We start from the raw sequence: 115,343 nt of genomic DNA on the forward strand, positions 1-115,343 counted from the left end.
CAGCTTACTTATGCCAGAGAAAAGAGATTCACAAACCGGCAAGTCACTCACATTAGAAGCAAAAGTCTCAGACTTATCACAGACTTTTGAAGTCCATTTTTCTGTTACTGAAACCGCAGAATAGCCACAATGCTATTTAGAGTTGTCAATGAGTAGCTTTGACATAATAAACTGTCTAATAACCTTTCTGTGAAACCATATATTGCCAACAGCAAGGGGAGTGGGCAACAGCTTCCCTGTCAACTGGATCGTCAATCTGTCAATTGGCTGAACTATTTTGGAATAATATGAGTATGCAGAATGAAGCCGCGCAAGTCAACGAAAGGCAGGAGCGGTCCGACGACCCGTCAAAGGCCGTCGACAGCATGTACGAGTACGGATACCGCAAATCGAACTATGGTCCGGATGAGCTGGTCACCGACGCCCACGGCAACCCCATCTCCGTAGTGGACGCCATGATGAAGGCCGATCAGGCCAGCCGGGTGAAAACCTCCACCCCCCACCTGTGCTACTACTCGCCGCGGATCCCCGGCAACACCGGCTCCGCCATCCGCCTGTGCGCCGTGACCGGCACCATCCTGCACCTGATAGAACCCCTGGGCTTCAACCTCAAAGACACCAAACTGCGCCGGGCCGGCCTGGACTACCACGACATGGCCCACGTGGTCCTGCACCCGGACTTCAACGACCTGGTCCGCTCCATGCCCCACAGCCGGATCATCGCCTTCACCGCCCACGCCGACAAGCTCTACACCGAGGTCAACTACCGGCCCGACGACATCCTCCTATTCGGACCCGAACCCGGCGACATCCCCGACCCCATGGACATCATGGCCGGCCCTCACGTAGCCGAACAGGTCAGGCTGCCCATGCGGCCCAGCCTGCGCAGCCTGAACCTGACCAACTGCGCCTCCATAGCCATCTACGAGGCCTGGCGGCAGCTGGGATTCCAAGGCGGCCGCTGAATCCTGCGAGCGCGCTCAGTTCTTGAAACTGTGGATGGGCGCCGGGATGTGCCCGCCCCGATTGACGAAGTCTGCGCAGGAGCGGGTATTGACGGGCACGACCGGGCCGCCGCCCATGAGCCCGCCGAACTCGGCCCACTCACCCACCTTCTTGCCGATGACAGGAATGACCCTGACTGCGGTGGTCTTCTGGTTGATCATGCCGATGGCCGCCTCGTCGGCGATAAGGCCGGCAATGGACTCCGCTGAAGTGTCCCCGGGGATGGGGATCATGTCCAGCCCCACCGAGCAGACGCAGGTCATGGCCTCAAGCTTCTCCAGGGTCAGACTCCCCTCTTGCGCAGCCTGGATCATGGCGGCATCCTCGGACACGGGAATGAAGGCCCCGGACAGCCCGCCCACCGAACTGGAAGCCATGATGCCGCCCTTCTTGACCTGATCGTTGAGGATGGCCAGGGCCGCAGTGGTACCTGGGGCGCCCACCTGCTCCAGGCCCATGGTCTGCAGGACTTCGCCCACCGAGTCCCCCACCTCAGGGGTGGGCGCCAGGGACAGATCGATGATCCCGAAAGGCACGTCCAGGCGACGGCTGGCCTCCTGGGCCACCAGCTGCCCCACCCGGGTGATCTTGAAGGCCGTCCTCTTGATGGTCTCGCAGAGCTGTCCGAAGTCCGCTCCCTTGGCTGATTCCAGGGCGGTCTTGACCACGCCGGGCCCGGAAACCCCCACGTTGATGACGGCCGACCCCTGGCTGATCCCGTGGAAACCGCCGGCCATGAAGGGGTTGTCGTCCGGGGCGTTGCAGAAGACCACCAGCTTGGTGCAGCCCGAGCTGTCCGAGTCGGCGGTGCTCTCGGCGGTGGCCTTGACGACCCGGCCCATAAGGGCTACGGCATCCATATCGATGCCCGTCCTGGTGGAGCCCACGTTGACGCTGGCGCAGACCCGTTCCGTCTGGCTCAGCGCCCTGGGCAGGGACTTGATCAAGAGCCGCTCGGCCGGGGTCATGCCCTTGCCGACCAGGGCCGAGTAACCACCAATCAAGTTGACCCCGACCTCCTGGGCCGAGCGATCCAGGGCCTTGGCCACGGTTACATAATCCTCCACGGTGTGGCAGGCTCCGGCGGCCACCAGAGAGATGGGGGTGACGGTGATGCGCTTGTTGACGATGGGAATGCCGTATTCGCGGGCGATGGAGTCCCCAGTGGACACCAGGTCGCCGGCCAGGGAGACGATCCTGCGATGAATGTTCCGGCAGAGCATGTCCACATCCTGGCTGGCGCAGTCCAACAGGCTGATGCCCATGGTGATGGTGCGCACGTCCAGGCGCTCCCGGTCGATCATGTCGTTGGTCTCCAGGACCTCGTCACGTGTGATCATGGCTGCCTCCTCAGACCCTGTGCATCCTGGTAAAGATCTCCTCGCGCTGGCAGCGGATGGAGACCCCGATGTCCTCTCCCAAAGATTCCATCCGCTGGCTCAGCGCGTCGAAATCATCCCTGCAGGCGGTGCAGTCCACAATCATCATCATGGTGAAGAAGCCATCCAGAATGGTCTGCGAAATGTCCAGCACATTGACACCCTGCTGGGAGAGGTCTGTGCAGACCTTGCCGATGATGCCAATGGCATCCTTGCCCACCACCGTGATGATCGCCTTGTCCATGGCCGTCCTCCTCATCCACCTCGCCCTTGACTAGACCCCTGAAAACCGGGACCCCGCTCTCCCAGCTTAGAGGAGCGCCGGGAGAAGCAGGGTCGTAGAGGTCTACAGTCTGGATTCAGGATTCGCGCGCGGCCGCCGAGGAGGGCAGGGCAATCAGGGCTCTGGGGGCCTTGAATCCCTTGGAGGCGAATCGTTCCGCAATGTCACACGCAAGATCGGAACCCTTGCCGGCGTCAGCAAGGGCGATGATGGATCCGCCGAACCCGCCGCCGGTCATGCGAGCTCCGTAGGCCCCGCCCTGACGTGCCGCATCCACAGCCTCATCCAGCTCCGGGCAGGTGACCTCGTAGTCGTCCCTCAAGGAGTCATGGGAGGCGTTGAACAGGCGACCGGCCAAGACGTAATCGCCCCTGCCGAAGGCCTCGACGAAGCGGTCCACCCGCCCTATCTCGCTGATGACATGACGGACCCGCCGACGCATGATCTCATCGGGCAGCTGCTCCAGCAGGGCAGCCAGGGCGGACGGGGGATCTGCGGCCCCATTGACCTGGTCTGCCACCTGGCGCAGGTTGGCCACTCCCAGTAGATGCGCAGCCTGCTCACAGGTGGCCCGCCGCTGATCGTATTGGCCATCGTTGAGCTGGTGCTGGGCCCTGGTGTCGACGACCAACAGCTCCAGGCCCGCAGACTGCAGATCGAAGGGAACCTGGCGCACGTTGCTCATGGCATCCAGCTCCGGCCGGCAGTCCAGCCGCAGGGCACAACCGGATCGACACCGCATGGAGGCGCTCTGATCCATGCCACCTGTGGAGGCGCCAGCCATATCGTTCTCCGCAGTGATGGCGGCCTGGATCAGCCTGACCCGACCAGCCTCGTCACCGCCCAGCCCCAAGCCGAACAGGTCATCCAGGGCCAGGGCCACGGCACAGGTCATGGCCGCCGAGGAGCTCAATCCGGATCCCACCGGCACGCAGGAGGCCAGGGCCAGGTCGAACCCTCGAACCTGAGGAAAGCCATCCCGCTGCAGGGCCCAGGCCACGCCGACCGGATAGGCTGCCCAGCCGCTCACTCCCCGGGCCTGAAGACCATCCAAGTCAGCCTGGACCGGATTCTCCGGATCCATGCTGGAGACCAGACGGACCCGGCTGTCCGTCCTGGGGCTTGCAGCCACATAGGTACGATTGGGCAGGGCGATGGGCAGGCAGAGACCGGCGTTGTAATCCGTGTGCTCGCCAATGAGATTAACCCGCCCGGGGGCGCTCCAGACGCCCTGGGGATCCAAGCCATAGACCTTTTGGAAGAGCTCCCGGGCCTTGGTGGCTCCTTGGCCGTCAGCACCCTGGGTCCAGGGCTGTATGAATTCGACTGTGGTCGTCATTGATTCTCTCCCTTCTCCAGATCCAAGGGCCCCAGCTGGCGGAAACGGTCGGCAATCCGCTCGGGGGTGGTGTCCGACACCCAGGCGGCCATGCCCGACTCAGACCCGGCAAGATACTTGATTTTGTCCACGGCACGACGGAAGGAGAAGAACTGCAGGTTGAGCCGGTAGTCCTCCCGCCGCGGATCGTGCAGCGGGGCCTGATGCCAGGCGGCGATGTAGGGCAGGTCCATCCCCTTGCCGTCGCCCTTGTCAAAGAAGGCGTTGCCCCGCTTGAGCAGCGTGGAATACATGACGGCCAAATCCCAGCGCTCCTGGTCGTTCAGCTGATCCAGACTCAGGATCCCGTCGCGCACAGGGGCCATGTGGACTTCCAGGGGCCAGCGGGCAGCGGCGGGCACGTAGGCCACCCAGGTGGCGTTGCGGAAGACGACACGTCGACCGGAATCCAGCTCAGCCTTGAGGATGTCCGTCAAAAGGTTGCCGCCGGTGCGTTCACGGTAGTCGGCGCACTGCCTCAGCTCCTGCTCCAGCCGGGGGGCGATGAAGGGATAGCAGTAGATCTGTCCATGGGGGTGGGCAAGGGAGACACCGATCTCCTGCCCATGGTTCTCGAAGGGGAAAATCTGTTCGATGCCCTCCATGGCCGAGATCTCTGCAGTCCGGAAGGCCCAGGCCTCCACCACCGTCCGCAGACGGGAGACCGGCAGATCGGCAGGCAGCGCGTGCTCGTCGGGATCAAAGCAGACCACCTCGCAGCGTCCGTTTGCCTCGCGCACCGGCCATAGGGGGTTGCCGTCCACCAGGGAGGACTGGTCGGCCGCCTGCGTATTGGGCACCTGCATCATGGAGGGGAAGCGGTTCTCGAAGACCGCCACATTGTAGTCCACATCGGGAATCTCCCCATCCTGGTAGGGGTCTCCAGGCTTTCTGGCGGCCAGGGGGTTGCCCTTGGCGGTGGCCTGGGGACCGGCGGTGATGGGCCGGTTCATGCGGGCCGTGGCCATGGGTATCCAGTCTCCGGTCAGAGGATCCCGGCGCATCTGCGGCGGTTGGAAGGGCACCATCCTGCCCTCCTGATCCTGATGGGGAGCGAACCGGTCGGTCAGGGGACGAGGGTCATCCAGGCGTCTCGTCTTGCTGCCGGAGACATACTCAGGATCATCATCCAAGTAGAAAAACCGACGCCCGTCGGCCAGCCTGGTGGGGGTGATGCGGATGTGCTCCCTGGCATAGTCGCCGGGAACATACCGTTGGGGGACATACTGCTCTGACTTCATGCTGCTCCTTCATCGTCCGTGATGATTGACAATCCAAGGCAACCCGATATGGCAACCGACGCATCCCTGGGTGGCTGCCCGCTCATCCGGCATGGTCCGCTTCCCCGGCTTCAGGCCCGGACCCGTCGGAGGACCCGTCTTGAGCCTGTCCCTCCTCGGGGTTGACCGGCACCAGAACCAGCCGCTTGACAAGGGACCGCGTGGCTTCGGCCGACTCCTGGTCCAGCTGGTCGTCGGTGATGACGGTGTCCACCTGGTCGAAGGAGGCGAACAGGGACAGGGATGTGCAGCTCCACTTGGTGTGGTCGGTCAGGATGATGGTCCGGTCGGCGATGTCCATCAAGGCCATATCCGTAGCCGCCTCCAGGGAGTTGGGCATAAGGAAGCCACGAGGGATGGAAACCGAGTGGGTGCCCAGAAAGACCGTGTTGACCCGCAAGGAGGCGATGACCTTGTCTGCAATGGGGCCTACCAGAGAGTTGGACCGGGTGATGACGCCGCCGGTGACGATAACCTCCACGTCCTTGCTCTCCATGGCCTGGACCAGTTCGGCCACAGGAATGGAATTGGTCAGCAGGGTCACCCCGGCGCACTGACGACTCTCCAGGAGGTGCTGGGCGAAGACATAGGCCGTGGTCCCGCCCCCGATAGCGATGACGTCGCCCGGTGAAACATAGTCGATGGCACGACGGGCGATGGTGTCCTTGAGACCCATGTCCATCTGTGACTTGACCGAGAAGAGCGGCTCAGCCAGAAGCGAGCTGGTGGTGACGGCCCCTCCGTGGACCCTTTTGAGCAGGCCCTTGTCTGCCAGGTCGGCAATGTCCCGGCGAATGGTCATGGCTGAGACGCCCAGCTCCTTGGAGAGGGCGGTAATACGGACTGCGCCACGAGTACGCAACCGGTTCAGTATCAGGTGTTGGCGTTGTGACGATATCATTCGAACATTATCGCACACATTCGCCCAAATTGGCAAGCTGGTAATCGGACTGCGGTCGCCGTTACCAAGCAGGGGCGAAAAAACGACATTTCTTCGACGCTGGAACCATTCTTCCATACACCTGAAGCCAGCCAAAGCTCTTGCAGGAATCTATTCATCAAGGCGTAATTGATCCTTCAAATCTCCAAAAGATGCCTGCAGGGTCGCTTAAGAAAGCGAACACGGATGTAACCCGATGTCAGTTTCGACGGGTCAACCGCTCAAGTCCCCACAGGGTTACCTGGGCCATGGCCTCCAGAACAATCCCCGTATCCATCTTCGAGCTGCCGCGAACCCGCTCCACGAAGACTATAGGTACTTCGACAACGCTAACGCCCATGGCCTGGACTCGACGCAGCATATCCACCTGGAAGACGTAGCCGCTGGATCGAACCCTTCCCAGATCGATCCGCCTCAGCACGTCCGCTCGATAGACCCGCAGGCCGGCAGTCATGTCCCGTACGGAGGACCCCAGGGCGGTGCGTGCATACCAGGATCCCACACGCGAGATCAGATCCCGATACCAGGGCCAATGTTGAGTGCGGCCTCCGCGCACCCGGCGCGAGCCGATGACCAGGCCCGGATGCGCATGGCCTCGGGCCACCGCCAGCATCCCGGCCAGATCCTGGGGCCGATGGGAGCCGTCCATGTCCATCTCGCAGATCAGGTCATAGCCGTGCTCCAACGACCAGCGGAACCCCTGTATGTAGGCTGGACCCAACCCACGACGGGCATTCCGATGGATGACATGCACGCGAGGATCGCGGCTGGCCATATCCTCGGCCATAGCGCCAGTGCCGTCCGGCGAGCTGTCGTCTACGACCAGGACATCGACCTCAGGACAGCAGGCAAGCAGCTGAGGAAGGATCACCCCGATGTTGTCAGCCTCCTGATAGGTGGGCATGACCACAATGGTCCCTGCTCCGCCGCGAACAGCGTCCATGGCTGCTCTCAGCGTGCGATGCCGTAGGCCCCGCGCCTGTAAGGCTCAGGGTAAGGGGTCTGCTGAGCGGACAGCCCCAGTTTATAGGCGGCCCTGAGCGGCCAGTAGGGGTCACGCAGGCTGGCTCGACCAATCTCGACCGCATCAGCCAAGCCCTTGCGTACAATCCGGTCGGCTTGCTTGGGCTTGGTGATCAGCCCCACCGCCGTGGTGGGAATCAGCACTTGGCTGCGCACCTGATAGGAGAAAGGCACCTGGTAGTTGGGGGCGGCCGGAATCTCCACGCCTGGCACCAGACCCCCGGTTGAAACATCAATAAGATCCACCCCGTGCAACTTGAGCACCTTGGCAGTACGGATGGTCTCGTCCAGGCCCCATCCGCCAGTGGCCCAGTCAGTGGCGGACATGCGCACCAGCAGGGGCATGCCCGAGGGAATGACCTCGCGCACGGCATCGGTCACCTGAATCAGCAGGCGCATCCTGCCAGAAAGGTCCCCTCCGTATTCATCGTTGCGTCGGTTGATCAGAGGGTCGAGGAATTGGGAGAGCAGGTAGCCGTGGGCGGCATGCAGCTCCACTCCCAGGAAGCCAGCCTGAACGGCTCTTACCGCAGCAGAGCGAAAATCAGCCACAATGGAGGCTATCTGAGCCCGCGAGAGCTGAACCGGGACCGCCATCTTCCCAAAGGCGATGGGGCTGGGGCCTACGGGCTGCCAGCCGCCCTCGGCCACGGGCACAGTGGCATTGATATAGCCCATGGAAGAACATCCGGAGGAGCCCTTGCGCCCCGAGTGGTTGAGCTGGACGACAGGAACCGCTCCAGCGGCCTTGACATCCCGGACGATGCCCTGCCAGGCCCTGGTCTGCTCGTCGTTCCACAGCCCTACATCGCAGGGCGAGATCCGCCCCTGGGGATCTACGGCCGTGGCCTCCCCGATGACGACTCCGAAGCCACCAAGGGCCCGAGACACATAGTGCTGATAATGGAAGTTGGTAGGAACTCCGTCGTGTCGCAGGACCGAATAGGTGTCCATGGGCGGCATCCAGATCCTGTTGCGGATATGCTGATCTCGCAGTTCCATGGGCTGGAAGAGCACGGGCAGGGCCCTCTCCTGCCTTCTGCCAGACTTTGATTTCCCAGCCTTTTTGTCTCTCTTATCCTTCTTGCCCTTCTTGAAGGATTTGATCGGCTTGCCAGACTTCTTCCTGCCGTCGGCGACACCCGACTCAAAGGGCCGGATCGGTTTGGACACATCCAGCCTGCCAGAGCCGCTCACTGGTCCTGGCATTGCCCGATCTTCCTTGACCCGGCCGTCGGCCCGAGGGGCCTTGTCATCCAGCTCCGAATATTCCTGGACCATCAGTTCCTGCCTCTCCCGGCGGGCGGCCGCACCCCTCGTGGTCCGCCCGTTGACGAATCCCTAATGGTCACTATTGTAGGCACAGGCCCTGGTCCTCTGGCGAATCCACCGTCTGTGATCGCTCCGGACTGGCCCCTCTGGTTCCCTTGTTGTTCCCCTTGGCCGTGACGGTTAGGTCTGTCACTGTCTGCCCGTGGACCGTTGCTGGAGCTGCTGAGATGGCTGAGACTGCTGGGCCCCGCCGGTGAAGCGGGGATCGGGATTGCCGTAGGAATTGTCCGGCTGGATATTGGCTGCGGCCAGGTAGGTGTTCATGAAGTCCTTCCAGGCCGGGGCGGCGATGGATACGCCGTCCCAGATGTGGAAGAACCGTCCGTTGATGGTCTTGTTGTTGAAGGAGACCTGGCCCTCCGCATTGCCCACAGTGACGAAGGCAGCCACCTGGGGTACGAATCCGCCGGTCAGCATGTACTTGTCCTCATGGGTGCCCGTCTTGGCAAAGGTCTTGCGGCCCCCGTCCAGCTGGGCCACGGACGCCACACCTCCGGGCTGGACAACACCCTGGTTGATGGCATAGGCGGTGGTCTCGGCGATGCCCGGGTCAATGGCCTGATGGCAATTGGCCTTGGGCACCTTGATGGACCGATTGTTCTTGTCGACCACCTTGGTCATGGCGATGGGGCTGCAGGCCACGCCCTTGGCGGCAATGGTGGCGAAGACATTGGCCATGGTCAGGGGGGAAGCCTGGACCGCTCCGATCACCATAGGCGGCTGGAAGCTGTTGGCCGAGTGGATGTCCATCTGGTCCTTGGGCGAATTGTGGTAGCCCATGTCCTTGGCTGTATCCGCTATGCTGCACAGGCCGATCTGCTGGGCCATGGATGCCTGGGTGGTGTTGTGCGAGCGGATCAGGGCCTGCAGGGGGGTCTCCGGCGAGGTGGTGCCGCCGCTTGCATTTTCCACATGCCAGCTGCCAGTGCCGAACCCGTAAGGGGTGCCGTCAGCCTCAGTGCAGGCGAATGTGGTCTCTGGGTAGCTGGTGGATGTGCGCAGGGGCTGGTTGATGGACTTGCCGGCCTTCATCCAGGCCACCATGTTGATGGGCTTCCAGGAGGAGCCCACGGGGAAACCCCAGCCGCCGCCGTCCTGCTGGTCCACTGCATAGTTGATGGCCGTGCGGGTGCCGCCGCCGGAGTTCTGGGTGGCATCGTAAATGCGGTTGATGCCGAAGCCCAGGACCTCGCCGGTGCCCGGGCGAATGGCCGCCATCGTGACCTCAAAGCCGGTCGGATCATCCACGGGGATGGTGTCCCGGGCCGCCTTCATGGCTGCAGCGTTGGCGTTGACGTCCATTGTGGTGTAGATGTCCAGACCGCCCTCCTTGAGGAGCTTGTTGCGCTCCTCCTGGCTCTTGCCAAACTCCTTGGAGTTGAGGATTTGCTTGGTCACGTAGTCACAGAAGAAGGCCGCGTCCCCAGCCGCCTGGCAGCCGGCGTCCGCGGACTGCACATGCAGCATCTGATCCAGCGGCTTGGCCTTGTACTCGTCATACTGGCGCTGGGTAATGTAGTTCTCCTGGCGCATCAGATCCAGGACGATGTCCCGCTGCTCCTGAGATGCCTTGACGTTGACGGTGGGATCGAAGCGGGCGGGGTTCTTGGTCACGGCGGCGATGGTAGCGGCCTCGCCCGGATCCAGGTCCTTGGCCGACTTGCTGAAGTAGCGCCTGGCCGCCGACTCAACCCCGTAGACGTTGGTGCCGAACTGAGCGATGTTCAAATACCCTTGAAGAATCTCGGCCTTTGAGTACTTCTTCTCCATCTGCACCGCAATCAGCATCTCCCGCATCTTGCGGGCTATGGTCTCCTCCTGGGCGTGGTACTCGGCGATGGGGTCGTTGTTCTCCGCAGCCTGGCTCATGAGCACGTTCTTGACATACTGCTGGGTCAGGGAGGAGCCGCCCTGTGTGTCGCCCTGCTTGATGTAGGTCTGGATGAAGGCCCTGAGCACGCCCTGGGTATCCACGCCGGCATGCTCGAAGAAACGACGGTCCTCGCGGGCTACCACAGCCTTCTGCATGTAGCCGGAAACGTCCTTGATGGGCACCACAATCCTGTTCTGCGCATAGAAAGTGGCGATGACCGTATGCCCGTCGGAGGCGTAGAGGCGAGACTGCTGAGGCAAGTCGTTCACGTTGAAGTCGATGTTGTCCGTCTTCAGTGCAGGCATCAGATTCCTGGAGGCGGCGTTGATGCCGAAGACAGCGGGAGACAGGAAACCAGAGACGACCACGCCACCTGCAATGCAGAAGATGAGGTAAGCCAGCAGCAGCGTGAAGAAGCGCCTGACCGACATGGATTTCTTTTGTTCGGGCATGGTCTCCATCCTAGGCCGTCGGCTCTACCGAACAGTGGCGTTCACATGCGCGAGCGTCGAATCAGCGGTCCAGGCTGGAAGATGATGATGGTGCGGCCCTTGCGAGAAATCCATCCCCGGTTGGAGAAGTCCATCAGGGCCTTGTTGACGGTCTCCCGTGAGGCGCCGACCAGCTGGGCCAACTCCTCCTGAGTCAGATCGTAGGGGACCATCAGCCCCTGCTCGAAGGGTTCGCCAAAGCGTGTGGCCAAATCCAGCAGGGTCTTGGCCAGGCGGGCCGGCACGTCCAGAAAGACCAGGTCGGAGATGCGCTCGTTGTCGGTCCGCAAACGGTGGGCCAGCACCTGAAGCATGTCCACAGCCACCTTGGGATGCTGGTTGAGCCAGTCGAAGAGGGTGTCGTGGTCCAGTGCCGCCACCTTGGTCTTGTTGACCATGACCACGGCGGAGGCTGTACGCGGCCCGCCGGAAGGGTCAAAGACGGGAATTTCGCCCAGAATCTCCCCGCGCCCGTGGATGCTGAGCAGCTGGATGCGGCGGTCGGGCGACTGACGGACCAGCTTGACCCGGCCCTCCTCCAGCAGATACATGCGGTGGTCGGTGTCACCCTGTCGAAAGACCGTGGACCCCTTGGCGTATGTGGACTCGTGCATGGTGCCCAAAAGCTGGTCGGCGTCCAGCCTGGGCACTTGTTTGAATAAGGCGGTCTGCCTGAGGGCGTTCCCGTCATCGGGAATCTCATTGGGCTTGTGAACCGCCATACTCCGCACTCCTTTTTGCCATGTCTGGCGGGTCTACACCGACTCGCGTATGGTTGATGACCTCACGCCGGGTTCGACGCGACTGAGCACGATTATACCCACACACATCAACCCCCTTGCCTGGTCAGGCGATCTGGGCGGTCCACTCCTCACGGCCGTAGCGTTGCCGGGCCAAAGTGCGGGCCCGCTGCTCGACCTCGGGCGCAGGCTTAGAGATGCGCAGATCCTCCACCAGGGAGGGCAGGGTATCCAGAAGAATATCGATCAGGGATTGACGGGACAGGCTGGTCTGCCTGTCGATGGGATCCACCCGGCTTTTGACCGAGGTTACAGCCTTGTCATGGAACTTCTCCGGGTCCACGTTGAGCACCTGGGCCATCAGATCGGCGTCCACCGAATAAGAAAGCGTGGTGTGGTGGAGCAACCCGCCCGGTCCGTAGGAGCCTGCTGGCAGCCTTCTCTGAGCGGCGCCCCCCATCTTGCCCCGCGGGGAGGCGATGTCATTCATGCCCTGCCATCCGGCCTGAATCCCTTGCATGCGCAGGCCACGGACCAGCCAATAGTCGCAGATCCGATAGGAGTCGATCAGGTCGGTTCCTTTGACGAAGTCCAAGGGCAGATAGAGGGAATAGGTAATGGCCCCGTCGGGCTGAATAACCATGGTGCCACCGCCGGTGCAGCGGCGGACCAGGGTAAAGCCCAGACTGCGCGCCCGCTCGACGTGGACCTCTCTGCTCAGGGACTGGAAGCGCCCCAGGATCACCGCCGGTGCCGACCAGTTCCAGATGCGCAGGGTGGGTGGCAGATGGCCCTGAGCCACGGCATCATTGAGAGCCTGGTCCATGGCCATCTGCATGACCGGCTGACGTGGACCGTCCCTGATCAGGTCCAGTTTTAGGCCAGACCAACGGCGGCGGCATTCGGCCTCGTCCGGCTGAGACCGCCTGGAAGAGGTCTGGTCCGAGGCTGACGGCAGCTGGTCGGGCTTCCCCTGTCTTTGGATAACCAACCCATCAGGCAGAGCGCGCTCCAGAGCGGTCACCAGGGTCCATGGGGACACACCGACTACCCGTTGACCGTCCCCTTCTGCCATGACCATGTCCAGCCTTTCCAGAGCCAGACCAGGGTCTAAAGGCAACGGGAGGTCGCAGATTGCGGATTCCAGCCGGGATACCGGCCCATGAACCCCCTCGGATTCCTGAGAGGCTGACGGGGCTGGTTCAGCGAAGAAGTCGCCGTCAATCCTGCATGAGGAAATGACCGGGCGAGAGTCGAATCCCTGGCCCAGGGTCAGAGTTACGGCCGCCAGTTTGCCGCCCATCTGCTTGCCGACACCCCGCAGACAGGCCGGATTCAATCCGTCAGCTCCCATCCGCGAGCGTCTCGATGCCAGAAGGAGCCGGTCGAGGATGTCAGAATCAGGATGCCTTCGATAAGCCCCCAGATTATGGCGATGGTCGGACCGATGAAGAAGAAGGGGAAACCGATCAGGGTGAGCATGAGCTGAGCCACGCCCCGGCCGGTCCTGCCCAGGTAGAAGTTGCCCACGCCGAAGCATCCCAGAAAGATGCTGAGCAACCCGGCTGCCAGCTTGCTGTGCGGGGTGGGCGATATCGGGTAGGCTCCCCTGCCGTTGGGCATTGCCCCCGGATACCCTCCCTGGGGCATGACCGAGTAGGGCCAGGGCATGGAAGTCTGGGGAGGATACTGCCCGCCGGGATACTGATTGCCGGGATACTGGCCCATCGGGTATTGATTGCCCGGATACCCGCCCTGGGGGTATTGACCAGCCGGATACTGGCCGGGATAGCCCGGTCCCGGCTGATAGGGCCTTTGTGGATTCTGAGCGCCAGGATACTGTCCGTCAGGATAACGGCCATCTGAATACTGCCCAGCAGGATATTGCTGACCAGTTGGATAACCGGCGGTCGGATACTGATTAGGCCGGTAGGGCCCCGTCTGATAGGCCCCAGGATTTTGGCCGCCATTCTGAGGGGCAAACGGGTATCCGGCATCGTACCTCTGCCCTGTCGGATACCCGCCATGGGGATACTGGCTAGTGGGATATTGACCGGCCTGATACGGATTCTGATTCCCGCCGCCAACGTCATGGCCGGCTGGACAGCCCGCAGTCTGCCGCTGACCGTCAGCTGCACCGGCAGGGGTATCCCCGCCGACAGGATCCCGATGCTCAGGCGGTACCTGCGGGGATGGGGAGGTGCCGAAACCAGGATTTCCTGTCGGCGGATCGTTGGACTGCCGGTCGCCCGGCTGAGGGGCATCATCCATAGTCATGCCCTCCAGTCTAGCCGCCATCCGGCCCGATTACAGCCGGGCCAGAATATCCTTGCCAATCTGCTCCGTACTCCGCTGGGTGGAGCCGGACCGCTCGATATCGTCCTCCACAGCACGCTCAATGCTGTCCGCCTCGCTCTCAAAGCCCAGATGATCCAGGAGCATACCCGCCGAGAGAATGGCCGCCGTGGGGTTGGCAATCCCCTTACCGGCGATGTCAGGGGCGGACCCGTGGATGGGCTCGAACATTGATGGGTAGGTGCCCGAGGCGTTGATGCAGCCGGAGGCCGAGTAACCAACGCCCCCCACCACAGCCCCCGCCTCGTCGGTGAGGATGTCTCCGAAGAGGTTGTCGGTCACGATCACGTCAAAGCGGCTGGGCTCGGTCACCATGAATATGGTGGAGGCGTCGATGTGCAGGTACTCACGCTCCACGTCGGGATACTCCTGGCCCACTTGATCCACCAGCCGCTGCCACATGTCCCCTGCGTTGGTCAGCACATTCTTCTTGTGGACCAGGGTCAGGCGGCGGCGACGCTTCATGGCCAGCTGGAAGGCATAGCGGATGACCCGTTCCGCTCCGTAGGCCGTGTTGATGGAGACCTCGGTGGCCACCTCCTGGGGGGTGCCCCGGCGAATGGAGCCGCCGGCCCCGGCGTAAAGCCCCTCGGTGCCCTCCCGCACGACTACGAAATCGATGTCTCCCGGATTAGCCAGGGGCGACACCACGCCCTTGTATAGCTTGGAAGGCCTCAGATTGACGTATTGATCCAGTTCGAAACGCATTTTAAGCAGCAGTCCACGCTCCAGGATGCCGGCCTTGATCCGCGGGTCGCCGATGGCCCCCAGGAGGATGGCATCCTGCTGCTTGAGCCTGTCCAGATCCTCGTCGGGCAGAACGGCTCCATCACGCAGGTAACGCTCAGCGCCCAGGTCGAAGTTCTCATAACGGATATCAGCCTTGCCTCGAGTCACCTTTTCCAGGACGGCTTGTGCCTGGGGCACGATCTCCTTGCCGATACCGTCACCGGCAATGACCGCAATGTGATATGTTTTCTGCTTGCTATTTGTCATACCCCGAGCATAACGAGCCAGTCAAGCCCCTTTCATGACCCCGACCGAATCCCGGACAGACCAGGATCAGCGGCTTTCAGGGACCATGATGGACAGGCACCAGGCGTTCTCGAAGGCCAACTCCTCCCATTGCCGGTAACGTCCGCTAATGCCCCCGTGGCCTGCCTGGACCTCGATTCTGATCAGCGCGTCGGCCCCCACCTGCGGCTCCTGCAGCCTGGCCACCCATTTGAGCGGCTCCACGTAGAGCACGCGGGTGTCGTTCATGGATGTGGTCACCAGGATGGCAGGGAAATGGTCGCCGCCGTAGAGCCGGCGCCTACTATCAGCATCAGGAACGTTCTCGTAGGGCGAGTAGGAACGCATATACCGGTAGACCTGCTGATCATGCAGAGGGTCTCCCCACTCGTCCCATTCGGTCACGGTCAGCGGCAGGTCGGGATCCAGGATGCTGGTCAGCGCGTCCACAAAAGGCACATCCGCCTCGATGCCGGCATAGAGCTGAGGGGCCATATTGGCCACGGCCCCCATCAGAAGCCCGCCGGCCGACCCGCCGTTGGCCACGGTATGACGTGGATCCGCCCAACCCTGAGCCTGCAGGGCGGCAGTGACGTCGATGAAGTCCCGGAAGGTGTTGACCTTGTGCAGCCGGCGGCCCTGCTCGTACCAGGCGCGGCCCATCTCCCCACCGCCACGCACATGTGGGACGGCGTAGAGCACTCCCCGGTCCAGCAGGCTGAGCCGACCGGTGGAAAAGCCCGGGTCCTGGCTGATTTCGTAAGCCCCATACCCGGTGATGAACATGGGGGCAGACCTGTCCGGATCCTGGGCCGGCCAAGGACGGCGCTCGGGATGGTCGGGAGCCTGGATGACCGTGTCATCGGGCCCGGTCCTCCCGCTGGCGTCCAGCGCCGGATGCATGCCCCGCCGCCAGACCAGCGAGACCGGCACTAGGGCCCCATCCCTGACGCGGACCAGAATTCGACGCTCGGCGTAGCGCTCGGGTTTAAAGTCGCCTAGAACCCGAGCCCGCTTGAGCAGCCGATCCACACCCCGGACCGGATCCAGCTCCCGCAACTCGGCTGGGGTTCCATAGCTGCCCCGGATGTAGCGCAACCCGGGAGCCTGGTAGGAGGGGTTGTCCGTGGGACCGATGCTGTAAAGACGGTCAATGCCGTTCTTGGCCCGGTCGGGCAGGACCTCACGGAAGCGCCAGGGCCGGCCCGCCCGCAAATCCTCCAACGCCTGATCCTTGGCGATGACGGCCATGTGGGGCAGGCTGTCGGCCCGGTAGGTCAGGACCACGAAGCTGCGGTGGATGCCCAACCCCTCGATGCCCAGCCCGCGAGCGCCCTGCAGGATGGCGGGATTGCCCGGGTCCCGATAAGGCTTCTCGGGCGGCAGAGAGGACAGGTCTCCGGAGCGTTCGCAGCCATAGGGGCTGCCCTGTACCAGCCGCACCCCCTCTCCCAGGCGGAAGGGCGGACGGTGGCTGCGCAGATCGATCAGGTCCACCTCGAAGTTGGGGTTGTTCACATTGTGGTAAACCACGGCCACCGGCAGGTCCTCCCCCGCCGGACCGGCATTTTCGAACCGGGCCAGGCTGATGTCGTACTCGACCCCCTCCTTGCGGGGGATCAAGGGCACAAACTCACCCTGCGGATCCTTCAGGTCCAGCATGAGCACCTCACTGGTGGTCTTGGACCCGGTGGCAATCAGCATGGCGGATTCGTCGTAGCTCAGGCCCAGCCCCACCCAGAAGCGCTCATCGTCCTCCTGGTAGACCATGACATCCTGATCGGCCGAGGTGCCCACCTTATGCCTCCAGACCGTGTCCGGACGCCAGGCCTTGTCCAGGCCGGTGTAGAAGACCCAGCGGCCGTCGGGGGTCAGCACTGCCCCGGAGGAGACCTGGTCGATCCGATCAGGCAGGTCTCGGTTCTCGGCCAAATCCCGGATACACAGGTCGTAGCGCTCATTGCCTTTGGTGTCCAGTCCATAGAGCATCCACCGGCCGTCGGCGCTTAGGTCCAGGCACCCCAAGGAGAAAAAGCCATGCCCCTTGGCCTCGGCGTTGGCATCGAAGATGACCTCCTCGCCCGGCATGGATCCAGGCGCCGCATCAGCCTGGACAGCGGGAGGATCCCAATCATCCTGATCGCGCACCGGCAGGCGGCACTGCACCCCATACTCCTGGCCCTTGAGCGTGCGGGAAAAGTACCAGTAGCCGTGCATCCGGGTGGGCACCGACATGTCGGTCTGCTGTACCCGGTCGGTGAACTCCTTGAGCAGGGTGGCCCGCAAACCCTCCTGACCGGCAAGCCGTTCCTGGCAGTATCGGTTCTGATCACGCACGTAAGCCTTGGTGGCCGGATCCTCACGGTTGCGCATCCACTCGTAAGGATCTTCGAAGTGATCCCCATGGAAGCATCGATCAGAGGGACGGCGTTGTGCACGTGGAGGAACGGGATTGACGGCCGAAAAACTCATGGGGCGATTATATTCGGGCACAACGACGCAGATAGGGCAGCAGGGTTCGCATCAAATTGGCGCCTGTGGTCCCGTAAAAGACCGGCACCTCCGTCACTGGCATCGGCTGGGTGGCAGTGCGTTTGATCAAGGTTCCCAGCCCGGTCTCCTGAGGACTCAGCTGACGGATGCCAATGGCCAGGACGCGGCCCGGATATTGCCGTACCACCTGGGCGAAAGTGGAGGGGTCGCTCTGCCCGTCGTCGCCCATGAGCACGAAGCGCATCTTGGGAAAGTCGGCCATGAGCTGGCGGATGAACTCCATCTTGTGCTGCACGATGGAGGGTACGAAGGTCTTGGGCCTGGGATCCAGATCCCGCAGCAGCAAGGGGCCAGCCGGAAAGCCGTGGTCGCGGATGAAAGCGCGTATGGATCCCTCCACATTCCAGGGCGAGGCCGACAGGTAGAAGAAAGGCATCCGGGGGTCCAGATCGCGGATGCGGTTGTAAAGCACGGCCATGCCCGGCACCGAGGACCGGCGGTGCGGGTCTGACAGGAGCAGGTTCCAGGCAGCCTTCCAATGATTGGGCACCTGGCTGATCATGATGGTGTCGTCCACGTCGGATATGACGCCGACAGGAGTCTGACCGGGCACGATGTATAAAGGCGCGTCGACGGGCCGGCGGCCCCGCACCTGGTAGGAGACCCGGTGCACGCCCGGGGTCAGCCGATGCTCGGCCACCAGATCCAGGTAGCCCGATCGGTCGGAGAAGACGGCATCCGCACTCAGGCTGCGGCTTGAATCCACGGCATCGTAGACCGAGGAATCGCCCACCTGGACCTTTCCGATGGCCGTGCTGTCAATGGCCAGCCTGACCCTGGTCCTGGGCGCGGGTACGGTCAGCAGGCCGCGGATACCTCGAATGGCGGGATCTGCGCGTCTGCGGCCGTCGGTCAGAATGGTACGGCATATCAGCCGGGAGTATGACTCGGTACCGTAGCCCACATAGGGTTGGACGTCGGCCGACCAGCCCAGGCGCCCGGTCATATTGATGGACAACCCCACCCAGAGGTCGAAGGCTCCAGTAATCAGGCGACGCAACAGACGCACCGGAGCTGGTCTGCTCTCGATGTCCTCCCCGGGCGCGGCTGAATCGAAGGTGGTGCTGACCGATCGGACCCGCAAGGGCCCTCCATTGCGGCCGGATCGCCTGGTCATAGCTAAACCGTCAGTTCAGGCTCTTCAGCAGCTGACCGTACTCCTCGGCGCTCATCAAGTCGGGCTCATCGTCCTCCAGGTCGATCTTGGCTATCCAGCCTTCCCCATAGGGGTCGGAGTTGATGACCTCCGGATCGTCCGAGGCCGCCCTGTTGACGTAGGCGATAGTACCCGCCACTGGACAGACCACCGGCTCAACAGCCTTGGAGGACTCCAACTCAATGACCTCATCGCCGGCATCGACGTGTGTGCCGGTTTCGGGCAAGTCCAGAAAAACCAGGTCTCCCAGCTGGTCCGCCGCATACTCGGTCACGCCCATGGGCGCCGGGGATTGGCTGGGGTCGATCCAGACATGATCCTGGGAATACCGCAGGTGTTCGGGCACATCCAAACGGGAAGTCCCATCACTGTGTTCATCACTCATGGTTCCAGCCTACTCGGCCGTCTGCCGCAGCAAGTGCTCCTAGCGGGCCGAACCCGACGGAGCCTGTCCCACCACCTTGACCATGGTCCCGATCGGAGCGTTGTCAAAGACCCACTTGGCGTCCTGCTCATACATGTTGATGCAGCCGTGGGATCCGTATAGGGCAGGGTCGCCCTTGGCGATGCCGGTAGAGTTCCAATTGGCCGTGTGGAAGCCCTCATCGCCGTTGTAGTAGGAGACCCATGTGATATTGGGCAAGACGTAGCCATCCCCGCGCATGGTCTGAACCGGATAGCGCAGATAAATGAAGAAGGTGCCGGTGTCGGACCATCTCCCGTCAGCGGGTTTGCCTGAGCATATGGGGAAGGTCTTGACCTGGGTGGTGCCGTGGTAGGCGGTGGCGGTCTGGTCACTGAGGTTGACCTGAATCCACATGTCGCCGTCCGGCACGTCGTAGCGGGCCACACGGGTCTGCTCCTTGTGGGGTGTGATCTCGGCGCTCGCCTGTACCGGGTTTGTATCGCCCTGTTCCAATGCCTTGACAACCAAGTCTGCAGTGGCGGACACGTCCTTGACCCGTACACCGTCCACTCCCTTGGTGGTCTCGGCCACCACATCGCCCTTGGTGTTCTTGACATTGACGGCGGTGACCATATCCCTGTTCAGTTGCCGGGCCAGCTCCTGGTCCAGATACTGGTTGATGGCCTGCCGATCGAAGCCCAGCTCCATGGTCCCCTTGTCCAGATCGGTAACTGGCTTGACCCAGGTGGCCACGGTGGCAGCCGGGACCGTCATAAGGTCATTATCGGCACCCTTGATGACCAAATCCTTGGCCAGTCGTTGGTTGGCTTGAGATGCCACCTTATTGGCGGTGTCCAGACTGATGGGCATGGCCACGTCCTTGTATACCATCCCTACGGCCAGACGCCTGCCGGGCTTGTCCACCAAGGAGGAGACGGCATCCTGCACGCGGCCCAACTCAGGCGCCTTACCTCTACGACCCTCCTGGGCCCGGAAGGCGTGCGCACCTTGATCGAAAACGATGGTTGAGGGAGCGGAGCGGTCCTGGCGGGGGATGAAATGTTCAGTCAGATACTTGTCCATGGTCAGCTGATCCCGCTCGGCCACCAGCGGCACAGCCTCGCTGTGGAAAGGGTTCAGCCGGGAGAGGCCTGCGGAGCCCTTGGCATTCATGACCTTGGTGACCGTGGCATCCGAATCCACGCTTACGCCCAGGTCCTTCAGCCCTGCCCGGGCGGATGTGCCTTCACCCTTGATCTCCACCTGGGAGTCACGTACCTGTCGATCGACGATCTGCTTGACCTGGTCCTTGGTCCGGCCCATCATGACCTGCCCTCCCAGGGTGACGCCAGGGGCCACCCGATCGCGGAAGAAGGCACGGACGCCAAACCAGCAACCCACCAGAATCAGCACAGCCAAAAGCAACAGAGCCAGGATGGTACGTCCCCGATGACCGCTCGAAGGAGCCTTATGGCTGACACCTGCGCCGAAGGCCCGATCTGCTTCCTCGTCGGCAAAGAGGTCCACAGGATCAGGCCCGTTGCCCATCGTCGGCGGCATGGTCACTGTTTCAGCCTGGTCGACATCAGAGATACGGGACTCTTCTTGCTCCTCCATAGCCATAACACACCTTTCGCTGCTTACAGTCCTTGAAATATCTTACGGCAAGACCAGGTCCGGGGGTGCAACACCACCCCAATGAATCAGAGCTCGCTGCCGTACCACTGCTCAATCATGTACCTGGCCACACTGGCCGCCTGGGGTATGCGCAACCGGCCCGAGGCCAGAGCAGCCCCGAATTCCTCCCGTGTGAACCAGTTGGCCTCATCGGTCTCCTCACCGTCCACTCGGATATTCGTATTCAGGGATCTGGCTCTGAAAGCCACCATCAGCGATGAGGGGAAGGGCCAGGGCTGGGAGCCAAGGTACCGCATCTCCCCAAGGTTCAGGCCCACCTCTTCCATGGTCTCCCGTCGGACTGCATGCTCCAGATTCTCCCCAGCCTCAACGAATCCTGCAGTGACCGAGCGAAAGCCAGGAGCCCACTTCCGGTTGTGCTGGAGCAGAAGCCGATCACGACCGTCCACAACGGCCATGATCACTGCAGGCTCAATGCGGGGAAAGAGCGTGTGTTTGTCCCCTGATGCATTCCCTTGGCAAATCTGAGCCCATCCGGCCTGGCAAGGATGGACCGGTGCACCACATCGAGGGCAGAAGGCCTGGCGTTCATGCCATATGGACAGAGCGACCGCACAGGTTGCCAGGCCCACCTGACGCGGACGGCCATGTGGGGCATACTCACGCAGGGCAAGCCAGTCAAAGCGCTGATCCGCAGCCTGAGCCAGGTCACGAAGGGGGGCTTGGGCAGCCCGATGTGCACAGACAAGATTCAGATCCAGGGCCAACCATGCCTGTTGGTCGGCCTTCCCCAGGTAGTAGCAGGGCAGCTCGAACCGGTCCGTCAAGCCCGCCAAAGGACCTCGCAAATATGCAGCGGGCAGGGTGGCCAGACGGATGCTGGCCCCAGTTCGGCCGGCCAGAACCCCCTTGCCACTGGGCACAGCCACCCTGTCGCCCCGCACCAGGATGACCCCAGTGCCGTCCTGGTCCAGCAGGTGGTCAAGCAGCCCGGGCTGCTGCCGAGACGCCGTGTCATAATCCACATCCCCCTGAGCCAAGGGCAGGAAGGACAGGGGTCCAGTAAGTGCCAGCGGGGAGAAGACCGTCCCGGAATCGCTCATGACTGTCCCCCCACGCGACGAACCAGGTCCAGCAGGGCGGCGGCCACCTGATCCGGATGCTCGACGGCGCTGAAGTGGCCGCAGTCTTCGATGGCAGTGAAAGTGACATCGGTTCCAGCCTGACGCATGGTCTGAGCCAACGGCTCCATGGTGCTTGGGGAGCTGGAGGGATCGCAGCGGCCGCTGACCAGGGCCACGGGCACTCTGATGCGGCCGGCCAGATCGCTCTGATCCGGACGGCCTGCAGCCATCCGCTCCCGCCAGGCAATACCCCGGGGATCCTGGGACTGTATCCATTCGGTCATGGTCTGCACGAAGGCGGGCGAACACTTGACCGTGGAATCGCCTTCCTGGGGCCTGGCGAAATGCATGACCGGATCAAGCGTCCCCTCCACCTCACAGGTTCGGGCGATCCGCAGCCGGTTGGCACGGGAGGCCGGACGGTCAGCCATCATGGTGGTGTCACATAAGGCCAGCCCGGCCACCATCCGCGGATAAAGCCTGGCTACGGCCTCGACCAGATAGCCTCCCATGGAAAGTCCGACCCAGATGGCCTTCTGCGCTCCCGTGGCGGCAATCATGTCCACAAAGGCTTGAGCCATGGCATCCAATGCACCAGGAAGGGCGCCATCAGAATCTTCCGGACCACAGGAAGTCGGCCCAGGCAGAGGGCAATCGCCTGCTCCTGGCATATCTGGCGCATAGACCGGAAAGGGCTCTATACCCGCACGATCTGCCTGCGCAATCAGCGAGGCCGCGCACCGATCCCACATGCGGTGGTCCACAGGGAAAGCATGGACCAGGACCAGCGGCAGCCCCTTCCCATGACGATATACGGTATTGGCAATGGTCATGCCCGCCTCCAAGGATTCGCGATTCACAGTGCACCAGCCCATGTCAGGGCGCTCATCAGCACCTTGCCATGCCCGCCGGGCATCTGGCTCATGAAGGACTCCAGCATGTCCCCTTTGGGATCGATCCACTCCACATCCAGGGTCTCGTCCTGGGGCTTACAGTCCCCGGCCACCGGCACCAGATAGCACAGCGCGATGGCATGCTGGCGCGGATCGTAGTACTCCGAAACCCCTGGCGTGGGGAAAAACTCAGCCACGGTGAAGGGCTGGGGGCTGGCAGGCAGCATGGGCAAAGCCAGCTGTCCAAGATCCTTGGCGATGTTTCTGGCCAGAGCCTCTCTGATGGTCTCGTGATAGAGAATCCGTCCGGTTATCAGGGTGCGCTCGATATTGCCCTGATCATCCACGCGCAGAAGCGTACCCACCTGTGTGACTGCACTCATGTCATCCACACGAACCGGAACTACCTCCACATAGGGCATGGGCAGGCAGCGCCGAGCACGGTCGATGGAGTCACGATCCAGCCATCCGGGGGGATTCGAGCCCGAAAAACCCCGATTGAAGTCCTCTGGGGTGATATGTGAGAAGGCGCCACGGTCGCGATTGGCATCGAAGTCGTCATCATCGGGAATCTCGTCGTTCAGCACTGGCATGGCTCCATTATCCGCACCAGGCTTGACCGCCCACGGGACCCCGGCGGACATCTCCACCCAGAGCATATTCGTGCGCTTTCTCCAGCCTTGATGGAATGCTGATGATTGAAAGCGGTTGCTAAGCACGGGAGCTTCCCGCGCGACAGTCAAACGACTTCAAGGAGCGTTATCATGGCCACCACGACTATTACTTCGGAAAACTTCGAGCAAACCATCAAGGACAACGACCTGGTGCTGATTGACTTCTGGGCCACCTGGTGCGGACCCTGCAAGGCCTTCGGGCCTATCTTCGAGAAGGCTTCGCAGGCCAACTCCGACATCGTCTTCGGCAAGGTGGACATCGACCAGAACCAGGATCTGGCTGCAGCTGCCGACATCCAAGCGGTGCCCACGCTGATGATCACCAAGCAGGGCCAGATTATCTTCAAGCAGGCCGGTGCGCTCAGGTCTTCGGATCTGGACGACCTGATCGACCAGGCACGCAAGGCCGATCTGTCAACCCCGGCACAGGCCTGAGTCGGTCGAGTTGGCTCCACGGCCGATTTGCACTAAAGTAGTGATGTGTTTGTCCAGTGACCCTTTCGGTCTTACCGGAAGCATGAGGTCGATAGGAAGCGTTAAGTCGACTGATCACTGAGGATCTGTCGGTCCAACAGAGGAGAGTAATGGCGAACCACCGTAGAGGACGGATGAGTGCGGTCAAGGCTCTGACCAAGCGTCAGTGGCTGCGGTTGGCTGCCGGTGTCACTGTTCTCGGCATGGTCGTTGGCGCAGGCTTCGTCTCGCGCGACTTCTACACATCCACTGAAAACTCGGCCAAGTCAGGCGTGACATCCTATTCAGCCACTCAAGATGTAAACACGGTGTCCCGCGGCAGCACCAGGCAGGCCATCCGCAACGGTGCGGGCGGTGCTAACGCGAACACCTCCTATGTGAGTGTGCAGATCAACGGGAAGAACAAGGTAGTCCTGGGCACTGGCTTCACCGACGTCAAATCCGTGCTGGAGGCCGGGGACATCACTCTGCAGCCTGGAGACCAGATCACACCCTCTCTGACCACTCGTGTCGATGAGAAGACCGTCATCCGTATCGACCGGGCCGGCGCCCAGGTCAAAACGGACGAGTCGCCCATCCCCTTCAACACCATTGAAGAGAAGACCGACTCCCTCCCGGCGGGGACCACCAAGGTCAAAACGGAGGGACAGAACGGAGTCATGGAGACCACCAGCCTGGTCACCGCAGCCGGCAACAAGCATCTGACCAGCAACATCTTCGCCTCCTTCGTCAAGACGGTCCCCGTCGACAAGGTGGTCCTGGTGGGCACCGGCGGTGGCACCCCCGCACAGGCCGGCTCGACCACCACTACGGTCCCTGTGGGCGAAGCCCAAAGCATCGCCCACGGTCTGGTCACCTCCCGCGGCTGGGGAGAAGACCAGTTCACCTGCCTGGTGCAGCTGTGGAATAAGGAGTCCGGCTGGCGAACCAACGCATCCAACCCATCAGGCGCTTATGGCATTCCTCAGGCATTGCCCGGCAGCAAGATGGCCTCGGCCGGTCCCAACTGGCAGACCGATGCTCATACCCAGATTGTTTGGGGCCTGGGCTATATCCAGGGCCGTTATGGGACTCCCTGTGGTGCTTGGGCTCAATCCCAGGCATCCAACTGGTACTGATCCATTTTCCTACCACCTGAACCAGGAATCCCCGACAGACTTCTCATAGTCTGCCGGGGATTTTCTATATAGGGCAATCTATACAGGGCCACCAATCATCCCGTCATTTTGATTATCCGTTTTGGACTTGAGCGCAATGTTTGCTCACCACAAAATCAGCAGTATGGTAGACAACAACCAGGATTTATTAAACCAGAACCCTTGGTCGGCCATGCGACGCAGATCATTCGCTCCCTTGTCAAGATGCCTCCTATCAACCGGGTATCTTTTTGTCGTCTTCGGAGCAGAAACGGGACTGTCCTCGCACCAGCCGTTAGGCCCGCGCCGAGAAAACCGAGACACCATTTTGAAGCTCAATGTGACTTCGCAACCCATAAAAATGGCGCTATATCCCCCCCCCCTTAATCCATCCTGGCTCCCACCTTTTCAGGGGGGGGGGGAACGGGACGAGGGATATCAGCTTGCTTTATAACAGGATTGCCAGTTGAAGCCGCTCAACCAGATCACGGACCAGTAGGGCCTCGCCACTACACATGCGGCGAGGCCCTACTGCTTTGTTGTGTATTTTCTCTCAGTCTCCCCTAGCCAGCAGCTCGCCAAGACCGAATCCTGCACAACTTGGATAGACCTGGAATTCGAAAACCTTGTTCTAGAGGACAGCCTGAAGCACGAAGTCCAGGATGAAGAGGGCCGAGACCGCCCAGATGATGGGGTGGACCTCCTTGCCCTTGCGCTTGCAGACCATGGTCAGGCAGTAGGTAATGAAACCGGCGGCCACGCCATAGGAGATGGAGTAGGCAAAGCCCATGAAGATGGCCGTGAAGAAGGCCGGAATGGCCTCAGACAGTTCGCCCCACTCAATCTCGGCGAAGGAGCTCATCATCATGCAGCCCACAATGACCAGAACAGGTGCGGTGGCCGCCGATGGCACAGCCGAAATCAGCGGAGCGAAGACGGCGCTGAGTGCAAAGCAGGCGGCGATGACCACCGAGGTCAGTCCGGTTCGGCCACCGGCTGCGATGCCTGCTGCGGACTCTACGTATGTGGTGGTATTGGAGGTGCCGAAGAGAGCGCCGATGGAGGTTGCCGTCGCGTCGGCAAACAAGGCCTTGTCCATCTTGGAGCTGAAGCCACGCCCCGTCTCCAGAGCCTGCTCATCCTCGGCTGAGAAGATGCCTGAACGCCGGCCCGTGCCCACAAAGGTACCGATGGTGTCGAAGGTGTCCGAAAGGGAGAAGGCGAAGATGGTCACCAGAACCACTGGCAACTTGGCCGGGTCAGAGAAGAGAGCAGGGAAGCCCTCAGGACTGAAAATGGCCAGAAAGGTCTGCGGCAGCTGCGACCAGGCCTGGCCCAGATCGACCGACTTGGCCATGCTGGTGACCCCCATGGGAATGCCCAGCAGCGTGACCGCGATGATGGCGATGACAAAGGCGCCTTTGTTGATGAAGCCCAAATGACCCTTGAACTTGAAGATCAGGAGGAAGACGGTCAGCAACAAGCCAATGACGAAGAGGATGACTCCTGGTGTGTTGAAGGTGGTCAGTCCAGGGTTGGCACCTGCTGCCGAGGTCTTGTCGGGTGTGAACTTGATGATGCCCACATTGAGCAGACCCACATAGGCGATGAAGACTCCGATGCCGCCGCCGATGGCGTGCTGAAGCAGGGGCGGAATGGCCTGGATGATCATCTTGCGCAGCTTGGTTGCCGTGACCAGGATGTTGATCAGGCCGCACAGGAAGACCATGCACATGGTCTGCTGCCAGGTGAAGCCCAGCCCCTTGACCACGGTGAAGGTGAAGAAGGCGTCCAGCCCGACACCTGGCGCCACACCGTAGGGCACATTGGCCACCAGACCCATGATCAGGGTGCCGATGATGGCAGCGATCAGGGTGGCGAGAAAGACGGCACCCCAGGGCATGCCTGCCGTGGAGAGCACCGAGGGATTCACCACGATGATGTAGGCCATGGCGAAGAAGGTGGTGATGCCTGCTACCACTTCCGTAGAGACTGTGGTATTATTATCCGAAAGCCGAAATAGCTTATGCATATTCGATTCCTTATTGTCTTATTTGGCGATGAGACAAGGAAAGAATATCACGAGCACTCGGCTTTTTCTGTTACAAGCCCCCTGCTGCCAACCTTCTATCAGGCTCCAATACCACCTCAACACCTTCCGCTAACTTATAATCGGCATACCGGCACGGCCCTGAAGCCGTCCTCATTGACGGGGATGGGCTGACGGATGCACCGCTTTCAAGGAGGGGTATATGCCCAGGAACAATCATTGGGACCAGGACGATCAGAAGCAGTATCAGCATGTGCACGACAGCGAAGTCGATCGTGGACAGGATGAGCGCGTTGCCGAACGGATCGCAGCAGCCACGGTCAACAAGCAGCGCACCCGCGAGGGCCGCACCCTGCGTCAGGAGCAGGAGCGCCGCGACCAGGGCGAGAACGATAAGAAAACCAACAAGAAGGACTGAATCCTCAGAGGGCGCCCATCAGCAGATGCGCCAAGACCATGAGCACCGCACCGATCACCGCAGTCAGGGCCAGGGTGAATCCCGCCAGTCGGGCGTTGCCAAGGACCTTGTCAGTGAACATGGTGGCGAAAACCGCCGTCGGAGCCAGGCAACACAAGGCCACCGCCTGACGGATCAACGGTTCGAAGGGGAGCAGATACCATGCGGCCGTCGCGAACAGGATGCCGAAGGGCAGTCGCCAGGCCAGAATCTGCAATACGGACTTGACATCATCCCGTCCGCCAGGCAAGTCCATGAGCATGCCCACCATAAGCATGGAGCAGAAGGCGTTCGCCGCCGAGAATGGACGGGTGATCTGGGCTGACCAGCCTGGCAGCGAAATCCCGGCCAGCATGAAGACCACCATGACCATGTAGGTGTCGAAGGAGGGCGAGCTCAGGAAGCCCTTGGCTATTGAGATGGCTGCGGCCTTGCGATGGAGTTTGCGGGCATCAGGGTCATCCAGCTTGACCGGCTCGCCTGCATTGGGATCCAGGGACTGGCCAGGTCGAATATGAAGAAGCCCCTGGGTCATGACATTGGTCCCTGCAGCGACCATGACCGAGTTGCCGATGTCGAACATGGCGGCGGGCACCAGGGCCGCCGTGCCAAGCAGTGATTGAAGCATGGGGAAGCAGAAGCATCCGATGTTGAAACCCGAGCCGTTGAGCATAAGAAAAGCCCGCTGGGCTGTAGGACGGTGCCTGCTGGTCAGAAAGATGGCCAGGGGCGGAATCAGCGAGGCGATGAAAGCGAAGGCCGAGACCAGAAGCAGACTCGGATTGTGGGGGTTGGTGGCGAAGGAGTAGATGATGGCACCGGGCAGGACCAGATCGAACACAGCGGTCTGCAGCACCCGGTAGTCCAGCGGACGAAAGAGGCCAAAACGCTTGAACAGGTAACCCACCAGGATGATGCCCAAGAGGGTGGCCGGTTCCAGCAATACTCCCATGCCCTCGCTCCTTCCGTGGATGCCGGGACCATGATACCTGACGGGCGGGCGCGCGGACCGGTTCTGTCTCAGCCGAAGCGGCCGGAGATGTAGCGCTCGGTGTCCTGCTCGTGCGGATTGGAGAAGATGGTGGTGGTGTCATCCATCTCCACCAGGTGGCCGGGCTGACCCACGGCTTTGAGGTTGAAGAAGGCTGTATAGTCCGAGACCCTGGCAGCCTGCTGCATGTTATGGGTGACGATGACGATGGTGTAGTCCCTTTTGAGCTCGTTGATCAGATCCTCCACAGCCAGGGTGGAGATGGGATCCAGAGCCGAGCAGGGTTCGTCCATGAGCAGGACCTGCGGGTGCACGGCCACGGCACGGGCAATGCAGAGCCGTTGCTGCTGACCGCCTGAGAGCCCGATGCCCGGCTTGTCCAAGCGATCTTTGACCTCGTTCCAAAGATTGGCCCCGCGCAGGGCCCACTCCACCAAATCGTCCGCGTCGGACTTGGCGATGTGCTTCTTGTTGAGCCGTATGCCGGCCAGGACGTTCTCCCGGATGGACATGGTCGGGAAGGGATTGGCCCTCTGGAAAACCATGCCCACGTCCCTGCGCACCTCGACCGGATCCACATCCGGCCCGTAGAGGTCGCGGCCTTCCAGCAGCACCTGCCCGCTCACATGCGCACCCGGGGTGATCTCGTGCATGCGGTCCAAGGTGCGCAGGACCGTGGACTTGCCGCAGCCGGAGGGACCGATGAAGGCGGTGACCTTGTTGGCCTGGATGCGCATGTTCACGTCCTGGACGGCCAGGAAATCGCCGTAGTAGACGTTCAGATGGTTGATGTCTATGCGTTGGCCCATGTTCCGGCCTCCGTTTCTCTCATGGCGGCGCTCAACGCGTCCGCCCAACAGCAAAGATGCGCGAGACCAGCCGCCCCAGCAGGTTGAGCAGCAGGACGATAAGGATAAGCACCAAGGCCGCAGCCCAGGCCCGCTGCATGTGGATGTCGGTCAGGCATCCCGGGTCAGCGCCCGGCCCGCAGACGGCCAGTCCCTGGGAATACTCGTTGTAGACGAAGACCGGCAGGGTGGTCATCCTCCCGGAGAAGAGGTTGGGGTTGGCAGTGGCGATGAAGCCCGAGGCTATCAGCAGAGGCGCCGTCTCCCCGATGACCCGTGCCACAGCCAGGATGGTGCCCGAGACGATGCCAGGCAGGGCAGTGCGCAGAACGATACTGGTGATAGTCCGCTGCTTGGTCACCCCCAGGGCATAGGCCGCCTCTCGCAGGTCGTTGGGAACCACGGCCAACATATCCTCGGAGGTCTTGACCACCGTGGGCAGCATGAGCAGGGATAGGGCCACCGAACCGGCCAGGCCGTTGACAGTGCCCGGTCCGACCACCATGGCGAACATGGAGAAGGCGAAGAGACCAGCCACGATGGAGGGAATCCCGCTCATCACGTCCACCATGAGACCGATGGCCTTAGCCAGGCGGCCTCCATGGGCGTATTCGACCAGATAAACCGCGCACATGACACCCACCGGAATGGATATGACCATGGACCCAAAGGTGATCTCCAGGGTGCCGATTACCGCATGCAGGATGCCGCCGTAGCCTCCGGACGGCGTGGGGTTGCCGCCCACCACCCCGCTCATGTTGTGGGTGAGGAAGTCAGGCGTCAGCCGTCGCACCCCCTTGGACAGGCTGACCCAGAGCACCGAGACCAGCGGGATCAGGGCGACCAGGAAGGAGAGCCCGATCAGGACGGTCATCAGCCGGTCCTTGCGCTTGCGTGCCCGGATGGAGGACCTGGTTGGTCTGAAGCGGTCAAAATCGATGACCGGCCCGCGATCAGTTCGGCTTGCCATCATGCACCCGCCTTTGCTGTGATCCTGCGCGCCAGATAGTTGACGATGAAGGTGATGATGAAGAGGACCAGACCGGTGGCCACCAGGAGGGCCACGCCCTGGGAGTCCGCCTCGGGGAACTGGGCAGCGATGTTGGCGGCGATGGTCTGGCTTTTTGAAGCCTGCAGCAGCCGCAGGGAGTAGCTGAAGCCTGGCGAGAGGATCATCAGCACCGCCATGGTCTCGCCCAGGGCGCGCCCCAGCCCCAGCATGGAGGCCGAAATGATGCCCGAGCGGCCGAAGGGCAGGACCGCAAGCCGGATCATCTCCCACTTGGTGGCGCCCAGGGCCAAGGCGGCCTCCTGCTGCAGTCGAGGGGCCTGGATCAGGATGTCACGGGTGACCGAGGTGATGATGGGCAGGATCATGACCGCCAACACCAGGGCCACCGTGGCCACGGACCGGGCCGGGGCAGCAACGGGTCCGGAAAAGAGGGGAATCCATCCCAAATGGACAGACAGCCAGCGCCAGAAACCAGTGATATTGGGAACCAGGACCAGAGCCCCCCAGAGCCCGTAGATCACTGAGGGCACAGCGGCCAGCAGGTCGATCACCGTGCTGAGCAGCGTGGACAGGCGGGTGGGGGCGTAGTAACCGATGAAGAGAGCAATGCCCAGCGAGACGGGGAAGGCCAAGAGCAAGGCCAGGCCGGCAATCAGAATGGTGCCGAAAACTAGCGGGCCCACATAGCCCAGGAAGCTGCTCGCCCGTCCACCGCTCAGGGAAATTATGGCCTGAGTGCGGGAATCAGGGTCTCCGGTGAAGGCTGGAAAAGCGCGCAGAATCAGAAAGAGGGTGACCGCAGCCAGGGCCAGTAGGATCAGGACGCCCGCCCCTGTAGCGCAGGCCTTGAAGATCCGATCCACCCGCTTGGCCTTGTTCAGGGTTGCGGTCTCGTCCGGCTTGTCGCTCATGACTTCCCCCCGATGGTCTCTACCGAGGCCATGGCCTGGCTGCGCAGCCCCTGCCCCAGCTCGGCGCTGCCCGCATTGGCCGCGGCCATGCGCTGACCCTGCTCGCTCAGCAGATAGGTTAGCCAGGCCTTGGCGAACTGGGCCTTGGATCCGTCCCGATCATCTCGATAGACAGCACATACCACGTCGTAGGAGACCAGAACGATGGGATAGGTGTGCTCCTGGGTGGTGCGGTGGTTCACGGTCAGGACCACCCTGCCAGGCTGACTGGCCTGAGGATCCCGCTGGGCCGCATCCAGCAGGTTGGCCACGGTCTTGGCTGTAGGCGGCTGCCAGGTCTTCCCCACCTGGACGGCCACGGTGCCTAAACCGGTGGTCTGGGCCGCGTCAGCATAGCCAAAGGTACCCTGTGCCTGGTTCATGGTCATGACCACTCCGGCAGTGCCCTTGGCGCCCTGCCCCAGGTCGTTGGGCCAATTCTCACCCGCTGGGTAAGGCCAGGCGGACCCGGCCGTGTCGTGCAGGTAGGACAGGAAGCTTTTCGTGGTGCCCGACTTGTCCGAACGATGAATCACGGTGATGTCCAAGTCGGGCAAATTGGCCTCCGGATTGAGCGCTACGATGCGCGGATCACGCCAGTTGGTGACCTTTCCGGAGAAGATCATGGCAATCAGAGCCGGGTCCATCCGCAGATGGGCATCTGAACCCTTGGGCCACAAATCAGGCAGATTGTATGCCACAGCTATCGGGGTGGCGTAAACGGGTAGGTCAAAGGCCGTGCCGGAACCGCAAACCTTACGCGAGCGCTCAAGCTGATCGCTGGTCAGCGGCGCATCGGTGCCAGCCCAGATGGTTGAACCTGACAGGAAGGCGTTGACCCCAGCACCGGAACCGGCCGGATCGTAAGAAATGCGCGCCCCCGGATGCTGCTTGCGGAAGCCGGCTATCCAGGCCTCGTCAGCGCTCTGCTGGGAGGATGCGCCAGATCCGGCAAACTCGCCCTGGAAGAGGGCTTGATCTGCCATATTGCCTGTTCCGCTGCCTTCGACGGGGACATTGTCGCCGCAGGCCGCCAGGGAAATCATCATTGCCAAGGACATGAGGAGGGCCGGGAATCTGCCACGACCATGATCATGTGCGTGCATGCTACCTACCTTGACCGCCGTTGCATTTCGAACGTCCGTCCTCATCAGCCCGTGTTGGACCCTTCCGTATTCACATTACCGAAGCTCGCCTCACACAGCATACTGGAAACGCTGACCGCCGGACAAGGTCGCCACATCCGCGTCAGCCATGTGGAAAAACCCAATCTCAATCCACAGCCGGGTATATTATAAGGTCATTGTCAGACGCTTAGCTCTCTTGTTCTTTTCTTAGTGTCACCGGTATCGGTATGCCCTGATTTGCTTTCTAGGACGGCACCGCAGGGAGCGGTATGCGCAGTGAGGACCAAACCGAAGGAAGTGGTGGTGCATGAGGAAGCAGGAGCTCGCCAAGCAAGGGCGGACCCTCAGCAAGGATGGAGCCTTCGTCAATGGAAGGCTCACCCATGAGGCCTTCCTTTCGCTGGCCATCCTGACCGTCATCACCTTCCTGGGCAACTTCACCCAGCTGCAGCTGGCTTCGGCCCTGCCCACCATTGTGGACGAGTTCCACATCACCCTGACCACCGGCCAGTGGCTGACCTCGGTATTCCAGCTGGTCATGGGCGTCATGGTGCCGTTGACCGGTTTTCTGACCAAGCGCTTCTCCACCAGGCAGATCGTCATTACCTCCATGGCCGTCTTCACCCTGGGGTCGCTGCTGAGCTGGCAGTCGCAGACCTTCGCCCTGGTCCTGCTGGGCCGTATCCTTGAGGCCATAGGCACGGGAACCATGTGGCCCGTTCTGCAAATCACCGTCTTCTCCATCTACCCGCTGGCCAAGCGCGGCATGGCCATGGGCACCGTGGGCCTGGCCATGAGCGTGGCTCCGGCCATCGGCCCCACCTTGGGCGGCTGGCAGACGGACGCCAACGGCTGGCGCTCCATCTTCCTGACGCTGAGCATCTGCGGAGCTGTGGCTCTGCTCCTGTCCATCTTCGGCCTGCGCAACTTCGGCCAGCGCGATACCAGCGTCAAGGCGGACTTCTTCTCGGTGGCCCTGTCCATCTTCGGATTCGGTGGCCTTATGTTCGGCTTCACCAACATCGAGAACTTCCCCATCACTTCCCTCATGACCTGGCCCTTCATGCTGGTCGGCCTAATCGGGATCATCTGGTTCGTGCTTCGCCAGCTCCACCACGACAAGCCCCTGCTGGATCTGCATGTGCTGCGGATCAAGAACTTCACCGTGGGCACCATCATCGCATCCATGTCCTTCTTCGCCTTCAGCTCGGTCACCGTCATCCTGCCCATGTATATCCAGACGGATCGCGGCTTCTCGGCCACCATGAGCGGTCTGGTCATGCTTCCAGGGGCCATCGGCACCGCTATCGCCCAGTTCTTCGGCGGCCGGCTGCTGGACCGCTGGGGTGCACGACCCGTGGCCATGACCGGTTGCTCGGTCCTGCTGCTGGGCACCATCGCCATGAGCATGATCAGCGCCAATACCTGGATCGGCCTGGTCTCCATCTGCCAGTTCATCCGTCAGATCGGCATGGGCTTCACCCTGATGCCCTTGACCACCTGGTCCCTGAACAACCTGGCTCCCAAGGATGTTTCTGCGGGTTCGGCCGTCACCAACACGGCCCGGCAGATCGCCGGCGCTGTTGGAGCCCCCATCCTGGTCATCCTCATGGAGACCATCACCACCCTGCGCCACAATGCTCTGGGCGGCGGCCACTCCACCCAGATCGCATCCAACATCTTCGGCGTGCAGTGGGCCCTGCGCATTTCAGCACTGATCTGCCTGGGCATGGTCCTGCTGGTCTACTTCGGCGTTCGTGGAAACGGTGCTGGCTCCGGCCGTCAGATGACCCGCATGCTCCTGCGCCACATGCACATCATCCACACCGAAGCCCCTGCCGTCACAGCCTCCACCGCCGACACCAAAACCCAGGACTGATTACAGGACAGTCTTCCTCCGGCACCTGCTGGATCTGGGCAGATCCATCGCAAGCTGCAAGATAGACAGCCTGGTAATACAAAATGTCAATTGAAAATGCCAGTTGTCAGTCAGCCTTCCACAGGCCAGGCTCAGCGATCCTGCGGGAGAGGCTGGCCTGGGCAGGTATGCAGAACGGCCAGCATGGCCTGCTTTTCCGAGCTGGTGACGCTCAGTGAATACTTGTCCTTGACCGCTATCTGACGTGCCACATAGGAGCACTGATATCCCTTGTTCTCGGGCAGCCAGTAGTCGGCCGAGGCACTCCCCTTGGCCTGGTTGGCCGGACCGTCCACGGCAAGCAGATTATAGGGATCGTTGCCAAAACGGTAACGACGGGCCGTGTCCCACTTGCTGGCTCCTGATCGCCAGGCATTCTCCAGGGCGACCACGTGGTCAATCTGCACGGCCGAACTGGTCTTCGGTCCTCTGACGAATTCGATGGTCCGCCCGGTATAGGGATCCTGTAGACGACCGCTGGCCACCTTGCACCCTCCGGGAGTAGTGGTACGCAGGTCAGTCAGGTCACGGGTCAGCACATCCTCGCGCACATTGCAGCCGTTGCCGTCCTCATCGGTCTCCTTGAAGCCGAAGGCCTCACGCCGATACTGGCGGCCTGGGCGGGCGTGATCGTCCACTATCAGGCCCTGCAGGGTCTGGGCCGCATCGCCGGTTGCCGTATATCGGCCGGTCAGCCGTCCGACCCCGCCATTGACCCTTGGCAATATCAGGCCGATGGTGATGCCCAGGACCACAGCCACTACCAGAAGGATCAGCACCCGTTCCGTGAGCGATTCGCGACGGAAGCGGGCCGGGGCGGGATTCCTCCATGCCGAACCATACCGGCTGCGGCCTCGATACCGATATCTTCTGCGTCTCGGACCGGTCATCTACCGCCGATACCTCCTATCTAGACTGCATGCATGAATCATCCATAATAGCGGTCAGGCGTAGGCGTAGGTCATCGGGTCGTGTCCTGCACGCACCGGGGAGTCCATGGCATCGATGGCGGCGTGCTCTTCCGAGGTCAGGCTGAAGCCGAACAGGTCCAGGTTCTCCGCCTGTCTTTCCCGGTGGACAGACTTGGGAATGATGATGGTCCCGTTTTCGATATGCCAGCGCAGTACCACCTGAGCCGGCGTGACCCCGTGGGCCTGTGCGATTTTCTCCAGCCTTCCGCCTCCTGCTGTCAGGTCTGCGCCGCGCGCCAATGGCGAGTAGGCCTGGACGGCGATGCCGTGCTCCTTGCAGAAGGCCGTCACTGTGCGCTGCTGCCAGCTGGGGTGCAGCTCAATCTGATCCACCGCTGGGTACTCCCCGGTCTCTCGATGCAACCGTTCCAGATGCTCTGGGAGGAAGTTGCAGACCCCCAGGGTCCGCACCCGCCCTTCATCGCGCAACCGATGGAAAGCGCGCCAAACCTGATCAGCCCGCCAATCGAACGGTGTTGGCCAGTGGATCATGTACATATCGACATAGTCAGTGCCCAGCAGGGCCAGCTGGCGGTCGAAGGCCTGCAGAGCGCTGTCATAGCCCTGTTCGGAGTCACGCAACTTGGTGGTCAGCCACAGGTTGGCACGCTCAGGACCACTCTGGCAACCGAAGGCCTTGAGGCCACGGCCCACGCCTCCTTCGTTGCGGTAGCCCGCTGCCGTATCGATGTGACGATACCCCAGTTCCAAGGCAGATTGCACTACTCCAGCGGTTTGATCATCGTCGATTCTGAGCACGCCCAGGCCTACCTGCGGAATGCGATTGCCGTCAGACAATAAGATGTCAGGAACTGCTGTCATGGTCCAAACCTTCCCAGACGCGGCCCAGCAGTCTACCGGGCCATGCTCGATCCATTCTAGAGCCGGGCAAAAGCCCGGTTACAACAGAACAGACCCTGTGGTCAAACCTGTCCGCACATGCACAGGCCTAGAATTTGGTGATACCGAAGAAGTAAATCAGGTGGGTATCGAACCAGTGGTAGCCAAGGTCGAATACGGGCAGGAAGCCGATTCTCATCATCATCCCAACCGCACCCCAGGCGAAGAAGAGGCCGAGCACAGCCAGCAGCCACATGAGAGCGCTGCAGATTCGCCGTGTTTTGATCAACCTGTGACGGCGGTTGGCTTCTGATCGGGTCTCCCGCTCATGGCTGACCATGATCGTCGCCAGCGGCTCCCCCACAGTCCCGGGTCCTGTCGCCCGAGATTCCAGATGTTCCATCTGCTCCAGGTCGTGACGGCAGTTGCGCCGGCGACGTGAGAGCAGATACCAGCTCACCAGGCAGGCCGCAAACAGAGCCAGGAGCACCCAGACCATGTAAATGGGCGCACCCACAGGTTGGGTAGGAGGCACGTCATCGCCTATATAGTGTCCGCGCACAATCAGGCGGTGAGAGTTGACGCCATAGGGGTAGCAGGTCAGAAGGGTCACATAGTTGGCATTCTGGACTGGCTGCAGTGCGCTGACATCGGTAGGCAAAATGACTTTTATCTGGTCTACCTTATAGCTCAAATGCCGTTTGAGCACTCGTATCTGGAAGACGTCTCCCTTGCGCAACTGGGTCAGGTTATCGAAAAGCATGTAGCCGACTTCGCCGGTGTGCCCTGTGATGACGGAGTGGATGGTTCGGTTGTCGGTAGGCACATGGGTTGTGGCAATGTGCCCTATGCCGTCCTTGAGCACCTGGTCGCTGGTGCCGTGACGCACAGGCAGCTTGACGTTGATCTTGGGAATCTCCACATAGGCCATCATGCCCTTGCCGTCTACATTGAGGGTTTTGTAGTAGCGACCCAATGGCTCCTTGACTTCCTTGTACTTGAAGGGGTCCCTCAGCGTGGGCTTGCCCAACTCCTCGTCATACTTCTTGGCATCGCGCCACATGGCTTTGCGCTGTGCTGGCGAGAGTGCATCCACGATCTGATCGTAGTTGTCCACTGCGGTGGCATCCTCGGAGTAGTTCACGTAGGCGGCCAACAGCGGGTAGAGGAAGATTCCCAGACCAATCAGAAAGGCCAAAGTCTCCAGGAGCCCGAATCCTCGGCCGGACTTGGCTGTCCTTCGACCCTTCTTGGCCTGTTTGGATGCTGTTACGGCAATCTGCCCAGCATTGACTTGCTCATCTACTGCTTTGCGATTATTTCCTGAAACGACGATTATCGGGGCCAATGATTTAGCTTGGCCCGAAACGAGCACCGGATCTGCTATTGCAGCTGAACCATTCGGGTCTGAAGCACCGCGATCCTTGGGAGCTTTCAAGGGCGGATAGGAAGGCGGAAGTTCAGAACTAGGAGCATAGGTAGGCGGCATATCTGCTTGCTGAGCAGGAATGGACGCATAAGCAACATCACTGTTGCCAGGGGCATGAGCTGGGCTCATAGTAGCCGAGTCAATATTATGATCCATCTATAGCCTTCCTCATGCTGCATTTCGTATATTCCGGTTAATAGCTATACATAGCTTTTGACATACAAAGACCGGCGGCACCTGTATGATGCTGCCGGTCTTTTATACACCCTCACAGATGCCGCTGATATCCTGTGATGACATCAAACCTACTTGTCTGTGAGAATACCTAGCGCTGATCCTTGTTCCAGGAGCGCGCGACAACCGCCAAGTAAAGGCCCATCGCGGCCAAAACCAGGAGCAGAATACCAGGCGCTACCATAGATACACCAGTAGCGGCCAGCTTTCGTGGACCTGATCTTACGACAGGAACAGTCTTAGCTCCATTCCCACTTTGGTCTCCATTCGGAAACGCATTCTGAGGCACGTCAACAAGCTTGGGACTAATGGTTACCTCGTAAAGCGGATGGACTTCACCCTGCTCCCGGTAGAGCGGCAACTGCACAACTACAGGATCTACCTTCACTTTTTCGCTCTTTGGTGGCGCTACTAAAGTGACCAGCCAATATGAGGCATTGAAGTAGTCCCCGTCAAAAACAGCTGGGCTTCCTCCTGTCAGTGTGGATGCTTCTAGATCAAGATGGGCTCCAGTGAGCCAGACTCCCTGAGATTTTGCTTCTGATGCGTTGGTGATGGTGCCGTCTTGATCAGAAACACCGTAGTATTCGGCTGGTTGTTTCTTATCCTTGAAAGCATCTGGGTTGGCTGCCACCTCGCTACTGATAGCCGCTTGAGCCTTATCAGCCCCAGGGTTATGGTCAAGTGCCTGCACCCGGCTTTTCAGAGTACTGGCATCCAGCCTAAGGGCGCGAAAGACATACCCTGCTCCAGCCGATACAGGAGCACTCGGCAGGATGTCGTTCTGACCGCCTTGACCTGAATGTCCTCTCTTGAGTTGCACCGTCAGTGTCGGGTTGACCGTCGCCGCTTCTGCCGCCGGCGTCATATCGAAAGCAGTCAGACCTAAACAGGCCAAGACCACAATCAGACAGGGCAGGACCCGGCGGGTGAGGCATTTCGGCAAGGCAATTCCCTTCATAAACCTTCCCTTCCAAGGCCGCCTTTCGACGACGTGGTTGCGTCAGATCCGCTGGCCTAAAAACCAGACCAACGGCCCCGACATGTACGAACCATCTAGAATCCGACGGTCCGTATGAAAATGGCGGACGATTCTCGGAGGAACCGTCCGCCATCAGGTCACCTCACATAATTTCTAATGTGACCGCATCATCAGGCCCGGGCGGCGTTGTTGCGCCGACTACGAGCGTACAGAGCACCACCCATGAGCAAGGCACCAACAACCAGCAGAAGCAGGATGCCGCGACCACCAGTCAGAGGCAGTGCCAGAGGCGAATCAGCATCGGTCACCGCATAATGCTCCAAGTACTTGCTGATGTTTTCATTGTTGAACTTAATCGGGTTCTTCGTAATAGTTGTAGCCGGTACATCAAATTTTCCGAAGCTCAACTTAGAATAGTCAGGTTGAATCGTAGCGTGAGGACCAAGTTCCTGTACGAGCTCGTCTACAGTCTTACCTTTGTAATTGTCATAAGTAACCTGCTGGAACGAGAAACCAGGACTACGCCATCCTGAAGGAGTCTTGGTCTCAAGCACGTTCCACTTGATGCCTGCCGGGACGGTGTTGGTAGCAGCCTTGGGACTGGTACCGCTTGCTGGGGTATCAAAGATAGGCAGACCAGCAAATACTACCAGACCATCCTCATTGGCTGTCGCCGAATAAAACACGGCATCTTCTGGCAGTGCTTTCGGGGCATAGAACTGTCCATCAGACGCCAGATACTTGTCCTGATTGCCGGGATCCACCAGACGATACTCAGTCTTAGGAAGGGCGGCATAACCGTCCTTCTCGCTCTTGATGGAACCAAAAACAAGAACCGCGTTGACGACGTTCGTATGCTCATGAATCGGGTCAGTAGGATTCCCGTCTGCAGTAGTGTTCTCTGTAAAGTCGGAAGCCGCATCGTTTGCTACACCGTCAGTACCAGTCGAATCACCCTTGCCAGTAACGGTGGCAGTGTAAGTGATATCAAGCTGCAGAACCGTTGCCGGAAGTCCCTGCAACTTTTTAATAAAACCATCTGTATCCGTGGCATTCCCACCAAAGAAGTCAAACTGGAAGTAACTGACATTCTCAGGATTGTCCGGGAACATATGCGGGGAAGCTTCGGTCTTCAGGATTCTGTCTGGATTCTCGGTAGGAGTGCTGAGCTTGTACTGCCCACTCTCACCCTGTGTAAGAGGTAGCGATTTATCCGCATTAGTGTTATCTTTGTAGTCGATTTTCACAGTGAAATCGTTATTGGCGCTCAACGAGCTGGACATACGATCGACAATACGAAGATCGGCGAACGAGCCCTTCAACTCGTGCGTATCGAGCTTGCCATCTTTCGACACTGGATTGGTGGTATTGAAAATCGTCTGCGATAGCTTGTACGAGATCTTATCTCCTGCTTTCGCAAAACGAGAGGCCTTCGCCTCACCAGTCTTGGCATCTGCGACTCCTTGAACTGTCTTGGCAAATGCCGAGCTGTGCCTGTTCTTGGGGAAGAGGTGGAGGTTATAGATGTATCCAGGAGTGCTGTCAGTATTGCTCCCATTGGTTCTATAGGGCAAGCCGAAGAAAGCGTTTGCTGAAGGAGCATACTTAGTGATGTCTAGCTTTTGAGGATTGTCATTAGCGAAAGCAGGCGAATTCTTCTGGTCTTCCTGCAAAATGAAGTAATGGTTAGCACCTTTGGGGAACTGCAGCGGGTTCGCCTTATTAGGAGACCCATCCGTATTCGCCGCGTACCACTGCTTTATTACACCTTGTCCGTCCGTCTCTGCGACGAATTTTTGGGTGCCATCTTTCATCTTCCAAGTGCTAGTATCACTGGCAACTATATCGCTAATATTCGTAGCTGATCCGTTGGGAGCAACTTCAAAGACATTGAACCTAATACCCTTAGCCGGGACTAGATCTTTGTCGTTCTTAAAATTATTGACATCATTAGCAGATCCAGTTGCAGCGTACCCTTCAACCAGTGAGAAGTACTTGGTAACTGTCAGCTGTGGCTGGATGCTGTCATCCAAATCGCCAGGTTTGAAGTTATCCTCTGTGCTGAATCCATACGAATCTTCATCGGCTGAAGCTTGGGTGGCTGGCAGAACGACCATGCCCGCTAGGAGCGTCGCTCCGGCGACCGCCAAGCCTAAAAGCTTAGGGAGCCTTATCCCTTCATTATCTCGTTGCATGTGCATGCACGCTTTCCCTTCTGTATTAATAGGCACAGGATGGCCAGGCACATCTTCGCCTCCCCAACCGATCACTTCCCCGACTCAGGGGGGTGGGCTTTATGTCAACTTTGGGACATGCCACTGTTCCCATTGCCTAATCATCACTGTACCGACAAAATTGTGACAACGCAAACCGACAAGCCGAACATGTAAAGGCCCCGCCACAAGTGCTGTGGCGGGGCCTTGCTATCTTTCCTGGAACAGGCGCTCAGTGCCGGTTATCCAGCCGATGGTAGAGCTCGGCTGCACGCAGGTCGGCCTCGAAACGCCGAGGTTCAGTGTTCTCGTCGATGACGGCGAGTTCCACACCAGCCATGCGCGCGAAGTCCTCCCAGGCCTCACGGCCCACGGTGGTGGTCATGCAGGTATGGTGGGCTGCGCCGGCACGCAGCCAGCACTCAGCCGAGACCTTGAGCGAGGGCCGGGGCTTCCAGAGCGCACGTGCTACAGGCAGCTTGGCCAGGGACCCGCCGGGCTCGACCACATCCACCACATTCATGACCAGGCGGAAGCGTTCGCGCACATCCGCCAGGGAGACGACCACAGCATCGGTGCAAGGCGTAGCCGTGAAGACCAGGCGCACGGGATCCTCCCTGTCGCCGATAGACAGGGGATGGATCTCCAGGCGGGGCCGTCCCTCGGTCAGCAGCGTGGGCGAGACCTCCAGCATGTGGGCGCCCATGATCTCCTCATGGCCGGGCACGAAGTTATAGGAATAGTCCTCCATGAGGGAGCAGCCGCCCTTGAGACCGTAGCCCATGACGTTGCCGATCCGGATCAGAACCGAGGTCTTCCAGTCGCCCTCTGCCGAGAATCCGTACCCGTCTGCCATCAGCCGCTGGGCTCCCACGCCGGGCAGCTGACGCAGACCTCCCAGATCCTGGAAGTTGTCCACGGCGGCAGTAGCACCCACCTCTTCCATCATGGCCCGCATGCCCAGCTCTTCGCGGGCGGCCACCACCAGGGAGTCGTACCGGGAGTCCAGGAGTTCGGGAGCCACCTCATAGCTGCGCTTGTAGTCCTCGATCAGATCCTTGACCTGGTCGTCGGTGACGGCGTTCACATGGTCCACCAGCTCGTTGACCGGCCAGGTGTTGACGGAGACGCCGAAGACCCGCTCGGCCTCGGTCTTGTCGCCCTCGGTGACGGCGACGTCACGCATGTTGTCGCCCCAGCGGCAGACCTTCATGTTGTTGGCGGCGTCCCAGCCGGCGCAGGCGCGAGCCCAAACGCCGATCTTGTCGGCAACCTCGGGGTCGGTGTAGTGGCCGACCACGATCTTGCGCGGGATTCCCAGCCTGGTCAGGATGTAGCCGAACTCACGGTCACCGTGGGCTGACTGGTTCAGATTCATGAAGTCCATATCAATGGTGTCCCAGGGGATCTCCACATGATGCTGGGTGTTCAGCTGCAGGAGCGGCTTGCGCAGCTTCTCCAAACCTCTGATCCACATCTTGGCAGGGCTGAAGGTGTGCATCCAGGCCACCACGCCGATGCAGGCCGGGTTCGACGAGGCATCGACCATGAAGTTCAGGATGGAATCCGAGTCCTTCAGAGTGGGCTTCAGAACCAGCTTGACCGGGATCCGCCCAGAGTCGTTGAGGGACTTGGCGATGTCCGCCGCCTGGACGCCCACCTGACGCAGGGTCTCCTCACCGTAGAGGTCCTGCGAACCAACGGCGAACCAAAGCTCCTTGCCCTCGAAGGGATTTTTCATGCTCATACTTGCTCCTTTGCTTGTGTTTTCCGGCTCAGTGCTGGCCGTAGACGTGCTGGTACCGGTCGTTGAGCTTGGCTATGTCGGCCGGATCGATGGGCTTGGGCGTGCCGATCTGCTCGGCTGCCCAGACCGTGTGGGCCACCTCCTCGGTCATGGCCGCCGCCTTGACAGCAGCCTCGGCATCGGCTCCCACGGTGAAGGGCCCATGGTTGCGCATGAGCACGGCCGGGCAGCCCGGGTGATCCTTGAGGGTGTCGACCACGCCCTTGCCGATGGCCTCGGAGCCGATCAGCTCAAAGGGACCAACCGGCACGGGACCGCCGAACTCGTCACCCATCATGGTCAGCACGCAAGGGATGTCCCTGCCGGTGGCCGCCCAGGCGGTGGCATAGGTGGAATGGGTGTGGACCACGCCATAGACCTCGGGCATGTGCCGGTAGATATAAGCGTGCGATAGCGTGTCCGAGGAGGGGGCCTCAGCGCCGTCAACCACATTGCCATCCAGATCGGTGACCACCATGGAGCCCGGGGTCAGGTGCTCATAGCGCACCCCCGAGGGCTTGATGACCATCAGATCGGCAGAACGCAACCGCTGCGAGACATTACCCGCCGTCCAGACCACCAGATTCCATCTGGTCAACTGCGCATGCAGGGTGGCCACCTGCTCGCGCACCAGTTTCACCTCGTCGCGCACCTCGGGCGAATAATCAGCCAAGGACACCATCAGCAACTCCTTTTCCCGGCCCGATCCCGCTGATCCGGCCGCTTGACGTTTTCAGCTCCCGGCCTCATCCCTGCAAGGGGATGGTCTTCACAGCCGCCTGCTCGATGGGCAGGCCCTTGGTGAAGCGGTCGAAGAAGGCTCTGAAGCCCTTCACATCAGCCGGGTCCGGCTGCTCTGTTGTGGACTGGACGCCTGCAAAGACATTGGCATCCAGGTAGTCGGCCAGGGTCTGGTCGGCATGACCCAGGTAGTCGGCCAGAACGGCCATGCCCCAGGCGCCCCCCTCCACCGCAGTGGACATGACCTTGATGGGGGCGTTGAAGGCGGCAGCCAGAATCCGCTGGGCCACCTTGGGGGTGGCGAAGATGCCGCCGTGCCCGACCATGGTGTCCACCTGGACATGCTCCTGGCGGGTCATCACATCCATGCCGATGGTGACCGGCGAGAAGGCCGAGAAGAGCTGGGCACGCATGAAGTTGGCCAGGGTCATCCGTCCCTCGGGGCCGCGGGCAAAGACGGGCCGGCCCTCCTCCAGACCAGCCAGGAACTCCCCGGAATAGAAGCAGTAGTTGATCAGCCCGCCGGCATCCTTGTCTCCCAGAAGGGCCTGGTTGAACAGGGTGGCGTAGAGCGCATCCCCCTTGAGATCCAGACCGGCGGCCTTGGCGAATTCCCCGAACAGCCCCACCCAGGCGTTCAGGTCCGAGGTGAAGTTGTTGGCATGGCTCATGCCGGCTGGATCCCCAGCCGGTGTGGTGACCGGATCCACCTCTGGGTGAAAATCACGCAGGGGATGTTCCAGGACCACCATGGCGAAGATGGATGTGCCTGCAGACACGTTGCCGGTACGGGGACGAACCGCGTTGGTCGCCACCATGCCGGTTCCCGCGTCGCCCTCGGGCGGGGCCATGGGCACGCCGGGCTGCAGCTGACCACTGGGATCGAGCAGGGCGACGCCTTCTGCGGTCAGCGCACCGGCATCGCTGCCGGCGGTCAATGGCTCAGGCAGCAGGTCATGGATGTCCCAGGACTGGGCCTGGACCTGGGGCAGTCGGGAGAAGATGTCCAGCAGGCCCTGGTCGAACTCCTTGCGGGAGGAGTCGATGGGAAACATGCCCGAGGCATCGCCGATGCCGATGACCTTGCGGCCGGAAAGCCTCCAGTGCATGTAGCCGGCCAAGGTGGTGATATAGGCCACCTTGGGCACATGCTCTTCGCCGTTCAAAATGGCCTGGTAGAGGTGGGCAATGGACCAGCGCTCAGGGATGTTGATCTTGAAGGCCTGCGAAAGCTCCTCATGGGCCTGGCGGGTGTTGGTGTTGCGCCAGGTGCGGAAGGGCACCAGCAGCCGACCATCCTTGTCGAAGGCCAGGTAGCCGTGCATCATGGCTGAAATCCCCATGGCGCCTATCTTGGTCAGCGTCACCCCGTACTGGCGGCGGACGTCCTCGGCCATGGCTGCATAGGCCGCCTGCAGACCCTGATGGATCTGGTCCATGGAATAGGTCCAGAGGCCGTCCTCCAGCCGGTTCTCCCACTCGACGTCCCCGGTGGCCAGCGTCCGGTAGTCATGGTCGATCAGCACAGCCTTGATGCGGGTGGAGCCGAATTCGATGCCCAGACTGGTCGCGCCCTCCTGTAATTCGCTAACGATGACGCCTTGTTCGCCAAGAACCATGTCCGCTCCTTTGCCTGATATGTTAACGCTCACATAGTCTGGTTACAATTGTATCTGAGACCAGGGCATCAGGCAAGCCCGCTGGATACAGGCCAACAGTAGTCAGAGGCGCTTGACGGCATAGCCCAGGGACCGACGCTGAATCACATCCGCCTGGATCAGCCCCACCCCATGATGGGTGACCGGGAAGTCCACCGGCTGCCCCTGATGAAGCAGGGCCAGGACCTGCCGCATGGTGGCCACGCCCAGATCCTCAAAGCGGGGGCGTACCGTGGCCAGCGGCGGAAACATGTTGTCTACCGTGGGAACGTCATCGAAGCCCACCAGACTGATGTCACTGGGAATGCGGATGCCGTGCTCCTGCAGGGACCGTGCCACGCCCACGGCCTGGTTGTCGTTGGCGGTAACCACGGCTGAGGGCATGGAGGTGCCGCTCATGCCCCGCTGATCGATCAGATGGTTCATCAGCGTGTAGGACTCCCCCGCCTCCCAGCTGCGGGCGTGAACCACGGCCGTTCGTATGCGGCAGCGGGCGCAGGCCACCTTCCAGGAGGCCAGTCGGGTGGCGGCGTCCCGCCACTGAGGGGGGCCGGCCATATAGAGCACCCGCCGATGGCCCCGGGAGACCAGCAGCCGGGCCAGACGCTGCACAGCGCCCCACTGGTCGATCCCGGTCAGGGCTATACGGCCATCGCCCCGCCGGCGGCTCAGAGCCTCTTCGACACTGGTGATGCCATGCGTGGAGGTGACGATGACCCGGGGCTGGCTCACCTCCACCTGGCAGGCGGCCTGGAACATGGTGTCGGTGGGTGTCAGGAAGATAAAGGCATCCACATTCTGCTCCAGGAAGGTGCCGCAGAGCTCCTGGAATCCGGCAAGCGTGCAGGTTGACTCGTCCACCATCATGACCGACATGAACAGGCCATGGGAACGGGCCACGGTCTCAATGGCTGTGATCGAAGAGACAGGTCCAAAGAGACTGACACCGCCAGCTACCAGTCCGATGGTTCGGCTGCGGCTGGATGCCAGGGCCCGGGCAGAGTTGCTGGGTCGATAGCCCAGCTTTCTGATGGCCTGCTGCACCTTGACCCTGGTTGCCGGCGAGACGTCCTTGGAATTGTTGATGACCCTGGACACAGTCTGGTGGGAGACACCGGCCAGCCGGGCAACCTCGAACATGGAGGGGCGCTTGGACCGTGACCTGCCCCCGCTGCCTGCGGGCATGTGACCTTCTTCCGATAGCCGTTTCGACCGTTCCGATATTAGCCCCTGCCGGGACCGGATGAAGGCAAATGCCAGCTGACCCGATGCAGACGGCTGGGCCCCAGACGCCGAATGGCCTCCAGGTGTGCTGGCGACCCATAGCCCTTGTTGTGCTCCCACTGGTATGGGGCAAGAGTGGGATCGGAGGCGGCCAGCCGGACCATGAGCTGGTCACGGGTGACCTTGGCGATGACCGCTGCGCAGGCCACACTGGCACAGTGGGCGTCCCCCTTGACCTGGGTGGAAACCGTGGGCAGAACCGGGATGTCGGGGGCGTCAAAGCTGTCGGCGGCCGGGGTGATGTAGTCATGGGGGCCGTCAAGGATGGCAGCCAGGCGGCAGTCAGGCCCCAGGTCCATCCCATGCTCCAATTCGGCCAGGGCACGCAGGGCGGCGATGCCCAGGGCGTGAACGATGCCCCACTGGTCGATCTCATGGTTGGAGCAAGCCCCCACCGCCCAGCCGGCAGCCCAGTCCTCCAGATCACGGTACATGGCCAGCCGACGCGCAGGGGTCAGCATCTTGGAATCCGCCACCCCGTCAGGTACTTTCAAGTGGGGCAGGTCGGCGGACCTGACCGCCACCACGCCAACCATGGCCGGACCCGCCAGGGCTCCCCGGCCGACCTCGTCCAGGCCCAGCACATACTCAGCTCCCTGGTCAGCCAAGGCAGCCTCGGTGGCTAGGGTTGGCAGAATCCGCCTCACAGCCGGGTCAGTTCTGGGTCGGGTCGGGCACTGCGTCGAAAACCTTGTGCTGGTTATTGAGCAGCTTCCAGCTGCCCACCGGGTAATAGGTCAGCAACGCAGTGCCTTTGATGTTGTCTATGGGAACCAGACCATTGTGGCCGTCGTCCTTGTGCAGGCGGGAATCTGCAGAGTTGGAGCGGTTGTCGCCCATGACGAAGACATGCCCAGAATCGACCTTGATTTTGAAAGGGAAGGAGCTTGGCTCTACTCCCGGGCGCAGGTAGGAACTCTCGTCAAGGGCTACACCGTTGACGGTGACCGGGGCGCCATGACCCTTGCAGGCCACCGTGTCGCCGGGCATGCCAATCAGGCGCTTGACCAGGTGATTGCCACGAAAGCTGGGCGAGGATTCATCACCGAGCCAGTCAGCTGGATCAGTAAAGACCACCACATCCCCACGGCGGGGAGCCACCATGGATCTGGTCAGCCTATGAGTGGTCAGGATTCTGTCCCCGATGCCCAAGGTGTTCTCCATGGAGCCGGAAGGGATGATGTAGTTGCAAATCAAAAATATGCGCAGGATGGAGACCACTACCAGCAGGACAACCAGCTCGAACAAGAACTCGGGCAGAAAGCCACGCTCGCCAAGACGTGGGTGGCTGCCCCTGGCAGAGCCGCGTCCACCAGGGTGGCCGTGGGCATGACGGGGTGGCACCGGGGCTGAGGTGGCCTGCCTGCCGTCCGGGTACCAAAGTCCTGACGGGGTCGTTTCCTCATCCCGAAAGGCCATATTCACTCCTTGTCATCCGCAGAAACCCACACACTAATAGAATAGGTCCCGCATGCCTCATAGCGTACACACCCAAGCATGAAAAAACCCGGGAGAACTGCATCCCGGGTGTTTACGGCCAAGGTCTGGGCTGAATCGCCCCGGCAAAATCCTACTTGTCGGACTCAGCCTTGTTGTCGCGCCGCTCGACAATACGGGCGGCCTTGCCGTGCAGCCCACGCAGGTAGTAGAGCTTGGCACGGCGGACACGGCCGTGGCGCAGCACCTTGATGGAGTCAATCTGCGGGGAGTGCAGAGGGAAGCGACGCTCGACGCCCACGCCGAAGCTTACCTTGCGCACCAGAATGGTCTCGCGCACACCGGAGCCCTGACGTGCGATCACCACGCCCGTGAAAGCCTGGATACGGGAGTTGTTGCCCTCGGTGATGTTGACGTTGACCTCGACGGTATCGCCGGGACGGAAGTCGGGGATCTGCTCCGCAGGCTTCATATGGCTGGCGTCAAATTCCTGAATCGCGTTCATGCTGTTCCTCCATGGCCGCCGCACGTCGACCCATGTCATGGACCGCAATCCACAAGGAAGCGATCCTGAACGGAACCCGACGGTCTGCCGTCGGGGGTGCCGATCCGCCGGAACATCCGGCTGGACCTGAAAGGAAGGGAGCCCATGCGGCAGCTGCCCTTCCGGCAAACAACTGTCCAATAATATACCACGAGCCGGACCTGCAAGGGCCCGGCCGGGTATCAGCGGCGATGGGCCCTGTAGAAGGCGATCAGAGACCTGGTGGACTGATCCTGCTCGGCCAGCGCCTGGTCGTCCCGGGAGATGGCCGGAGTAATCTCGCGGGCCAGCTTCTTGCCCAGCTCAACTCCCCATTGGTCGAAGGAATCAATGCCCCAGACGGTGCCCTCGGTCAGTGTGACGTGCTCGTAGAGGGCGATCAGCTCGCCCAGGGCTGCCGGGGTCAGCGCATCGCCGAAAATGGAGGTGGTGGGCCTGTTGCCGGTGAAGACCCGGGCCGGGACGATGGCCTCGGGAGTGCCCTCGGCACGGACCTCATCAGCGGTCTTGCCGAAGGCCAATGCCTTGGTCTGGGCCAGGAAGTTGGCCAGGAAGAGCTCGTGCACGTCCTGGTCGCCGTCCTTGGCCGGGTTGGGGGTGTTGGCGAAGGCGATGAAATCGGCAGGAATCAGACGGGTGCCCTGGTGAATCAGCTGGTAGAAGGCATGCTGGCCGTTGGTGCCGGGCTCCCCCCAGAAGATTTCTCCGGTCAGGCTGGTCACCGGTGTGCCGTCCCAGCGCACGGACTTGCCGTTGGATTCCATGGTCAGCTGCTGCAGATAGGCCGGGAAGCGGTGCAGATACTGGTCATAGGGCAGAACGGCGTGCGAGTGTGCTCCGAAGAAGTTGACATACCAGACGTTGAGCAGACCCATCAGGGCCACTACGTTCCTATCCAGAGGGGTGGCGCGGAAGTAGCGGTCAACGGTGTTGAAGCCCTTGAGGAACTCCTCGAAGCGCTCGGGGCCGATGGTGATGGCCAGGGAGGTGCCCACGGCGGAATCCACCGAGTACCGGCCGCCGACCCAGTTCCAGAAACCGAAGACGTTGTCCGGATCGATGCCGAAGTCGCGCACCTTGTCCAGGGCCGTCGAGACGGCGATGAAGTGCCGACGGATGGCCTCGGCCGAGAGGTCCTGGCCGTCCTTGGACAGCAGGCCACGTTTCCCAAGGCTCTTCAGGAGCCAGGCGCGGGCCTGGCGTGCGTTGGTCAGGGTCTCCAGGGTGGTGAAAGTCTTGGAGACGATGATGAAGAGCGTTGTTTCCGGATCCAGATCGCGCGTCTTCTCGGCCAGGTCGTTGGGATCGATGTTGGAGATGTAGCGGGCGCTGATGCCGGCATCGGCATAGGGCTTCAGAGCCTCGTAGGCCATGACCGGGCCCAGGTCGGAGCCGCCGATGCCGATGTTGACCACGGTGGTGATCCGCTTGCCGGTCAGACCAGTCCAGCTGCCCGAGCGGACCTGGTCGGCAAAGGCATAGATGCGATTGAGGGTGTCGCGGACGTCGCCCACCACATCCTGCCCGTCCACGATCAGTCGGCCGCGGTCTTCCTCGGGACGGCGCAGGGCTGTGTGTAGAACGGCCCTGTCCTCGGTGTTGTTGATGTGCTCGCCGTTGAACATGGCCTCGATCCGCTCCTCAAGGCCGACCTCGCGGCCCAGCTGGGCCAGCAGGGAAAGGGTCTCGGGCTGAATCAGGTTCTTGGACAGATCGATATAGAGATCGCCCAGCTCGAAGCTGAGCTTTTCGGTGCGCTGCGGGTCCTTGGCGAACCATGCGCGCAGATCGATCCCCTGGCGCTGCATGTCGTCGAAGTGCTGGTGCAAGGCCGCCCAGGCCTTGGTGCTGGTAGCGTCCACTGGAGGATTGATGGCCATGGTTGTTCGGGTCCTTTCATGAGGTGATGCCCGGTCTGCCGAGCACCCGGTTCTGTACCCCAAACTACTCACAAAAGCAGACAGAAGACAACAAAATCGGCCAACCTTCTAAGCTGGACCGGATCGCTCTCAGAGTATGTCGTCACAGCCGTACTGGGCCAGCTTGGCCACCATGTCCTTGACCTCCTGGCTGCGGGCCCGAGGGGCCACCAGGAGAGCGTCGGGAGTGTCGACAACGATCATGTCATCCACGCCCAGAAGAGCGACCGTGCGTTCGGAGCCGGGCACGACCATGTCTCCGGCTGAATCCAAGTACATGACCCGGTCGGCATCACCCAGAATCTTGATGTTGCGCCTGTTGGACGACGGAAGCAGACCCGCCACTGAATTGAAGTCGCCAATGTCGTCCCAATCGAAGCCCCCTGGAACAACCGCCACGCCGCCGGCCGCTGATAATGGCTCGGCTACGGCATAGTCGAAGGCGATCTTCTCGATGCCCGGCCAGTGCTCCTCCATGGCCTGGCTGCGCACCTGCTCGCCCTGGTCCCAGACCCGGACAATGGCCATAACTGCGGCGTGGAGCTCCGGCTTGTAACGACGCAGGCAGTCAAGGAGCACCTGCGCTTGCATGACGAACATGCCGGCATTCCACCGGTACTCCCCTGTTGACAGGTAGGCCTGGGCCGTAGAGGCATCCGGCTTCTCTACGAATTCGCTGACCAGGTGGGCATCCGGAGCCCCAGGAATGCGATCGGCCAGGGAGGGGCCTTGGTGGATATAGCCGAAGGCGGTGGAGGGACGGGAGGCTGCGATGCCGATGGTGGTCACATAACCGGCTCGGGCCGCCGCCACCGCCTGCTCCACTGAGGCAGCGAACGCTTTGTCGTCTCGGATGACGTGGTCGGCGGCAAAGGAGCCCACGATGATTTTCCCTCCGTGCCGCTGGGCCAGGACAGCAGTCGCCAAGGCTATAGCCGCCGTGGAATCGCGAGGAACAGGCTCGGCGAAGAGCGCGTCCTCAGCCAGGTCCGGAAGCTGCTGACGCACCTGGTCCACATGCCGCTGGCCCGTGGAGACGACCACATGATCGGGCCCGCAGATGCCAGCCAGCCGGTCAAAGGTGCCCTGGATCATTGTTCTGCCTGAACCCAACAGATCGTAGAGGAACTTGGGCCGGTCCTGGCGGCTCAATGGCCAGAGCCGGGTACCCACGCCACCAGCCGGAATGACGGCATAGAAATCATTGAGATCCATGCCCTCCATTGTGTCAAGAAGCTTGTACACCCTCGGTCCGAAGCCCAAGGCGTTTTTTATCGCGCGCATCCAGTATGATGTAGCATGTTGTCTTCTTCCGGTATGTCCGGACGGGAGGCGAAGGCCACTTTAGCTCAGTTGGCAGAGCGTCTCACTCGTAATGAGAAGGTCGACAGTTCGATTCTGTCAAGTGGCTCTTCTACCAGCTGCTTTTTAAACGGCGAGGTATGTCGTACGCGCGAGTGGCGTAATGGTAGCCGCGCAGGATTTAGGTTCCTGTGTCTTCGGACGTGTGGGTTCGAGTCCCATCTCGCGCACAGGAAACACAAGCAGGGCCTGCGCTCATACCCCAAATTCCATGGATCCGAGTGCAGACCCTGCCTTATGCCGCGGAATCAGTATCGGCTCTCTTGCCTGTTCCTTAGACAGGCGACAAAGCCGACCAGACCCAGTGCCAGCATCGCTATTATCTTGAGCACGGAAAGCGGCCATCCTCCAGTGAGGGGCAGGGAGGCATTGGAGGGCCGGAATTCCAGCCTGTGCGACACTGCGGCTGACTCGTTTCCTCCCTTGAAGTTGCCGCTTTGTGGATCAGCGCTTTCGGCATCGTCGGAAGAAACCTGGGCAGTGATTACCCCCTTGTTTATCCCCTCAGGGGTACTCGCCTGCCATGAACCCTGGTCTCCCACGGCGACATCGGTGCTTGTATTGTCGGGCCAGGTTATATGGACCAGAGTGCCTTTGGTCTCAGGAATCCTTGTATTACCGTTGACATACTTGTATGCTTTCCCTCCTACTTGGAAGACGTCATACCGTTCCAAGGTCAGAGTGGTTGGCGTGATGTCAACCTTTTGATTGATGGAAACCGGATCCGAAGGGGCATTCAGCGGGTTGATCATCTTGACCTGGAAGGTATATTTTTCTGTCTCGTCGTCACCGTTGTAGCCCTTGAATTTGTCAGCTGGTATGTTCAAGCTCCAGGACCATGTGGAAGCCGTCGTCTTGACGACATTCAGCACAGAGCCTGACGTGGGGTCCGTGAAGGAAGGCACAGTGGTATTGACCGCCGAGTCCCTCTGGAAGGTATTGGCCGGAGTGGTCACCAGACTGGTCCAGTCCGAGGCAGTGTTCTGTTTCATGGAAATGGCCATCTTGGAATCGGTCATCCCCAGACCTCCCGAAGACCAGGCTGTATATATAGGTGAAACCGTGCCCTTCAAGGTGACGACCGAGTTTGCCGGCAGATTCCCGTTTTTTGTATGGGGCACCGTTACAGAGAGCCTGCCATCGGGAGCCTTCTCGTTGGAGACGAAATAGGCTGTTCCTATGTTCGAGAAGAGCGAGGTCAAACCGAACCCGGAGGCCGACTCGGTCACCCAGGCGTGATAGCGCCTGTAGCCGTTGTACTTATTGCCGGGATCAGGCGACGGATACTGCTTGTTGGTGTCCTGTATCTGCCAGGACCCTCCCTGCTTGCTCTTTGGATCGACCTTGCATACGGTCTCTCCCAGCTTGACCCCCCAGGAATCCGAGCTTTTCACCAAGTCATCACTGCTCTTGCTCTGCCCTTCCTTGAAGGGTTTGCTGGGATCCTCGCCATAAAGGGTAACCGTGTTGGGATGCGTGTCGTCTTTGGAGGGAGTGCACTCACCGCTGACCACCGGATCAAGCGTGCCGGTATAGACGCTCCCCGAGGCATTCAAGGAGCCGTCGGCATCATTCTGGATGTTGGTTATGGTCGGATCGTTGGGACGAGGCACGTCATACTTATAGAAGGCAGTGTCAATGGTCCATCCCGTGTCCAGATTCTTATCCTTTTGCGTAGCATCCATATCGTCCGTTATGCCGACAAGACCCACTCGCATTGGGTTGTATACTTCTGGGCTGACCGTGCAGTTGTTGCTGGTGCCGGTGTCATCCATATTCCTGGTCACAGGCCAGGTGACCAGCTTGAAGTACCCGTCGAAGCCCTCTTGTTCCGTAATGCGCTTGAAATCGATTGATCCGTCTTTTGCCTGCGGACCCGTCGGATTTGCTGCGTTCACGTTCAGCTCGTTTGCTGGACCTGTCGCCGGCTGCGCTATATTCGAGGCTTGAACGCCGGAATTATTAGCGTTGTTGGTTCCCACATCGTATTGAATGCCCCAGGAGGTTGTCTTTGCATTGTTCTTGCTGATTTGTTGTTTATTGCCTAACAGTACGGGTTTGGGGGTCAAGGAATCGACAGGCATCCACTGGCTGTTTTTAAGACCAACCCACTGGTAGTAGTAAGAATCGGTCTTGGAGCATATATTGCTCCTGCCTCGGACATTGAACCAATAGACAAAGAAGGAGTTGGGCGGTGCTATCCCTGGGTTATAGGGTTTGCTCTGATTGTTTCCCAGATCAACTGAAAGCCCATAATCGGTTACCAGGCCCCAATTGGCCTGATTCCCGCTCCACAGCACCGGATAATTGTCCCAGCCGACAAAGGATGCAGGCCCGCTGCAGCGGTTCGGATCGTTGGCGTAGCAATCGCCCATGTACAGCTTTATGTTTTTCCCCTGATCTGCAGTGATGTTGGAGACCGTATCGCCTAAACCGACCAAAGATTCAGGATGGAAGTCAGTGCAATCATCACTATTATAAGCCCACGGGAAAGAGCCGCAGGTCAAAGTATTCTGCGGACCAACAACCGCATAGAGGTTGAGCGGCTGAGGATAACCCCCCGCCTGGTAATATTGCGGGTTATCGTTTTTGTCTCCATAAGACAAATCTCCTTCAATGGAGATTACCAGAAAATCATAAAGGCCAGAGTTGATCACCTTGTGGACCGTGAAGTATTCGTTCTGGTTATACGCCCATTTCACTGCACCAGCGCCAGGGTCGGCAATAGAAGTTGGTTTATTGGGATCACTGCTGTCTGACGGTATGGTCTGCATATAACGCAGTCTCCGATAGTGCGTTTTGCTGGTCTCTCCCTCGAATTCGTAGAAGAAAGACAATGCACAAGTTTGCGTTCCAGCCGCAGAGGAATCATCCCCGTTTTGGCATTGCGGATCGAATGCGCCATGCTTCACACGCAGGATGAAGTCCATGCGCAGCTCATCCTCGTAGGAATCAATTTTGTCATTATAAGCCAGAAGTTTATAGAGCAACGGCTTTGCGCTTGCTGTTGCGCCTTGCGCATCGGTGGCATTGGCCTGGTTTGCCGAAAGAGCGCTCAGCCCAAGGGGAACGACCATGGCCAGCGTCGCCAAAAGAGTTATCAAAACAGCGATGATAGGGCGATCCACATGCTGTGGACCCTTAGTGCCCCGTTCTTGCAAATGCTTCAACACGCTACCCCCCACACCACGATGAGACCATCTCCAGAATCAGATGGACTGCACGCTTGATATGTCCCCAGTGCAGGCCACGAAACCTTAGATCACAAGTGCCGCATCTTCATTTACGGTGTCTTCTATCCCCCTTACTTGCTTTAAGGGTACCGAAATTGAAGGCGTAATCTGGGATTCAAATAGGGTGTTTTCACAGCCGGTATTCCACGGCCTTTCACGGTGTTGACTCCGCCAGGCCTATCAGCCTTTTATATGGCCGTCCCCCAGCACCCAGCTGACGAGAATCGGCATGATGGCTGCCAATGCTTTGCCCCTGTGCGATATGGCATTCTTCTGGTCCGAGGTCATTTCCGCCGAGGTTAGCAGTCGCTGTTTGCCGGTGCCCTGCGGCTGATCCCTCGGTACGAAGATCGGGTCGTAGCCGAACCCGTTTTCCCCACGTGCCTGGCGGATGATGGTTCCAGGCATCTCGCCAAGCCTGGTCACCTGGCACCCACGGACGGCATATCCTGGCACATCCGGAACGACCAGGGCGGCAGCACAGACAAACCGTCCTCCCCTGTGGTCGTCGGGAATGTCGTTCAGCTGGTTCAGCAAGAGCTCCAAGTTGGCCTGGTCGTCGCCGTGGCGGCCGCTCCATCTTGCCGAAAGGATCCCCGGGGCGGCGCCCATCACATCAACGACCAGCCCCGAGTCGTCCGCCAGCGCGGGCAGACCTGACTCATGGGCAGCCTGCCCAGCCTTGAGAAGGGCGTTCTCCTGAAAAGTGGTGCCGGTCTCCACCGGATCGGGCAGGCCCAACTGGCCGGCCGAAACCAACTCGATCCTCTGACCCTCATCGACCAGGAAACCGTCAAGTATGCAACGAAGTTCACGTAGTTTGCCCTCGTTGTGTGTGGCCACAACCACTGTTTTGACCTGCCCCATACCGATCCTTTTCGCTAAAATGCCCGCCCCGGGCGTCAGTCAGCTGCCAGAGCCTTGCGCTGAGCGGCCTGAAGCTCCTTGTTCCCCTTGGATGCAAGGTCCAGCAAAAGGCCGAGCTCTTGACGGCTGAAGGGGCGATGCTCCGCCGTTCCCTGTATCTCTATGAAATCGCCGGAGCCTGTCATTGACACGTTCATATCAGTCATGGCCCGGCTGTCTTCCAAATAGGGAAGGTCCAGCATGGGCTTGCCATCGATGATGCCCACCGAGACGGCCGAGACGCAATCCTTGGTCACCTTGTCGGCGCTACGGATGTGATGGTGGTCCTGGGCCCATCTGAGGGCATCGACCATGGCTACATAGGCGCCGGTGACTGAGGCGGTACGAGTGCCGCCGTCGGCCTGAAGCACGTCGCAGTCAAGCTGAATCTGATTCTCGCCCAGAGCCTTCATATCCACCACACCGCGCAGGCAACGGCCTATCAGCCGGCTGATCTCCTGGGTGCGGCCGCCGACCTTTCCCCGGACCGATTCTCGTGCAGTCCGGTCGCTGGTGGCCCTGGGAAGCATGGCATACTCGGCCGTAACCCAACCCAGGCCGGAGTCCTTGCGCCAACGGGGCAGCGTCGGGGTAAAGGAGGCGGTGCACATAACCCGGGTCTTGCCACACTCGATCAGCACCGATCCCTCAGGAGCCTCCGTCCAATGCCTGGTGATGACGACCGGTCGCAACTCATCAGCCGCCCTGCCGTCAGGCCGCAGCACGGCACCCTCCTGGAGCATGTCCTTGATAGCAACCATCAGTGATGATCCTTTCCGTTCCGCCCAGGCTCCCCTGGTCTGGTCCCCATTATTCCGTCAGCCGTCTACCGATCAATGGTCAGCGGTGTCTTTGCCGGCAGGATGCGATCGATCAGGAAGATGACCAGCGATAGGGCGAAGAAAACGACCAGGTACTCAGCCAAGTTGACCATCAATTGGGCCCAGCCCAGGTGTCCGAGGTCCAAGAAGGCATAGGGGTAAGGGTTTCCGCCCGGCTCCGGTCCTGAATGAGGCCAAATGGCGGCCCTGATCAGCACAAAAGCTACGTAGAAGGGGAAATAGATCAGCCAGGTCAGTACGTTGTGCCAGTGGAAACGACGATGAGGGTCGAACAAGAGGAAGTCCACCGATGCCAGGATGGGACTGATGACGTGAATCATCCATGTGGTCCGGATGCCCAGGACCAGCTTGTAATCCGTGCTGTTCAGCCCCAGAACCAGAATGGCCACCAGCCCGGTGATGACAATGTAGAGCGTCAGGCAACCTTTGAGCCAAGCTGGAGGCTGGATGCCCTTGAGCAGGGTGGCCGCTCCGGCCCAGAGCATGACCAGGCCTAAGGCGATATTGGTCTGGAAGGTAAAATAGACCCACTTATTGCCGATCCCCAGCAGCCAGGCCTCGTAGGTGCCGCCCAGGCAGAAAAAGGCGATCAGCAATCGGTAGATGCCCACAACGAATCTCATGCGGACCAGCTTATCCCGACCTTGGGAGGGCAGGGCGAGCCAGGTGGTCAGAGGATTAGACTGGGTGCCAACCAAGGGCTTTTCCACCCACAAAGGGGAAGATATGAACGCCGAAAACAACAGTAGGGACACCGGAACCTCCACGGCTCTGATGACCGATATGTACGAATACACCATGCTGGACGCCGCCTTGCAGGACGGCACGGCCGGACGCCAATCCGTCTTCGAGGTCTACACCCGACATCTGCCGGCAGGACGCCGCTACGGGGTGGTAGCAGGCACTGGGCGGATTCTGGATGCGCTGGCGAATTTCCACCCCAGCGAGGATGAGCTCCGCTTTTTGTCCGACCGTCACATCGTCAGCCAGACCACCATCGACTGGTTGGAGCACTTCCGCTTCACCGGTACCATACGCGGCTATCGGGAGGGCGAGATATTCTTCCCCGACTCCCCCATTCTGCAGGTCGAAGGCAGTTTCGGCGAGTGCACCCTGCTGGAGACCCTGATCCTGTCCATACTCAACTACGACTCGGCTGTGGCATCGGCTGCCTCCCGCATGGTCACCGCAGCCAAGGGCCGGCCCTGCATGGACATGGGCGCGCGCCGGGCCAACGAGTATGCGGCCGTGGCGGCGGCCAGAGCGGCCATAGTCGGCGGATTCCAAGGAACCTCAAACCTGCTGGCAGCCAAAGAATACGGTTTCAAGGCCATCGGAACCGCAGCCCATTCATTCACCCTCCTGCATGACAGCGAGCGCGAGGCCTTCCAAGGGCAGATTCAGGCTCTAGGCAAGGGAACCACCCTGCTGACAGACACCTACTCCATCGAGGAGGCCGTAAGGACGGCCGTCGAGGTAGCCGGACCAGAGCTGGGAGGGGTCCGCATCGACTCCGGAGACCTGGGCTCGCTGGCCCAGCAGGTCCGCGCCCAGCTGGACTCACTGGGAGCCACCAAGGCCACCATCACCGTCACCAACGATCTGGACGAGTACGCCATCGCCTCCCTGCAGGACGCTCCGGTTGATTCCTACGGGGTGGGCACCATGCTGGTCACCGGTTCGGGAGCCCCCACCTGCGCCATGGTCTACAAACTGACCGAGCGGGAGAACTCCGACGGGGTTATGCAGGCCGTCGCCAAGAAGTCGGTGGGCAAGGCTTCGGTGGCGGGGCGCAAGCTGGCCTACCGTTCCTACCACAACGGAGTGGCCGACGCCGAGCATGTGATCGCGGGTGCCGAGCAGGCTCTGGCAGCCTATAGGCCTGAGGAGGACTGGCGGGATTTGCTGGTCACCTACGTGGATCACGGCCAAAGCAGGCCAGAATACCAAGGTGGGCAGGCCGTCCTGGATGCCCGGGAGCATCGGGCCAAGGCCCTTGAGGAAATGCCCATCAACGCCCTGAGCCTGATGAAAGGCGAACCGGTCCTGCCCACCATAGTGAGGAGCATCTGATGAGCGTGCAATCCGAAACCTACCAGCCCGACCCGAGCCGATACGATTCCACAACCTACCGGCGCTGCGGCGACAGCGGCCTGAAACTGCCGCCCATCTGCCTGGGCTGCTGGCACAACTTCGGCGACACCACGTCCCTGGACCGTATGCAGGAGCTATGCACGACGGCCTTCGACCACGGCATCACCCACTTCGACCTGGCGGACAATTACGGGCCCGGACCAGGCGCCGCCGAGCGCAACATGGGAATCATCCTGCGACGGTGTTTCAGCCACCACCGCCAGGAGCTGGTCATCTCCACCAAGGCCGGTTATGAAATGTGGCCTGGCCCTTATGGGGACCTCGGCTCACGCAAGCATCTGTTGTCCGGACTGGACCAGAGCCTAAAACGGCTGGGACTCGACTATGTGGATATCTTCTACCACCACCGCCCCGACCCGGACACGCCTCTGGAAGAGACCATGGGCGCCCTGGCCCAGGCGGTCACCAGCGGCAAGGCCCTCTACGTAGGACTGTCCAACTACGACGGGCCGACCATGAAGCGGGCCTCGGCCATCCTGACCGAGATGCACGTTCCCTTCGTCATCAACCAGAACCGCTATTCCATCTTCGACAGAACCATCGAGGACAACGGTCTCAAACAGGCAGTGCTGAAAGAAAGAAAGGGACTGATCACCTTCAGCCCGCTGGCCCAGGGACTGCTGACCGACCGCTACCTGCATGGGATTCCCGAGGACAGCCGGATTCGTGCCGACGGTCGCTTCCTCAAGGAGTCCGCCCTGACCCCACAGCGGCTGAAGCAAATCCAGGCGTTGAACGACCTGGCACGTCAACGCGGCCAGAGTCTGGCAGAAATGGCCCTGGCCTGGCTGCTCAGGGACCCCGCAGTCACCTCGGTGCTCATCGGCGCCTCCAAGCCCGAACAGATCCTGGACAATCTCAAGGCCGTCCAATCGGCCAATTTCAGCCAGGAAGAGCTGGAGACGATCGATCGGATCGCCCTGGGCAAGCAGTCCTGAAGCAGCCTGGACCGCTAGGTAGCGACTAGTGGCTGCCGCCGGTCATCTGTTCGTAGATGCGCTTGCAGTCCGGGCAAACCGGATACTGGGAGGGGTCATGCTTGGGCACCCAGACCTTGCCGCAGAGGGCTACGACAGGCCGGCCGGTCAGCTTGGACTCGGCGATGCGCTCACGGGAGACGTAGTGGGCGAACCGGTCGGCATCCCCCTGGTCGTTCAGCCGGGTTTTCTCGGCGGTCTCGGTGTCCGGACGGTCCAGAACGGCCGTACCGGTGCCCTGGTCGGGGTTCTGCTCCCGCTCCGGATCCTCCATGCGAATGCTCTTGCTTGCAGTCATGACATCTATGGTACGGCGGCGAGCTGCACGTTCGCTCCCTATGACGCGCTACGCTGAGAATCATGACTATCGCTGTATGCCCTGGCTCATACGATCCGGTCACTTCCGGCCACATGGATGTGATCGAACGTTGCGCCTGCTTCTTCGAGACGGTCCACGTGGTTGTGGCCGTCAACGCCGCCAAGACCCCCATGTTCAGCGAGCAGGAGCGAGTGGCCATGATCCGCCGGGCCCTGGACGAGGACGGGTATCCGAACATCACCGTAGCCTCTACCGATGGCCTGATCACCGACTACTGCCGTAAGGTGGGCGCCTCGGTCATCGTCAAGGGCCTGAGGCAGAACGGGGACTATGAGGCCGAGCTGGGTATGGCCCTGGTCAATCGCAAGCTGTCCGGGGTGGAAACGCTCTTCCTGCCAGCAGATCCGGTGCGGGAGCACATCTCCAGCACTATCGTCAAGGACGTGGCCAGACACGGAGGGGACATCACCGGTATGGTCCCCGACAGCGTCGTGAACGCACTGATCAGTACATTGCACAGGGACACAACGCACACGGAAAAGAGCCAATGATGAACGAGCAGACCCAGGAAAGGGACGATGACGAGCCTATCGATGACTCGACCAGAGCAAGCGCTCCCAGGCACGCAGTCGACATGAAGGACCTGCCCGACCTGCAGGAGGATAGAAGCGAGAGCGGGAATCCTCGATCGGAATTCACCACCGTCTATGACATCATTGACCGGATCCAGGCCGTGCTGGATGAGGCCAAGGCCCCCATTTTCAGCCCGGGACTGGTCAAGGTGGACCGAGACGAGCTGTCCGACGACCTCAACGAGCTCAAGAAAATGCTGCCAGTCCAACTGGAGCGGGCCTCGGCGCTCATGAGGGAGGCGGAGCGTCGGCTGAACACGGCGCAGACCCAGGCCAACGCCACCATATCCGATGCCCAGAGTCGTGCTGCGGACATCGTCAAGGAGGCCGGCGAGCAGGCACGCTTCCTGGCCGGCCAGGAGAATGTGGTGGCCATAGCCCGGCAGAATGCCCAGACCATCATTGACACGGCCCAGGCCCAGGCAGATCGTCTGGTCCAGGGAGCCAATGGCTATGCCGCCCAGGTCATGGGCGAGCTTGACACCCAGCTGGACAAGATGGGTCAGGATGTGCGTGCCGGCCTGGAGGTTCTCCACCAGCGTGAGCAAGAGGCGGCGCGTAGCATGAACGCGTCAGCTCCGGACCAAGGAGAGGAGACGCAGGGATGAGCAGACCGGAGGATTCCCCCTGGGCGGTTTCAGTGGCTCAGGTGTCGACGCGAGCAGGGCAGAGCACCCGGGTGGACCGTGATTTTCCAGCCCCGGAAGGCATCGGCGACCAGGTAGTGGGCATTCCAGCTGGGACACCTGTACATGTAGAGGGCGATATCGACTCCCTGGTGGACGGCCTTTTGTTGCAGGCCCACATCAGCGTGCCTTTGAACACCGAATGCACCCGCTGCCTGAGGCCCGTCAATACCAGCATCCAGGACGATCCGGTGGTCTTCTTCCCCTACAAGGAGCCCGAACCAGAGCCGACCCATGGCAAGGAGGAGATTCTGGCCGAACAGGAGGAGGCCAGCGGCCAAACTTATCCTCTGGTCAGCGGAGGCGCCTTCATGGATTTGGAGGCCCTCCTGCGCGACACCCTGGTGGAGGCCCTTCCCCTGCAGCCCCTGTGCCGACCCGACTGCCGGGGTCTGTGCCCCCAGTGTGGCATGGATCTGAATGACCATCCCGATCACCACCACGAGATGATGGACGATCGCTGGGCTGCCTTGGAAGGATTGAAGCAGCGTCTGGAGCAGGAGGAGAACCCCGGCAGCGACGGCCAGACTGGCGAATGACCGGAGGTTGCGGTAGACTGCTCTACGCTTAAGCTCGAAGTATTCGATCGAAACAGAGGACAATATGGCACTGCCAAAGTACAAGACCTCGCGCGCCAACACCCATTCCCGGCGCGCCAACTGGAAGACCCAGGCCGCCGCTACGGTGACCTGCCCCAACTGCGGAGCTCCTGCGCTGCCGCACATGGCATGCCCCAGCTGCGGCATGTACCGCGGGCGCGTCTACCGCGACGCCATTCGCTCGCAGTTCAGCAAGTGAGCCGATCGGCGATCGACACGCAATGAGAGAACCCCGGCCATCGACGGGTGGCAGGGGTTTTTCCATATCATCAGACGGCAAGGTCAGGAAGGACCACAAAGACCATATGCAGCAGGAGGAACAGGAGCAAGTGGATTCCGGCAACCAGGCGGCTGAGGAGCTCTTCCAGGCCCTGGGCGGCAGGATCAGCCCGGAGCTGCTGGTGCACGCCCTGACCCATCGCTCCTTTGCCCATGAGCACCCAGGCATGCCCAACAACGAACGGCTGGAGTTCCTGGGCGACGCGGTTCTGGAACTGGTGGCCACCGAGACCCTGTACAAGGTCCATCCGGACATGACCGAGGGCCAGCTGGCCAAGATGCGGGCCAAGGCAGTCTCCGAGGAGGCCCTGTCGGCCATAGCCCGGGAGAAGCTGCATCTGGGGCAGTATATTCTTCTGGGCCGAGGAGAGAGCGAGAATGGCGGAGCCGACAAGGACTCCATACTCTGTGACACCGTCGAATCGCTGATCGGGTCGGTCTTTCTTGAACACGGCATCGAGGGAGCTCGGACTACCGTCCATACCCTTCTTGACGACACTCTGGCCGAGGTAGCCACCGAGGGGCCTGCGCTGGATTGGAAAACCTCAATCACCGTGAAGGCCCACAAGCTGGGCTTGGGCGAGCCCCGGTACACCATGGCGGTTTCCGGGCCGGAATACGCCCAGGTTTTCACTGCCGAGCTGCGACTGGCGGACGGCGGGACCGTGATCGGCAAGGGCCGGGCCAGCAGCAAGCGTAAGGCCCAGCTGGCTGCTGCCGCCCAGGGATGGAAGCAGCTGGACAACCAAGATCTGCTTGCGACCCTGCGCGCCGAGCAATCATCCTGAAGTTTCTGTAGAAATTCCGACATGCGGTACTGCGCCAACGCCCCGACCAGACCCCTGTTTAGACTATGGGCATAACCCGGAGGCACGCCGTCACGAACGGCATAGGTGCTTCCTCCTGATCGGAATTCGTCCGCCCACCCCGCCGACGCTCCGACAGGTTCGTATTTCGACATGCACGGCCGCAGGTCGGCGCGCAGTCTGGAGGTCGAGAGGAAACATGAGTCTGCCGACACCTCTGCAAGCGTTCAGCTCAGTACCCAAGAACTGGGACCATGACGACAAGGATGTCCCTGCCCAGGGCGAACCCATGACGGGAGCCCAGGCGCTTATTCGGTCCCTGGAGGATTTGGGGGTCACCCAGGTCTTCGGCGTTCCAGGAGGGGCCATTCTGCCTGCCTACGACGCCATTGACGAACAAGTGCGCTTCAACTTCACACTGACCCGCCACGAGCAAGCCGCGGGGCATGCTGCCGAGGGCTACGCCGTCTCCACGGGCAAGGTGGGGGTTTGCCTGGTGACCTCCGGACCTGGAGCCACCAATATGGTCACCCCCATAGCCGATGCCATGATGGACTCGGTTCCCCTGGTGGTGGTGACCGGCCAGGTGGGTGTGGACTCCATCGGCACCGATGCCTTCCAGGAGGCCGACATCGTGGGCATCACCTACCCGGTGGCCAAGCACTCCTATCTGGTGACCAAGGCCCAGGACATCCCCCGGGTCATGACCGAGGCCTACCACATCGCCCGCTCGGGAAGGCCTGGCCCGGTAGTGGTGGATCTGAGCAAGACGGCTCAGAACGGCAAAATGCTCTACTCCTGGCCCCAGGAGATGATCCTGCCCGGCTATAACCCGGTGACGCGGGCCCATGGGCACGTCCTGGATGATGCTGCCCGGCTCCTGGTCCAGTCACACAGGCCGGTCCTGTATGTGGGCGGCGGCGCAGTCCGGTCAGATGCCCGTCGACAGGTCCAGGAACTCGTTCGAGCCACCGGTGCCCCCATGGTCACCACCCTGCCCGCACGAGGCATCGTGCCCGACTCCGATCCAGCAGTTCTGGGAATGCCCGGCATGCACGGCACGGTGGCCGCCAATGGGGCCATCCAACACTCCGACCTGCTGGTGGCAGTGGGCACACGCTTCGACGACCGGGTGACCGGCAGCCTGGAGGACTTCGCTCCGGTGGCCCGGGTCATCCACATCGACATCGACCCGGCCGAGATCGGCAAGAACCGGCAGGCAGACGTACCCATCGTCGGGGACGTGGGCCAGGTGCTGGACGACCTGATCCCGGCGCTCAAGGCAGCCCAGCGCACCTGGGGCAAGCCCGATCTCAAGCCCTGGTGGCGGCTGATTGACGGCTGGCGGCACGACTACCCCACCACTTTTGAACCCAGCCCAGACGGCACCCTAGCCCCCCAGTGGGTGGTTCAGACCTTAAGCAACAAGGCCGATCCGAATACCATCTGGGTATCCGGCGTGGGCCAGCACCAGATGTGGGCCAGCCAGTTCATCGACTTCGAGCGCACCCGCTCCTGGGTCTCCTCCTGCGGACTGGGGACCATGGGTTACGGCCTGCCCGCTGCAATAGGAACAGCAATCGGCACCAGGGAAGAGGAAGATCCGCGGCCCGTCTGGCTGATTGACGGGGACGGCTCCTTCCAGATGACCTCCGAGGAGCTGGCCACGGCCGGGCAGGCGGGACTGCCCATCCGCATCGCCATACTCAACAACTCTGTCTACGGCATGGTCCGTCAGTGGCAGACCCTCTTCTACGGCAGCCACTACTCCCAGACCAACCTGGAGGACGGCGGCGCAAAGCCCACGGACGGCAACGGCATCCCCGACTTCGTCAAACTGGCCGAGGCCTATGGCTGCCTGGGACTGCGGGCTTTTACCCAGGAGCAGGCCCTGGAGGCCATCGATAAGGCCAACGCGGTGACCGACCGGCCGGTCCTGATCGACTTCCGTGTCTGGAAGGATGCCATGGTATGGCCCATGGTCCCGGCAGGCGCCTCCAATGACACCATCATCTATAAGCCTGGCGTGCAGCCCCTGGCCGGCATCCGTCCGGAGCAGGAGCAGTCCGAGCCGCATGAGCAGACCGGAGCCGATCGAGCAGCCATGGCCAGCGACGCCGCCGGTCGTATGAACAAGTAGGAAAGGGGCACCACATGGCCAATTATCCAGCATCCAAGCCCGGTTCCGAACGACACACTCTTTCCGTCCTGGTCGAGAACCGCCCCGGCGTCCTGGCCAGGGTGGCCGGCCTGTTCGCCCGGCGCGCTTTCAACATCAACTCACTGTCAGTCTCGTCCACTGAACGGGACGATATCTCCCGGATCACGGTCACAGCAGACGTGGAGGCCGTTCCCCTGGAGCAGATCATCAAGCAGCTCAACAAGCTTCTGCATGTGCTCAAGATCGTCGAGCTCAAGGGCGATGAGGCCGTGGAGCGCGAGCTGGTCATGATCAAGGTCAAGGCCAACGAACGCAACCGCTCCGACGTGCTGGAGATTGTCAAACTCTTCCGCGTGCGCGTGGTCGACGTCCACCCCGAGTCCCTGACCATTGAGGCCACCGGGGCCGAGGGCAAGTTGGAAGCCCTGCTGCGGCTGCTGCGGCCCTTCGGCATCATCGAACTGGTCCGGTCGGGCGCCGTGGCCGTCACGCGAGGTCCCCGGGCCCTGAGCGAGAAGGTGTTGGGTTCGCAGATCACCGGCCGCTGACTCATCCTCAAATCCTAGAAGGTGGTGCCCATGACTGACGATGTAATGGAAGGAATGAGCCGGACGGGCCGAATCGAATGGGAGCGGATGGTATCCGGCCAGGTCTATCAGGACACCCACCCCGACATCGATCGCCAAAGGGAACGGGCCGAAAGCCTCTTCATGGAATACAACAGGACCGGCCCCGGACAGAAGCAGAAACGCCGAAGGATTCTGGAAGACCTGCTCGGCCAAGTGGGGCAGGATGTCGTCATCAACCCGGACTTCAGATGCGAGGTAGGCTGCAACATACGGATCGGCAGTCAGACTCTAATCAATTACGACGCCGTCATGCTGGACAACGCCCCGATCACCATAGGCAGGAACGTGTGGATAGGCCCCGGCGCAGGGCTCTTCTGCACCAACCATGCCCTGGACTATGAGGAGCGGAAGGCTGGTGCCTGCCAGGCCCGACCCATCGAGATATGCCAGGGTGCCTGGCTGGGTGGTCACGTGGTCGTCCTGGGAGGAGTGCGGATTGGCCGTGGAGCCGTCATCGGAGCGGGGTCTGTCGTGACTCATGACATACCGGAACAGGTAGTTGCGGTCGGCAACCCCTGCACTGTCCTTCGACCTATCACCGATGCGGACAGAACCGGTTATCTGGACAGAATTCGTCAGCGGGACCAGGAGAACGACCAGGACCAATAATCCCCCTTCCCTGAAAAGCCCACAGCTCATTCCATCCAAGGCTGGCGGTAGATTGAGGAATCATGCCCATCTATGATCTCGGTCTGGAACACGTCGCTCTATCCTTTGCCACCAAAATCATCTTTACGGATGTGACGCAGGGCATCTTCGAGGGTGATCGAATCGGCATCGTGGGCCGAAACGGCGACGGCAAGTCCACCCTGCTGCACCTGCTGAAAGGGACCCAGGAACCGGATCAGGGCCGGGTGACCATGCGCAATGGACTCACATTCGGCATGCTGGACCAGCGCGATCCCCTGAAGGACGAAGACACGGTCCGCAAGGCGGCCTTGGAGAACCGACAAGATTACGAGTGGGCCGCCGACCCCAGATCCCGCGAAATCGTCGAGTCCCTTCTGGGTGGCATGGAGCTGGAGGCCAAGGTGGGCACCCTGTCCGGCGGTCAGCGCCGCAGGGTGGATTTGGCACGGCTGCTGCTCCAGGATTGGGACATCCTGGCCCTGGATGAGCCGACCAATCATCTGGACCTGCTCACTATCCACTGGCTGGCCGAGCACCTGAAGAACCGCTGGGCCAAGAATTCCGGAGCCCTACTGCTGGTCACCCACGACCGCTGGTTCCTGGACGAGGTCTGCACCTCCATGTGGGAGGTGCATGACGGAACCATCGACCCCTTCGAGGGCGGCTACAGCGCCTACATGCTCCAGCGGGTGGAGCGCGAGCGTCAGGCGGATCTGGCCGAGACCAAGCGCCGGAACCTGGCCCGCAAGGAACTGGCCTGGCTGACCCGAGGCGCCCGGGCCCGATCGACCAAGCAGAAGTTCCATGTCAAGGCCGCGCAGGAGCTGATCGCCGACGTGCCACCCATGCGCAACAGCCTGGAACTCAAGCGGATGGCCACCTCCCGCCTGGGCAAGCAGGTGGTGGACCTGGTCGACGTAACCAAAATCTATCCGGGAACCGACTCCGATGCCGCCGAAGGCAATGACGACCGGGTCCCCTCCCCTCATGCCGAGCGTCCTCTGATGGGCTCAGTAACAGTGGCTGCTGATCCCGACAAGGATGGCGAAGACGGCCAGAACCGTCCGGGCACTGCAGCGGCCGACACCCTTACCATCAGTGGACACAAGGTCCTGGACGACGTGACCTGGCTAATCGGCCCTGGCGACCGATTCGGCATCGTAGGCGCCAACGGAGCAGGCAAGTCCACTCTGCTGGGTCTGATTGACGGCAGTGTGTCTCCCACGGCAGGACACGTCAAGGTCGGCAAGACGGTCCGCTTTGCGGTGCTGACCCAGCGTCTGGATGAGTTGGAGAAACTGGGCCGCTATCGAATCAAAGAGGTCCTCAGCCGCTACAAGCCCACCTATCTGGTGGAAGGCAAGGAGGTGTCCCCGAGCCAATTGATGGAGCGCCTGGGCTTTGAAAGCTCCCAGCTGATGACCAGAATCAGCGACCTGTCTGGCGGGCAGAAGCGCCGTATGCAGCTCCTGCTCATCCTACTGGACGAGCCCAACGTGCTGATCATGGACGAGCCAGGCAACGACCTGGATACCGACATGCTGGCCGTCATGGAGGACATGCTGGACTCATGGCCGGGCACCCTGATTGTGGTCTCCCATGATCGCTACCTGCTGGAGAGGGTGACCGACCAGCAGTTCGCGTTGATCAACGGCAAGGTTGTTCATCTGCCCGGCGGTGTTCAGGACTACCTGGATATGGTCGAGTCTGCCGACCGGGAGGCTGCGGATGCTCCAAGTCAGACATCAGCCAAGGAGGCTGGGAATCCCAATCAGGCCAAGGCCGAACGAGTTGCCAGACGAAATCTGAGCAAGCAGGCATCCGCCATCGAACGCAAGCTGGCCAAGCTGGCCGATCAGCGCAAGGAACTTGAACGGCAGATGGCTGAGCATGACCCTGGCGACTACCAGGGCCTCAACGAGCTCAACAGCAAGCTTAAGGATTTGACCGGGCAGTCGGACCAGCTGGAGGAAGAGTGGCTGACCATCGGGGAGGAGCTGGAGTAGCCTCAGGCGGCAGCCAGCTGAGCGGCCTGGGTCGAGCACCGGGCCGCAAAGGCGGAGAAGATTGCGTCGGCCAGAGGCTGCATCTGCGGCATCCCTTTGATAAATTCGTCGCGCATTTTAGCGATCTTGGACTTCTTGATCGTGCCGACCATGCTGGGCACCTGCATCCACTCCTCGAAGATGGGTGCCGTCACCTCCAGATGGAACTGCAGACCCAGGGCCGACCCCAGCCGAAAAGCCTGAACCTTGGTGGCCTGGGAGCGGGCCAGCAGCTTGGCCCCCGGCGGCAGGGTGACCTGGTCGGCATGCCAGTGCAGCACATCCGTGTTTTTGCTCCACATGGCCACGTCGTCGTCCTGCCCCACCCAGCGGATGGGTCCCATGCCGTATTCGGGATCCTGGTCCTTCATCAGGGTGCCTCCCAGGGCCCGCGCCAGAATCTGATGACCCAGGCAGATTCCCAGAATGGGCTTGTTGGCAGCCATCGCCGCCTTAGCCAGCTTGGTCTCCGCCTTGAGTCCGGGGTGTTGCGCGTAGTCATCGGCCGACATGGGCCCGCCCATGATGACCAGCCCCGCCAATTCACGCGAGCGCGGCAGCTTGGGCTTCTTCTCATCCACGATATTGGTGATCTCGGTGTCCAGCCCGCACTCCTGAAGATTGTCGAGAATGCGACCCGGCTTTTCCCAATCCACATGCTGGAGTACCAGCACCCTAGGTTTCGCCATGATTCCATTCTTGCACACATGACGTCGGACCGGGTCTGCGGGCTCGGCATTTCCCCTTGGACGGTCAGTAAGCCTTGGTAGGCTCAAGGATATGGATACGAGTTCGCAACCGCATGATTCCAAGGCTTCAGTCAGCCTGGCCGCAGCTGGTCTACGTCTGTATGACACTGCTGATCACCAGGTGACCCCCTTCAGCCCCATTGAACCGGGCAAGGTCGGCATCTACGTGTGCGGAGCCACGGTACAAAGCTCGCCCCACATTGGCCATATCAGGACCACCCTGGCCTTCGACGTGATCCGACGCTGGCTGCTCAGGCTGGGATACCAGGTGACCCTGATCCGGAACGTGACCGACATTGACGACAAGATCCTGGCCAAGGCGGCGGCCAACGGCCAGCGCTGGTGGGAGCGGGCTTACATCTACGAGCGTGAATTCACCCATGCATACGAGACCATGGGAGTCCTGCCGCCCACTTACGAGCCCAGGGCCACCGGGCACATCCCCGAGATGATCGACCTGATCCAGCGCATCATCGACCACGGCCACGCCTATGTGGTGCCCGACGAGCAGGGCCGACCATCAGGCAACGTCTACTTCGACGTGGCCTCCTGGCCTGAGTATGGTGCCCTGACCCACCAGCAGACCGGTACCCAGCCCGCCGACGAGCAGGCCGCCGCCAACGACCGGCTGGGACCCAGCATCGACACCGATGGGCAGAATACCGATGCCGAGGAGGAGCCAGGCAAGCGTGACCCCCGTGACTTCGCACTTTGGAAGGCACCCAAACCCACCGATCCGCCCACGGCCCGCTGGCAAACCCCCTTCGGCACAGGTCGGCCAGGCTGGCATCTGGAATGCTCGGCCATGAGCCACCGCTATCTGGGTGCGGATTTCGACATCCATGGAGGTGGTCTCGACCTCCGATTCCCCCATCACGAGAACGAGATGGCCCAGTCGCACGCGGCTGGCTGGGGATTCGCCCATCGATGGATGCACACGGCCTGGGTGACCCAGAAGGGCGAGAAGATGAGCAAGTCCCTGGGCAACGGGCTGTCCGTGGACCAGGTGTTGTCCCAGCACCCAGCCTGGGTGGTGCGCTACGCTCTGGTCTCGGTGCAGTACCGGTCCATGCTGGAATGGTCAGACCAATCCTTGCAGGAGGCCGAAGGCGCCTACGAGCGCATCAGCAACTTCGTGGACCGGGCCGGTCGGATCCTGGGAGCACAGCCCGAGCGTGACCGCGTGACTGGACTGGACGCGGACGATCTGCCAGAAGACTTTGTGCAGGCCATGAATGACGACATCAACGTCTCTGGCGGCCTGGCTGCCCTCTATGCGCTGATTCGGCAAGCCAACGCGACCATGGATGCGGACCCGGCTGCCCTGGATCGGAAGTGGCTGGCTAATGCCCTGCTCCAGGTCAGAGCCATGCTGGATGTCTTCGGACTTGATCCACTTGATCCCCACTGGGCAGGAGCCGCAGCCGTCAGTGACAATCGGGCCATGAACACCTTGGATGCCTTGGTAGGCCAGCAGTTGCGGGAACGCGATCAGGCGCGTAAAGATCATGACTTCGCCCGGGCCGATGCCATCCGGGACCAGCTGACGGCGGCTGGTGTGGCCGTGGCAGATACACCAGCTGGCAGCACCTGGGACCTGAGCCGCTGAACCCATGTCCGACATACGCGATGTCGCCAGAAGGGCCGGGGTCTCGGTCAGCACAGTCTCTTATGCCTTTTCCGGCAAGCGTCCCGTCTCTCCGGGAACTTACCGGCGGATCATGCAGGCCGCCGATGAACTGGACTACGCCCCGGATGCAGGCGCCCGGATGCTGCGGGCCAAGCGCAATCAGATTGTCGCTCTGAGCGCCCCGCTGCGACCCGGTCAGAACCGGGCCTCCTATGCGGACTACTTCATCGAGATGGCCAGCTGCGAGCATGACCGTAGCTATGACTCCCTATTGTTAACTGCCGAGAATGGCGTCGAAGATATCCGGCGGGTCACTCGTAGCAATCTGGCCGACGGCGTGGTTCTGATGGATCTGGTGGACGATGACATCCGCGCCACCCAGGCCGCCTCGTATGGACGCCCCTGCGTGGCACTGGGGCTGCCTCGGCAGCACACAGCATGCGCCTGCGTGGATCTGGACTTCGACCTGATGGGTCGTATGGCGGTGGAAGCCATGGCCGAAGCGGGACGCAAACGTCTGCTCTTTCTGGAGGATCTGGAGGGCGAATACCGGCGCGGGTCCGGCTTCCGCCTTATCCTGCTACGCAGTCTCAAGACCTGGGCCAGCCGTCTGGGCATGGATCTGCAACTTGAACCGGGACCTACCGGCAGCGATCTGGCCTACACCCAGCAGGTGCTGAACATCATCCATCATGACCGCATTGATGGCCTGATAGGCCAGATCCGCCCCTCCCTGCTCGACACCGTGGTGGTCCGCATGCGCTCAGACGGCATAAGCATTCCCGATGACGTGGCTGTTCTGTCCTGCGCCGCAGGCAAGACCAGCCCCACTCTTGAACTTCAAGGCATCTCTGAGATGCCGCTTACCCCCCGCTCGCTGTGTGCCAAGGCTGCGGATCTGCTGACCCAGGCTGTAGAAGAGGGAGCCTCACTGGCCGGTCGGGTTCAACTGGAGCGACCCACGTTAATCGACCGAGCTTCCATCAGCCGATAGAAGCTGGAGACCCCCCAGAGCCGCTCAACGGGGACGACGGTCCCGCTCCCCTGTCTCCAGCACATCTTGCGGGAAGGGCTGGTGGGGCTCCTGCTGGTACCAGTAAGCCACACTGGCCAAGTCATCCTGACGTTCGAAGTAGCCCTGTTCGTCCACGCCTATCTGCTGCAAGGTCACCTTGATATCGCTGCTGAAAATAATCGGGTCGGGGATGTGCCAACGGTAGAACCCCCTGGTCACCGGGGTGTCGGCATCCCAGTACTGGGATTCGCGGTTGTCCAACCGCCTGGAGTGGAAGGGAAATCCCATGTAGGCCCCACTATAGGTGACCTCGTGCATCCGGCCATCCGGGTCCTGCCCGGCAAAGCTCCAGGCACCGCCGAAGTAGTCCTCGCTTCCCGTGGAGCACCAGGTGGGATAGTCCTTGTCTCCGTCCAGGTAGACCTTGACCTCGCCTTCCCCCCACCAGCGGCTCTCCAGAGCGGTCAAAGCCAGATAGGTGCCCACGTATGAGCCCCGGCCATGCACCCCATCCAGGATCACATAGTCCTGGCCAAGTTCGGTGACCCGCTGACGGCGCCACTGGGCATGGAAGGTCATGACCTCCTCGGGCAGCTCGTCCTTCTCCACATAGTCGATCTGGTAGAAGAAGGCCTCAATGGGTTCGTTGTGCCGGTTGCGCAGGACAATCCGGGCCCCGTCATGGAAGGGCATGGGCCAATAGCAGTTGAAGCCCCGGCGCGGGTAGACGGCCACAGGCACGGACTCCACTCTGCAGGCCTGGGCGTGACCGCAGCAGAAGAAGTCGCCCAAGGGCACGCAAACCGAGGGTGTCTGCTCGCCATCCCAGTAGCATTCCAGGATCAGATTGCGCAGGACGTTGGGCCCGGTGGGCGAGGTGGCATCGGTCACGGTCATCCAGATATGGCGGATCTCGCCCGCGCCGGACAGGTCGGCCAGAACCATGTCCTGCCCGGGAGGAATGTTCTTGAGACAGGGGGTCCCCTTTCTGGATGGACCGAGATTGCTGGCTGTCATGGCCGCTCTGCCTTTGCCTCCCCGAGGGTTCTCGGCGTTGATGCAGCGGGTGCGGTCCGCGGATGGGCGGGTCAGCGCCTCAAGACCGTTGGTGATGTTCGGCATGGTCATACCCATGGTTGTGATTGCCTTTCATATTCGGGCCGCCCGTTCCCCTCCTCTGCCTTCTTGCAGCGGGCGGCCATGTTCAGTGTACTTGTGCAGCGGCGGTTACTTGACAGCGCCCGCCACTATTCCCTGCGAGAGCTTCCTCTGGAAGAAGATGAAGAAGATGATGGTGGGAATGATGCTGAGCAGGGAGGCGGAGGCCAGGTCGGTGGCGGCCATGGTGTGCTGCCCCTGCATGGTGGCCAAGGCCAGCGGGATGGTCTGCGTCTTCTCGCTCATCAGGAAGGCCATGGGAATCATGTACTCATTCCAGGTCCAGATGAAGAAGAAGACGAAGAGGACGCTGATGGTCGACCAGGACACCGGCAGTACGATCTTGCGCAGAATCTGCCAGCGCGAGGCCCCGTCGACGGTGGCCGCCTCCAGGATGGCCTGGGGGAAGGTCCCGTAGACCGAGGAGAGCAGGTAGGTGCCGTAGGCGCTCTGGATGATGGTGAAGATGATGATGATGGACCACTGGGAGTTATAGAAGCCCATCCACTTGAACATGACGTAGAGCGGGTAAAGCAGGGCCTCCTGGGGAACCATGTTGGCCAGCATGATGAACAGGAGGATGACCGTGTTGCCCTTGACCCTGCCGATGCCCAGGGCGAAGGAGTTGAGGACCGAAAGCAGGACCCCGACCACGGCAACCACCAGGGAAATCAGCAGGGAGTTGCCCAGTTTGAGCGGGAAATTGCTCTTGTTCCAGAATGAGATGATGCCGTCCATGCTGAAGTGGGCGGGCACCGACAGGGGGCCCGTGGCGTTGTAGTCAGCCGTGGTCTTGAAGGCGTTCAGGACCAGGATCAGCAAGGGGAAGAGCATGATCACAGCTCCCGCGATGAGCAGGATCAGACCGGCCCAGTTCCCCCAGGTGCGGATTCTACGGGCGTGCCGGGAGGACACCCGGGCGTCGGCTTGCAGTGTAGCTTGATTATTCATGATGTGCTTCCTAGCCTTCCTCAGGCGATGCTCTTTTGCACGCGCTTCTGCACAATGGTGAAGACGATGGAGAAGATGACGATGACCACGGTCAGGGATGTCGAGATGGCGGCGCCGTAGCCCACCTGCTGCACCTGGAAGAACTGGTTGTAGGAGTAGTAGGAGGGAACCATGGTGGAGGTGCCGGGCCCGCCCTTGGTCAGCAGATAGACCGGAGCGAAGGTCTTCAGAGCGCCGATGGTGGAGGTGAGGATGACCACCAGCAGCTCGGGAATGATGGAGGGCAGGGTGATGACGCGGAACTTCTGCCACCAGTTGGCCCCGTCCAGGCTGGCCGCCTCGTAGAGCTCGGGATCCACCCGCTGCAGTCCGGACATGAAGATGACGATGGGATAGCCCAGCTGGATCCAGATCAGGATGACCATGAGGATGGGCAGGGCCGTTGTAGTCGAACCCAGCCAGTTGTGGGCCAATCCGCCCAGGCCGATCTTGGTCAACAGGTCGTTGACCGCACCGTCTTCAGGCCGGAAGATCCAGCCCATGATGATGGTGGCCACGGCCACAGGCAGAACCTGGGGCAGGTAGTAGAGGGCCCGCAGGGTCGAGGAGGTATGGGGGCCGAACTTTTTCTGGATCACGTCAGTCAGGGCCGAGGAGATCAGTAGGCCCAGGACCGTGGGAATGATGACGATGGCCACGATGATCCAGAGGGTGTGCCCGAAGGAGACCCAGAAGGTCGAGTCGCCCATGAGCCGTCGCCAGTTGCGCAGACCCACCCATTTGGTCGGCCCCACCCCCCTCCAGCGGGTGAAGCTCAGGTAGATGTTCCAGAAGATGGGCACGATGACGATGGCCACAATGCCTATCAGACCGGGAATCAAATAAGGGACGAACCGCGAGGGCGCACTGCCCGGGATTCGGGACTGCGCCTTTTTCCTGCTATGTGTGTCAGACATGCTTGTACTCTCCTTGGCGGATTGACGCAGCTCAGTCGTCATCCAGATCGAGCTGGGCGACGCCGTCGTCGTAGTTCTTATGCAGAGTGTCCAGAACCTGGTCGGGGCTCTTGGTACCGTTGACCAGCTCCTGGAAGGCGGCCGGCATGGCGTCGGTCAGGTTGGGCGCGGGGTAGTCGGGATAGTAGCTCATCCGGCTGGCGTCCGATGCTTTGGTGTATTCATTGACCAGGTCACGGCTCTTGGGGTTGGTGATGGCGTCCGTATCGGCCGCCACCGGCACGCCGCCCTTGTTGCCGATGTAGTTCTGAACCTCCTTGGACAGGACCACGTTGATATAACGGGCTGCGGCATCCTTGCGCCGGGATTTCTGCGGGATGACCAGCAGATTACCCGCGCAGCCCTCGACCATCTTGGCCCCTGGGAAGATGGATGCCGTCCAGTCGAAGGCCTTCACCTGCTCGATGAAGCGGGTCTGGTTCCAGGTGCCGGTCTGGTAGATGGGATAGGTCCCCTTGATGAATGCCGTGGTCGTGTCTTCGGCCTTCATGCCGGTGGCGTTCTTGGAGATGTATCCCTTGTCGATCCAGTCACGGATGGTATTGGTGGCGAAGGTCAGTGGCTTGCTGCGCCAGTTGACTGGATGCTTGTAGAGCTGCCAATCATCGACGAATCGGGCATCGGCCTTGGTCATGGCCAGCTGCCACCAGAGCCAAAGCACCCCGTATTCCTGGGCATCGGCCGCTATGGGCGTGACCCCGTGGCTCTTGAAGGCCTTGAGGGCTGCCACGAACTGGTCAAAGGTTTGCGGGATGGGGATCTTGTACTTATCAAAAAGGTCCTTGTTGTAGTAGACGCGCTGCATCTCCGCGTAGGAGGAAACCCCGTACCAGGTATTCCCGTCCATGACGCCGCGCTTGTCGTACTTGCCCACTGCTGCTGCCTGGCCGCGCACCTTCTTGTCCCAGCCGTACTTCTGCACATAGGGCTTGAGGTCGGTCAGCAGCTGCAGGGTGGACAGAACCCCAGCCGAGCCGTTGCCACGATTGGACTCCATGACGTCCGGGGCGTCGTCCGAATTAAGGAACTGGCTGCCGTTCTGGGCAATCTGAGTGAAAGACTTGACCTCGAAATCCACCTTGATGCCGGTCTGGCGGGTAAAGATATCTGCAGCTTTCAGCCAACCCCGGGCCTGACCGCTGCTGGGCTCCTCGTAGTACCAGATTTTGATGCTGGACGGATGGGCTTCCTGGGGAGCATCGCCCCCCGATCCGCAGGCCGCCAGCGGCAGGATCGACATGGCCAAGGCCAAGGCCGCTCCGATCCCTCTTCTGATCTTCATGATGGCTCCTAACTTCCTTGCATCCTTGCATCCATCTACTGCGATTCAACGTGTCGAAAGGTTTCGACTTCGGGCGGATTGCAGGGCACTGACCATCTCCGTCGATGCACCCGAGATGTCGAATCGTTTCGACTCAGTATAGAAGCCGGCCATGGGTCATGTCAACAAGGCACGCAGAAGAAGATTGCCCAAAATCAAAAATCCCTCCCCCTTGCCCGATGGTTTCGGACAAGGGGAAGGGATTGGAAGTGCAGCGGTCAGGGGCGCCGCATACCCCCGGGGCTGGTCACCTTCGACTCGACGAGATCCGGCGGATGGTCTTGTTTCTGGCCACATAGGTGACGAAGGCCAGGCCGTAAGCAATCAGCGAAAGCCAATCCGCTGTGACCAAGGAAAAGACCATGCAGAAGATCATCCAGTACTGCACCCCCCGAATAATCGTCGAGGGCCGCATGGCCCGCAGAGCCACGATGAAGGAAACCGCCCCAAGAATGAGCAGTAGAAAACCGTAGGATTGGGCCACGGTGGCCGCGCCGTTGACTGTGGCCATGTCGTCGGCCAGACGTCCGGCACGGCCAAGGATGGCATAGCCCTCGTCCTTGAACCAGGGCGAGTAGATGAACATGGTTACCGAGGCCATGATCACGTTGATGGCTGCCGCAACCAGGAGGATGATCTTCTCGGTCCTTCTGCTCGCTACGTCCTTGCCCGCCAGATGATTGCTACGGTTTTCCTTTGCCATTGTTGCCGCCTTCCCTGATTCAGCCCTTGAGGCCCGAGGTGATGTTCAGCGACTGCAGGAAGTAGCGCTGGGCGAACACGAAGAGCAGCAGGGTGGGAATGATGGCCAGGCAGGTGGCCGCGCAAAGCGTGCCCATCTGGTTGTATTGCATCATCTGATTGCCCAGCAGCTGTAGGCCGGCCGTGACCGGGGTCTTCTTGATGTCGTTGAAGACCAGGGTGGGCCAGAGGAAGTCGTTCCATGCTCCAGTGAAGGCGAACAGGAAGATCACGATCAGGATTGGTCGGATGGAAGGCAGCATGATGCTGCGGAAGATGCGGAAATCGCCGGCGCCGTCAATCTCGGCAGCCTCGTCGATCTCCTTGGGGATCCCCTTCATGAAGTTGCGCACCAGGAAGATATTCGCCACGTTCCCCAAGCCGGGGATGATGCAGGACCAGTATGAGTTGATCCAGCCGAAGGTGGCCACGATGCGGTATGTGGGAATCATGTTGACCACACCCGGAAACATCGAGATGAGCAGGAGGACGAAGAAGAGCGTGTCCCTGCCCTTGAAGTTGATTCGGGAGTAGCCGTACCCGGCCAGAGCCACCACGCAGACCGCCAGGATGCCATGGGACAGCGAGATGACCAGCGAGTTGCCCAGCCAGTTGAAGACAGGGTAGGAGGCCGAGGCCTGCAGCAGGGTCAGATAGTTGACGGTGACCCAGTGCGCAGGCAGGAAGTTGTAGGCGTTCTTCAGGAACTCCTGGGGTGACTTGAACGATGTCGTGATGGTATAGACCACAGGAATGATCCAGACCACAGCCAGGACGATCAGCACCGCATAGATGGCCACCAGCGAAGGCTTGAGCACCTTGTGGTGGTTTTCGGGCACGTTCTCGCCGCCGGGAACCGCTGCGCTGGGGCCAGGAGCCTTGAGCCCCTTGCCCAGGGATGCCATATCAAGGGTTGCCGAACTCATGTCAGTCCTCCTTATTCATGAAGAATATCTGGACCAGGGAGATCAGCATGAGGATGATCCCCAGCAGCAGGGCCATTGCCGAGGCCATGCCAGCGGCCGAAGGCCCCTGCGGGAAGGCCAGGTTCCTGATGTCCATCAGCAGCACCTGCGAAGTATAGGCAGGACCGCCGCCGGTCAGCATTTGAGGCTGACCCCAGACATTGAAGGCACCACCCGTGGTCATGATGGTCGTATAGAAGAGCGGCAGCTTGATGGCCGGCAGGGTGATGCTGAAGAACTGCCGGATGGGTCCGGCCCCGTCCACCGAGGCCGCCTCGTACAGATCCTGGCTTACCCCGGACAGGGCCGACCGATAAATGATCAGGTTGCCACCGATGCCTCCCCAGAGACTGAGGACGAAGATGGCGATCCAGGCCCAGGGCTGCTTGCCCAGCCAATTGATGTCCCACCGGAAAGTGGTATTGAGCAGGCCGAACTGGGAGTTGAAGACCAGCCGCCAGACCAGGGCGCCTGCCGCCACGGAGATCAGACCGGGCACATAGAAGATGGCCTGGAAGAGCCCCACTCCCTTCAGGTGCTTGGTCTGCAAGGCGCAGGCCAGCAGCAGGGGGACGACGATGGTCAGGGGCACGCTGATCAGCACGAAGATGATCGTGTGCCACATGTCCCTCCAGAAGATGGAGTAGAAGTAGGTGGACTTGTCGAAGATCAGCTTGAAGTTGCCCAGGCCGACCCAGGTGGGTGAACCGACCAGGTTCCACCTGGTGAAAGCCAGGTAGATGCCGAAGAAGATCGGGATGACACCGAAGATGGCGAAGACCACCATGTGCGGGGCGATGTAGGGGAAGGCGTGCCAGAAGGACTTCTGTCCCAGTGGACGACGCTTGCCCCGTTCATCCATGACTGCGGTTGTACCGTGTGCGCTCATGATTGCTCCTGAATCTGGATCTGGCCCTGGGTCATCAGATCAAGCGTCTTCAGACCTTCCTCCAGGGAGATGTTCCGATAGACGATGTCCATGAAGGATCCCCACCCGGCTGTGGCATAGCCGCCATAGATGTAGTTGGAGGTCTTGATCCACTGCCGTTCACGCTTGTCATTGGTGAAGGAGGCCTGGATGAGCTTCTGGTATTCCGGGTTGTTCAGGTCACGGTAGGCCGGAGAGATGGACCCTACGTCCGACCACATCATCCAATTCCTGTAGACGAAGTCCACAAAGTCGGCGGCCGCTTTGACCTTGGCCTCGGGCCGGTTCTTGTCCTTGAGCTGGAGCCAGTTCTGCTGGTACAGGAAGTTGGAAGGATGCTCGGTACCGTACTGGAGGGTGTTGATCTCGCCAACCTTGTCCTTGCCCAGGGTGGAGGACATGTTGCCCTGCGCCCAGGTGCCCAGCATGCCGAAGACCGCATGCCCAGAGGCGAAGACCTGCTCACCGTCGCTGTCGATGGGCGAGAGCATGCCCTGGTCGTTGAGGTCGCGCAGTGCCTTGAGCGGCTTGCGCCAGCCCGGACCGGTCATGTCCTTGACGCCATCCTCGATGTTGCTTCCGGTGCTGTAGAGCAGGGACATCATGGCCCAGGGCAGGTTGCCCAGGCAGAGTCCATAGACGTCCTTGGGCAGCTTGCCCTTCATGGAGGCGATCTCATCGGTGGTGACCAGCCGGTCGTCCAGGATATAGTCCAGGCCGTACTTGTGGATCAGATCCTTGTTGTAATAGATGGCCATCTGGAACATGTACAGGGGGATGCCATAGGACTTGCCCTTGACGACGGTGTTCTGCCAGGCCTGCGGCAGGAAGTTCGACTCCTTGAGCTCCGGGTGGTACTTGGTCCACACCGACGAGGGGTTGAGCAACCCCTGGCTCTGCAGAACCGAAGTGGAGAACGAATCGTTGATGACCAGATCGGGGATGTTCTTCCCGGTCTGCATGACGCTGTAGATCTTGGTGGTCAGATCTCCGCCGTTCATAGGCTGGAAGACCACCTTATACTCGGGGCTCTGTGCATTGAAGGCCTTGATGATTTTCTGCATGGCCGGACCGTCATCGCCGGTCAAACCATTCCAGAAGTAGATCTCCTTGGCGGATTGATCGCCGCCGCCACAGCCTGCGGTCGAGACCACCATGCCGCATATGGCCGCCAGGCTCAGCAACAGCCTGAGCCAACGTCGCGCAAATAGGGGCATGTGGGTTCCACCTCCCCCGTGTCTTTCTTCCTTGAAGACACTCACGATCCCTTTTGCTCCTCTCGATGGGACCGGCACACCCGTATGCCGGCAACCCTGCATCGTTTCTTCAGAGCCCGTCGGCCCCCGGGCATCAAACATCAACACCCTGCGAGCCGGACCGACCGGTTCATGTTGATTTGCAACGTTGCAAATTCAGGGTAACACGCCTTCTCTAATGAACAAAATCGTCGTTCCATATCAGAACCAGCCAGGCAGGTCTTGGGCACAGGCATTGCTGAAACCAGAGCCAATCTCCCGGCTGACAGGTAGACTTGGGACATTATGGCAGCATTTTCATCTTTGACCGATCGGCTCTCCCAGGCCTTCACCCATCTGCGCTCCAAGGGGAAGCTGACCGAGGCCGACATCGACGGCACAATCCGCGAGATCCGCCGCGCCCTTCTGGATGCCGATGTCTCCCTGGATGTGGTGCGCTCCTTCACCGGACGCATCCGGGAACGCGCCTTGGGCGAGGAGGTCTCCAAGGCTCTGAACCCGGCCCAGCAGGTGGTCTCCATCGTCTACGACGAACTGACCAGTATCCTGGGCGCGGGAGTGGATCGACCGCTTAATTTCGCCAAGAATCCGCCCACAGTCATTATGCTGGCCGGCCTGCAGGGTGCGGGCAAGACCACACTGGCCGGCAAGCTGGGCTACTGGCTCAAGGATGCCGGGCACACTCCCCTTCTTGTGGCGGCCGACCTGCAGCGGCCAAACGCAGTCACCCAGCTCCAGGTAGTTGGCGAGCGCGCCGAAGTACCGGTATACGCACCCGAGCCAGGCGTGCAGACCGAAGGATCCGAGCTGGCGGCCCCGGGGCAGGTCACAGGCGATCCCGTCAAGGTCGCGGCCGACTCGATCAGGGTGGCCAAGGACAAGCTCTACGACGTGGTCATTATTGATACGGCCGGTCGACTGGGCGTGGATCAGGAGCTGATGGAGCAGGCCCGTAATATCCGCGATGCCGTCCACCCCGATGAGATCCTCTTCGTCATCGATGCCATGATCGGCCAGGACGCGGTCGCCACAGCCAAGGCCTTCGACCAGGGCGTGGACTTCACCGGTGTGGTGCTGTCCAAGCTGGATGGCGATGCCCGCGGCGGTGCGGCTCTGTCGGTGGCCTCGGTGACCGGCAAGCCCATCCTCTTCGACTCCAACGGCGAGGGTCTCAAGGACTTCGAGGTCTTCCACCCTGACCGGATGGCCTCCCGGATTCTGGACATGGGCGACATCCTGACCCTGATCGAGCAGGCCCAACGCCAGTTCGACGAGGAGGAGGCCCGCAAGGCCGCCGGGAAGATGTCCGAGGGCAGCTTCGGCCTGGACGACTTTCTGGAGCAGCTCCAGCAGGTTCGCAAGCTGGGTTCCTTCAAGAGCATCCTGGGTATGATCCCAGGCATGGCCCAGCATCGCAAGGAGCTTGAGCAGTTCGATGAAAAGGAGGTGGACCGGACCCAGGCCATCATCCAGTCGATGACTCCCCAGGAACGACGCAACCCCAGCATCATCGACGGCTCACGACGGGCCCGGATCGCCTATGGCGCCGGCACTACGGTCTCGGCGGTCAACGGCCTGCTGCAACGGTTCGAGCAGGCTGCCAAGATGATGAAGCGGATGACCAATGGCAGCCGCTCGATCCCCGGCATGGGCGGCATGGGCGCTGGCAGCGGCAAGAAGGGCAAAAAGGGCAAGAAGGGCCGCAAGGGTTCCCGCTCAGGCAATCCCATGAAGCGGGAGGCCGAAGAGAGGGCTTTACGCGAGCGCCTCTCCGGCAAGGGCAAATCCTCCGGCGGCTCCGCCTTCGCCAAGCGCCCCGAGACTCCGCAGATGCCCGAGGGCCTGCCGGACCTGCCCCCCAACCTGGGAGGCGGACTGGGCGGTCTCTTCGGCGGCCGATAACCCCCTTCCTCCTGCAGGAGACAATGGCACGTGAACACCCTTCTCTGGATTCTCCTGGGGCTCATCGCCTTGTGGATGGCACTGCGCTTCCTGCCAGCCGGAGCTGACCGGCACCGCCCTCTGGTAGAGCTGATTGCTCTGATCGACCTGCTGACCGCTCCTCTGTTGGTCATGTTGATATGGACGGTCGTCGCAGGCGCATGGCCCCAATGCCTGCTGGCGCTGATTGAACTTACTCTGGTCAGCTGCCAGCGCCTGCGCTACCGACTACCTCCAGCAGACCGGACCAGTCAATCATCTTCTGGCCATCGGCTGAGCGTCATGACTCTGAACTGCCGCTTCGGCAGGGCCGATCCTGAGGAAATCGTACGTTGCGTGCGCGCCTACGGAGTAGAGGTTCTGGCCCTGCAAGAGGTAAAGGGAAAGCTGCTGGAATCACTTCAGGCTGCAGGCCTGAATCAGCTCCTGCCCTATCTGACACAGGGGACTGCGAACCCTGACGACAACGGCGGCTACAACGTTATCTTCTCGGCCCATCAACCCGTCAAAGCCTCCCCGTCGGCCCTGAACCTTCCGGCGGCTGCAGTACCCCTGGTCGAGCTCAAGACCAGCTCTGGACCGATCCGAGTGGCCAGCGTCCATCCCAAATCACCCCAACGAGGCGCCAGACAGTGGGGCACGGGCATCGCCGCCCTGGCCAGGCTGACCCATCCGCACGCGCCCACCATCGTCATGGGCGATTGCAACGCCACCCTGCAGCATCCGACCTTCCGGGCTATGCTAGCCAAGTCCGGGCTGCATGACGCTTCTTTGCACTTGAAAGCCGGCAGCCACCCGACTTTCCCCTCGGCAAGCGCGCTACCCTCGTTGATTGAAATCGACCATATTCTGACGGACGGCAACCTGGTCCCACAATCCATGCGTGCCCTCCGAATTCCAGGCAGCGACCATCGAGCTCTAGTGGCCCGTCTGACTCTGCCGCGTCAGCTCTGAACACCATACAGGCTCACCACCCGCCATATCCCAAGGGTGAGGTATACTTTTGTTGTTATTCATGTCCGGAGGAGCCCTCTCATTCCGACGGCCGTGAGGAACACGCCAGGAGCGCCACCATGCCCCACATGGAGACGCCGCCGGGCACACCAAGTACCAAGGAGAGCCGTTTTGGCAACCAGAATTCGTCTGAAGAGAATGGGCAAGAAGTTCTACCCCTTCTACCGCGTGGTCGTGGTCGATTCCCGCAAGAAGCGCGATGGCAAGGTCATTGAGGAGATCGGCACCTACGATCCCAACACCCAGCCCTCTTCAATCAAGATCGACTCCGAGCGCGCCCAGTACTGGCTGGGCGTAGGCGCTCAGCCCAGCGACCCTGTCTTCAACCTCCTGAAGATCACCGGTGACTGGCAGAAGTTCAAGGATCTGCCCGGCAAGGAAGGCACCCTTAAGGTGCCGCAGGCCGAGGTCGACGCCCAGGCCCGCATCGAGCAGGCACAGAACGAAGCTCAGAAGCTCAAGGCCGCCAAGTCCGAGGCTGATGCCAAGGCCAAGGCTCAGGCAGAGAAGGAAGCCCCCAAGGCCGATGAGTCGGCGGATGCCGCCCAGGCCGAGCAGGCAGCTGAGTAAGGCACATTCACCAAGGATTGGAAGGACCGGCTATCATGCTTGCACAGGCCGTTGAGCACCTGATCAGGAACATCGTGGACTTTCCCGATGACGTGTCGGTCAAGTCCCACGAGAACTCTCGCGGAGAGTTGTTGCGGGTGCGTGTCAACCCCGAGGACATCGGCCGCGTGATTGGCAGGGGCGGCAGGACCGCCAACGCCATCCGCACCGTGATCCAGGCCCTGGCCGACCACAAGGTGCGCGTCGACATCATGGACGTGCGCCGGTGAGCCCCAGCCGGTCCACCAATCACGACCCGCAGGGTCCGGACCCTCAGCAGCGAAGGTTGCTGAGGGTCTGCCGTATCGGCCGCGCCCAGGGACTCAAGGGCGAGGTCAACGTATATGTCTACACCGACGAGCCTGAGCGGCGCTTCGCCCCCGGCTCCCAGTTGCAGACCAAGGACGGACAGTTTTTCACGGTGGTTTCCTCCCGCCGCTTCAAACAGCGTTGGATCGTCCTCTTCAAAGGAGTGGAAGACAGGAATGCCTCCGAAGCGTTGAATGGCATCGAACTGTATGTCCAGGCTGATCCAGCCGAGGAGCTGGCGCAGGAGGATGCTTGGTATCCCGAGGATCTGATTGGACTCGAGGTTCGTATGGCCCCGGGCAACTCACTGGGTGAACCGTCCGGACGAGTGGTCGGCCAAGTCAGCGATGTACTGGATGGTGTAGCCCAGCAGCAGCTGCAGATCCACATGACCACCGCAGAAAACGACGAGGAAACGGAGGGGCTGATACCCTTCGTCGAAGCCCTGGTACCCCAGGTTGACATTGAAAACGGATACGTGTCCATCGATCCACCTGGGGGGCTTCTGCCTGGCCTGGGTTGAATCCGTCTTTGAGCAAAACCGCAAGTGGGGGTCAGCGCCCTTTTTCGTGCCGCTGACCCCCACTTATGGGAAATGCGCCTGTATAGCAGGAAATGTTGCACAGCTACATGTCTTCAACCACCAGATATGTCATATCCAGAGGGCCATGCACGCCCACCACGATCACCATCTCGATATCGCCCGTGTTGGAGGGACCGGTGATGAAGTTGATGTTGGAGGTCTTGAGCTCGCCTGAGACCAGGGCTGGGTCATAGTAGTCCATGGCCTGCCGGGTTCGGGGCAGAATCTTCGACTTGCGAATGATGCTCAGATAGTGCACCGGCAGGAAGTGGAAGGCACGACCCTGACCAGGAGTGGTAGCCACTGTGATGGTGCCAGACTCGGCCAGGAGGAAGTCCGCAAAGGCGATGGCCGTTCCAGACTCGTCGGCGGTCTTGATGTTCTCCTCGCGGCTGGCCCCCGGCTTCCAGAAAGTGGCGGGCGGGTTCAGGCTGTCCCTCCACTCCTCCAGTCCGAAGTCTGCGAACAGGTCGGAAGTGGGCAGCATCACATGGTCGCTGTCGTCCTTGCGTGAATCAATGAATTCATCCAGGGCAGTGGGCAGCTCAGCCTTGATGCAGGTGCGGAAGTCCACATGGACGGCCTCGCTGCTCTTCCGGGCGATCTCCAAGAGCTCGTCCTGGGTATGACCCGACAGGGTGGTCTCAGGCAAATCGTTGACCGGCACCAGAGGATGATCCTTGAGCTGGTGACGGGGACGACCGCTCTTCTTGGCCAGGTAATCCAGGAATACCTCACGATCGGTCATGCCTGCTGCTCCTTCTTGTGATGAGCGAACCAACTGCGGAAGTTCTCCCCGTGCTTGGGCGGATCCGGCAGATCACGCACCTTGGTCCATCCGCCGAAGACGAAGGGCATCCATTCCACATGCCGATCACTGGCGAAGAGGTTCTTGGCCGTCTCCGGCTGCTTCTTGGATATGGGCGTCAGCATGGTGTGGTCTACACCCAGGGCAGTGCGGAAGAGCGAGGAGTGGCCGGTTCCCAAGCCCATGACCCTCATGACCGTGTCATCGATCAGATTGGCCTTGGACTGGTCATCCATCATGATCCTCCTGTGTTCAATCATGAGCTGATGCAGGGGGATCTTGACCGGACAGGTGGCTGTGCATGCCGCACACAGACTGCAGGCGTAGGGCAGGTCTCCGAAGTCGTCATAGCCGCCGTCCAGCACCGGCGAGAGCACCGAGCCAACAGGGCCCGGATAGATGGATCCGTAGCCATGACCGCCGATGTGCCGGTAAATGGGGCAGACGTTCAGGCAGGAGGCACAGCGGATGCACTGAAGGATGGGCTCGAAGACCGTTCCCAGAGCGTTTGAGCGGCCGTTGTCCAGAATGACCACATAGAAATCGTCCGGTCCGTCCGACTCCTGACCGGTGCGCGGCGCAGTGTAGGTCAGGTAGGAGGTCAGCTTCTGGCCGACAGCGGACCGGGCCAGCATGTTGTCCATGGTCTCGGCCTCTTTCATGGTCGGCACCAGACGCTCCATGCCCATGACCACCACCTGGGTCTTGGGGATGCACATGGCCAGGTCGGCGTTGCCCTCGTTGGTCACCAGGTTGATCATGCCCGTGTCGGCCACGGCGAAGTTGCAACCGGTGATGCCCATGTCGGCCTCGAGGAAGTGCTTGCGCAGAACCTTGCGGGAGAACCGAGCCATGTGCTGAGGGTCGTTGTCGCCCTTGTAACCCAGCTTCTTCTCGAAAACCTGCCGAACCTGTTCGCGGTTCTTGTGCAGGGCGGGGAAGACCAGATGCGTGGGCTGGTCCCAATCATCCTCCTCCAGGATGAACTCAGCCAGGTCGGTCTCAAGCACTTCCAGACCGGGCACAGTCATCAGCGTGGGATCCAGGTTGATCTCGCTGGTCACCATGGACTTGCTCTTGACGACGTGCTTGGCCTTCTTTTCGATGGCGATCTGCTTGATGTACTGGGCAGCCTCATCGTCGGTCTGAGCGAAGAAGACATGGCCGCCGCGCTTCTCCACGTTGTCGGCGAACTCCTCCAGGTAGTCAGGCAGGTAGCGGATGACATGCTGACGAATCTGCTCGCCAAGGTCGCGCCACTGTTCCCAGTTGCCCAGTTCCTGACGGGCGGCCTCCCGCTTGACCCACTGTGCATCCTGGGCCTTGGCCACGGCCTGTTGGGCGAATTTGTCCTGCTCCGATTCTTTGACCCTGGTCAGGAAGGGAGCCTTGCTGGTCCGCAGATATTGCGCGGCCTTCTTGCCATTGACCATGCTGCTCATACCAGAGCCCCCTCCTCCTTGGCAGCTCTGACGGAACCCGCTGCCCCATCGCCAGCAGAGCGGCCTTCCACATACTTGACGCGACGCATATCCACGTTGTGATTGAGCACCTCAGCCAGGTGCATGATGGTGATCTTCTCGCCGCGCCGGTTGAAGCGACCGCCGATGTTCATCAGACAGCCCGGATCGCAGGAAATGAGAACGCTGGCCTTGGTGCTGAGCACGTCGTTCACCTTCTCGTCCACCATCTGCTTGGAGATCTCAGGCTCCTTCATGGAGAACATGCCGCCGAACCCGCAGCAGTTCTCAATGTGGGGCAGGGGAACCATGGTCAGTCCCTTGACATGGTCCAGCAGGACGAAGGGGCTGGTCCGCTCCCCCAGCAGCCGGGTCATGTGGCAGGAGCGGTGGTAGGTGGCCACAGCATCGAGTTCGGCGCCGGCATCCAGCACACCCAGCACCCGATAGAGGAACTGCGAGAACTCATAGGTCTTGTCGGCCATGATCTGGGCTTTGGCTGCATAGACCGGGTCGGCCCGCAAATGGAAGGGCAGCTCCTTGAGCATATTCACGCAGGAGCCTGCCGGACCCACGATATAGTCGGCATCCACGCTCAGCAGGGCATCGACCTCATTGCGCATGACCTGCATGCTCTCCTTGACATACCCGCTGTTGAAGGTGGGTTGGGCGCAGCAGATCTGCTCCTTGGGAAGATAGGTGTCGCAGCCGAACCGCTCCAACACCTCCACCATGGCCTTCCCCACGTTCGGAAACATGAGGTCCACCACGCAGGTGGAGAATATAACTACTTTCATTACCGCACCTCTTTACAACCTTGCACGCCAGGTCCGAACCATCTCTGGATTGCGGAGAAACCCAACATCACCTGAACCCCTAATCCTTCCAACACATCGCTGCCTTGCGACCACCACGCTCATGCGGTCATCGATGCGCAATCCTTGAAAGGACCCATCATTATCATGGTCTCGACCTGGAATCCGCGCCGTCGAAAATCGCCCACCCTCAGCTTTTGAACGTGTGAGATTTACCACATATATCTTACCACGACGGTCTGGGGATCTTTGGCATGTCAAGGATGAGAGGTGACTGGTCGATTCGCTACAGTGGATTCAGACCCTGCGCGGCCATTCTCGTGAAAGGGGCAATCGGCGCATGTCCAACCACCTGCAACTCCTCATGCTCTATGCACCCGCCATCATCTTCGGCCTGCTCTTCCTCTGGGACCTGCACAAGGAGCCACGGCAGTTCCGCAATGCCATCTGGTTGCTGCTCCTGCTGCTGACCCTGGGCGGAGCGCTTCTTCTGCAGTTCGGCATGCGCTGGCTGATCCTGCCCCTGGTCATCCTGCTCATCGCCGCTCCCCTGTTGGTGATTTGCTTCCTGCTGGCCAACACGGTCATCGTCATCCGACACGAGGGGGTCTCCCTGACCACTCTGCTGCCCGGCCTGCTTGCACTGGCCGTGGTGGCCTACATGCTTCTTTCACCCCTCCTGGCTGGGTTTGGCGCACCCTCATGGCTGCAGAAGCTGGCCGGGCTGATCGACCTGGAAGCCACCTGGTTCTTCTTCTCCTTCCTAGCCCTGCTGCTCTATTCCAACTTTTACAGGATGCTGCCCCGCAAGCGTCGCTACGACTACATCATCATCCACGGAGCCGGCCTGCGCGGTGAAGAACCTACGCCTCTGCTCAGGGGACGTCTGGACAAGGCTGTAGACCTCTGGAAGCGACAGGGACGGCGTGGGCGCTTCGTGGTCTCCGGAGGGCAGGGTCCCGACGAGGTCATCAGCGAGGCCAGGGCCATGGCTCAGTATTTGCGCAATTCCTGCGGGGTGCCAGCCGAGGCCATCATCATGGAGGACAGGTCGACCACAACCCTGGAGAACCTGCGCTACTCCAAGCAGATCCTGGATGACCGCTACGAGATGGGCACCGGACCCGAGCATTACCGTGTGGCCCTGGTCACCAGCGACTACCACGTCTTCCGGGCAAGCGAATACGCCAGCAAGGTCGGGCTGAATGCCGATGGAATCGGCTCACACACCAAGGGCTACTACTGGCCGACCGCCTTCATCCGGGAGTTCGTGGCCATCACCCGCATGCACTGGTGGCCCTACCTGGTCCTTGCACTTGGCTGGGCCGTTTGGGTCGGCATCTCATTGCTGAATTAAAACCATTGGCCTTCCAGAAGGAATCAGATGTCATACAACCTGAACCCCGCCCTCATCCTGACTGGCTAGGCTATGTTCAAGGAACCAGGCCACCAGAAGGATGACCAGGACGATGAGAAAGACGAAAACGAAAGCCCAAACGGCTCCGAACTGGAAGGCCTGAGCGCCGGCATGAATCCCTCTGGCCTTGGGCATGCCCGTGATGATGGCGGCCAGAACGCCGGTCGAGGCGGCGCCTGAATACTGCTGAAGGGTGTTGAAGAGCGCATTACCGTCAGGCACCAGTTTGGCTGGGATATGCTGCAGTCCAACCGTGAGCAGGTTGTTGAAGACGCAGGCCTGACCGACCATGTAGCAGGCGTAGAGGAGAACCATCAGCGGAACGGATAAGTGCCGGCTGAGGACCAGGAAGCCTAATGCCGAGAGGAAGAAGGCTGTGCTTCCCACTGCGAGCAGTCCACGCAGACCATGGCCGTCCAGGTAGCCGCCTGTGACGGGCTGGCAGAGCGCAGAGAGCAAGCTCCCCGGCAGCAGAAGCAGGCCAGCAACGGTGGAGGTCTCCCCCAGAACGGACTGGGCCATGTTGGGCAGGATGAACGTCAGGCCGATCTGAACAAACTGGACCAGGAAGTAGAGGATCAAGGCAAGGGTGAACGTACGGTTCCGGAAGACCGCAATGTTGATCAGTCTGGTGCGCTGGTGCGCAAGGGTCCAGATACCTGCAACAAGTGCCAGAACCCCAATGAACAAGGACAGCCAAGTGACAGGGCCATGCACATCCAAGGTGCTCAGCCCTATGGTCAGACCGGTCAGGAAAACCCCCAGAAAAAGGAACTGGAGCCATGCGAAAGCACCGACATGGCCCGTCTCCCTGTCTACTGAGATGAGGGCGATAATCCCGAATACCAGCTCGATGGGCAGCACGATCAGGAAGATGGCCCGCCAGGATAAGGCCTGGATAACGGCTCCGCCAAAGGTCGGGCCCAGGGAGGGTGCCAGGGCCACCGCCATGCCGGCGCTGCCCACGTAACGACCCTGGATGTGAAGAGGAACCTTTTTCATGATCAGAGAGAACACCAAGGGAAGAGCAATACCAGTGCTGATGCCCTGCAGGAGGCGTCCCGCCATAAGGACGGGAAAGCATGGAGCAAGGATGCACATCAGGTCGCTGCCCAGGAATATTCCCACGCTGGCGAGGATCAATGCGCGGGTCGTGAATGAATGCTCCAGCCAGGCGGCGGCTAGAACCGTCAAGGCTACCACCAGCAGATAGCCGGTAGTCAGCCATTGGACTGTGCCCAGCCCGGTTTTGAAGTACTGGGTCATCTCCGGAAAAGTGACGTTGAGCGAGGTCTCCAAAAGGACCCCGCAGAAGGCGAGCCCGGCAGTGCCGGCAATCAGCAGTTTTGTTCTTTTATCAACATGGTCGACCATGGATCGTCCGCTCCTAACGCATCAGACTGTTCGCATAGCCATCTCCACGGATCCGTACGGCATGGCATCATCCGATGCCGCTCTCATTGCAGTTTGCGCAACGGTTATAGCTCTCTGGCTGCGTTGATGACATCTTCCAAGGTGGCGCCGGACTGACAGCCGCATGCTGCGAAGAGCCGGTTCACCTCCATGACCTTTGAAGACCCAGCTAGTGTAGCACCCACAGGTATACCAATCCGCGCTCACTCTGGACTTGAGCAGGCTTGGGTAGAGTTAGGAACATGCAAATCGATATCGTCTCCGTCTTCCCCGAGTATTTTGACGTAACTGGGCTCAGCCTGCTAGGCAAGGCCCAGGAGAAAGGCCTGGTGACCATACGCGCCCACAACCTGCGCAACTGGACCCATGACGTGCACCACTCCGTGGACGATACGCCGGTGGGCGGTGGAGCTGGCATGGTCATGAAACCTGAAGTCTGGGGCCAGTGCCTAGACGATCTGCTGGACATGCCAGACGGGTCGGCTCCGCAACCACCCACCATGGATCAGACAACCGACACTGCCGATACCGAAGAAGAAAAAGAGGCAATGAAGAGTTCCGGCGACAAAAGCTACGGCATAGCATCCGAGGCAGATCCATCTGCAGACAGCCACAAGGCTGATCTCGCCAGACCAGTCCTGATCTTCCCCAACCCATCCGCTCCTCTGTTTACCCAGGCCGATGCGACCGAGCTGTCTCGGGCGGAGAGGCTGATATTCGGCTGCGGCCGTTATGAAGGGTATGACGCACGCATCCCCGACTACTACCGGAATCAGGGAATCAGCGTTCGTGAGTACTCCATTGGCGACTATGTACTCAATGGGGGCGAAGTGGCCGTCTCGGTCATGCTGGAGGCCATCACCAGGCTCCTGCCAGGCTTCATGGGCAATCCTGAATCCATCGTGCAAGAGTCCTATACCGGGGATGAGCCACTGCTGGAGTATCGCCAGTACACACGCCCCACCACCTGGCGTGGCATGGCTGTGCCCGAGATACTGACCAGCGGCGACCACGGAAAGGTGGACAGATTCCGGCGCGACGAGGCCATCAGGAGAACCAGTCGAATCCGTCCCGACCTGATCGCCCGATTGGACTGCTCCACTCTCGATAAGCACGACCGCCGTCTCTTGGAAGACCTGGGTTGGGGCACAGGGAAAACCCATCCGAAACCTCTGGACCAGCCGTCAAATTGATTGCCCGTCAGATTTGCAGGGCTGATCAGCGGGCCGTCAGATAGTAGACTGCTGTCTCCCCATAGCTGCGAGCCTGATCAATGGCCCATCCTTCAGGAGCCGTGGGCGGCGGGGTGCGTGTCGATCGCTCTAGAACGATCATGCCTCCATCATCCACCATTTTCCGGGCAGTCAGACCGGTCATAATGCTCCGGCAGTCATCCGTCGACAAATCATAAGGCGGGTCCATGAAGACCAGGTCGAAGCAGGCTTCGGACAGACCGGCATCCTCATGACCTGAGGAGAGGGGACGGACAAAGCGCTCGGCACGGTTTCTGCTGACGCGAATGTCCATGGCTGAATTCCAAGCCGGGTGATGGCGCAGCCCTGCAGCTGAACGTGACAGCAGCCCAGCGACACGGCCAGAAGACTCCACAGCCACCAAGCTCTGGGCACCACGGGATAGGGCTTCGAATCCCAAGGCGCCTGTGCCGGCGAACAGGTCCAGGACCCGAGCACCGGACAGCAGGTCTTCGGACTCCAGATGGGAGAAAATGGCCTCCTTGGTCCGATCGGTAGTGGGCCGGGTGCCCTTGAGGGCAGCGGGAATGGGGAATCCCTTGAATCGGCCGGCGATGATGTGCATATGGTCCGTTGTCCTTTCAGCTGGAGACCAGGAAACCCTCGTTGCCCCTCATGAAGTCCAGAACGGCGCCAGCCAGCTCGGGCTGCCCGGCCAGGGTGGGGTCGGACTCCAAGAGTTGGCCTGCCTGGGTGCGGGCACGGGCGATCATGGGCGCATCGGTGACCACCCGCAGAAGCTTCAGAGAAGAATGACCTCCGGACTGGGCATCTCCCAACACGTCGCCGGCTCCCCTGATGCGTATGTCCTCTTCAGCGATTTTGGCCCCGTCAGTGGTGTCGCGAATGACCTCAAGCCGCTCGGCAGCTGGTGAATCCGCTGGGGCGCGCGAGATCATGAAGGCCCAGGAGTCAGTGCCGCCGCGTCCCACCCTGCCGCGCAGCTGATGAAGCTGGGAGAGCCCGAACCGATCGGCATCGAAGATGACAATGCAGGAGGCTTGGGGCACATCCACCCCCACCTCCACCACAGTGGTGGCCACCAGCAAGGGCGTGCGGCCCGAGGCAAAGTCGGCCATGACGGCGTTCTTGGTGGCATCGTCGTCTCGCCCGGTCAGCGTGGCCATGGTGATGCCCTGGAACTGCGGCAGGGCGGCCAGTCGCCGACTCATTTCAGCCACCGAATGCAGTGGCGGACGCTGTCCGTCACCTTGGCCCTCCTCAACCAGCAGTTCAGGCTGGGAGTCAGTCCCACCGGATTGGCCGGGGCGGTCTGAGGAGGCCGAGGGGTCATCCTCATCGTCAATACGGGCACAGATTACGTAGGCCCTTTCCCCAGCTTCAATCCGTCGACGCAAGTGCAAGAACATGGCGCCCATGGTCGCTCCGTCAGACTCGGCAATGACGTGTGTGCGGACCGGTTTGCGGTTGCTGGGCAGCTCGGTCAGGGTGGAGATGTCAAGATCTCCGAACCAGGTCATGGCGGCTGTACGAGGGATGGGCGTAGCAGTCATGATCAGCAGATGGGGAACGCACTCGGATTTGCGACGCAGCTCCTCGCGTTGCTCAACCCCGAAACGATGCTGCTCGTCGATGACAGTCAGGGCCAGATTGGGAGCCTGGAAGGTCTTGGAGAAAGCCGCATGGGTGGCGATGACAATGCAGGGGCGGCCCGAGGCCGAAACAGCCAAGGCGGAGCGGCGCTGAGCCAGCCTCATACCCCCGGTCAACAGCACCACAGGCAGGACCAGCTGATCCGTCATACGAATCATGGTGACGTTGTCCACAGGCTTATGGCGGCCTTCTACGGCAGTTGCGGTCACATCGGTGCCCATAGCCTTGAGCATGCCGCCGATGGAAGCATAGTGCTGCTCAGCCAGCACCTGGGTCGGAGCCACCAAGACAGCCTGATGGCCAGCCTGGACCGCCTGAAGCATGGCTGCCAGGGCCACCACGGTCTTGCCGGAGCCGACCTCGCCCTGCAGAAGCCGCTGCATGGGCTGATCCTTAGCCATGTCGACGCCGATGTCATTGATGACCTGACGCTGGCCGTCGGTCAGCTGGAACGGCAGGGAGTCGATGAAACGGGCGGGCAGGGTGTCTGGACGGTCAGCGCCCGAATCCGTGCATGGGTAAGTGGGCTGCTGCTGGGTCTGGCGGCGGGTCTGCAGAAGAGCTGTCTGCGAGACAAAGGCCTCCTCATAGCGCAGGGTCTTCCGCGCCGCAGCAAAGTCGCCAGGACTATCGGGCGCATGCATGCCCAAGAGGGCACGAGCACGATGCAACAGCCCTTGGTCGACACGGACCTGCTCGGGTAGCACATCAGGTATGGCAAGGCCCAGCGCTTCTGAATCGATGTGGACATCGGCACTGGGCTGCCCCTCTTCGGCAGTACCGGCTGCGGGAGTTGAGCCAGGTGAATTATCAGCCTGCGACAGCAGACGCAAAAACCCCAGGATGACATCGTGAATATGGTCCGAGGAGATGCGAGAGCTGGCATGGTAAACCGGCCGCGGTCGACGCACACGCTCCAGGGCCTCGTCAAGGCTGGTCGCATCGGGCCGAGATGTGTCCGCAGAAACCTCTCGATCGGCATTAGCGACAACCAGGGTCTCAGGGTGGGTGAACTGGAGCTGGTCCATGTAGATGCCGGGCTCACCGGCCACGACCAAATCCGCCCCTACCTGCAGCCGACGGACCATCCAGTCCATATAAGGCTTCTTATGAGAGAAGAAGACCAGCCTGACCGCCAGCGGAGTGCCACCTTGGCTGCTGACGAAGGCCGCATCGTCCACCATCACGTCCAGCCGAAAGCCCCGGTGACCGCTCAGCGGCACCAGACGCACCTGATCAACCCGGGCGGCGAAGGCACAGGGCTCACCCAGCCGAATGCCGGCAATAGTGGTGACCTGCATGGGATCGGTGATGCGGAAAGGATAATAGGTCAGCGCATCCCCGACCGTGACCACGCCGAGAGCCTTGAGAGCGCTCACCCGACGCCTGTTGGCCACCAGCGAGGCCACCGTGCTGTGCAGCCCAACATGAGCCACTGCCGACATACCCGATCACCTCCCGCAAGCGCCGATCATCATCCCTCAGGATGACAAGAACCCCCGGAGCTTTGCCCCCGGGGGTCCCAATACGACCGACGAACCGCCTTCAGGCGGCGACGCGCTGCACCTTGCCAGCCTTGAGGCACTTGACGCAGACGCGCAGACGCACGTTCTGACCATCAACGGTGGTGTGCACCGACTGCAGGTTGGGGCGGAAGATGCGCTTGTTCCGGATATGCGAATGAGAAACACTGTAACCGGTCTGCGGGCCCTTGCCGCACACCGCGCAACGAGCTGCCATGATGACTTCCTTTACGTTGTTTTCCAAGTCGTCCCAGGTGCTCCAGGCCGCAACACAAGGCTACGGATGAACACACAACTTTGTTAGACTACTACATTCCGTCAAGTAAGGCAAATTAACGGTCTCAGGCACGAGGAGGCTTGCGGAAGATGCCGATCAGAGACTGAAGCACTCCGCAAAATACCCCGCCGATGATCCAGATGGCCCAGAATGGGATGCGCCAACCGAAAAGGTTGTCATAATTGCCGGAGAAAAGCATTGTCAAGGCCACCAGCGTGCAAAGGCCCATGATGACTCCGCTGATGGCATTGCTTATCCGGTGTTCGTAACGATAGGTGTCCCACCGACCGTCATCGACGGAATCAATCTGCCTGTTGTAGGCTCGGAGGTTCATCATTCTGTGGCTCGTTCCCGCATGGACTAATAGGAAGATCCCCAGAGCCAGAAGAAGGAAGAAGACAAACCCTCTGACCTGATGGGACCAGCCCCAAACCAGGAACCCAGCAGAGTTGATCCCCACATCCAAGAGCACGACAGCCAAACCGCAGACCAACTCCCAAGTAGTCTGCCGGTATACTCGTGAGCGCTCCTCATCGGTATAGAAATCCGCCACATAAGGATGCCTGCGGCGGAAATCCCTCCTGGCGGAAACCGCCGGTATCAGACAGGCCAGTCCCAGGACGATGCCGATCATCAGAGCAAGAAAGGCCAGACCATTCTGTGCGTCGGTCGGCTGGCTGACTCCGGCAAAGAGACCACCGAAAGCCAGTCCCAGCATGATAAGAGCGATGCCGGAAGCCATCCGAAGACTGTAGGTATTGCTGAAGGATGCGTAGCCGGTTACGTCTTCCATGGCAGACTGGACAGGCGCAGTCACATGGGTTGTCGAAGTCGCCTGGGCGGCGTCCTGATGGTCAGGCTTGGACGCACGTTGCCCTGAACCCGGATGCCGAACATCGCCCAGGACCAGATCATCAAGGGTGCAGCCGAAGAGGTCACAGATGGCCAGGAGCTTGTCCATCTCAGGATATGCCTTGTCCGACTCCCACTTGGACACCGCCTGACGGGACACCCCCACCAGCATGGCCAGCTGCTCCTGAGTCATATTGCGCTGCGAACGCAGATACTGCACGTTGGTTCTGAAACTCATATTGTTCTTTCTCCCGATCAGCAGAATGCCGATTCAACCAGCAACGAGGTCATGATGAAACGTGCAGGGCTCCGACCGCCACCAGCTTTGGGTTGCACCCGGCAAAGACACCGATATTTGCTGTCAACTGACGGTTGCATCCTTGCAATTCCAAGGAAATAAGTGATCACTGAAGTCCTGTCATCCTGATGACGATCCGCCCATCAATCCCCCTTCCGGCAAGAAACGCGACCCCTCTACGTTCACGATACATACCCTTCAGAAGCAAATGCGAATCTTGTGGATTCCACCCTGAACCGTCCCCGATTCGACCCTGAAAACACCCTGACAAGAGTTCTCGCCATGGTCTCATAGAAGAAGAGACCAGGCAGGCGACGACCGAAAGGAAGGCAACGATGCAGCATCGAATGGCCAAGGATCCATACGCACAGATTCCGCTCATTCTGGACAAGGTCTGCTACGACTACGGAACCCGGCAGAAGCAAGGCACAAGAGTGTTGGACGAAATCAGCCTGGAATGTCCGGCGGGGACTTGGACGGCCATCATGGGTCCTTCAGGCGCCGGTAAGTCGACCCTCCTCTATTGCGCCGCAGGACTGCTCCAAGTCAGGCAGGGCAAGGTAGCCATCGCCGGGGAGGATCTTACACGAATGAAAGAGAGGGAGTTGACCAGGCTTCGGCGCGACCATATCGGCTTCGTCTTCCAGGACTACAACCTGGTCAACGCCTTCACCTGCCTGCAGAACACCATGCTGTCCAGCCTCTTCGGCGGCAGGAAAATCTCCGCCCAAGCGGCACTGTCTGCCCTGTCGAACGTCGGGCTGGAAGGGTACGCCAACACCTATCCGGCCGACATGAGCGGTGGCCAGCAGCAGCGCGTGGCCATCGCCAGGTCTCTCGCCGCCAGCCCGGAGATCATCATGGCTGACGAGCCCACCGGCGCCCTGGACACCCATAGCTCGCGGGAGGTCATGGACCTCTTCGACCTGGCCGTCCGCAGCGGCCAGACCATCCTCATGGTGACGCACGACCCCAACGTCGCCGCCCGGGCCCACCGCGTCATCTTTCTCCAAGACGGGCGCATTCAGGCGGCATGCCCGGGCGGAAACCCGCAGACCATAGCCCAGCAGCTGGCCAGCATGGATGCTGTTCCAGACCAGGAGGCTTTCAGCCCTCCACTGGCAGCTGCATCCGATCAGCCTCGGTGATGATCCGAATTATTCGGCAGGGCACGCCTACGGCCAGGGAGTCAGGCGCGATGTCATGGGTGACCACGGATCCAGCCCCGATGACCGCCCCATCGCCGATGGTCACTCCCCCGGCCACAGTCACATTTGATGCCAGCCAGCAGTTGGAGCCGATGGTGATCGGGGCGCCCAACTCGTAGTCGTAGAGGGTGCCATCCTCATGGCGTCTCAGATTCCGCTCCTGCCACCGCAGGGGATGCAGGGGGGTTGCCAGGGTGACGTTGGGGCCGATCATCACATCGTCGCCAATCTGTACAGGGCAAGTATCCAGAACATTGAAGTTGAAATTGGCGAAGATGCGCGAGCCGAGCTTGGTGAAGCACCCATAGTCGAAGTAGATAGGCCCCATAAAGTCCACGTCCTGACCATGTTCGGGCACCAGATCGTCGAGAAGCCGGCTGCGCAGCTCCCGCTCCTGTTCGGAAGACGCGTTGAAAAGACGGCAAAGCTCGTGGGCCTTGACTCGCAGCTGGCTCAGGTCGGGATCCGATGCGTCATAAAGCTCGCCAGCAAGCATCCGCTCCTTCTGCGAGCGCCAATTCCCTTTACCAGCTCCGCCAGTCGCACTTGTCAGTTTTGAGTCCTTGTCCATGGCCATCCCATCGTTCCTGTGTCACTTCATTGTCACTTCTGCAAGCTCACACTGCTTACAGAGTCCCTGTCCATGTAATCGTCTGGGTCAGACAGCCTGCAGCCATACGTACCATTCGTCATCCTGTTGCGGACATCCGTTCACGCCAAGGGTCAGGCTTGGTAGATTAGAGACAGCGGAGGGCCGTGGCGAGGAGGAAGCATGCGGTATGAGGTGAGCGAGGCTATTCCCGAGGATGCCAAGGCCATCCGTAAGGCCGTATTCGTCGAGGAGCAGGGCTTTCACAACGAGTTCGACCAGACCGATGACGTCAGTCTTCACATCGTGGCCTACGATGGGGATGATCCCGCCGGCGTATGCCGAATCTTTCCCGACCGTGGCAAGACATGGACCCTTGGCCGTTTGGCCGTTCTTAAGCCCTACCGCGGTCAGCACCTGGGCGCGAATTTGGTAGGCAAGGCTGAGGAGACCGCTCGGAGCCGCGGGGCCGACCGGCTCACGCTTCACGCCCAAAAACGGGTGGCGGGCTTCTATGAATCTTTAGGCTATAAGGACATGGGCATACACGATCAAGACGAGGGATGCCCGCACATGTGGATGGACAAGCCCCTGACGGGCAGCACCGGAAACGAGCCAGAGGACCAAGCCTCATGAACCTGACCGCCAATTTTGCCAATGAAATGTCAGCTTTAGCCAGCACAAGCATCACAGGCATCAATCCGAATAAGGATCCCATGGGAAGGTCCGAACAGGCCATCTCCAGCTTCAGCGATGCCGTCATTTACTGGTTTCGACAGAATTTCGGAAAGATCATCCTTCTGATCGTCGTGGCTGTCTGCGCTGCATTGATTTCCAAGATTGTAGCGGCGGCTATGCGACGCACCCTGGAACGGACCAACCTGCCCAGTGCCTCCATCTTCGTCAACATCGTCCGCGCCCTGATCTGGATCTTCGCTGCTGCCACAGTCCTGCAACCCGTCTTCGGAATCAACCCATCCACAGTGGTCGCCGCCCTAGGCGTCAGCGGCCTAGCGCTCTCCTTCGGATTGAAGGATACGATCGCCAATATCGTCGGCGGCTTTGGACTGATGGTCAGCAAGGTGGTCCAGCCCGGCGATATCATCACCATCCAGGGCACCACCGGAACCGTCCGCGATGTGACCTGGCGTCATACCATCGTCATCGACAGGACTGGCAACCAGCTGCTGATCCCCAACTCCATCCTCAACACCACGGCGCTCGAGAAGATCACCGAGGCCGGCGAAGCCGCCACCACGGTTCCCTTCACCCTGCGAGGGGATGCCGATATAGCCAAGTCCTCCCGCTCCATTGCACAGGTGGTGGCCCAGGCAACCAAGGGCATGGCCATGCCATCCAACCCGCCCATTGTCCAGCTCCAGGGCTTCACCCCTTATGGCATCAAGGGCCAAGTGGTCATGTTTGCTAAGCAGGGCGTCATCGCCGCCGACATGCAGGATGCCGCCACCCGCGCCCTCGCCGGCCAGGACTACTTGGTCCAGGAAGCGGAGCCACAGACAAACGACATTGAGCATTAATCTGATAATTTTCTCATCCTGAGGAAGAAAGCAAAAGCAACATCTCCCCTCTTGTGAGATGCCTCAAGCTCCGATAATGCTACAGCGTCAGGCCGATGCGCCCTCAATCAGGTCCGTGATCAGATCGGTATAGGTGATCCCAGTGGCCTCCCAGGCCTTGGCATACATGGAGATGGGCGTGAAACCAGGCATGGTGTTGATCTCGTTGACGATGACCTTGCCTTCGGACGTCACAAAGCAGTCGACACGACTCAGACCGGCGCCGTCCACGGTTCTGAAAGCCTTGGCAGCCAGGTCGCGAACCTTCTGAAGGGTCTCCTCTGGCAGGTCGGCAGGAACCTCCACATGGGAAGCGGAGGAGTCCACATACTTGCTGTCGAAGTCGTAGAAGGCCTCGTCCTGATCAGCCTTGTCCAGCACCACCTCGCCAGGCCAGGCTGTACGGGGCTGTCTGTCCTTGCTGGAGGCGAGCACGGCGCACTCGATCTCCCGCCCCTCAATGCCCTCCTCTATCAGGACCCGCCAGTCGTGCTTGGCAGCCTCGGCGACTGCGGCAGCCAGGGCTTCGGCTTGAGGCTCTTCCACCTTGACCACGCCGAAGCTGGATCCTGCACGGGAGGGCTTGACGAAGAGAGGATAATGCAGCTCTGCCTTCTGCACAGCAGCCAACAGGTTGGCCCCGGACCGCTGTTCACGGGAGTCAATGGTGATGCCAGGCGCCACAGGTATGTCGGCTTGGCTGAGCAGAATCTTGGTGTAGTGCTTGTCCATGCATGCAGCAGAGGCGAAAACCCCGCATCCGACGTAGGGCAGGCCCATCATTTCAAGCAGGCCCTGCAGGGTGCCGTCCTCACCGTATGGGCCGTGGAGCACCGGAAAGACCGCGTCAACATGCCCCAAAGGCTCCAGGGAACCAACGGTCCTGGAAGGCTCTGCTCCAGAAACCAGATCGGCATGGTCACCAATCAGAAACCCATCCCTGCCGCGAGCCATGTCGAGGATGACCGGACGGCTGCCTGCGGTTATCTGTACGGTTGGCAGACTGGCATCGCCCAGACTCCACTGCCTGGGATCCTGACCGCCGATGATCCAACGACCGTCCTTGGTGATGCCAATAGGGATGGGCTCGTATCGATCGATATCGATGGCGTTGAGCACGCCAGCCGCCGACACGCAGGATATGGAATGTTCGTCGGCACGCCCGCCATAAAGCACTACAACACGTTTCCTGACCATCATCCCTCGGCTTTCCTCATCCTGGACATGATTTTCAACATCACGCACCTGCCCGAGCAGATGCATCATTCAAGACAGCAGAATATCCCCTCGGCAGGCAGCAAGACCTGGTCGGAGTCGCTCATCCACAAGCTTGGCACGAACAGGCATGATAGGCCGATGCAGGAGTCAGACAAGCCAGGCGCACATCTTGATCCGGAAATCATTCATCGCTGATCAAAAGGTTGATAGCGCATGCTTCACAGCCTTCGCACACCCTCTATAGCCCTCAGGATTTTCTGATGGGCACCATTTTGATGATTGCCAGACTCACTCTGCAGTGATTTGCCCGCCGAACAGCTCGTCGATCATGCCCCGGCAGCTCAGACCCTGATCCAGCACATGGCTCATGGCCGTAGCCAGCGGGGTCGCCACCTGGTAGCGCTCGCCCAAGGCGACGACAGCATCGGTGGTGGGTACGCCTTCGGCGACACCCTTGCTGACGCGAGTGGCTTCCTCGATGCTTTTGCCCTGTCCCAAATTAAAGCCAAAAGTGTAGTTCCTGCTCAGAGACGACCCACAGGTGGCCACCAGGTCGCCGACCCCAGCAAGACCGGCGAAGGTCTTGGACTTGGCCCCGCAGGCCTCCCCCAAGGCAGTGAGCTCAGCCAGACCCCTGGCCTGGATCATGGCAGCCGTGTTCTCCCCGAATCCAGCCCCCCGTGACATCCCGACAGCCAGTGCAGTGACGTTCTTCAGCGACCCGCACATTTCCAGGCCGATCACATCGTCCGAAACGAAGGCCTTGAAATAGTCGGTCGTACAAGCACGGGCTACTCTCATGGCAGTATCGGCATCAGCGCTGGCGACCACGGTGGCGCTTGGCTCGCGGGCGGCCACCTCCTTGCTCAAGTTGGGACCGGAGACGGCCGCAAACCTGACTGGGTCCAGATCCAGCGTCTGGCAGACCACCTGATCCATCCGCCTGTCGGTGCCCCGTTCAATCCCCTTCATCAGGGAAACCGCAATGGCATCATGATCCAATAGACTCTTGAATTCCGTCAAGGCCTCACAGGCGTGCTGAGCAGCTATGGCCACGACCACGATTTCAGCCCCCGAGACGGCCTTGGCACGGTCACCCTCAGCGCTGATGGCGTCGGGCAGCCTCTTCACGGTCGGCAGGCGGCGAGTATTCGAATGTTGACTGTTGATTTCCTCTACGACATTCGGATCAATGTCCCACATGACCACCTGGTTGCCAGCATCAGCCAGTACCTGGGCAAAAGCGGTTCCCCATGCGCCTGCTCCCAATACCGCGATCTTCGTCATCATTCTCCTTTGCATAATGCCGTGCGCACGGGAACGCCGACCAGTAGCCTCATTCTTGTCTCTACCATCCTATGACACCACCGCCAGGCAGGAGGAATTAGAGGTGGGTTCCGGCCTTATTGCTCGCTTCTGGGCCGACGGGTCATGGTCACATAATCGAAATATCCAGCCGCCGGGGGCTCTTCGCCACGAATTTCGGCCATGACCTCTTCCATCCGGTTGCGCAGGCGGACACAGAGGGCATGCACGGACTGCTTGGGGGGTTCCGCGCCCCACTGATCCATGTCTTCCAGAAGGTCGGAATAGTCAAGGGGCCGGTCATAGCACATGACCACGTTCTTGCGAGGCCAAGGCCACTTGTGGTTGATCGAAGCTGCCCCCCAGGTGATGCTGGGATAGAGGGGAACCATGCGACCCAACTGCCGTGAGGATTCCAAGGCGATGAATCCGACCCCAGGTTTGAGCGACATGGGCCACTTCAGAGGGTCACGGGTCACGGTCCCCTCCGGCCAGATGGTCAGTGGCCTGCCCGAGGTGATGATATTGATCGACTCCTCTTCAATCGACCTGGCCTTGCCAGACTTGCGTTCGACAGGTTGCATGCCCACCATGCGAAACCAGCTGCCAATAAGGGGCCAGTGGGCCATCTCGGCCTTGGCCATATAGCGGGGACGACGACCCTGGTGGAAGAGGGCCATCATGGGAATGAAAACGTCGAACTGGGTCACATGGGTGGCTGCGGTAATAAAAGGCCCGGTCTGCGGCACCCGCTCCAACCCCCAGGCATAGACTCGGCAGGAGTCACGCACCACCTGGGAGACGCCGCGCAATAGACGGGTAGTCCCCACGGGGTGCTGACCGTCTATCTCGTCCAAGGCCGGTGTGCGGTGACCAGTGGGATAGTAGCGGGTCGGATCCACAAGTCTGTGCCGCTCGGCCAGTAGGGCCACCTGCTGGTCGGACAGGGCTGATACCGCAGACCGGGGAGAGGGTTTGCCTTTGGAAGCCATCTATGCCTGCCGGATCAGTCGATCTGCGCGTCCAAGGCCAGTAGCTTGTCGCGGAAGTCCTCGTAACCGCGGTCAATCAAGGAGATGCCGTGGACGGTAGAGGGGCCGGAGGCTGTCAGTGCCGCAATCAGGTGGCTGAAACCGCCACGCAAATCGGGTACATCGATGTCCTGACCAGTCAGCGGGGTGGGTCCGAAGATAACCGCCGAGTGGTTGAAGTTGCGCTGCCGGAAGCGGCAGGGCAGGGATCCCAGGCACTCCTTGTAGAGCTGGATGGTGGCACCCATCTGAATCAGCGGCTTGGTGAAGCCGAAGCGGTTCTCGTAGACGGTCTCGTGAACGATGGAAAGACCCTTGGCCTGGGTCAGAGCGACTACCAGAGGCTGCTGCCAATCGGTCATGAACCCGGGGTGTACGTCGGTCTCGATAGCCACGGGCCGCAGGTCGCCGCCCGGATGCCAGAAGCGGATGCCGTCATCGCGCACATCGAACTGGCCGCCGATCTTGCGGAAGACGTTCAGGTAGGTCATCATGTCGGGCTGGTGGGCGCCTTTGACCATGATGTCGCCATGGGTAGCCAGGGCGGCAGAAGCCCAGGAGGCAGCCTCGATCCGGTCTGGCAATGAGGTATGGGTGAAGCCTTTCAGAGAGGGCACCCCCTCAATACGGATGGTACGGTCCACGTCCACTGAGATCTGTGCGCCCATCTTCTGCAGGACCGCCACCAGATCCATGATCTCGGGCTCAGTAGCCGCCCCTGACAGCTCGGTACGCCCCTCGGCCAGGACGGCCGCCAGCAGGGTCTGCTCCGTGGCTCCCACCGAGGGGTAGGGCAGGTGAATCTTGGCTCCGTGCAGGCCGTCAGGCGCCGTGATGTGGATACCGGCTTCATGCTCCTTGTCGACATTGGCCCCCAGCTTGCGCAGGGTCTCCAGATGGAAGTCGATAGGCCTGCTACCGATGCGGCAGCCGCCCAGAACGGGGATGAAAGCCTCTCCCATCCGATGCAGAAGCGGCCCAGAGAAGAGAATGGGAATGCGGGAGGAGCCCGACAGGGTGTCCACATCGGCCACATCAGCCAGCTCTACATGGCGGGCATCAATGGTGACCACGCCCTCCTGCGGACTGACATCCACCTTGACGCCGTGCAGTCTCAGCAGATCCGAGACCACCTGGACATCACGGATTTCAGGCACGTTCTTGAGCACCGAGACATCGGGAGCCAGCAGGGCAGCCACCATGGCCTTGCTGACGAAGTTCTTGGCCCCGCGGACCTGTATGGTGCCATGCAGGGGCCTGCCGCCCACCACATGCAGCACATCATTCTGTGTATTCATCTTGGCCATACATCGGCTTCTTTCTCGTATCCGCTCAGAGCCGGGCTTTGGCGCATCATCGGCCCCTATTTGCAAGTCTGCCACAGGGGGTGTGGGGACACCGTGAATTGTCGCCTCCGGCATAGAGCGTCCACCCAGTCAGATACTGGTCAAGCACCGGTCGAAACGAAGGGGGTCAGCATCGTGAAGCCCATGATCAGCAGCAGCATGATGAAGAACGGGCAGGCCCAGGCACCATAGACGTTCGTATACGTGCGGTTTTCCCGCAGAAAAGCGACGATCCTATGGCGGCCCAAGTAAAGGACCAGCACGGCTGCCAGCATGCCTGCCAACATCATGAGCACGTTGACGTAGGAGGACATATTGTCGCTCATAAACCCGAGCAGGAGTTCCAGCCCGTCGCTGACGACCAGGTTGTTGAACACGTGCAGGGCTATGGACCAGAAGATGGAGTATTCGCAGGCAAGATAGCCCAGGAGCAGACCCATAATGAAAGCAAAGAATCCTTGATCCAGATCGCCGTGGAAGAAGCCGAACATAACAGCGGAGGTGACGATGGCGAAGACGTGGCCGTAGGGCTTCAGCGCGTGCAGGATAGCCCCTCTGAAAACCAGCTCCTCGATGACGGGGGCCAGCAGGCTGACGTAGATGAACATGGGAATGGTACCCGAGGCCTGCTGGATCTGCTCAGTCGTGGTCCAGGACTGCTGCACTCCCAACCGCGCCGTGGTCCAGTCCATGCCTGACTGATACCAGTCCGCCAGGGTCTGCCCGGTCAGCGTCAGTGCAAAGCATCCCAGCAAAACCTGCCAGGTCATGGGGTGCAAATCAGTGTGGAATATGCCCATAGGGCCTGAATCGCAGATCTGCCGCCGCCGCGTGAAGACCAGGAAGCAGAGACCTGTGCAGGCGGCGATCAGGTTGACGATGCCTCCATACTCCTTGTCAGCGTGGATGATCACATACATAAATCCCGAGTGGGCAGGCACCGGATCAAACACGGCATTCCACTCCATCTGAGCCAGAACACCGAACAGCAGACCGACGCTGTTGATGATAAGCAGATAGACCAGCAGCAGGGCGGCCTGACGGTTGAGCATCCCCCTGGCCGCACTCATCCATGCGCGATCCGCCATACCTCGTCTGGGCTTTTGAGTCTGCCCAGTCCCTGACGCGTCGGCTGCCGTCGCTGTCTGCCCCATGTCACCATGCCCTTTCATGATCCTCTGCAGGTTTGGCCATCCGGCACTGACCTCCAGCTGGTCCAAGTCTACGCCACCACTTGCAGCCTCAATGCGTCATGCTCTAGAGCAGACCGGGCACGAACTTGAAGACTGTAAGCAGCAGGCAGAGCAGCAAATAGAGCAGGAACCAGGGCTGCCTCCAGGAGGCGTAGGTTCCCTTAGGGGCTCGATAGCGCCGCCGGTAGTCAAACAGACTGGCGCGGTGCAGGAAGAACATGACCAGTCCAGCCAGAACCAAGACCAATGCCACTGCCAAAATCGACATACGAGCAGTTCGTGGAGCGCTCATCAGGTAACGGTTGGGCAGGCCGCTGAAGAGCAGATTGCCGACCACACGGGCTCCAATGGCCCAGACAAGGCCATACTCCAGGGAGCAATACCCCAGTGCCAGCCCCAGCAGGAAGATCCAGAGCCCAGAGACCGGGTCACACTGCAACAGTGCGCAGAGCAGGGATGCGGTCAGGATGGCAAAGACTCTGCCGAACCGGCGCAGCCCGTTGAGGATGATGCCACGGAAAACCAGCTCCTCAGCCAAGGGAACCGCCAAGAGGGCATACACGGCCATCATCGGCGAGGAAGTGCCGGTGACCAGCAGACTGCGCGAGGCCAGGGAGGGGATGTGCAGAAGCAGACAGAAGTGGTTGAAGAACTTGTTCAGTCCATGGACCATTCCTTGGCCCAGCAGAAGCACCGCTACAAGGGCCAGCAGAGCCGCCAGCGTCATTCTTCTATCTGTTCGCCAATGGACAGCGTCCTGTCCTCGCTGCTCCTTACCTCGAATAACGCTCCACTCTGAAATACAGGCATAAACCAGTGCCAGCAGGACCGACAGGAGAGTATTCCCATCGGACATGAAGACAATGGCTCTCGGATCCTTGACCCGCTCCATGATGACCGGCAGGATCATCCCAGAACCGACCATGAGCATCAGGACGGATATGGCAAGGTAGACAAAGGCGAAGGCGGCCTGGCCGTTGACGGCGTGGAGAACCCCCGAACTGGCCCTGTAGGAGACGGGCTTGCCAGAGGGTGCCGATTTGGTGGCCGTCTGTGGTTTCGTCTTGGCTTGAACCTGGGCCTTGGCTGCTGCCGAAGCATTCGGCGTGCCCTCGTCCAGCTTGCTTGAGACGCCAACGTGCTGCGCGGCTGGAGCCGATGTATTCGCTGCCTTGGCGGAATCAGACGGAGCGGGTTGGGCACCGACGGATTGAACTTCACCTACTGTCTGGACGGCCTGCACAGGCTGAACGGCATGATCCGGCTGAGCGGCCGGAGTCCTCGGTGATGACGAAACGGTCCGGCCGCCTGTGCTGATGCCGCCGACCTCGGCCAGCTGATCAACTACCCGTGGGGTCGAACAGACCTGGCGCCCCGGATGTTTGGCGCCACTGGCAACGGATTGTGCAGCTGCGACGCTCTGACCTGAAGCCGACGAACCAGCGATAAGCGAGTCCCAGTCGGCATTTGAACGGCGAACGACGACCGGTCGATCGGTGAATACCACTGGGGTCGGAGACTGCTGAACATACACTTTGGCAGGTGCGGAAGCCGCTGTATCCGGCTTGGCAGACAGCGAATCCGCCGAAGCGGCAACCGGAGAGGCCCCAGCCGCAGCCGTCGGCTTGGAATCAGCCGGTTCGGCGGACGAAGAACCGGGGACAGATGCCGTTGAAACGGCAGAGTCTGTAACCTTGGTTGGCGAGGCAGGAACAGATGTGGCAAGAGACGAAGCCTCGGCAGCAGGGGCTTTGGGCTTGCCTGCATGGGTTTTTGCTGCCGGCTTGCGGCCTTTGCCCATATTCCAGGAGAAAACCGGAGCATCACTGACCTCCGGCTTGGTCCAGGACCAGACAACCTTGGCTGCAGAATGATCCTGCTTCTTCGGAGCCTTCGTAGCTTTGGGGGCCTCCAGATCCCGGCGAATAACCACGCGCCGGGGTACAGACCCCTCGCCGGCCCCCTTCTCTCCGTGCTCGTCGGCAGACAGGTCCGTCGGAGGAAATGCTGGAACAGCCGGTTGACTGGCCATAGTGACCGATGTCAAAAAATCATCGGATCCAGGAAGCACCGAGGGTCGTTCACCGACAGGCATGGTCCCCGTGTGCCCACGATGGCCAGCCCCTTCAGCGCCCGGAAGCACAATCTTTCTATGGGCGATTCGTCCCGGGTAGGCCAGGCCATCATCCACGGCCTGGCCCGGCAGGCTGAGCGGCGGCAGATCGATGGACCCCTCCTGGTAGTCCCAGTGGCGGGCGTAGTCCTTGCCGGCGGTATGGGTTGCGGTCACGAGGGCAAGAGAGGAACGCGAGGCCTTCCAGCGCCCCTGCTCATCTTGGACATCGGCAGACTCGCCACCGCTGTCGTGATCCTCATCATCCCTCATCCGTCGATGATCCTTCCCCTTCATGCACTACCGTACGACCGTCAAGGGCGTCCAGCGACACGAACCTTCCCCGCGTTCATATCATGACACTACATAACCGAGTTTAGCCCGACCCTGCCCTTCCTCGACAGAATCCCAACAATGAGCCGGTGCCATAGACCGTCCGGTCAGGCCAGCCCTGGTACAAATTCGCTCAGGGCCATCAGCAGGCACGCCAGGCAGAAGAGCAGGAACCAAGGCGCCCTCCAGGAAGCATAGATTCCCTTGGGAGCGCGATTGCTGCGGCAGTAATCACGGAGAGTCCTAATCTTGAACAGCAGCCCGACGACACCGATCAGCAGCACCAGGATCATGAGCAGGCCCAGGCCGATGCGAACCACCTCGGGTGCCAGGGGCATGTACTTGGCAAGCAGACCTGAAGAGAAGGCATTGTTGAGCATGTGCACCAACAGGGACCAGACCAGCCCGTACTCCATGGCCAGATAGCCCAGAACCAGGCCGGAAATGAAACCAAACAGACCCTGGACCAAGGAGCCATGCATGAAGCCGAAAAGCAAGGAAGAGGTAATAATGGCGAAGACCCGACCAAAGCGGCGCAAGCCGTTCATGATGACCCCGCGAAAGACCAGTTCCTCAGCAAAAGGTCCCAAAAGAATGCCATAGAAGAGCATGATCGGCGTTTCCATGCCGCCGTCGTCAGGTGAGGTTGGCGGGTGCAGCCCAGTACCGGACAGAATAGCGCTTAGACCAGAATCAGCCGCACTGGCCACCAGCTGACTGAGGAAGAAGCAGGCCAGGGCGATGATCAACGCCAACAGGCTGAATCGGCGCGCAGTAACCCAACGCACCTGGTCCTGGCCATGCCGTTCATGGCCTACAATGATCGGCCATTGACTGATCAAGGCAAACAGCAGGGCCAGCACCACGGAGGTGACCACTGTCCAGTCTCCCAAAGGACCGTTGAGCTGCGCTTTGGAAGCATGCGGGAAGAGTGCGGGCAGCACAACCTTGCTTCCCAAAAGGCCTGCCAGGGTCTCGATGGCCACGTAGATGAAGGCGAAAGCACTCAGGGCATTCACTGCCCGTCTAACGCCCCAGTCGTGCACATCGCCGCTGCTATGCCTCATGATAACCGCCCCTCTTCGTTTGCCAACCGGTCACAGTCGACCAATGACTGTCACTTGCCATGGTAAGCGAAAAAGAGCGGAAACTTTCATATGAGGGCGCGCGGCCCGTCGGTCAGATGATGCCGCGGTCAGCCAGGGGCCCAGGCCAATCGATCTGACCCTCCCTGGCTGAAGTGACCGGCTCTTCGGGCATATGCTGTGCCGGCAGGGTACGCGGTTTGAAGGGGAAGCGCTCAGCCCGCATACGCTCATAGGCACGGATGTCATCCTCGTGCTGCAGCGTCAGATCGATGTCGTCATAGCCATTCATGAGCCGCCATCGCACGTAGTCGTCAACTTGGAATGGCAGAGTCACATCCGCGCAGGTGACCGTGCGAGCGCCCAGGTCCACAGTCATCTCGGTGCCAGGATCCTCCTCCAGGAGCTTCCAGAGCAACTCCACTGATTCCTGGGGCATGATGGCGGCCAGAACCCCGTTCTTGGCGGTGTTCCCATAGAAGATGTCCGCGAAGCGTGGGGAAATGACCACGCGGAATCCATAATCCCGCAGAGCCCAGACCGCATGCTCGCGCGAGGATCCGATACCGAAGTCCGGCCCGGCCACCAGGATGCGAGCACCTGAATATTCAGGCCTGTTGAGCACGAAATTCGGATCCCTTCGCCATGCATAGAAGAGCGCATCCTCGAAGCCCGTCTTCTTCACCCGCTTTAGGAATACGGCGGGGATGATCTGATCGGTGTCGACGTTGGAGCGGCGCAAGGGCACTCCAACCCCGGTTACAACGGAAAGTGGCTCCATGATGACCTCCTGCCTTCTGGATGGCGATTACGAATGATTGATGGGCTTACAGATCGGCCGGCGAACAGATGGTTCCCCTGATGGCGGTGGCAGCGGCCACCTCGGGCGAGGCCAGATGCGTCCTGCCGCCCTTGCCCTGACGACCCTGGAAGTTGCGGTTGGATGTGGAAATGGAACGCTCCCCCGGCACCAGCTGGTCGGGATTCATTCCCAGGCACATGGAGCAGCCTGCGTTGCGCCATTCGGCTCCGAAATCCTCGAAGATGCGGTCCAGCCCCTCCTTTTCGGCCTGAATGCGAACTCGTGAAGAGGCCGGCACCACCAGGACGCGATGCAGGTTCTTGGCCTTGTGGTGCCCCTTCATGATGGCCGCCGCTGCGCGCAGATCCTCGATGCGCCCATTGGTGCAGGAACCGATGAATACGGTGTCCACGGCGATGTCACGAATGGGCATCCCAGGCTTCAGACCCATGTAGTCGATGGCATCCTGAGCTGCCTGACGCTTGGCCGGGTCGGCGATCTTTTCTGGCACAGGCACATCAGCCCCTATGGGCAGGCCCTGTCCGGGGTTGGTTCCCCAGGTCACGTAGGGGGTCAGCTGGTCGGCATCCAGGATGACCTCCTTGTCGAAGACCGCATCCGAATCAGTGGGAAGGGTCCGCCAGTATTCCAAGGCCTGATCCCACATGGCCCCCTTAGGAGCGTGCGGACGGCCCTCCAGGTAAGCGAAGGTGGTCTCGTCCGGCGCGATCATCCCAGCCCTCGCCCCGGCCTCGATGGACATGTTGCAAATGGTCATGCGCGCATCCATGGACATGCGCCGAATGGCATCGCCCCGGTACTCCAGAACGTGCCCTTGGCCGCCGCCAGTGCCGATCTTGGCGATGACAGCCAGAATGACGTCCTTGGCGCCCACGCCGGGCTTGAGCTGGCCGCGGACGGTGATGGCCATGGTCTTGAAAGGCTTCAGGCTCAGGGTCTGGGTGGCCAGAACATGCTCCACCTCGGAGGTGCCGATGCCGAAAGCCAGGGCACCAAAGGCCCCGTGGGTCGAGGTGTGCGAATCGCCGCAGACGATGGTCATGCCGGGCTGGGTCAGTCCCAGGACGGGCGCAAAAGCATGGACGATGCCTTGGTCCGCATCCCCCAATGGATGCAGACGGACGCCGAACTCGCGGCAATTGCGCTCCAGGGTGGAGATCTGCAGGGCCGAAACCTTGTCGGCGATGGGCCGATCGATGTCGATGGTGGGGGTGTTGTGGTCCTCAGTGGCGATGACCTGGTCCAGGTGACGGATCTTCCGGCCTGCCAATCGTAGCCCCTCGAAGGCCTGCGGACTGGTCACCTCGTGCATAAGCTGCAGATCGATGTAGATCAGATCGGGCTCGCCTCCCTGGCCCTTTCTGACCAAATGATCGGCCCAGACCTTTTCCGCCATTGTGCGTCCCATATCGCCTCCTGAAAACCTACGACCGACCGGGGCGCCAACCTCATCGGCACCCCGCCGGCCTCTTACCACCGAGTATGGAACTGCCCAACCGTTATGAACTTTTGCATTTCATATACTGAGATGGCATAATTCAACCATGGACACACCTTCTATGAACGACGACGACAGATACCCCTCCGTAAACGATCAGAACATGCATCAGGAGGAGATTCATTCGGGCGTCGGCGTTCTGGACAAGACGGTGCGAATTCTGGACACCCTGGAGACCGGACCCATGACCCTGGGCCAGCTGGTCAACGCCACCGGGTTGGCCCGCCCCACGGCCCACCGCTTGGCCATCGCCTTGGAGCGCCACCGCTTCGTACTGCGGGACGCGCATGGCCGCTTCGTCTTGGGCTCCCGCTTCGCCGAACTGGCCGCTGCCGCCGGCGAGGATCGACTGCTGACCGCGTCGGGGCCCATTTTGCATACACTGCTCAACCGTTCGGGCGAGTCGGCTCAGATTTTCCGCCGCCAGGGCGAGGTCCGGGTCTGCATCGCCGCAGTGGAACGCGCCTCCGGCTTGCGCGACTCCATCCCTGTCGGCGCCCTGCTGTCCATGGAGGCCGGGTCGGCTGCACAGATTCTGCTGGCCTGGGAGGAACCTGAGCGCCTCCACCAAGGCCTGCGACACGCCAAGTTCAACGCAGCAACCCTGGCCACGGTCCGCAAGCGCGGCTGGGCCGAGTCCATCAACGAGCGCGAGGAGGGCGTTTGTTCCATCTCCGCCCCCATCCGCAACGGATCGGGGCAGGTCATGGCCGCCATATCCATTTCTGGACCGGTCAACCGCATGTCCACCACGCCTGGAAGGCGCTACGCCCCCCTGGTCATGGCCGCCGGCAAATATCTGACCGAAGCCCTGTTGCGAGCCTCATCCCCTGCCCGTCGCAGGGTCTGAGCAGTAATCCCGATTCTTATCGCCGCCGGGAGGATCCCCAGGAGGCTATCAGCCCTGCCAGGGCCGTCAGGCCGCCCGCCAAAAACCCAGGCCGACGCAAGAGGTTGACCGCGTCCCCGGTAGAGGTGGGCACATGACTCATGGCGAAGGTGTAGACCTTGTGGGATCCGGGCCGCCCCACCAACTGCCCAAACTCCAGGAGCTGGGTGCGAGGATGATGGGGATGGCGGATGTCGAACTCGAAGAGCCGGGCCGCCCGCTTGCTGGGCACCGGACCGTAGGAACCGAATCCGCATGTGGGCGTGGCTCCCAGAGTCAGATCTCCACTGCGTCCGACGAAACCATTGCGATGGTCATGCCCGGCGAAGAGAGCAAAATAGCCCCGGCTCCGGGTCAGCAAGTCATACTCGCCGCTGTCCTCGTCCGGACAGGAGACGCCCTCGCCCAGGTAGGAGCCCGGGCAGGTGCGCGACTCGTCCAGGATGTAGCAACGGGAGTCGAAGCTTCGGTAGCCCTGGACCGCATAGGCCGTGGTGGCCGGCACCGGCTTGAGCAGATCATAGAACTGGGGAATGGGCATGTGTTGGAAGACCATGGATCGGTTGCCCAGAAGATCAGGAACGGCCGCCAGGAAATCCAGGGCCTGGGCCGAAGGTGAGCCATAGCCGCCTGTACGGGCATAGTCGCCAGAATCCAACAGAACTAGGCCCATGACCACCCCGTGACCGTCACAATCCGCCACAGGCAGGGCGAAGGTGCCCGGAGCACAGACGAATGCGGTCTGGGAGGGCAGGGCCGATCCGATCAGCGCATGAACCCGATCAGGATGGGCGACGGTAGCCTCCGGGTTCAGGCAGCCGGGCACCTCCCGATAGATGGCATCCATCTGATCGGTGTCCAGGCCGCACTGGAAGTCGTGGTTGCCATAGGTGACGACAAAGGGAATCCCGCGTTCAACCAGTGGGCCGGTGATCAGGCCAACGGTTCTACGGACCAGATCCTCGGTGTGCTTGATGTTCTGCCGACGTACACGCTCGGCATCCCTACGGTCTGGTTCCCGACGGTCCACAGCAGTTTGACCATCCTGGGTCTTGGATGAGCGCTTCAGGGAGGCTCCTCCGAGCCCCAGGGCGCCGCCCATGCTCAGACCAGCAGAGTAGATGCCGTCCAGGGGGGTGCTCCAACGCCTCTTGCGGAAGGTGCGCTCGTAGGCCGTGTCGTAACCGGCCACCTGGTTGCCCGAGAAGACCACCAGATCAGGCTTTGCCGCATCACAAGCCGCGGCTATGAGCCTGATTGTGTCCGGAGAGACCTTGGGACCCTCCTGGACGTCGGCCAGCTGCAGAAGTCTGAACTTGCCCGAGTAATGGAACTGAAGTCGCCCCAGCCTGGCTGAAACGGACAGCGGTCGATCATGCTCTCCCTCGCCGCCTTGTGGGGAGACCTGATCCGCGTGGTAATGCTGACTCATACGTCTAGCCTACTTCACCCGGTTTCGCTCCCAGGTCGTTCTGTGCAGCCCTATTACGAATGGGATTCCGACCACAGCGTCCTCACAGCACGGCGACGGCCTAATGTTAGCTTGACCACAGTGATTACGGCGACAGCCAGGACCAGGCCGACAATCTTCAGACGTGGCCCCGGTCTTGCTATATTGGATACGTTGCGGTTCTTAACGAGATAGAGGGAGCGTACCTCCATGGCAGAAGGACAAGAGCTCCTGTTGCGCAAGGATCTTGAACGGGTTGTCGACAGTCTGCACCAGGAGCGTACCCATGTGGCTCCCTATCAGGAGGATTACCGTCGACTGCTGGACAACCATGGCAAGATGATCCGTGCTGCCATGGTGATCCTCTTTGCCCGTGCCGGAGCACGAACCGGAGGGCGTCTGGACGACATCGTCATCACCGGCGCTGCCGCCATCGAGATGCTTCATCTGGCTACCCTGGTCCACGATGACGTTCTGGACAATGCCCCCATCCGCCGCAACAAGCCCACGGTCCACACCATCCGGGGCAACAAGGCCGCAATCTATCTAGGGGATCTGATCCTTTCACGCTATATGGAGATCATGGCCTCCATCGCCCCTGACACAGCCTTTATCCGCGAGCAGGCCGGCACGGTCTGCGAGATCGTAGGCGGCGAACTCTACCAAGAGTCAGACCGCCATCACATCCATACAACCATTAACGACTACGACCGAGCCATCTCCGGCAAGACCGCAGCCCTCTTCCGCCTTGCCTGCCTGACTGGGATTCGCCTTGATGACCAGCCGACTGACCCCGCTTTGGAGCAGACCGCCAGAGACTTCGGCGGCAATCTAGGCATGGCCTTCCAGATCATCGATGACATCAACGACTTCGATCTGGATCGCGACACCGGCAAGCCCAAGCTGGAGGATATTCGCGACGGGATTTACACTCTGCCGGTTCTGCTGGGGTTCCAGGAGGACGAAAACTT

General features: G+C 60.8%; 102 protein-coding genes, 2 tRNA genes and 1 pseudogene (1 of these 105 running past the window's edge). 33 read left to right on the forward strand and 72 right to left on the reverse strand.

The window, feature by feature from the left end; all coding sequences use genetic code 11:
* The first annotated feature begins 293 nt into the window (after positions 1-293).
* On the forward strand, positions 294-965 hold the full coding sequence (locus CI603_RS00005) for a tRNA (cytidine(34)-2'-O)-methyltransferase (protein WP_121912538.1): 672 nt from the start codon (positions 294-296) through the stop codon (positions 963-965).
* Positions 966-980: 15 nt separating this feature from the next.
* On the opposite strand, the gene CI603_RS00010 is transcribed toward CI603_RS00005, so the two are convergent.
* The 19 genes from CI603_RS00010 to CI603_RS00100 form a co-directional block, all read right to left on the reverse strand.
* Entirely contained in the window at positions 981-2,345 is a 1,365-nt protein-coding gene (locus CI603_RS00010; protein WP_121912539.1) for a PFL family protein, read from the reverse strand.
* Between the two features lie 10 nt (positions 2,346-2,355).
* Entirely contained in the window at positions 2,356-2,628 is a 273-nt protein-coding gene (locus CI603_RS00015; RefSeq protein WP_015021435.1) for an ACT domain-containing protein, read from the reverse strand.
* A gap of 115 nt (positions 2,629-2,743) precedes the next feature.
* Positions 2,744-4,006, reverse strand: a complete 1,263-nt coding sequence (galK, locus tag CI603_RS00020) for a galactokinase (protein ID WP_121912540.1) — start codon at positions 4,004-4,006, stop codon at positions 2,744-2,746.
* Complete coding sequence (gene galT / locus CI603_RS00025; protein ID WP_121912541.1) at positions 4,003-5,286, reverse strand: galactose-1-phosphate uridylyltransferase; 1,284 nt, start codon at positions 5,284-5,286, stop codon at positions 4,003-4,005. Before galT ends, galK begins: the two co-directional genes overlap by 4 nt.
* 82 nt (positions 5,287-5,368) lie before the next feature.
* Complete coding sequence (locus CI603_RS00030; RefSeq protein ID WP_183122163.1) at positions 5,369-6,244, reverse strand: DeoR/GlpR family DNA-binding transcription regulator; 876 nt, start codon at positions 6,242-6,244, stop codon at positions 5,369-5,371.
* A 220-nt stretch (positions 6,245-6,464) separates the two neighbouring features.
* Entirely contained in the window at positions 6,465-7,208 is a 744-nt protein-coding gene (locus tag CI603_RS00035) for a polyprenol monophosphomannose synthase (RefSeq protein WP_121912542.1), read from the reverse strand.
* 8 nt (positions 7,209-7,216) lie between these two features.
* Positions 7,217-8,569, reverse strand: coding sequence for an NADH:flavin oxidoreductase/NADH oxidase (locus CI603_RS00040; RefSeq protein WP_121912543.1), 1,353 nt, complete (start codon positions 8,567-8,569; stop codon positions 7,217-7,219).
* 180 nt (positions 8,570-8,749) lie between these two features.
* The gene (locus CI603_RS00045; protein WP_121912544.1) at positions 8,750-10,945 is read right to left on the reverse strand and encodes a transglycosylase domain-containing protein; all 2,196 of its coding nucleotides are present in this window, start codon (positions 10,943-10,945) and stop codon (positions 8,750-8,752) included.
* A 41-nt stretch (positions 10,946-10,986) separates the two neighbouring features.
* Positions 10,987-11,706: a Crp/Fnr family transcriptional regulator gene (locus CI603_RS00050; RefSeq protein WP_046322531.1), complete on the reverse strand. Its 720-nt coding sequence runs from the start codon at positions 11,704-11,706 to the stop codon at positions 10,987-10,989.
* A 124-nt stretch (positions 11,707-11,830) separates the two neighbouring features.
* On the reverse strand, positions 11,831-13,078 hold the full coding sequence (locus CI603_RS00055) for a biotin/lipoate A/B protein ligase family protein (RefSeq protein WP_121912545.1): 1,248 nt from the start codon (positions 13,076-13,078) through the stop codon (positions 11,831-11,833).
* The gene (locus CI603_RS09135; protein ID WP_259465420.1) at positions 13,060-14,001 is read right to left on the reverse strand and encodes an NINE protein; all 942 of its coding nucleotides are present in this window, start codon (positions 13,999-14,001) and stop codon (positions 13,060-13,062) included. Before CI603_RS09135 ends, CI603_RS00055 begins: the two co-directional genes overlap by 19 nt.
* A 30-nt stretch (positions 14,002-14,031) precedes the next feature.
* Positions 14,032-15,075 carry a 3-isopropylmalate dehydrogenase gene (locus tag CI603_RS00065; RefSeq protein WP_121912546.1) on the reverse strand — a complete coding sequence of 348 codons (1,044 nt, stop codon included), beginning with the start codon at positions 15,073-15,075 and terminating at the stop codon, positions 14,032-14,034.
* A 66-nt stretch (positions 15,076-15,141) separates the two neighbouring features.
* Complete coding sequence (locus CI603_RS00070) at positions 15,142-17,565, reverse strand: S9 family peptidase (RefSeq protein WP_121912547.1); 2,424 nt, start codon at positions 17,563-17,565, stop codon at positions 15,142-15,144.
* Positions 17,566-17,572: 7 nt separating this feature from the next.
* Positions 17,573-18,763 (reverse strand): App1 family protein, encoded by a 1,191-nt coding sequence (locus tag CI603_RS00075; protein WP_121912548.1) that lies wholly within the window; start codon positions 18,761-18,763, stop codon positions 17,573-17,575.
* A gap of 10 nt (positions 18,764-18,773) precedes the next feature.
* Entirely contained in the window at positions 18,774-19,187 is a 414-nt protein-coding gene (gene gcvH / locus CI603_RS00080; protein WP_045935082.1) for a glycine cleavage system protein GcvH, read from the reverse strand.
* A 39-nt stretch (positions 19,188-19,226) separates the two neighbouring features.
* The gene (locus CI603_RS00085) at positions 19,227-20,825 is read right to left on the reverse strand and encodes a L,D-transpeptidase (RefSeq protein WP_183122164.1); all 1,599 of its coding nucleotides are present in this window, start codon (positions 20,823-20,825) and stop codon (positions 19,227-19,229) included.
* A gap of 86 nt (positions 20,826-20,911) precedes the next feature.
* A complete protein-coding gene (gene nudC, locus CI603_RS00090; protein WP_121912550.1) occupies positions 20,912-21,949 on the reverse strand; it encodes an NAD(+) diphosphatase in 1,038 nt (345 codons plus the stop codon).
* Positions 21,946-22,803, reverse strand: coding sequence for an alpha/beta fold hydrolase (locus CI603_RS00095; protein ID WP_183122165.1), 858 nt, complete (start codon positions 22,801-22,803; stop codon positions 21,946-21,948). The genes nudC and CI603_RS00095 overlap by 4 nt, the downstream gene beginning before the upstream one ends.
* A gap of 23 nt (positions 22,804-22,826) precedes the next feature.
* Positions 22,827-23,456 carry an NUDIX hydrolase family protein gene (locus CI603_RS00100; RefSeq protein WP_121912630.1) on the reverse strand — a complete coding sequence of 210 codons (630 nt, stop codon included), beginning with the start codon at positions 23,454-23,456 and terminating at the stop codon, positions 22,827-22,829.
* 171 nt (positions 23,457-23,627) lie between these two features.
* Between CI603_RS00100 and trxA the strand changes: the two genes are divergently transcribed.
* Together trxA and CI603_RS00110 are read left to right on the forward strand one after the other, a co-directional pair.
* Positions 23,628-23,972, forward strand: a complete 345-nt coding sequence (trxA, locus tag CI603_RS00105; RefSeq protein ID WP_110412466.1) for a thioredoxin — start codon at positions 23,628-23,630, stop codon at positions 23,970-23,972.
* Between the two features lie 149 nt (positions 23,973-24,121).
* Entirely contained in the window at positions 24,122-25,129 is a 1,008-nt protein-coding gene (locus tag CI603_RS00110; RefSeq protein WP_121912552.1) for a G5 domain-containing protein, read from the forward strand.
* Between the two features lie 649 nt (positions 25,130-25,778).
* Here the strand turns inward: CI603_RS00110 and CI603_RS00115 are convergent.
* On the reverse strand, positions 25,779-27,179 hold the full coding sequence (locus CI603_RS00115) for an NCS2 family permease (protein WP_046322514.1): 1,401 nt from the start codon (positions 27,177-27,179) through the stop codon (positions 25,779-25,781).
* A gap of 220 nt (positions 27,180-27,399) precedes the next feature.
* On the opposite strand from CI603_RS00115, the gene CI603_RS00120 reads away from it, so the two are divergent.
* Entirely contained in the window at positions 27,400-27,615 is a 216-nt protein-coding gene (locus tag CI603_RS00120) for a hypothetical protein (RefSeq protein WP_121912553.1), read from the forward strand.
* Positions 27,616-27,619: 4 nt separating this feature from the next.
* Here the strand turns inward: CI603_RS00120 and CI603_RS00125 are convergent, their stop codons facing one another.
* The 5 genes from CI603_RS00125 to CI603_RS00145 all read right to left on the reverse strand — a co-directional run bounded on the left by CI603_RS00125 (position 27,620) and on the right by CI603_RS00145 (position 32,561).
* Entirely contained in the window at positions 27,620-28,606 is a 987-nt protein-coding gene (locus CI603_RS00125; RefSeq protein WP_121912554.1) for an AEC family transporter, read from the reverse strand.
* A gap of 68 nt (positions 28,607-28,674) precedes the next feature.
* Entirely contained in the window at positions 28,675-29,454 is a 780-nt protein-coding gene (pstB, locus tag CI603_RS00130) for a phosphate ABC transporter ATP-binding protein PstB (protein ID WP_015021411.1), read from the reverse strand.
* Between the two features lie 31 nt (positions 29,455-29,485).
* Positions 29,486-30,466 carry a phosphate ABC transporter permease PstA gene (gene pstA / locus CI603_RS00135; protein ID WP_121912555.1) on the reverse strand — a complete coding sequence of 327 codons (981 nt, stop codon included), beginning with the start codon at positions 30,464-30,466 and terminating at the stop codon, positions 29,486-29,488.
* Positions 30,463-31,416, reverse strand: coding sequence for a phosphate ABC transporter permease subunit PstC (pstC, locus tag CI603_RS00140; RefSeq protein ID WP_121912556.1), 954 nt, complete (start codon positions 31,414-31,416; stop codon positions 30,463-30,465). Before pstC ends, pstA begins: the two co-directional genes overlap by 4 nt.
* Positions 31,413-32,561 carry a phosphate ABC transporter substrate-binding protein PstS gene (locus CI603_RS00145; RefSeq protein ID WP_121912557.1) on the reverse strand — a complete coding sequence of 383 codons (1,149 nt, stop codon included), beginning with the start codon at positions 32,559-32,561 and terminating at the stop codon, positions 31,413-31,415. Before CI603_RS00145 ends, pstC begins: the two co-directional genes overlap by 4 nt.
* A gap of 328 nt (positions 32,562-32,889) precedes the next feature.
* Here CI603_RS00145 and CI603_RS00150 point away from each other — a divergent pair, with 328 nt between their 5' ends.
* Positions 32,890-34,461 (forward strand): MDR family MFS transporter, encoded by a 1,572-nt coding sequence (locus CI603_RS00150; protein WP_121912558.1) that lies wholly within the window; start codon positions 32,890-32,892, stop codon positions 34,459-34,461.
* Between the two features lie 131 nt (positions 34,462-34,592).
* Here the strand turns inward: CI603_RS00150 and CI603_RS00155 are convergent, their stop codons facing one another.
* The 14 genes from CI603_RS00155 to CI603_RS00220 form a co-directional block, all read right to left on the reverse strand.
* Positions 34,593-35,390, reverse strand: a complete 798-nt coding sequence (locus CI603_RS00155) for an HNH endonuclease family protein (protein WP_259465421.1) — start codon at positions 35,388-35,390, stop codon at positions 34,593-34,595.
* 54 nt (positions 35,391-35,444) lie between these two features.
* The gene (locus tag CI603_RS00160) at positions 35,445-36,293 is read right to left on the reverse strand and encodes an aldo/keto reductase (protein ID WP_121912560.1); all 849 of its coding nucleotides are present in this window, start codon (positions 36,291-36,293) and stop codon (positions 35,445-35,447) included.
* A 127-nt stretch (positions 36,294-36,420) separates the two neighbouring features.
* The gene (locus CI603_RS00165) at positions 36,421-37,659 is read right to left on the reverse strand and encodes a class C sortase (RefSeq protein WP_183122166.1); all 1,239 of its coding nucleotides are present in this window, start codon (positions 37,657-37,659) and stop codon (positions 36,421-36,423) included.
* Between the two features lie 406 nt (positions 37,660-38,065).
* Entirely contained in the window at positions 38,066-38,935 is an 870-nt protein-coding gene (locus CI603_RS00170; protein WP_110424889.1) for a hypothetical protein, read from the reverse strand.
* 191 nt (positions 38,936-39,126) lie between these two features.
* A complete protein-coding gene (locus CI603_RS00175; RefSeq protein WP_121912562.1) occupies positions 39,127-41,157 on the reverse strand; it encodes an LPXTG cell wall anchor domain-containing protein in 2,031 nt (676 codons plus the stop codon).
* A gap of 244 nt (positions 41,158-41,401) precedes the next feature.
* Positions 41,402-42,916, reverse strand: coding sequence for an L-arabinose isomerase (gene araA / locus CI603_RS00180; RefSeq protein WP_121912563.1), 1,515 nt, complete (start codon positions 42,914-42,916; stop codon positions 41,402-41,404).
* Positions 42,917-42,944: 28 nt separating this feature from the next.
* The gene (locus CI603_RS00185; protein WP_045923976.1) at positions 42,945-43,637 is read right to left on the reverse strand and encodes an L-ribulose-5-phosphate 4-epimerase; all 693 of its coding nucleotides are present in this window, start codon (positions 43,635-43,637) and stop codon (positions 42,945-42,947) included.
* 64 nt (positions 43,638-43,701) lie between these two features.
* Positions 43,702-45,315 carry a xylulokinase gene (locus CI603_RS00190; protein ID WP_121912564.1) on the reverse strand — a complete coding sequence of 538 codons (1,614 nt, stop codon included), beginning with the start codon at positions 45,313-45,315 and terminating at the stop codon, positions 43,702-43,704.
* 102 nt (positions 45,316-45,417) lie between these two features.
* On the reverse strand, positions 45,418-46,539 hold the full coding sequence (locus CI603_RS00195; RefSeq protein ID WP_121912565.1) for a LacI family DNA-binding transcriptional regulator: 1,122 nt from the start codon (positions 46,537-46,539) through the stop codon (positions 45,418-45,420).
* 38 nt (positions 46,540-46,577) lie between these two features.
* Entirely contained in the window at positions 46,578-47,285 is a 708-nt protein-coding gene (locus CI603_RS00200) for a ribonuclease HII (RefSeq protein ID WP_121912566.1), read from the reverse strand.
* Between the two features lie 7 nt (positions 47,286-47,292).
* A complete protein-coding gene (lepB, locus tag CI603_RS00205) occupies positions 47,293-48,057 on the reverse strand; it encodes a signal peptidase I (protein ID WP_121912567.1) in 765 nt (254 codons plus the stop codon).
* A gap of 151 nt (positions 48,058-48,208) precedes the next feature.
* Positions 48,209-48,580, reverse strand: a complete 372-nt coding sequence (gene rplS / locus CI603_RS00210) for a 50S ribosomal protein L19 (RefSeq protein WP_046322486.1) — start codon at positions 48,578-48,580, stop codon at positions 48,209-48,211.
* Positions 48,581-48,801: 221 nt separating this feature from the next.
* Positions 48,802-50,499, reverse strand: a complete 1,698-nt coding sequence (pgi, locus tag CI603_RS00215) for a glucose-6-phosphate isomerase (protein ID WP_121912568.1) — start codon at positions 50,497-50,499, stop codon at positions 48,802-48,804.
* 129 nt (positions 50,500-50,628) lie between these two features.
* Entirely contained in the window at positions 50,629-51,753 is a 1,125-nt protein-coding gene (locus tag CI603_RS00220; RefSeq protein ID WP_121912569.1) for a mannose-1-phosphate guanylyltransferase, read from the reverse strand.
* Positions 51,754-51,876: 123 nt separating this feature from the next.
* Here CI603_RS00220 and CI603_RS00225 point away from each other — a divergent pair.
* Together CI603_RS00225 and CI603_RS00230 are read left to right on the forward strand one after the other, a co-directional pair.
* Positions 51,877-51,949 (forward strand) — tRNA-Thr (locus CI603_RS00225).
* 40 nt (positions 51,950-51,989) lie between these two features.
* Positions 51,990-52,070, forward strand: a tRNA-Leu gene (locus tag CI603_RS00230).
* Between the two features lie 78 nt (positions 52,071-52,148).
* On the opposite strand, the gene CI603_RS00235 is transcribed toward CI603_RS00230, so the two are convergent.
* The 4 genes from CI603_RS00235 to CI603_RS00250 form a co-directional block, all read right to left on the reverse strand.
* Positions 52,149-55,073, reverse strand: a complete 2,925-nt coding sequence (locus tag CI603_RS00235) for a hypothetical protein (protein ID WP_259465422.1) — start codon at positions 55,071-55,073, stop codon at positions 52,149-52,151.
* A gap of 240 nt (positions 55,074-55,313) precedes the next feature.
* Complete coding sequence (rdgB, locus tag CI603_RS00240; RefSeq protein ID WP_121912570.1) at positions 55,314-56,000, reverse strand: RdgB/HAM1 family non-canonical purine NTP pyrophosphatase; 687 nt, start codon at positions 55,998-56,000, stop codon at positions 55,314-55,316.
* Between the two features lie 35 nt (positions 56,001-56,035).
* Complete coding sequence (gene rph, locus CI603_RS00245; protein WP_046322477.1) at positions 56,036-56,800, reverse strand: ribonuclease PH; 765 nt, start codon at positions 56,798-56,800, stop codon at positions 56,036-56,038.
* A 65-nt stretch (positions 56,801-56,865) separates the two neighbouring features.
* Entirely contained in the window at positions 56,866-57,504 is a 639-nt protein-coding gene (locus CI603_RS00250; RefSeq protein ID WP_046323644.1) for a Pr6Pr family membrane protein, read from the reverse strand.
* A 103-nt stretch (positions 57,505-57,607) separates the two neighbouring features.
* On the opposite strand from CI603_RS00250, the gene CI603_RS00255 reads away from it, so the two are divergent.
* Both CI603_RS00255 and CI603_RS00260 read left to right on the forward strand, forming a co-directional pair.
* The gene (locus CI603_RS00255; protein WP_046322476.1) at positions 57,608-58,954 is read left to right on the forward strand and encodes a nicotinate phosphoribosyltransferase; all 1,347 of its coding nucleotides are present in this window, start codon (positions 57,608-57,610) and stop codon (positions 58,952-58,954) included.
* Positions 58,954-59,973, forward strand: a complete 1,020-nt coding sequence (locus CI603_RS00260) for an aldo/keto reductase (RefSeq protein ID WP_121912572.1) — start codon at positions 58,954-58,956, stop codon at positions 59,971-59,973. Before CI603_RS00255 ends, CI603_RS00260 begins: the two co-directional genes overlap by 1 nt.
* Positions 59,974-59,998: 25 nt before the next feature.
* Here the strand turns inward: CI603_RS00260 and CI603_RS00265 are convergent, their stop codons facing one another.
* Positions 59,999-60,310 carry a DUF3039 domain-containing protein gene (locus tag CI603_RS00265; protein WP_024627652.1) on the reverse strand — a complete coding sequence of 104 codons (312 nt, stop codon included), beginning with the start codon at positions 60,308-60,310 and terminating at the stop codon, positions 59,999-60,001.
* 62 nt (positions 60,311-60,372) lie between these two features.
* On the opposite strand from CI603_RS00265, the gene coaD reads away from it, so the two are divergent.
* The 9 genes from coaD to CI603_RS00310 all read left to right on the forward strand — a co-directional run bounded on the left by coaD (position 60,373) and on the right by CI603_RS00310 (position 68,759).
* The gene (coaD, locus tag CI603_RS00270) at positions 60,373-60,882 is read left to right on the forward strand and encodes a pantetheine-phosphate adenylyltransferase (protein ID WP_110424875.1); all 510 of its coding nucleotides are present in this window, start codon (positions 60,373-60,375) and stop codon (positions 60,880-60,882) included.
* Positions 60,879-61,571 carry a cell division protein gene (locus tag CI603_RS00275; protein ID WP_110424874.1) on the forward strand — a complete coding sequence of 231 codons (693 nt, stop codon included), beginning with the start codon at positions 60,879-60,881 and terminating at the stop codon, positions 61,569-61,571. The genes coaD and CI603_RS00275 overlap by 4 nt, the downstream gene beginning before the upstream one ends.
* Positions 61,568-62,188 (forward strand): DUF177 domain-containing protein, encoded by a 621-nt coding sequence (locus tag CI603_RS00280; protein ID WP_121912573.1) that lies wholly within the window; start codon positions 61,568-61,570, stop codon positions 62,186-62,188. The genes CI603_RS00275 and CI603_RS00280 overlap by 4 nt, the downstream gene beginning before the upstream one ends.
* 64 nt (positions 62,189-62,252) lie before the next feature.
* A complete protein-coding gene (rpmF, locus tag CI603_RS00285; RefSeq protein WP_015021378.1) occupies positions 62,253-62,447 on the forward strand; it encodes a 50S ribosomal protein L32 in 195 nt (64 codons plus the stop codon).
* A 106-nt stretch (positions 62,448-62,553) separates the two neighbouring features.
* Complete coding sequence (rnc, locus tag CI603_RS00290; protein ID WP_121912574.1) at positions 62,554-63,315, forward strand: ribonuclease III; 762 nt, start codon at positions 62,554-62,556, stop codon at positions 63,313-63,315.
* A gap of 217 nt (positions 63,316-63,532) precedes the next feature.
* Positions 63,533-65,473, forward strand: coding sequence for an acetolactate synthase large subunit (locus CI603_RS00295; RefSeq protein WP_121912575.1), 1,941 nt, complete (start codon positions 63,533-63,535; stop codon positions 65,471-65,473).
* 14 nt (positions 65,474-65,487) lie between these two features.
* Positions 65,488-66,042 carry an acetolactate synthase small subunit gene (gene ilvN / locus CI603_RS00300; protein ID WP_015021375.1) on the forward strand — a complete coding sequence of 185 codons (555 nt, stop codon included), beginning with the start codon at positions 65,488-65,490 and terminating at the stop codon, positions 66,040-66,042.
* Between the two features lie 30 nt (positions 66,043-66,072).
* On the forward strand, positions 66,073-66,732 hold the full coding sequence (locus tag CI603_RS00305) for a sugar O-acetyltransferase (protein ID WP_121912576.1): 660 nt from the start codon (positions 66,073-66,075) through the stop codon (positions 66,730-66,732).
* Positions 66,733-66,794: 62 nt separating this feature from the next.
* Positions 66,795-68,759: an ABC-F family ATP-binding cassette domain-containing protein gene (locus CI603_RS00310; RefSeq protein WP_121912577.1), complete on the forward strand. Its 1,965-nt coding sequence runs from the start codon at positions 66,795-66,797 to the stop codon at positions 68,757-68,759.
* 2 nt (positions 68,760-68,761) lie between these two features.
* On the opposite strand, the gene CI603_RS00315 is transcribed toward CI603_RS00310, so the two are convergent.
* A complete protein-coding gene (locus tag CI603_RS00315; protein ID WP_121912578.1) occupies positions 68,762-69,487 on the reverse strand; it encodes a type 1 glutamine amidotransferase in 726 nt (241 codons plus the stop codon).
* Positions 69,488-69,578: 91 nt separating this feature from the next.
* On the opposite strand from CI603_RS00315, the gene cysS reads away from it, so the two are divergent.
* Both cysS and CI603_RS00325 read left to right on the forward strand, forming a co-directional pair.
* Entirely contained in the window at positions 69,579-71,156 is a 1,578-nt protein-coding gene (cysS, locus tag CI603_RS00320; RefSeq protein WP_121912579.1) for a cysteine--tRNA ligase, read from the forward strand.
* A gap of 4 nt (positions 71,157-71,160) precedes the next feature.
* A complete protein-coding gene (locus CI603_RS00325; protein ID WP_121912580.1) occupies positions 71,161-72,171 on the forward strand; it encodes a LacI family DNA-binding transcriptional regulator in 1,011 nt (336 codons plus the stop codon).
* Positions 72,172-72,195: 24 nt separating this feature from the next.
* On the opposite strand, the gene CI603_RS00330 is transcribed toward CI603_RS00325, so the two are convergent.
* The 8 genes from CI603_RS00330 to CI603_RS00365 form a co-directional block, all read right to left on the reverse strand.
* A complete protein-coding gene (locus tag CI603_RS00330) occupies positions 72,196-73,320 on the reverse strand; it encodes a glycoside hydrolase family 172 protein (RefSeq protein ID WP_259465430.1) in 1,125 nt (374 codons plus the stop codon).
* A 99-nt stretch (positions 73,321-73,419) separates the two neighbouring features.
* Positions 73,420-74,301, reverse strand: a complete 882-nt coding sequence (locus CI603_RS00335; protein ID WP_046322455.1) for a carbohydrate ABC transporter permease — start codon at positions 74,299-74,301, stop codon at positions 73,420-73,422.
* A gap of 20 nt (positions 74,302-74,321) precedes the next feature.
* Positions 74,322-75,257: a carbohydrate ABC transporter permease gene (locus tag CI603_RS00340; protein ID WP_024627639.1), complete on the reverse strand. Its 936-nt coding sequence runs from the start codon at positions 75,255-75,257 to the stop codon at positions 74,322-74,324.
* Positions 75,258-75,288: 31 nt separating this feature from the next.
* On the reverse strand, positions 75,289-76,599 hold the full coding sequence (locus CI603_RS00345; RefSeq protein WP_121912582.1) for an ABC transporter substrate-binding protein: 1,311 nt from the start codon (positions 76,597-76,599) through the stop codon (positions 75,289-75,291).
* Between the two features lie 286 nt (positions 76,600-76,885).
* Positions 76,886-77,341, reverse strand: coding sequence for a hypothetical protein (locus CI603_RS00350; protein ID WP_121912583.1), 456 nt, complete (start codon positions 77,339-77,341; stop codon positions 76,886-76,888).
* Between the two features lie 19 nt (positions 77,342-77,360).
* Positions 77,361-78,305: a carbohydrate ABC transporter permease gene (locus CI603_RS00355; protein ID WP_259465423.1), complete on the reverse strand. Its 945-nt coding sequence runs from the start codon at positions 78,303-78,305 to the stop codon at positions 77,361-77,363.
* A 1-nt stretch (position 78,306) separates the two neighbouring features.
* A complete protein-coding gene (locus CI603_RS00360; protein WP_259465424.1) occupies positions 78,307-79,233 on the reverse strand; it encodes a carbohydrate ABC transporter permease in 927 nt (308 codons plus the stop codon).
* Positions 79,230-80,534 carry an ABC transporter substrate-binding protein gene (locus CI603_RS00365; protein WP_259465425.1) on the reverse strand — a complete coding sequence of 435 codons (1,305 nt, stop codon included), beginning with the start codon at positions 80,532-80,534 and terminating at the stop codon, positions 79,230-79,232. The genes CI603_RS00360 and CI603_RS00365 overlap by 4 nt, the downstream gene beginning before the upstream one ends.
* A 279-nt stretch (positions 80,535-80,813) precedes the next feature.
* On the opposite strand from CI603_RS00365, the gene ffh reads away from it, so the two are divergent.
* The 5 genes from ffh (at position 80,814) to rimM (ending at position 84,924) form a co-directional block, all read left to right on the forward strand.
* Complete coding sequence (ffh, locus tag CI603_RS00370; protein ID WP_121912584.1) at positions 80,814-82,430, forward strand: signal recognition particle protein; 1,617 nt, start codon at positions 80,814-80,816, stop codon at positions 82,428-82,430.
* Positions 82,431-82,460: 30 nt separating this feature from the next.
* Positions 82,461-83,423, forward strand: a complete 963-nt coding sequence (locus CI603_RS00375; protein ID WP_121912585.1) for an endonuclease/exonuclease/phosphatase family protein — start codon at positions 82,461-82,463, stop codon at positions 83,421-83,423.
* A gap of 171 nt (positions 83,424-83,594) precedes the next feature.
* The gene (rpsP, locus tag CI603_RS00380) at positions 83,595-84,053 is read left to right on the forward strand and encodes a 30S ribosomal protein S16 (RefSeq protein WP_046322448.1); all 459 of its coding nucleotides are present in this window, start codon (positions 83,595-83,597) and stop codon (positions 84,051-84,053) included.
* A gap of 35 nt (positions 84,054-84,088) precedes the next feature.
* Positions 84,089-84,322 carry an RNA-binding protein gene (locus CI603_RS00385; protein ID WP_015021362.1) on the forward strand — a complete coding sequence of 78 codons (234 nt, stop codon included), beginning with the start codon at positions 84,089-84,091 and terminating at the stop codon, positions 84,320-84,322.
* Positions 84,319-84,924, forward strand: coding sequence for a ribosome maturation factor RimM (rimM, locus tag CI603_RS00390; protein ID WP_121912586.1), 606 nt, complete (start codon positions 84,319-84,321; stop codon positions 84,922-84,924). The genes CI603_RS00385 and rimM overlap by 4 nt, the downstream gene beginning before the upstream one ends.
* Before the next feature lie 103 nt (positions 84,925-85,027).
* Here the strand turns inward: rimM and CI603_RS00395 are convergent, their stop codons facing one another.
* The 3 genes from CI603_RS00395 to CI603_RS00405 are packed head-to-tail and all read right to left on the reverse strand — an operon-like array spanning position 85,028 to position 88,049.
* Positions 85,028-85,732: a lactate utilization protein C gene (locus CI603_RS00395; protein WP_121912587.1), complete on the reverse strand. Its 705-nt coding sequence runs from the start codon at positions 85,730-85,732 to the stop codon at positions 85,028-85,030.
* Positions 85,729-87,234, reverse strand: coding sequence for a LutB/LldF family L-lactate oxidation iron-sulfur protein (locus CI603_RS00400; RefSeq protein ID WP_121912588.1), 1,506 nt, complete (start codon positions 87,232-87,234; stop codon positions 85,729-85,731). Before CI603_RS00400 ends, CI603_RS00395 begins: the two co-directional genes overlap by 4 nt.
* Positions 87,231-88,049: a (Fe-S)-binding protein gene (locus CI603_RS00405; protein WP_121912589.1), complete on the reverse strand. Its 819-nt coding sequence runs from the start codon at positions 88,047-88,049 to the stop codon at positions 87,231-87,233. The genes CI603_RS00400 and CI603_RS00405 overlap by 4 nt, the downstream gene beginning before the upstream one ends.
* A 358-nt stretch (positions 88,050-88,407) precedes the next feature.
* Between CI603_RS00405 and CI603_RS00410 the strand changes: the two genes are divergently transcribed.
* Positions 88,408-89,424: a YdcF family protein gene (locus tag CI603_RS00410; protein WP_259465426.1), complete on the forward strand. Its 1,017-nt coding sequence runs from the start codon at positions 88,408-88,410 to the stop codon at positions 89,422-89,424.
* Positions 89,425-89,454: 30 nt separating this feature from the next.
* On the opposite strand, the gene CI603_RS00415 is transcribed toward CI603_RS00410, so the two are convergent.
* The gene (locus CI603_RS00415) at positions 89,455-90,858 is read right to left on the reverse strand and encodes an MFS transporter (protein ID WP_121912591.1); all 1,404 of its coding nucleotides are present in this window, start codon (positions 90,856-90,858) and stop codon (positions 89,455-89,457) included.
* A 281-nt stretch (positions 90,859-91,139) separates the two neighbouring features.
* Between CI603_RS00415 and trmD the strand changes: the two genes are divergently transcribed.
* Positions 91,140-92,090: a tRNA (guanosine(37)-N1)-methyltransferase TrmD gene (gene trmD / locus CI603_RS00420; protein ID WP_121912592.1), complete on the forward strand. Its 951-nt coding sequence runs from the start codon at positions 91,140-91,142 to the stop codon at positions 92,088-92,090.
* A 25-nt stretch (positions 92,091-92,115) separates the two neighbouring features.
* On the opposite strand, the pseudogene rsmD reads toward trmD, so the two are convergent.
* The 4 genes and pseudogenes from rsmD to CI603_RS00440 all read right to left on the reverse strand — a co-directional run.
* Positions 92,116-92,721, reverse strand: a pseudogene (gene rsmD, locus CI603_RS00425) (16S rRNA (guanine(966)-N(2))-methyltransferase RsmD); the annotation flags it as partial.
* 10 nt (positions 92,722-92,731) lie between these two features.
* A complete protein-coding gene (locus CI603_RS00430; protein WP_121912594.1) occupies positions 92,732-95,209 on the reverse strand; it encodes an ATP-dependent DNA helicase RecG in 2,478 nt (825 codons plus the stop codon).
* A 100-nt stretch (positions 95,210-95,309) separates the two neighbouring features.
* Positions 95,310-95,504 (reverse strand): 50S ribosomal protein L28, encoded by a 195-nt coding sequence (gene rpmB, locus CI603_RS00435; protein ID WP_029677698.1) that lies wholly within the window; start codon positions 95,502-95,504, stop codon positions 95,310-95,312.
* Between the two features lie 124 nt (positions 95,505-95,628).
* Positions 95,629-96,654, reverse strand: coding sequence for a helix-turn-helix transcriptional regulator (locus tag CI603_RS00440; protein WP_121912595.1), 1,026 nt, complete (start codon positions 96,652-96,654; stop codon positions 95,629-95,631).
* A gap of 395 nt (positions 96,655-97,049) precedes the next feature.
* On the opposite strand from CI603_RS00440, the gene CI603_RS00445 reads away from it, so the two are divergent.
* Positions 97,050-97,862, forward strand: coding sequence for an ABC transporter ATP-binding protein (locus CI603_RS00445; protein WP_121912596.1), 813 nt, complete (start codon positions 97,050-97,052; stop codon positions 97,860-97,862).
* On the opposite strand, the gene CI603_RS00450 is transcribed toward CI603_RS00445, so the two are convergent.
* Positions 97,822-98,493 (reverse strand): sugar O-acetyltransferase, encoded by a 672-nt coding sequence (locus tag CI603_RS00450; protein WP_395947956.1) that lies wholly within the window; start codon positions 98,491-98,493, stop codon positions 97,822-97,824. The two genes, CI603_RS00445 and CI603_RS00450, sit on opposite strands and share 41 nt — an antisense overlap.
* A gap of 201 nt (positions 98,494-98,694) precedes the next feature.
* Here CI603_RS00450 and CI603_RS00455 point away from each other — a divergent pair, with 201 nt between their 5' ends.
* Positions 98,695-99,147, forward strand: coding sequence for a GNAT family N-acetyltransferase (locus CI603_RS00455; RefSeq protein ID WP_121912598.1), 453 nt, complete (start codon positions 98,695-98,697; stop codon positions 99,145-99,147).
* 80 nt (positions 99,148-99,227) lie between these two features.
* Positions 99,228-100,049 (forward strand): mechanosensitive ion channel family protein, encoded by an 822-nt coding sequence (locus CI603_RS00460; RefSeq protein WP_121912634.1) that lies wholly within the window; start codon positions 99,228-99,230, stop codon positions 100,047-100,049.
* An 87-nt stretch (positions 100,050-100,136) separates the two neighbouring features.
* Here the strand turns inward: CI603_RS00460 and CI603_RS00465 are convergent, their stop codons facing one another.
* Positions 100,137-101,285 carry a D-alanine--D-alanine ligase family protein gene (locus CI603_RS00465; RefSeq protein WP_183122175.1) on the reverse strand — a complete coding sequence of 383 codons (1,149 nt, stop codon included), beginning with the start codon at positions 101,283-101,285 and terminating at the stop codon, positions 100,137-100,139.
* On the opposite strand from CI603_RS00465, the gene CI603_RS08975 reads away from it, so the two are divergent.
* Positions 101,235-101,501 carry a hypothetical protein gene (locus tag CI603_RS08975; RefSeq protein WP_183122176.1) on the forward strand — a complete coding sequence of 89 codons (267 nt, stop codon included), beginning with the start codon at positions 101,235-101,237 and terminating at the stop codon, positions 101,499-101,501. The genes CI603_RS00465 and CI603_RS08975 overlap by 51 nt on opposite strands.
* Before the next feature lie 93 nt (positions 101,502-101,594).
* On the opposite strand, the gene CI603_RS00475 is transcribed toward CI603_RS08975, so the two are convergent.
* The 8 genes from CI603_RS00475 to leuC form a co-directional block, all read right to left on the reverse strand.
* Complete coding sequence (locus tag CI603_RS00475) at positions 101,595-102,596, reverse strand: NAD(P)H-dependent glycerol-3-phosphate dehydrogenase (RefSeq protein WP_183122167.1); 1,002 nt, start codon at positions 102,594-102,596, stop codon at positions 101,595-101,597.
* A 113-nt stretch (positions 102,597-102,709) separates the two neighbouring features.
* A complete protein-coding gene (locus tag CI603_RS00480; RefSeq protein ID WP_121912602.1) occupies positions 102,710-103,603 on the reverse strand; it encodes a 1-acyl-sn-glycerol-3-phosphate acyltransferase in 894 nt (297 codons plus the stop codon).
* A gap of 14 nt (positions 103,604-103,617) precedes the next feature.
* Positions 103,618-104,940 carry a UDP-N-acetylglucosamine 1-carboxyvinyltransferase gene (murA, locus tag CI603_RS00485; protein WP_121912635.1) on the reverse strand — a complete coding sequence of 441 codons (1,323 nt, stop codon included), beginning with the start codon at positions 104,938-104,940 and terminating at the stop codon, positions 103,618-103,620.
* Positions 104,941-105,089: 149 nt separating this feature from the next.
* Positions 105,090-106,076 carry a CPBP family intramembrane glutamic endopeptidase gene (locus CI603_RS00490; RefSeq protein ID WP_183122168.1) on the reverse strand — a complete coding sequence of 329 codons (987 nt, stop codon included), beginning with the start codon at positions 106,074-106,076 and terminating at the stop codon, positions 105,090-105,092.
* 169 nt (positions 106,077-106,245) lie between these two features.
* Complete coding sequence (locus CI603_RS00495) at positions 106,246-108,567, reverse strand: type II CAAX prenyl endopeptidase Rce1 family protein (RefSeq protein WP_183122169.1); 2,322 nt, start codon at positions 108,565-108,567, stop codon at positions 106,246-106,248.
* Positions 108,568-108,734: 167 nt separating this feature from the next.
* On the reverse strand, positions 108,735-109,694 hold the full coding sequence (locus CI603_RS00500) for a CPBP family intramembrane glutamic endopeptidase (RefSeq protein WP_121912605.1): 960 nt from the start codon (positions 109,692-109,694) through the stop codon (positions 108,735-108,737).
* A 112-nt stretch (positions 109,695-109,806) separates the two neighbouring features.
* Positions 109,807-110,493, reverse strand: coding sequence for a 3-isopropylmalate dehydratase small subunit (leuD, locus tag CI603_RS00505; RefSeq protein WP_046322421.1), 687 nt, complete (start codon positions 110,491-110,493; stop codon positions 109,807-109,809).
* A gap of 46 nt (positions 110,494-110,539) precedes the next feature.
* Positions 110,540-111,943 (reverse strand): 3-isopropylmalate dehydratase large subunit, encoded by a 1,404-nt coding sequence (gene leuC / locus CI603_RS00510; RefSeq protein ID WP_121912606.1) that lies wholly within the window; start codon positions 111,941-111,943, stop codon positions 110,540-110,542.
* A gap of 151 nt (positions 111,944-112,094) precedes the next feature.
* Here leuC and CI603_RS00515 point away from each other — a divergent pair, with 151 nt between their 5' ends.
* Entirely contained in the window at positions 112,095-112,883 is a 789-nt protein-coding gene (locus tag CI603_RS00515; protein ID WP_046322418.1) for an IclR family transcriptional regulator, read from the forward strand.
* A gap of 16 nt (positions 112,884-112,899) precedes the next feature.
* Here the strand turns inward: CI603_RS00515 and CI603_RS00520 are convergent, their stop codons facing one another.
* A complete protein-coding gene (locus CI603_RS00520; RefSeq protein WP_121912608.1) occupies positions 112,900-114,354 on the reverse strand; it encodes a serine/threonine protein phosphatase in 1,455 nt (484 codons plus the stop codon).
* Between the two features lie 228 nt (positions 114,355-114,582).
* Here CI603_RS00520 and CI603_RS00525 point away from each other — a divergent pair, with 228 nt between their 5' ends.
* Positions 114,583-115,343: the 5' portion of a polyprenyl synthetase family protein gene (locus CI603_RS00525; RefSeq protein WP_121912609.1), read on the forward strand. It continues 199 nt past the right edge of the window; only the first 761 of its 960 coding nucleotides appear in the window; its start codon is at positions 114,583-114,585; its stop codon lies beyond the right edge, outside the window.

Origin of the sequence: Bifidobacterium sp. wkB338 (assembly GCF_003688325.1) — a bacterium.
Taxonomy (GTDB): domain Bacteria; phylum Actinomycetota; class Actinomycetes; order Actinomycetales; family Bifidobacteriaceae; genus Bombiscardovia; species Bombiscardovia polysaccharolytica.

Excerpts from the sequence above, each read along its gene's own strand:
- cysS (WP_121912579.1), top strand. The coding sequence starts at position 69,579 with ATGGATACGAGTTCGCAACCGCATGATTCCAAGGCTTCAGTCAGCCTG.
- CI603_RS00175 (WP_121912562.1), bottom strand. The coding sequence starts at position 41,157 with ATGCACATGCAACGAGATAATGAAGGGATAAGGCTCCCTAAGCTTTTA.
- CI603_RS00095 (WP_183122165.1), bottom strand. The coding sequence starts at position 22,803 with ATGACCATTGCCAATACCGTATATCGTCATGGGAAGGGGCTGCCGCTG.
- CI603_RS00325 (WP_121912580.1), top strand. The coding sequence starts at position 71,161 with ATGTCCGACATACGCGATGTCGCCAGAAGGGCCGGGGTCTCGGTCAGC.
- pstA (WP_121912555.1), bottom strand. The coding sequence starts at position 30,466 with ATGATGGCAAGCCGAACTGATCGCGGGCCGGTCATCGATTTTGACCGC.
- araA (WP_121912563.1), bottom strand. The coding sequence starts at position 42,916 with ATGAGCATGAAAAATCCCTTCGAGGGCAAGGAGCTTTGGTTCGCCGTT.
- CI603_RS00520 (WP_121912608.1), bottom strand. The coding sequence starts at position 114,354 with ATGAGTCAGCATTACCACGCGGATCAGGTCTCCCCACAAGGCGGCGAG.
- CI603_RS00490 (WP_183122168.1), bottom strand. The coding sequence starts at position 106,076 with ATGGCGGATCGCGCATGGATGAGTGCGGCCAGGGGGATGCTCAACCGT.
- CI603_RS00045 (WP_121912544.1), bottom strand. The coding sequence starts at position 10,945 with ATGCCCGAACAAAAGAAATCCATGTCGGTCAGGCGCTTCTTCACGCTG.
- galT (WP_121912541.1), bottom strand. The coding sequence starts at position 5,286 with ATGAAGTCAGAGCAGTATGTCCCCCAACGGTATGTTCCCGGCGACTAT.
- CI603_RS00160 (WP_121912560.1), bottom strand. The coding sequence starts at position 36,293 with ATGACAGCAGTTCCTGACATCTTATTGTCTGACGGCAATCGCATTCCG.
- murA (WP_121912635.1), bottom strand. The coding sequence starts at position 104,940 with ATGAATACACAGAATGATGTGCTGCATGTGGTGGGCGGCAGGCCCCTG.
- CI603_RS00185 (WP_045923976.1), bottom strand. The coding sequence starts at position 43,637 with ATGGTGTCCTTGGCTGATTATTCGCCCGAGGTGCGCGACGAGGTGAAA.
- rdgB (WP_121912570.1), bottom strand. The coding sequence starts at position 56,000 with ATGGGGCAGGTCAAAACAGTGGTTGTGGCCACACACAACGAGGGCAAA.
- CI603_RS00335 (WP_046322455.1), bottom strand. The coding sequence starts at position 74,301 with ATGAATAATCAAGCTACACTGCAAGCCGACGCCCGGGTGTCCTCCCGG.
- CI603_RS09135 (WP_259465420.1), bottom strand. The coding sequence starts at position 14,001 with ATGACTATGGATGATGCCCCTCAGCCGGGCGACCGGCAGTCCAACGAT.
- gcvH (WP_045935082.1), bottom strand. The coding sequence starts at position 19,187 with ATGAGTGATGAACACAGTGATGGGACTTCCCGTTTGGATGTGCCCGAA.
- CI603_RS00070 (WP_121912547.1), bottom strand. The coding sequence starts at position 17,565 with ATGAGTTTTTCGGCCGTCAATCCCGTTCCTCCACGTGCACAACGCCGT.
- ffh (WP_121912584.1), top strand. The coding sequence starts at position 80,814 with ATGGCAGCATTTTCATCTTTGACCGATCGGCTCTCCCAGGCCTTCACC.
- CI603_RS00430 (WP_121912594.1), bottom strand. The coding sequence starts at position 95,209 with ATGTCGGCAGTGGCTCATGTTGGGCTGCACAGCACGGTGGCCTCGCTG.
- trmD (WP_121912592.1), top strand. The coding sequence starts at position 91,140 with ATGCAAATCGATATCGTCTCCGTCTTCCCCGAGTATTTTGACGTAACT.
- CI603_RS00125 (WP_121912554.1), bottom strand. The coding sequence starts at position 28,606 with ATGGGAGTATTGCTGGAACCGGCCACCCTCTTGGGCATCATCCTGGTG.
- CI603_RS00035 (WP_121912542.1), bottom strand. The coding sequence starts at position 7,208 with ATGGACGCTGTTCGCGGCGGAGCAGGGACCATTGTGGTCATGCCCACC.
- pstB (WP_015021411.1), bottom strand. The coding sequence starts at position 29,454 with ATGGGCCAACGCATAGACATCAACCATCTGAACGTCTACTACGGCGAT.
- leuC (WP_121912606.1), bottom strand. The coding sequence starts at position 111,943 with ATGGGACGCACAATGGCGGAAAAGGTCTGGGCCGATCATTTGGTCAGA.
- rnc (WP_121912574.1), top strand. The coding sequence starts at position 62,554 with ATGCAGCAGGAGGAACAGGAGCAAGTGGATTCCGGCAACCAGGCGGCT.
- CI603_RS00445 (WP_121912596.1), top strand. The coding sequence starts at position 97,050 with ATGCAGCATCGAATGGCCAAGGATCCATACGCACAGATTCCGCTCATT.
- CI603_RS00195 (WP_121912565.1), bottom strand. The coding sequence starts at position 46,539 with ATGCCCGCAGGCAGCGGGGGCAGGTCACGGTCCAAGCGCCCCTCCATG.
- CI603_RS00155 (WP_259465421.1), bottom strand. The coding sequence starts at position 35,390 with ATGACCGGTCCGAGACGCAGAAGATATCGGTATCGAGGCCGCAGCCGG.
- CI603_RS00100 (WP_121912630.1), bottom strand. The coding sequence starts at position 23,456 with ATGCCAGTGCTGAACGACGAGATTCCCGATGATGACGACTTCGATGCC.
- CI603_RS00385 (WP_015021362.1), top strand. The coding sequence starts at position 84,089 with ATGCTTGCACAGGCCGTTGAGCACCTGATCAGGAACATCGTGGACTTT.
- CI603_RS00455 (WP_121912598.1), top strand. The coding sequence starts at position 98,695 with ATGCGGTATGAGGTGAGCGAGGCTATTCCCGAGGATGCCAAGGCCATC.
- CI603_RS00405 (WP_121912589.1), bottom strand. The coding sequence starts at position 88,049 with ATGAAAGTAGTTATATTCTCCACCTGCGTGGTGGACCTCATGTTTCCG.
- ilvN (WP_015021375.1), top strand. The coding sequence starts at position 65,488 with ATGGCCAATTATCCAGCATCCAAGCCCGGTTCCGAACGACACACTCTT.
- CI603_RS00150 (WP_121912558.1), top strand. The coding sequence starts at position 32,890 with ATGAGGAAGCAGGAGCTCGCCAAGCAAGGGCGGACCCTCAGCAAGGAT.
- trxA (WP_110412466.1), top strand. The coding sequence starts at position 23,628 with ATGGCCACCACGACTATTACTTCGGAAAACTTCGAGCAAACCATCAAG.
- rpmB (WP_029677698.1), bottom strand. The coding sequence starts at position 95,504 with ATGGCAGCTCGTTGCGCGGTGTGCGGCAAGGGCCCGCAGACCGGTTAC.
- CI603_RS00170 (WP_110424889.1), bottom strand. The coding sequence starts at position 38,935 with ATGAAGGGAATTGCCTTGCCGAAATGCCTCACCCGCCGGGTCCTGCCC.
- CI603_RS00450 (WP_395947956.1), bottom strand. The coding sequence starts at position 98,493 with ATGGACAAGGACTCAAAACTGACAAGTGCGACTGGCGGAGCTGGTAAA.
- CI603_RS00495 (WP_183122169.1), bottom strand. The coding sequence starts at position 108,567 with ATGAGGGATGATGAGGATCACGACAGCGGTGGCGAGTCTGCCGATGTC.
- CI603_RS00515 (WP_046322418.1), top strand. The coding sequence starts at position 112,095 with ATGAACGACGACGACAGATACCCCTCCGTAAACGATCAGAACATGCAT.
- CI603_RS00480 (WP_121912602.1), bottom strand. The coding sequence starts at position 103,603 with ATGGCTTCCAAAGGCAAACCCTCTCCCCGGTCTGCGGTATCAGCCCTG.
- CI603_RS00500 (WP_121912605.1), bottom strand. The coding sequence starts at position 109,694 with ATGAGGCATAGCAGCGGCGATGTGCACGACTGGGGCGTTAGACGGGCA.
- CI603_RS00015 (WP_015021435.1), bottom strand. The coding sequence starts at position 2,628 with ATGGACAAGGCGATCATCACGGTGGTGGGCAAGGATGCCATTGGCATC.
- CI603_RS00220 (WP_121912569.1), bottom strand. The coding sequence starts at position 51,753 with ATGGATCTCAATGATTTCTATGCCGTCATTCCGGCTGGTGGCGTGGGT.
- leuD (WP_046322421.1), bottom strand. The coding sequence starts at position 110,493 with ATGGAGCCACTTTCCGTTGTAACCGGGGTTGGAGTGCCCTTGCGCCGC.
- lepB (WP_121912567.1), bottom strand. The coding sequence starts at position 48,057 with ATGGCCTTTCGGGATGAGGAAACGACCCCGTCAGGACTTTGGTACCCG.
- CI603_RS00120 (WP_121912553.1), top strand. The coding sequence starts at position 27,400 with ATGCCCAGGAACAATCATTGGGACCAGGACGATCAGAAGCAGTATCAG.
- CI603_RS00145 (WP_121912557.1), bottom strand. The coding sequence starts at position 32,561 with ATGCACGCACATGATCATGGTCGTGGCAGATTCCCGGCCCTCCTCATG.
- CI603_RS00055 (WP_121912545.1), bottom strand. The coding sequence starts at position 13,078 with ATGGGAGCTGACGGATTGAATCCGGCCTGTCTGCGGGGTGTCGGCAAG.
- CI603_RS00280 (WP_121912573.1), top strand. The coding sequence starts at position 61,568 with ATGAGCAGACCGGAGGATTCCCCCTGGGCGGTTTCAGTGGCTCAGGTG.
- rpmF (WP_015021378.1), top strand. The coding sequence starts at position 62,253 with ATGGCACTGCCAAAGTACAAGACCTCGCGCGCCAACACCCATTCCCGG.
- CI603_RS00345 (WP_121912582.1), bottom strand. The coding sequence starts at position 76,599 with ATGAAGATCAGAAGAGGGATCGGAGCGGCCTTGGCCTTGGCCATGTCG.
- CI603_RS00400 (WP_121912588.1), bottom strand. The coding sequence starts at position 87,234 with ATGAGCAGCATGGTCAATGGCAAGAAGGCCGCGCAATATCTGCGGACC.
- CI603_RS00310 (WP_121912577.1), top strand. The coding sequence starts at position 66,795 with ATGCCCATCTATGATCTCGGTCTGGAACACGTCGCTCTATCCTTTGCC.
- CI603_RS00190 (WP_121912564.1), bottom strand. The coding sequence starts at position 45,315 with ATGGTTCTTGGCGAACAAGGCGTCATCGTTAGCGAATTACAGGAGGGC.
- CI603_RS00110 (WP_121912552.1), top strand. The coding sequence starts at position 24,122 with ATGGCGAACCACCGTAGAGGACGGATGAGTGCGGTCAAGGCTCTGACC.
- CI603_RS00350 (WP_121912583.1), bottom strand. The coding sequence starts at position 77,341 with ATGGCAAAGGAAAACCGTAGCAATCATCTGGCGGGCAAGGACGTAGCG.
- CI603_RS00250 (WP_046323644.1), bottom strand. The coding sequence starts at position 57,504 with ATGAGATTCGTTGTGGGCATCTACCGATTGCTGATCGCCTTTTTCTGC.
- CI603_RS00395 (WP_121912587.1), bottom strand. The coding sequence starts at position 85,732 with ATGACCGATCGTGAGGTATTCCTGGATTACCTGGCCAAGAAGAGCGGT.
- CI603_RS00065 (WP_121912546.1), bottom strand. The coding sequence starts at position 15,075 with ATGACAAATAGCAAGCAGAAAACATATCACATTGCGGTCATTGCCGGT.
- CI603_RS00005 (WP_121912538.1), top strand. The coding sequence starts at position 294 with ATGCAGAATGAAGCCGCGCAAGTCAACGAAAGGCAGGAGCGGTCCGAC.
- CI603_RS00355 (WP_259465423.1), bottom strand. The coding sequence starts at position 78,305 with ATGAGTTCGGCAACCCTTGATATGGCATCCCTGGGCAAGGGGCTCAAG.
- CI603_RS00255 (WP_046322476.1), top strand. The coding sequence starts at position 57,608 with ATGAACGCCGAAAACAACAGTAGGGACACCGGAACCTCCACGGCTCTG.
- CI603_RS00305 (WP_121912576.1), top strand. The coding sequence starts at position 66,073 with ATGACTGACGATGTAATGGAAGGAATGAGCCGGACGGGCCGAATCGAA.
- CI603_RS00260 (WP_121912572.1), top strand. The coding sequence starts at position 58,954 with ATGAGCGTGCAATCCGAAACCTACCAGCCCGACCCGAGCCGATACGAT.
- CI603_RS00115 (WP_046322514.1), bottom strand. The coding sequence starts at position 27,179 with ATGCATAAGCTATTTCGGCTTTCGGATAATAATACCACAGTCTCTACG.
- CI603_RS00010 (WP_121912539.1), bottom strand. The coding sequence starts at position 2,345 with ATGATCACACGTGACGAGGTCCTGGAGACCAACGACATGATCGACCGG.
- CI603_RS00275 (WP_110424874.1), top strand. The coding sequence starts at position 60,879 with ATGATGAACGAGCAGACCCAGGAAAGGGACGATGACGAGCCTATCGAT.
- nudC (WP_121912550.1), bottom strand. The coding sequence starts at position 21,949 with ATGAGCGATTCCGGGACGGTCTTCTCCCCGCTGGCACTTACTGGACCC.
- coaD (WP_110424875.1), top strand. The coding sequence starts at position 60,373 with ATGACTATCGCTGTATGCCCTGGCTCATACGATCCGGTCACTTCCGGC.
- CI603_RS00295 (WP_121912575.1), top strand. The coding sequence starts at position 63,533 with ATGAGTCTGCCGACACCTCTGCAAGCGTTCAGCTCAGTACCCAAGAAC.
- pstC (WP_121912556.1), bottom strand. The coding sequence starts at position 31,416 with ATGAGCGACAAGCCGGACGAGACCGCAACCCTGAACAAGGCCAAGCGG.
- CI603_RS00265 (WP_024627652.1), bottom strand. The coding sequence starts at position 60,310 with ATGACTGCAAGCAAGAGCATTCGCATGGAGGATCCGGAGCGGGAGCAG.
- CI603_RS00460 (WP_121912634.1), top strand. The coding sequence starts at position 99,228 with ATGGGAAGGTCCGAACAGGCCATCTCCAGCTTCAGCGATGCCGTCATT.
- CI603_RS00330 (WP_259465430.1), bottom strand. The coding sequence starts at position 73,320 with ATGACCATGCCGAACATCACCAACGGTCTTGAGGCGCTGACCCGCCCA.
- rph (WP_046322477.1), bottom strand. The coding sequence starts at position 56,800 with ATGGTTGCTATCAAGGACATGCTCCAGGAGGGTGCCGTGCTGCGGCCT.
- CI603_RS00410 (WP_259465426.1), top strand. The coding sequence starts at position 88,408 with ATGTCCAACCACCTGCAACTCCTCATGCTCTATGCACCCGCCATCATC.
- CI603_RS00475 (WP_183122167.1), bottom strand. The coding sequence starts at position 102,596 with ATGATGACGAAGATCGCGGTATTGGGAGCAGGCGCATGGGGAACCGCT.
- pgi (WP_121912568.1), bottom strand. The coding sequence starts at position 50,499 with ATGGCCATCAATCCTCCAGTGGACGCTACCAGCACCAAGGCCTGGGCG.
- CI603_RS00340 (WP_024627639.1), bottom strand. The coding sequence starts at position 75,257 with ATGTCTGACACACATAGCAGGAAAAAGGCGCAGTCCCGAATCCCGGGC.
- CI603_RS00075 (WP_121912548.1), bottom strand. The coding sequence starts at position 18,763 with ATGACCAGGCGATCCGGCCGCAATGGAGGGCCCTTGCGGGTCCGATCG.
- CI603_RS00360 (WP_259465424.1), bottom strand. The coding sequence starts at position 79,233 with ATGAGCGCACACGGTACAACCGCAGTCATGGATGAACGGGGCAAGCGT.
- CI603_RS00040 (WP_121912543.1), bottom strand. The coding sequence starts at position 8,569 with ATGGTCCAGGAATATTCGGAGCTGGATGACAAGGCCCCTCGGGCCGAC.
- CI603_RS00415 (WP_121912591.1), bottom strand. The coding sequence starts at position 90,858 with ATGGTCGACCATGTTGATAAAAGAACAAAACTGCTGATTGCCGGCACT.
- CI603_RS00085 (WP_183122164.1), bottom strand. The coding sequence starts at position 20,825 with ATGGAGGAGCAAGAAGAGTCCCGTATCTCTGATGTCGACCAGGCTGAA.
- CI603_RS00315 (WP_121912578.1), bottom strand. The coding sequence starts at position 69,487 with ATGGCGAAACCTAGGGTGCTGGTACTCCAGCATGTGGATTGGGAAAAG.
- rplS (WP_046322486.1), bottom strand. The coding sequence starts at position 48,580 with ATGAACGCGATTCAGGAATTTGACGCCAGCCATATGAAGCCTGCGGAG.
- CI603_RS00440 (WP_121912595.1), bottom strand. The coding sequence starts at position 96,654 with ATGAGTTTCAGAACCAACGTGCAGTATCTGCGTTCGCAGCGCAATATG.
- CI603_RS08975 (WP_183122176.1), top strand. The coding sequence starts at position 101,235 with ATGTTCGTCGGCACGCCCGCCATAAAGCACTACAACACGTTTCCTGAC.
- CI603_RS00465 (WP_183122175.1), bottom strand. The coding sequence starts at position 101,285 with ATGGTCAGGAAACGTGTTGTAGTGCTTTATGGCGGGCGTGCCGACGAA.
- galK (WP_121912540.1), bottom strand. The coding sequence starts at position 4,006 with ATGACGACCACAGTCGAATTCATACAGCCCTGGACCCAGGGTGCTGAC.
- CI603_RS00050 (WP_046322531.1), bottom strand. The coding sequence starts at position 11,706 with ATGGCGGTTCACAAGCCCAATGAGATTCCCGATGACGGGAACGCCCTC.